This window comes from Mycobacterium sp. M23085 (genome assembly GCF_045343915.1).
Lineage (GTDB): Bacteria > Actinomycetota > Actinomycetes > Mycobacteriales > Mycobacteriaceae > Mycobacterium.
Genome location: NZ_CP174280.1, coordinates 3,138,952 through 3,254,294, shown reverse-complemented (window position 1 = coordinate 3,254,294; position 115,343 = coordinate 3,138,952). Strand labels below are relative to the sequence as shown.

Sequence of the window (115,343 nt, the reverse complement as noted above, 5' to 3'; positions counted from 1 at the left end):
CGGCCAGCTGTCGTATCTGGCGACGCTCGGTTGCCCCGTGCCGGCCGGCGGGGCCGCACTGACGCTGCCCGACGATATCTACACGCACTTCGAGCGCGAGGAAACCCTGGACACGCTGCACGGCAAGCTCGACAACGAACTGGTGCGGATTCACGAAATCCTGTCACGGGCCACTCCCACGTCCATCATCGTGATGAACGAAAGCTTCGCGTCCACCACCGTGGATGACTCCCTGCAGATCTGCGCCGAAGTCCTCGAACGGATTATCGCGCTCGACTGCGTGGCGGTTTACGTCACCTTCCTCGACGAGCTCGCGAGCCTGCATCGAGCGTGCATCAGCATGGTCGCCGATGTGGCATACGACGATCCCACAAGGCGCACTTTCAAATTCACGCGACGGCCGGCCGACGGCCTCGCCCACGCGGCTGCACTGGCAGACAAATACGGTCTCGCGCGCGATGTGCTGGTGCGGAGGATTGGCCAATGAAGGTCCGATTGCTGCACCCCGAACGCGACATTGACTTGTCACCGCGGCTGCCCAACACGCTGACCTTTCTCACCGAGGATGATCTGGAGCTTCAGAGGCTCTACAAGGCCATGGGGGGCGGCGACTCTTTTCTGCTCGAGGTCGCCAAGAAGGTGGTCCCGCTCAGTGTGTCCGACCCCGACGTCATCGTCTATCGCCAGCACATACTTGCCGATTGCATGGCGAATCGCGATGTTGTCGAGCACATGTACGCGATCGCTGTCGAGGGTGACGAGGTGCGGCGCAAGGTGTACCTGGCCGGTTTGGTGTTCCGTGATCCCGGCCAAATCCTGAGCGGATCCGTGCGGCTGCTGGGACCGCTGGTGGATAACCTCAAAGAATTGCGCAGACTCTGCGACGAGCATGCAGACCGATTTCGTTCGGGCGGATTACGCCAGCTGACGACAATGATCGCCGATCACCTTACCGACGACTATTTGCAGCAACTCGTCGATCACCTCACCGAGCTGAACCTCCCACGGGGCACACTGCTTTCGGCAACACTGGGGCCGGGCAACAAGGGGCGCGATCACACGCTGCATGTGCCGCCGCGACGAGGCTGGTGGGACAAACTCACTGGAAACCAAACCGGCTATGGTTTCGAAATCGATCCACACGACGAGGCCGGCTCACGGGCGCTGGCCGATTTGGCCGGCAAGGCTCTCAACGACATTGCCAACACAGTCACCCAATCCGCCGACCACGTGCGAGGATTCTTCGGGCGGCTGCGCACCGAGCTGGCGTTCTACCTGGGGTGTGTGAACCTGCACGACAGGCTCACCAAAGCCGGTGTGCCGACCTGCTTCCCGGAGCCGACCCCCATCGGCACACGAACCTTCACATGCCGTGATCTCCGCGATGTTGGTCTCTGCCTGGCTACCGAAAAGCCCGTGTCCGGTAACGCCATTGACGCCGACGGCGCCTCCCTGATCGTGGTTACCGGTGCCAACGAGGGCGGCAAGTCGACGTTCCTGCGTAGCGTCGGCGCCGCGCAACTGATGATACAGGCGGGCATGTTCGTCACAGCGCGATCGATGCGCGCGAACGTCGTCAACGGCGTGTTCACCCACTTCAAACGCGAAGAAGACGACACCATGACGCACGGCAAATTCGATGAGGAGCTGGCCCGGATGAGCGCGATCGTCGACGTCGTCGGGCGGCAGTCGATGCTGCTGTGCAATGAGTCGTTTGCGTCCACCAATGAACGCGAGGGAGCCGAGATCGCCCGTGGGATCATTGACGCGATGCTCGAATGTGGCGTCAAGATGGTGTACGTGACCCACATGTATGATCTCGCGCACGGCCTGTACCGGCGCGAAGACACTGAGTATTTGTTCCTTCGCGCCGAGCGACGCCCCGATGGCGTGCGCACCTTCCGGATGACACCCGCCGAGCCCGAACCCACTAGCTACGGGGGCGACTCGTTCCGACGCGTGTTCGGTGCGTCAGCCGGCGCACAGTAAGAACCGCAACCAGGGTAAGCCAATTTGGTGTCATGCATGAGGATTTGGGGATCGGAATGTACGTGCTCACCGTCACGACCTTCGCGGACACCTGCTCGGGGCGCTCACGCACCGTCTCGGTCTACGACAGTTACCAGGCCGCGCGTGCGGCTGCCGGTGGAAGTGCTGCCGTGGACCATCTGATGGTTGACACGCGGCACTGCTCGAGGGTGGGCGCAGAGGTGGTCGCTGCGGATGGCGTGTTCGTTGATAGTGATGGCGTGGCATTGTTCGGTTTCCGCATCACGCAAGAGTCCTGATCGGGTTCGGGAGGCACCTGCCGGTGCCAGTTACCGCGATCATGCTGACTCAGAGTCGAATCGATGATCAACCGGCCGACGCAGCATGCCCGAGGCCAGAACCGCAACGAACATCCACGCGGCCGCATAGGCGAATGCGGCCGCCGGGGAAACTACCGCGTACAAAACCCCAGCAACCACGGTAGCGATGACATCACCGCCCGCCTGCACCACGCCCAAGAGACCGAATCCGCTGCCGCGCAGGTGGTCCGGTAGCAGTTGAGCCACCACCGCGGATTCGGTGGGTTCGGCCAGCCCGATGCCCGCCCCGGCGGCGCCGAAGGCCACCACAAGAAGCCATATGCTGTGCGCGCCCGCAGCGAAGAGCCCGTACCCGATCACGTACACCGCGGCCCCGGTGGCGAAGACGGTGCGTGGCCCAGCACGGTCATACCATCGGCCCGCGACCAACGAGGCAAGCGTCGCGATCACGTTGTGGCTGGCGTAAATCAAGATCGCAAGCGACGTGGCCGCGGTGACCGATCGGTATGGCGTGCTCAGCAGCTGGGTGCCACGGAGGATCAGCAGTGTGGTCGCGATGTTGCCAAACTCAAAAAGCGCCACCGGCGCCAGAGCGCGAAGCATGCCGGCGTCGCGCAAGGCCGCCAAATCGAGCCGGCGCCGCGCTGCTACACCGTTAGCACGGGTGTGCCGCCGGCCCTCGCGCGCCGCAACAAAGATCGCGATGGCGGCAAACACGCCGGGGATCGCGGCCAGCAGCAGAGCCGGGCGCACACCCACCCATGCCACGAGGCCGGCCGCCAGCAGCGGCCCAGCTACCGCGCCCAGGTTGTCGCCTGCACGCTCGAGGCCAAATGCTCGGCCGTGCGCGGCGGTCGAGGTCAGCGACGCCAGCAGAGCGTCGCGCGAGGGTGAGCGCAGTCCTCGCGACACCCATGCCAGCGCGCGCAACAACCCGGCCTGCCATACCGTAGCCGCCAGTCCGACGGCCCCCGTGGCAACAGCGGTGCCGAGGTAGCCACCGGATGCGGTGCGCGCTCGCTTGCGCGGATCATTGGCCAGCGGCCCGCCAACGAGCTGCATCACCCCGACCAGCGCGTCGCTGAAGCCGTCAATCACGCCCAGGGCCGCCGCGGAACCGTGCAGCGCGCTCGTCAAGAAAGTCGGCAGCAGCGCGGTCGTGATTTCGTGGCCGGAGTCGGAGAAGAAACTCGCCGCCCCGACGGCTCCGATACCGGGCGTCAACCAACGCTCGTCGGACCTCACGCGGGTCATTCGGGCTTGCGATCGTAGAAATCGACTCGCCACCCTGCGCTGCTGCGGCTGAGCTGGTTGTAGCAGGCCGTGCGCTGCTCGATGCCCTCCAGAGCGGGATCGAGCATTCGAAGGAGCGCGGTGTTGAACGCGTCATGAGACACCATGACCAGCGGCCCATCGCGGTATTCGTCGGCCAACTCGATGAACGCCGCCAGTGCGCGCGCAGCTACCGCGTCTGGGGGCTCGACGCCAGGTGCGGCATCGACGCTGCCGAACCGTTGTTCAACCTCGGCGCGTGGCTGACCGGTCCACGGCCCATAGTCGCGATCGTTGAGCCGCTGATCGACCTCGACGCGGACGTGTGCCGCGGCGCCGATCGCTTCTGCGGTGGATACCGCCCGCTGCAGTGGGCTGCTGATAACCACCGTCGGCCGAAACGCAGCGAGCGCCGCGCCGAGCCCCGTGGCCTCCGCGTGTCCAACGTCGTCGAGCGGGGGGTCGGATAGGCCGCGTAATCGTCCGTCAGCGTTGAGTGCGGTGCGTCCATGCCGGGCCAAATAGACCCGGTCGATACCGCCGGCAGGCATGGCTCTCCTTCCGTTCGTTAGGAGCCATCAACCCGTCTGGGCGGTTCGGACACGTAGCGTCATCCCGGCGGAGATCCATCACCGCGAGCCAGCCTACCGGCCAAGCCATGCCGGTCGCCAAGGAGCGACGCGGGCCACCCTCGGCGCGCCCTCAGCAGCCGGCCGCAACGGTGTCTGCTTGACCGGCTGAAGGACTGTTGATTAACTGATACCAACTGAATGACTGGCGATGGTGCCCGCCCGGAAGGTGACTTCCGAACCGCCACAAGGCTGATGGCCCCTGCGAACAAAGGAGTCGCAGGTGGCCTTTATTGCTTTTGGGACGCGCCCGGGCGCGGCAGCTCGATGACATCGGTGGAAGATTCGCCGGTTGAATTGCGTTGTGGAGTAGCGGTCGTCCGTGGTGATGCTGTCCTGTTGGTGCAGCGTCCCGATCGCGGTGATTGGGTACTGCCCGGCGGCCGCCCACACCCACACGAGGGGCTAGCATCATGCGCGCGGCGCGAAACCCGTGAAGAGACGGGTCTCGACGTCTTCCCAAACAGGTGCGCCCTGGTCCTAGAGGTCAATGACCCCGTCAACCATCATCGCGTCGTCGAAATCGTCTTCATCGCCGAAGAATTCGACACCGCTTCGCGGCTGGCGGGCGAACCGGGCCGTCAGCCCGCATGGGTCCGATGGGACGAACTGAAGACACTCATCCTGCGCCCGCCGATCGCCGGCTTCCTCCCCGACCTGCGCCGCGGCGGTTACGCCCGCTACCTCGGCAACATGTGGCGCCCGGATTGGGGCGATCGATGACGAGTCTGCCGCTGCCGTTCGTGCAGGTGCTGCAGGTGCTGACCGTGGTAGGCGGCGCACCAGTCATCACCGGGTTCATCGCCTGGTTTGAGGCGAGGCTGCAGGGCAGACGTGGGCCGCACATCCTGCAGCCATATTTCGACCTGGCCAAGTTTTTCTCGAAGGAAACACTTGCTCCGGTCGGGGCGGGGCCGTTCTTCCGGCTCGCGCCGGTGGTCTCCTTGGCGTGCTATCTGACGGTACCCATGCTCATTCCGGTACTGACCAGCTACCCGCTACCGCTGGGCTACATGGGCGACATCCTCGGCGGCGGCCTCATTCTCGCGTTCGCGAGTTTCATCGTCGCAGTCGCAGCGGCCGAAACCGGTGATGCCTACGCACAATTGGCATCCAGCCGCGCCAAAACCTTTGCCGCGATCACCGAGCCAGTAATGCTGCTGGTGTTCTTCACCGTCGCGTTGATCACCACCACGGACCTACCCTATGTACTCGGGGCGACGGTGCGCAGTGGTCCTGACCAGATCGTACGACCTGCGCACCTGCTGGCCTCGGCGGCGCTGTTCATGGTGATCCTTTACGAAACTGGGCGCATCCCCGTCGAAACCCACACCGGTACTACAGAATTCGGGATGATCGAAGCGGGCCGGCCGTTCGAGTATTCCGGCCCGGATCTCGCGCTGCTGCACTGGGGGTCGGCGGCCAAACAGCTCGTCCTGTATGTGATCCTCCTCAACGTCTTCGTCGCCCCCTGGGGAATGGCATCGACCACACGTCCACTTGACGTCGCGTTGGCGGTCCCGGCACTACTAGGCAAGGCGGCGCTGCTTGGATGCGTGATCGCAGTGTTGGACAACAGTTTCGCCAAGCTGCGGTTGTTCAAGATCACCGAGTTCGTCTCGGCCGCCCTACTGCTGTCCGTGCTTGCGGTGTTCACGCTGTATTTGGGAGGTGGCTAATGAGCGTGCTCGCGGCCAGCCAGACCGTGCCCACCGTCTTCGACGGCATCGCTAACACGGTCGCTGTTGTTGTGCTGCTCCTCGAATTCGGGATGCTGCGCGCGACGCTGCTGCGCTCCCAAGTGCGCCTGTACGCGGGACAATCCCTGGCGGTGAGCGTGCTGGCCGCGGTCGTTGCCTACGGCCGCAATGTTCCCGAACTATATGCACTGGCAGTCCTTTCTTTACTGCTTAAGGTGGTCGTAGTCCCCTTGGTTGTGCTGGCGCTCTTGCGCGACGCACGCGCGGAGATCGCCGGCAGCGGCGCAGTTGGAGTGGCCAACCAGGTGCTGGTGGCCATCGGTATCACCGGCTTCGGGTTTTTCTCCGTCGGCATCCTCGGGATTCACTCATCGGTGCTACCCACAACCGCGCTGAGCCTCTCGGTGGCCGTGGTCCTGGTCGCGTTCGTGCTGATGATCATGCGCCGAGACGTCGTTAGCCAAGCCATCGGATTCTTCTCCCTGGAGAACGGCGTTTCGCTGGCCAGCCTCGTGGTCGCGGCAGGCATGCCTCTGATTCTCGAAGTGGCGTTCCTGTTCGATCTGCTCGTCGCGGTCGTGGTCTTCGGCGTGCTGATGCGCACTCATCACCGCCGCACCCGCTCACTGTCCACCGAAACCCTGGACCGGTTGAGGGGTTAGCGAAATGTCTGTGCTGCTCGTGCTTCTGGTCGTGGCGCCCGCGCTGACAACCCTCGCCTGCGTCGTGGTACCACGGCGAGTTGCCGCAGCGCTGACGGTGGCGACCGGCTTTGCCACTTTTGCATTCGCGGTGGCGCTCATCGCGCCCGCGACCGATCACACATTGACGGCACTGCGTTACCTGCGCGCCGATGCGCTGTCGGTTGTCTTCGTGTTGGCAACCGCCTTTCTGTACATGACGACTGCCATTTACACTGTCGGCTATCAGGCCGCCGAAGCCGCTTCGGTCGCGGCAGGCGCCGAAGACCGGCGCATCTTCGATCGCTACAGCAGGCTCTTCTACATCGGCCTCAATGCGTTCGCATGGTCGATGCTCGCCGCGCCGCTGGTCAATGGGCTGGCGCTGCTGTGGATCGCCGTGGAGATCACGACCGTCGTCTCGGCGCTGCTGGTGGCCCTGGACGATACTGAGGGCGCCACCGAGGCGGCATGGAAATACGTTCTCATTGCTTCGTCAGGACTCGGCATCGCCCTGCTGGCAACGATTTTCATGTACTACGCCGGTTCAACCGTGCTCGGCGAATCCTATGACTTGGCGTTCGACCCGCTGCTGCGCGGCGCGGCGAACATGCCACACACTCCGGTGGCGCTTGCCTTTGTGCTGGCCGCTGTCGGGTTCGGCACCAAGGTCGGACTGTTTCCGGTGCACACTTGGCTACCCGACGCGCACGCCGAAGCCCCCACCCCGGTCTCGACGCTGCTATCGGGATCGCTTCTGGCGGTGTCGTTCTACGCGATCCTGCGGTTTTATCAGGTCGCCATCATCCCGCTGGGCGCCCGCTTCCCGCAGTTGGTGTTGCTGGTATTCGGCGCGGCCTCCCTGCTGCTGGCGGCGCTGTATCTGCTGGAACAGCGTGACATCAAACGGCTGCTTGCCTACTCGAGCGTTGAGCACATGGGCATCTTGACGATCGGGGTGAGCTTCGGGGTTCCGCTTGCCGTGGCCGGTGTGCTGCTCCACGTGTTGGCCCATGCCGCGGCCAAGGGCAACGCGTTCATGGGCGCGGGGGTGCTCGTGCGCAAATACGGCACCAAGGAACTTCACCGCATTCGCGGCGCAATGTCGCGGCTGCCGTGGTCGGCGCCGATGTTCCTGTTGGCGGTATTCGCGCTCGCCGCGATGCCGCCATTCGGGGTGTTTCGCAGCGAATTTCAGATCATCGCCGGAGGGCTGACCGATCGTCGTAACGCCGCTGCGGTGGCCTTGGTATGCCTGGTCACTCTCGCGTTCGCCGGGCTCACCGGCGCCACCACGTGGATGCTGTTCGCGCCCTCGCGCGCCGAGGGCCCTGGTGCCGCGACGGCCGCCGCCATGGAGCGCGGCGAGCCCAGCGCCTGGATGGTGGTCCCCGTAGTGATGGGTATCGCGGCGCTGCTGCTGCTCGGGCTGGCCCCGCCGGGTGACCTGATCGAACTGCTCACGCACGCAGCGAAGGACGTTGCGGGAGTCAGCCAATGACCACCGCGGCCACGATGGAAGTTCGACTGCCGCTTCCGGAATGGCGGGCCGAAGTACTAACCCGCCTTGGTGCCGGGGCACGCTTCGGGGGATTGTATTGCACCCATAAAGACGAGGACGCACAACTGCGTGCCCTTCTGGTCACCCGCACCGGTGTCGACTGTCTATCCGCGGTACTAACCCCCGGCGCCGACGGCGCCTTGACCTATTCGGCGCTGACACCCGATGTCCCCGCGGCATTTTGGTACGAACGTGCCCTGCACGACTTGTCCGGGGTGACACCGCTCGGGCACCCGCGGTTGGATCCGCTGCTGCTACCGTGGGAGCCCGGCCAGCTGCACCCACGCCCCGGACATCGCGAACCCGGCGGCGAGGTGCCGGCAAGCGACCGGCAGGGTCCGGTCGACGTCACCGGGCATGGCGTGTTCACCCTGCCGTTAGGACCCGTGCGCTCGGGCGTCTACGAGTCGATCGAATTCCTCATCGAAACGCCGGGAGAAGATATCCCGCACTTCAATATTCGTCCTCATTACAAGCACCGCGGTATCGCCAAACGGTTCGAAGGCCTCGCCGTCAACGATGCGATTCTCATCGCCGAACGCGTCGAGGGCATCGCCTCCGTCGCTCATGCTCTTGCTTTCGCCCACGCAGTAGAGACCCTGGCCGACGTTGAAATCCCGCCACGCGCCGGGCTCATCCGTGTCATCCACGCAGAACTCGAACGCGTCGCCAATCACCTCGACGTGGTCGTGCGGCTCTGTGACGCCGCCGGCCTGGCCATCGGTAACGCCCGCTTCGGCTGGCACAAAGAACAGGTCATGCGACTTGTATCGCAGTTGTGCGGCAACAGGTTTGGTCGCTCGGTGGTGTGCGTCGGTGGGGTATCCGCGTCACCACGGATGAGTCCGCCGGCCCTCCACGGCGTTATTGACGCTTTGGCGCATCGCATCCGCGCGGATCGGCGTGCGTTGATGGAGAGCCCGTCGTTCCTGGACCGCATCCGCGGCACCGGTCGGCTGGACGGAAAGCTGGCGGCCTCCCATGGAGCGTTGGGACCGGTCGGTCGCGGGTCCGGATTCGACGACGACGCCCGGCTCCATCGGCCCTATGACGGCTATGCAGAATTGACCGCGTTCGAGCCCGCAGTTAGTGCGGATGGCGATGCGATGGCGCGTCTGCGGGTCCGGTGGGCCGAGATGGACGCCGCCGTCGGCCTGATCGAACATGCCTGCCAGCGGCTCAGTGGACCGGTCGATGAGGATCTGACGGTACCGGTCGACCCGCACGACGGCTTCGCCACCGGATGGGCCGAATCACCGCAAGGCGAGGTCCTCTACGGGCTAGAGCTGCGCGACGGCCAAGTCCGGCGCTGCTTTGCCCGCACACCCTCGCTGCACAACATGGTGCTTTTCCACGACGTCTTCCACGGTGACGTATTCACCGATTTCCCCTTCATTGAGGCCAGTTTTGGCCTCTGTTACGCCGGGGTGGCGATGTAGATGGTGGTGTTTTTCCGCGGTTTGCGAGACGGCCTGCTCACCACAAGGTGGCCGAAGCATTCTGACACCTATTTCGACGAATTTCCCGCTGCGATCGAGGTCCTGTCCCACGATCGCCGGGTTGGCCATCGCGTTCCGCTGCGCCAGGCCGTGGACGCCGCCGCTGGGTGTCCCACCGCAGCGATCGCCGTCGCCGACATGCCCAAACTGGACCGGGGCAAGTGCATCCTGTGCGGACGCTGCGTCGCCACCGCCCCGGACTGGTTCAGATGGGCGCCCGGCGCCGACACCTCGCGGTTGCAGCGTGATGCGCTTGTGGTCTCCCCTGTTCCCGAAACCGATGAGGCACTCGATAGGGTGCGGGCCGAGCTCGCCAAACGGGTACGGCGGCTTCGCCGTTCGGTGCATCTGCGCCACGTCGACGCCGGTTCTGACGGCAGCGACGAATGGGAAGTACAAGCCCTCCTCAATCCTGTGTACGACCTGCATCGGCTAGGCATCTTCTTCACCGCGAGCCCGCGCCACGCGGACATCCTGCTAGTCACGGGAGTCGGCGCGGTCGGCATGACCGAACCGCTACGACGCACCCTTGAGGGCATGCCTCGGCCCACCGTGGTGATCGCGGTTGGCACCGATGCAATCAGCGGCGGCCTGGTCGGCGGCGGCTACACAGGCGGCACCGGCATCGGCGACCTGCTACCCGTCGACGTGTGGATCCCCGGGTCGCCCGCCTCTCCCTTCAGCCTGCTGCACGGCATTCTGCTCGCACTAGGCCGGCTCCCCGGCGCCTCAAGGAGGACGTCATGATCGCCGCCGGGCTAGCACTTGCGGCCCTGGCCGTGGTCGCCGGATGGCCCACCAGCAAGCGGCGCGGACTGCACCTGACGGCCTCGGCTGCGGTGACCGCGTCGGCTGTGGCTTTCGTCGTGGCCGGTGCGCGCGGGCTGGCCGGGCACCACGAGCGGTTGTCGCTGGGCGCCCTGGGCGGGCTGGGTCCCGCGGCCCTGCACGTCGACCCGCTGTCGGGACTGTTCCTTATCATCGCGGGCGGGGTGGCCGTCCCAGCATTGTGCGCTGCGAGCCCGTTTGCTTGCGCTCGGCAGGGCCGATTGACCGCCGCGCTGGCGCTGACAATCGCCGCGGTCGCGGTCATCGTCACCGCCGACAACATTTTCGTCTTGCTGTTCGGGTGGGAAGCCCTGACCGTCGCGTTCTATCTGCTGACGGGGTTCGACCGGGACCGGCCGGGGCGGGCACGCGCATCCTTCGTCACCGTCGTGTTCGGCAAGGCCAGCGGCGCGGCACTGCTGCTCGGTGGCCTGCTGCTGGCCGCGCACACCCACACCTTCGCCCTCGACGCCGTCGGCGTCGATGCACACAGCGCCCTAGGGCAGGCAGCCTACGCGCTGCTGTTGGCCGGGTTCGCGATCAAGGTCGGACTTTTACCCGGGCACGTGTGGCTGCCGCGCGGTTACGCAGCCGCCCCTGGGCCGGCACGCGCCGTAATGGCCGGCGCAGCGGTCAATGTCGGCTTCTATGGCATGTGGCGCACCCTGCAGCTGCTCGGCGCCCCACCGCTGTGGCTGGTGTGCGTGGTGCTGGTACTGGCCGGAATGAGTGCGATCTTCGGCATCGCGCAAGCCGCCGTGCATCCGAACCTCACGATGTTGATCGGCTGGTCGAGCGTGGAAAACGCAGGGCTCATCCTCGCCGCCTTCGGCGCTGCCCTGGTCGGCGCCGCCGCCGGTATGCCGCTGCTGACCGCCGCCGGCCTGGTCGCTGCCACCGCCCAAGTCGTTACGCACGCTATGGGCAAATCACTGCTGTTCACCGCGGCATCGGTGATCGAAGGCGCGACGGGCACCACCAATTTGGACCGCCTGGGCGGCATCGTGCGCCGATTGCCCTGGGCGGGAGCTGGATTGGTGATCGGCTCGCTCACCTTGGCCGGGTTGCCGCTGACGGCCGGGTTCGCCTCGGAATGGTTCATCCTGCAATCGCTGATGCAGCAATTCCGGGTGTCCAGCCTGGCCATGCAATTGTGCACCGCCGTCGCCGGTGTACTCGTCGCCCTCACCGTCGGCGTGGCCGGCGTGACATTCGTCCGAGTGGTCGCGCTGACCGCGTTCGGGCCGCCCCGCATCGACGAACCCGCATTCGACCCGGCCGGCACCCGCATGGACCACAAAACATCGTTGCGGATCGGGATCGCGCTGCTGATCACCGGCTGCCTCGGCGTGGCCGCGCTGGCGCCGCTACAGATCCGCGTCATCGCTCGCGGACTGGCCCCGATCGTCGGCGACCAGGCACGGGGCGCCAACGCCAAACCATGGGTGCTGCAACCGGTCTTCAGCGACTTCTCCGCGCTGTCGCCGAGTTGGCTGTGGATCGTGCTCCCCGCGATGGCGGTACTCATCGCTGTGGTGGCCAGCGGACTGGCCGGGCGCCGCCTGGATCGAGTCCGGTGGGTGACGCCGTGGTCTTCAGCGTCGCCGGGCGTGCACCGCGGCGTCGGATACACCTCCTTCGCCTATGCCAACCCCATGCGCAACGTGCTCGGCAACGTCCTATTGACCCGAACCGAATTACGCGGCGCCCCAATCGAACCGTCCACCCAGACCATTGGTCAACCCGTCCTGACCTACCGGGTCGAGGTGGTCGAAATCATCGACCGTTACCTGTACCGACCGGCCATCGCGGCATTGCTCGCGGTGGCTCGGACCGCCAAGCGCATGCAATCGGGCCGCCTCGATGCCTACATGGCGTACATGCTGCTCGCCGTACTCGCCGTACTGGCGGTCATCATGGCGGTGTCCCGGTCGTGAACGCGCAAAACGCGCCCACGCAACGCCGCTCAGCGCGGCGGCAGACCGAACGCACAGTCGGGCGCGTCTGCCGTAATCTCAGCCAACCGGTTGTACTTCGCGACACGCTCGCCGCGCGCCGGGGCGCCGGATTTGATTTGCCCGCAACCGGACCCGACGGCCAGATCGGCGATGAAGGTGTCACAGGTTTCGCCCGAGCGGTGCGAAATCATCGCCCCATAACCAGCCTCGCGACACACCCGCAACGCCTCCAACGTCTCGCTGACCGTGCCGACCTGATTGACCTTGATCAATGCCGCATTAGCGATTCCGTCGTCGACCGCAGCGCCGATCAGCGCCGGATTGGTAACGAAGTTGTCGTCGCCGACCAACTGAATGCGCTCGCCAAGCCGCTCGGTCAATGCGCGCCAGCCGTCGTAGTCGTTTTCCCCCATACCATCCTCGATGCTCCAGATCGGGAATTCCTGCACCATCTGCGCATACCGCTGGATCAATTCGCCACTCGAAAGCGATTCTCCGCCAACCTCATAGCGGTCATCACGATGGAATTCGCTGGCCGCGGGATCCAACGCGATCGCCACCCCGGAACGCCCGGGCGTGTAGCCGGCCGCGGTGATCGCCTCCACCAGCAGCACCAGCACCTCCTCAGGAGAGGCGATATCAGGAGCGAAGCCCCCCTCATCACCCAAACCGGTGCCCAACTCGCGCGCTTGCAGCTCGGCGCGCAACCGCGCATAAACTTCCGCTCCCGCGCGAATCGCCTCAGGCAACGACGGCGCACCCACCGGAGCGATCATAAACTCTTGAAACTCCAGTGGGTTTGGTGCGTGCACGCCGCCGTTGATCACGTTGAAATGCGGCACCGGCAACCGCGGCGTCACGCCATAAGGGGCCAGCCAGCGCCACAGCGGCCGCTGCGATTCGATCGCGAACGCCCGCGCCGCCGCCATCGACACGCCAACGATCGCATTGGCGCCCAGCCGCGACTTGTTCGACGTGCCGTCAAGCCGGATCAGCTCCGCATCAAGCTGCTCCAGGGTGTCGAACGCATGGCCGACCAGCGTGTCGGCAACCGCGCCTTCAACGTGCGACACCGCTTGGCTCACCCCGCGACCACCGAATCGCGTCGCGTCACCGTCGCGCAGTTCCGCTGCTTCCCTACTGCCGGTGGATGCCCCCGACGGCACACCGGCGACCACCTCGCGTCCATCGGACAACGCCATCCGCACCGATATGGTGGGGCGCCCGCGGGAATCCAGCACCTCCATCGCCGAAACGGCCGAAAACGTCACAGACATAACGGGTCTCCTGAGCTCAAGCCAGTCAGGGACCGTTGGCGCACGGCCACAGCCATCACTGTGGCCGCCGCGGTTGTGGCGAGCCCCACCGCCGTCGGAGACGAACACTACCAGCGGGGGCGACTAGCCGGTCACTGGGACGAGGGAGACATATGACCACCGATTGCCTCAAGCTGACGAGCTACTTCGGCGAACGCCAACGCGCCAACGGCAAATTTCTCGCCGAGGCATTGTTTGACCTATACGGTCGGCACCAGATCGCCACAAGCGTGATGTTGCGCGGGATCGAAGGATTTGGGCTGCGCCACCACCTGCGCACCGACACCTCGCTGAGCCTGTCCGAGGACCCACCCGTGGCGGTGATCGCCGTCGACACCCGCGACAAGATAGAAGAAGTGCTCGATTGGCAAACCGCTTTGACCGAGCGAGGCCTGATCACCCTCGAGAGAGCGCTTCTCCTCCAGGAGGACGACGACGGACTCAGTCTTGACGACCCGGAGCATGATGCGACCAAGCTCACCGTCTACGTGGGCCGCAAGCAGAAGGTCTTTGCCGAGCCTGCCTACCACGCGATCGTGGATCTGCTGCACCGGCGCGAGCTGGCCGGGGCATCGGTCTTCCTCGGCGTCGACGGCACCGTGCGCGGCGAGCGGGAACGCGCGCGATTCTTCGGGCGTAACGTCGACGTGCCGATGATGATCGTCGCCGTCGATTCCGGCGGCCAAGTGGCGCGCGTCTTGCGCGAACTCCCCGGGCTCATGCGGCGGCCGCTGATCACCGTTGAGAGACTTCAGGTTTGCAAACGCGACGGCCAACTGTTCTCACGGCCGCACGCTCTGCCTGGAGTCGACGAACACGGTATGGCGATGTGGCAAAAGATAATGGTCTACACGTCAGAAGCACAACGTCACGACGGCCTTCCGATCCACCGCGCCCTGATACGCCGTCTGCGCCAGTCCGGTCACGCACGAGGCGCTACCGCGTTGCGCGGTATCTGGGGATTTCACGGCAACCACCTGCCCCACGGCGACAGGCTATTCCAGCTTGTCCGCCATGTCCCGGTCACCACGATCATCGTCGATACTCCGGACAACATCGCGCAAAGCTTCGACATCATCGATGAACTCACCCAAGAACACGGACTGGTCACCAGCGAGATGGTCCCCGCACTGCTCGCCGTCGACGGTGACGACCGCCGAGGCGGAACGAACCTCGCGCGTCACGATTATTGAGTGTTGTTGGTGAGAACGATGTCGGAGTCAGCTGAGAATCGCCAGGGAACCAACATGATTGGTGCGTATGCCAAATCGTCTCGAGCGCCAGTGCGAATCGACGTCAACCACGCGTGGGTCGAGTTTCCGATCTTCGACGCCAAAACCCGCTCCTTCAAGCACACAGTTCTCGGCAAGGCTGGCGGTACCATCGGCCGCAATAGCTCGAACGTCGTCGTGATCGAAGCGCTGCGCGACGTCACACTCTCGCTCAATGTAGGCGACCGACTCGGCCTGGTCGGCCACAACGGAGCTGGCAAGTCGACACTGCTGCGGCTGTTGTCCGGCATCTATGAGCCGACGCGCGGGACGGCCGCGGTGAAGGGCAAAGTAGCGCCCATCTTCGACCGCGGTGTCGGCATGGATCCCGAGATCTCGGGTTACGAAAATCTCATCATCCGTGGGCTGTTCCTCGGCGAAACACGCAAGGCAATGCAATCTAAAGCAGGCAAGCAAGCAGCAGTCTCGAATCTAGAGAAACGAGACATGTGTAGGCGTGCACATAAGGGCCGTATAACCGCAGGTCGTTGCGTCTCAGTTCTTGTCTCATACCGCGTGTCTCAGATCCTCGATGTCGGAGGGCAATGGGACGGTAGTGGCGTGACAGCGATTCTCGGGTACGCGCGGGTGAGTACGTTGGGACACGACCTCGATGCGCAGCTCGCCGCCGAGGGCGTCGAATCCGGCCATGTTTTGACCGACAAACTCTCCGGTGCGGTGAACACCGATCGGCCGGGGTCCTCACCTGCGAGCTGCGGCGTGGGTTCCCGATGATGTTGAAGATCGGACAATCCGCCGGTTGGCAGGGGTTCCGGCGCCACCAGCGGGGGCGCGGACACGGTCGGCGGGGTCGAGGCGACCGGGGGTAGAGCGGGCTGCGGTTGGGGCGCTGCCGCTGGCCCGCTATGGGATGTGGCGGGGGCCGCGGCCGTGGGGTCGATCCAACCCAAAAAGTCCGGGCTCGAGGACACCGACTCCAGTGGAACCACTTGCCCGTTGACGAAGGCCTTGACCGAGCTCAAGATCGGCACGTAATGGTCTTTGAACATCGCCAGATCCCCGCACGTGAGATGACTGGGCTCCACCGGATTGGTCACCGGTGTGCCCAGCGGCGGCAGTTGAATATTGTTTTGGCGGTGGGCCGCGTCGACGGTTTTGCCGCTGAGATAGTCCCGAATCGCTTGTGCAGCCTGCGGATTGCGGGCCGTCGCGGTGGATCCGTCGGGCAGTTTGACCGTCGGTGACGGAGTCGCCGGCGGAGTAGCCGGGTTGGGAGCATCCCCCGGGGTGGAGTTAGCCGCATTTTGGGCTTGCTGACCCGCGGTGGTCTGCGTCCCGTCCGCCGGTGTCGTGGTGTCGGCCTTGCCGTCTTTGGATTCCTTGCTGTCTTTGGCTTGCTCGGGCGTGTCGTCGGTCTTGTCCGTGGTGTCTGAGGGCCGCTCATGGTGGGCCTGATCGCCCACACCTGACGCCAAGCCCGCCAATGGGCTTGCCGCGCCGGCCAGCCCGCCCAACGAATCCAGCGGGCTGCCGGCCGCGCCACCCACACCGCCCAACGCGGGCAGCATCGAGGCCAGCGACGACAACGGATCGCTGCGCAACGGACCACCACCGAGCATGTCCGACAAGCCAAGGTCGGAAAACCCAGGGTCGGCTATGTCTGATGGCAGCCCGGGATCGGCGGCGCCGGGGACCGGCGCAGGGCCAGCGGGTGCACTGGGTGCGGGTTGGCTCGGGTTCGGATCAGCGGGGTTTGGTGAATCGGTGGGGTTTCCCGCACCGCTGTCGACCGCATACAGCGCGGCCACCGCGTGGGCGGCCTTGCTTTGATCTTCAGCGCTCAAGCCCCCGCTGGCGAGCAGATCATCGGTCGTGCCGACCTGGTTGCGCAGAAACGTCAGAAAGGCGCGCTCGCCGGCCGGTGTATCCATCGCCATGGTCGGGTTGTTGACCGCATCGATGATTCTCTTTTGAATCTCGTTGAGCTTCTGCTGGCCGGTGCTGGTTGTGGCGTGCGCGTTGAGCAGCACCTCCGCCAGTTTCTCCTCGGCCTCACTGATTTTGGTGTAGCGAATCTTCAGCTCCTGCTGCAACTTCTTGACCGCGTCAGCAGCGTTGCCTGACTCCTGCTCATCGGTGGCCAGGCCGCCGTCGCCGAGACGAGTCCCTGGGTCGCGAGGCTTGTGGGCGTTATTGAACTGCTCCTCGCTGATCGGTGCACCGTTCTTGTCGAAGAACGTCTTCTTGCCGTCCGCGCCGAGCGTGTAGTAGTCACCGTTGGTGTTCTTCGGCGTCAACAATCCCGACTTGGGATCGTTGTAGAAACCGTTGTCGCTACTGGGCACACCGCCCAGCTGCGGGCCGATCTGCTGACCGTTGGCGTTCACCGGCGCATAGTGATCATTGACCTTGTGGTAGCCCGCCGGCGCCAGCGCGGGACCCTGTTTTCCGTCCGGGTCCACCAAAGACACTGTGCCATCATCGTTTTGAGCCCAGTTCTGCCCACTCCCGGCGTCGTGGTAGACAATCGTGTCATCACCGGGCAATCGTGTTCCGTCGCCGAACACCAGATGGCGCTCATCGCCCACATTGTCCGTGCTGTAGTGAATGCTGGGGCCGCCATAGGCCTGCCGGGCATGGTCCAACACCCGATCCCAATACCGGTCATGCTTGCTGATGTAGCGGCTGTGATCGGAAGGCATCGCCCACCCCGGCTCCGACCACCCCTCGCCGCCACCCTGGCGGTTCCAGACACCCCACGAGGTGTTGTCTCCGAAGTGCTTGGTGCCCATGAATTACCGCCCGTCCCCGACGTCAAAAACGGCCAAGGCCAAGATCGTCCTCAAGATCACGGCGAGGCGCGAACGCCGGCGGCTCAGCAGGGGGCACATCACCGCCAAAAATGAGCTGCGCGTGAGAGACAATGCCCAACACCTGCTGGGCTTCTCGCTCTAACCGTGAGTTCACCGCCAGTCCTTTCGTGGATGATTCGAGCCTAACCCGGTTGACTGGCCCGCCCTGCACAATTTCAGCGCTCACGCCCCCACGGCGCGTACCGGTCGACGAGCGATGTAGCGGCCCGGCATCGGGGCAATCCTGACCACATCGCCGGAGGTGGGCGCATGCACAACCTGGTGATCTGAAATCGCCAGCTGAACATGCCCGGGACCGCCTCGACCGCCGTCACCGAACGCGTCGAGCGGGAAAATTAGGTCCCCGGCCCGCACCTGGCCCGGCGGCACCGGCACACCCTGCTTGATCTGGGAATACGTGTCGTTGCCCAATTGCACACCGGCCTGGCGCCACGCCCACTGCATCAACCCGGAACAATCAAAACAATTGGGCCCCTTAGCCCCCCACGCGTACGGGCGGCCCAACTTACTCAATGCCGCCTGAGCCGCACCGGCACCCGGCTCTCCCGTCACGTTGCTGGCCCGACGCCAATCGACGAGGCTGGCATGTGGGTTACGTGATCCGAGCCCACCAATATGACCCAGGCCAGACGAACCGGACATGGCCGGCATCGAGGCACCCCCGCCACCGAATCCTCCGCCCGGCAAAGGGCTTCCACCCATCGGCATCCCGCCCCGGCCGCCGCGGCGGCGCGCATACAGCATCGACCGAACCTGGGCGGCCAACAACACTCCTGAGCCTTACGTGCGTTGACGATCTTCTGTTGTTGGGCCACCCGTGCGCGCAGGGTGGCGATCAGGGCGCGTTGGCCGGCCGGGGTGCGCGAGACCGGTGCCAAGGTAGCGATGTCGGTGGCCGCGCCGTTGACCACCGAGCCGGAACCGGCCCGGCCGGTCCAATCGGCTTGCACCGCATCGTGGATCTGGGTGCCCAGGCGGTTATCGGCGTTCGAGACGCTGCCCAGGCCGGCGCCGGCGTCGGCGGCGAACGTGTGATAGGTCGCCGGCAGCACACCAGACAACCCCGACATGCGCTGGTGGGCGCGGGCCACCAGCTCGGCCGCACCGGCCAGGGAGACACCGCTGTGCCGGTCGGCCAGACCGGCGGCGGGCCCTGGTTGGCCGAACAACGCATGCGCGCGGTCAAGCACCTGATCCACCTGCTTCACCAGCGCATCAATCGACACACCACCAGTATCAACGCCCCCAGCACCCACCCAACGCACCATTTTCGGGCGGACAAGCGCGACAACCGGTTCAGCCGAGCCGTGGAACCTCAGCGGGCGCCGACACTCGATGCAGCGAAGCGCATGGCACAAGAATGGGAGTCCGAGCAATGGTGATGGCGCGCAGGGGAAACGGCGGCCGAACTTGCTTACCGGAGGAGGAAGCCGGCGGGTGCCGGCATCCATTCATCGCCGGCCATCCGCCGCGGTGAAGCCCATTAGCGGCAATACTTACCCGCACAACGGATTTCATCCTCAGAAGCCTTCCATCGACCGTGACACGCTGGGTGTTGCCGTCCTGCCGGGGTCCGCTTCGACCAGCATGCAGCTCGGCATGTGCGTTACCGTCGACACCGACGACGTCGACTTTCTCGCGGAGGACCAATGGGGAACACGGGCACCCGAAGCGGTCCGCGGCCCGCGCGACGCACGCAGGCCGAACGCAGCGCAGCCATGCGGACCCGCCTGCTCGACGCCACCATCGACTGCCTGGTCTCCTACGGCTACGCCGGCACCACCACCCAACGCGTAGCGGCGATGGCCGGTGTGACGCGCGGGGCCCAAGTGCACCACTTCAGATCCAAGGAGGACCTGGTCGTCGCCGCCATCGAGCACCTGGCTCAGCAGCGCGCCGAGGCCGTACTGCGCGAGATACCGGTGGCGCGGCTGGCCGCCGATCCGGTCACCACGGTATTGAACTTCCTGTGGGAATCCCACCAGGGCCCCATGTTCACCGCCACCGTTGAATTGTGGGTCGCAGCGCGCACCGATCCGGTCTTGGCCGAGCACGTGCAACGGGTCGAGCCGCTGGTCAACGAGACCTTGGCGGCGGCCATGACCCAGCTGTGGCCCGCCTCGACCGAGGGTAAACAACTGCGCGACGCCGTATACACCGCCATGGACGCACTGCGAGGAATCTTGTTGGGCGCATTCGTCGAACACGGTCACACCCGCGCGCACCGCCGCTGGAAGCGGGCGTGCGTCTACCTGGCCGTGGCCATGCGTCCACTGCTCGACGATCGCCGCTGATATAGATCGAGTTGGTCCTTCTCAAATGCCTCCGGAGGTGTCAGGAAGGGATCTGTAACTGATTCCTGTCGGGGTCCGTGTGTTGGCGCACGTGGACCTCTTCCTGACACCCCCCGGAGGTGTTGTTGTGTCTGTGCAAACCGCTCCAGTCACGTTGTCGACGATCGTCGTTGCCGTTGATGTCGGCAAGACTTCGGCACTGTTTTCTGTGACCGATGCAAGTCGCCATCGGTTGCTTGGTCCGTTGGAGTTCACGATGAACCGGTCGGGCTTGTCCGCGGTGGCGGCTCGGGTGATGGCCGTGGTTCCTGCATCGGGGCGTGTCAAGGTCGGCGTGGAGGCTGCGGGCCACTATCACCGTCCAGTGCTGGACTATCGGTGGCCGCCGGGGTGGGAGGTGCTCGAACTCAATCCCGCCCATGTCGCCGAGCAGCGCCGGGCGCAGGGCCGGCGGCGGGTCAAGACCGACGTCATCGACGTGGAGGCGATTGCCGAACTCGTGCTGGTCGGGCACGGGAATCCTGTGGCCGATCACGATGTCGTGATCGGTGAAATGAGCGCCTGGGCGGCGCATCGGAACCGACGGGTGGCCACGCGGACCGCGACGAAAAACCAGCTGCTCGGTCAACTCGATCGAGCGTTTCCTGGACTGACCGTGGCGCTGCCCGACGTGCTGGCCACCAGGATCGGCCGGCTGGTCGCCGCCGAATTCTGTGACCCCGCACGGTTGGCTGCACTCGGAGTCAACCGACTGATCCGTTTCGCCGCGACCCGAGACCTGCAGCTGCGGCGCCCGGTCGCCGAGCGTCTGGTCGCCGTAGCACGCGAGGCACTACCCACCCGGGATGCGGTGATCGCCCGCCAGATCCTGGCCGCCGACCTGAACTTGCTGGCTGACCTCGACGAGCAGATCCAGGCGGCCGAGACCGCGTTGAGCGCCCTGCTGCCGCGCAGCCCGTATGCCACCTTGACCACGGTGCCGGGCTGGGGTGTGGTGCGAGTATCCAATTATGCTGCCGCCCTGGGCGATCCGACCCGGTGGCCGGGACCGCGACAGGTCTACCGCGCGTCGGGGCTTTCCCCGATGCAGTACGAATCCGCTCACAAACGCCGAGACGGGGCCATTAGCCGAGAAGGCAGCGTCGCGCTGCGCCGCGCACTGATCGATCTCGGCGTAGGACTGTGGCTGACCGAGCCGGCGGCCAAGGCCTACGCCCTGGGCCTTAAGGCCCGCGGCAAGCATGGCGGAATCATCGCCTGCGCACTGGCCCATCGCGCTACCCGCATCGCCCACGCACTGGTGCGCGACCACATCGGCTACGACCGGACCCGCTGGCACTGACACCCAAGCCCGGACACCGTCGAGGAAGGACACGACGACACCCTTCACACCACCCACCGGCAGTGCCAAGCTCGAGGGACGGGACGAAGGGCCGGATCAGATGCCGTCGCCGCTATGGCGGGCCCACTAAGGGTTACGCCGTGACTAGCTTGGCACCCGGTCCTTCGCCTCCACGGCAGCCCGAACGACGCCAGATGACCCAAACCACGAGGTCGCATACATCAGCGTGGGCGCCCCGCACCCGATCCCCAGCCCATCACCGCCGACAACACCCGCACCCTCAACAGCACCCGCAACCCGGATGCCGACGAACCACGCCTGAACCCAGAACTTGACACGAACTACAGCCAGCTAGCCCGCCAGTCAACTCCCGCCCGCCGCGACGGCCCCAACCCTCGCGGACCGCCGCGTTCACATACGACATCGACCCTGCTGTCTCCTACACGACTTCTCCCAGTCCGGGGCGGCCACGCTTGTGACTTGCAAAATATACATTCCAGTATGTATGTTTTTTGAAGCCGTTCAGGAGAGGAAGTCATGTCACGCAAGGTGTTCGTCATCGGGGTCGGAATGACCAAGTTCGAAAAGCCGGGCCGTCGGGAGAACTGGGACTACCCCGACATGGCCCGCGAGGCGGGAACCGACGCCCTCACCGACGCCGGCATCGACTATCGCGAGGTCCAGGAGGCTTACGTCGGCTACGTCTACGGCGAATCGACCTCGGGACAACGCGCGGTCTACGAACTGGGGATGACCGGCATCCCGGTCGTCAACGTCAACAACAACTGCTCGACCGGGTCGACGGCGCTCTACCTGGGCGCTCGATCCATCCGGGGCGGCCTGGCGGACTGCGTGCTCGCCCTCGGGTTCGAGAAGATGCAGCCCGGATCACTGGCCTCGACGTTCGATGACCGGGTCAACCCCATGGACAAGCACATCATGGCGATGGCCGAGATCTCCGAGGTTCTGTTCCCGCCGGCGCCGTGGATGTTCGGCGCCGCCGGCCGCGAGCACATGGCCCAACATGGCTCCACCGCAGAGCATTTCGCCAAGATCGGCTATAAGAACCACAAGCACTCCGTGAACAACCCCTACTCCCAATTCCAGGACGAATACTCCCTCGACGACATCCTCGATGCCCGGATGATCTATGACCCGCTGACCAAGCTGCAATGCTCGCCGACCTCTGATGGCTCCGGTGCTGCCGTTCTGGCCAGCGAAGACTTCGTCGACCGCCACGGGCTGGCGGCTCAGGCCGTGGAGATCGTCGGGCAGTCGATGACCACCGACTTCGAGAACAGCTTCGACGGATCCTGCAAGTCTCTAATCGGCTACCACATGAACGTCACCGCCGCGCGAAACGTCTACGAGCAGTCCGGGTTAGGACCCGAGGACTTTCAAGTCATCGAACTGCACGACTGCTTCAGCGCTAACGAACTGCTGCTTTACGAGGCGCTGGGGCTGTGCGCAGAAGGTGAGGCGCACAAGCTCATCGACGCCGGGGACACCACCTACGGCGGCCGTTGGGTGGTCAATCCCTCCGGCGGACTGATCTCCAAGGGCCACCCCCTAGGGGCCACTGGACTGGCCCAATGCAGCGAATTGACCTGGCAGCTGCGCGGCACCGCCGACAGGCGTCAGGTCGACGGCGTGACCGCCGCACTGCAGCACAACATCGGTCTCGGCGGGGCAGCAGTGGTCACCGCTTACCAGCGCGCAGACCGTTAACGCGCGCCGACACAACCGCATTCAACAGCACGCATCATCTTCCGAAGGAGACATCGCATGGGACACATCGAGGCAAGCAGGGATCTGTCGGCCAGCCCGGACGCCGTGTGGGCGACGGTGTCGAACCCCGCCACCTGGGACGAGTGGTTCACCGTCCACGAGAAGTGGCTCAAGGACCCGCCGGCCGAGCTGACCGAAGGGGCCCAGCTGACCGCCAAGATCATGATGCTGGGCATGGCCAATAAGATCGAGTGGACGATCACCACGGGTCAAGGCGCAATTCGTCTTCCTCGTCGAACCCGCCGGTGAGGGCGCCCGCTTTACCGTCTCCGGTGACTTCGAAGGCGCCCTGATCAAGGGTGCCCTGGCCAAGGCGGTGGAGAAGGACGGCGCCAATCAGCTGGACGCGACCCTGACCAACCTCGACGCGCTCGCGTCGGCAAGCGCCTAAGGCCGCCGGCACATGACTGCTAGCAAGAAGTTGTCCTTTGACGACACGGGATTGGACATTTGGTGTGAGGAGGAACGCTTCGTCGTCGAACGGCAACGGCTGATCGACTACGCCGAAGCCACCAACGACCCCATCGCCACCCACCGCAGCGGCGAGGTCGCCGCACCGGTGTTCGCCATCGTCCCGGTATTCGAAGCGATGCTGATGCCCGCCATCGACGTGGTGCCCATCGAATTGATCCCCAAGGTCGTGCACGGAGAACAGGACTTCCGGTTCCACCGCGCCATCCGCCCCGGTGACATTCTGGTCTCGCGAGCGAAGATGATCGGCTACGAAGGTCTAGACAACGGCACCCGAGCCGCCATCTTCGTCGAATGCCGCACCGAGGCAGGCGAACTGGTCAACGAGCAGTACGTGACCTGTTTCATTCGCAACTTCGACGCCGGCACCACGGTCGGTGAGCTCAGTCCCGGTCACAAGTTCGACGAGCACTTACGAGAGCAGCCCGTGGTCGCCACGGTCACCCAGCACGTCGATGACGACCAAACCTTCCGCTACTCCCCCGCCTCCGGGGATCCCATGCCAATCCATCTCGACGAGGAGGTCGCCCGCGACGCCGGGTTGCCGGGCATCATCGCCCACGGGCTGTGCACGATGGCGTTCGCCTCGTGGGCGGTGCTCACCGAAGTCGCCGACTCCGACGTGACCCGGCTTCGGCGCCTTGCGGTGCGGTTCTCCAAGATGGTGCTCCCCGGCGACGACCTGCAGACCCGGATCTGGCGCGACGGGAGCCGCGACGGGGTCACGACCTACCGATTTGAGACGACCCGTGTCGGCACCGCCGGTGAGAAAGCCATCACCGACGGCTGGGCCGACATCGACGACGAGACAAAGGAGTAAGACATGGGTGCATTGGACGGACGCGTCGCGGTCATCACCGGCGCCGGACGTGGAATCGGGCGTGAGCACGCGCTGCTGTTCGCCCGCGAAGGTGCCAGTGTGGTCGTCAACGACCTCGGTGGCAGCAACGCCGGCGAAGGCGTCGACGCCGGGCCCGCGCACGAAGTGGTCGACGAGATCACCGCTGCCGGCGGCGCGGCGGTCGCCCACACTGAGAACATCGCCACCTTCGACGGTGCACGATCGTTGATCGACCTGGCCGTGGAACAGTTCGGCGGCTTGGACGTCGTGGTCAACAACGCCGGCATCTTGCGTGACGGCTTTATCGCGGGGTTGTCCGAGCAGGACTGGGACGCGGTGATCGCAGTGCACCTCAAAGGCCACTTCGCGGTGCTGCGCCACGCCGCGATGTACTGGAAGACCAAGTCCAAAGCCCGGAGAGCAGCCGCTGGCATCAGTGATCAACACCGCCTCCGGTTCCGGTACCACGGTACCTAATGCCGGACAGGTCAACTACGGTGCGGCCAAGGCCGGAATCGCGGCGATGACCCTTGTCGCAGCCGAGGAGCTGGAACGCTACGGCGTCCGGGTCAACGCCATCGCCCCCATCGCCCGTACCCGCCTGACGCTGGCCACCCCCGGCATGGGCGCCCTGATGGCCGATGAGCCCGCGGACGGTGAGATCGACTTGTTCGGCCCGCAGAACATCGCACCGCTGGTGGCCTACCTGGCCACCGAGAAATGCCCGATCACCGGACAGGTCTACGCCGTCCAGGGCGGCGCCATCTCCCAGCTGCGGGGCTGGCACGACGTCAACACCATCGAAACCGACGGTCTATGGCAGATCGACGACATCGCCGCCCGCCTACCGAGCTAGGCGCGGACAACCCTGGCCCTGGCCATCACCCGCCGAATCCCCTCGTCATCACCTACCGAATGAGGAACACACCCCCATGATCGAATGGTCCGATACCGACCTGATGATGCGCGACACCATGCGCCAGTTCATCGACCGCGAGATCCGCCCCCACCTCGACGAGCTGGAAAGCGGTGCGGTATCGCCATACCCGTTCGCCCGCAAGCTGTTCAGCGAATTCGGACTCGACGTGATGGCAGCCGAGGCCGTCAAGAACATGCTCGACACACAGCGCACCAAGCAGGAAGCCGGAGACCGAAAAGCCGACCGCATCACCGATCGCGCCGCCAAGACCGAGGCCAGCGGCGGGATGACCGAGCTGGGCGCGCAGGTGTCGATGGCCGCGATCATGGTCGCCGAGCTGGCCCGGGTGAGCATCGGGTTGCTCAGCACCTTCGGCGTCAGCCTGGGTCTGGGGGCGGCGACCATCATGACCCGCGGCACCCTGGCGCAGAAGGAGCGCTGGCTTCCGGAGCTGATGACGCTGGACAAGATTGCGGCCTGGGCGATCACCGAACCCGACGCCGGCTCGGATGCGTTCGGCGGCATGAAGACCTACGTGCGCCGCGACGGCGAGGATTACATCCTCAACGGGCAGAAGACGTTCATCACGAACGGACCCTACGCCGACGTGCTGGTCGTCTACGCCAAGCTCGACGAGGGCGATTCGAGCGTCGACAAGCGCGACCGACCGGTGCTGACCTTCGTGCTCGATTCCGGGATGGAGGGCCTGACCCAGGGCAAGCCGTTCAAGAAGATGGGCCAAATGTCTTCGCCCACCGGTGAGCTGTTCTTCGACAATGTCCGGCTCACCCCGGATCGGCTGCTGGGGGAGACCGAGAAGCACTCCGGCGGTGACGGCCGTGACAGCGCGCGGGCCAACTTCTCCGCCGAACGCCTCGGGGTGGCCGTGATGTCACTGGGCATCATCGAAGAATGCCTGCGGCTGTGCCTGGACTACGCCAAGCACCGCAGGCTGTGGGGCACGCAGATCGCCCAATTCCAGCTCATTCAGCTCAAGCTGGCCAAGATGGAAGTCGCGCGGCTCAACGTGCAGAACATGGTGTTCCGCACCCTCGAACAGGTGAAGTCCGGCACGTTGCCGGACTTGGGGGAAGCCTCGGCGATCAAGTGGTACACCTCCGAAGCCGCCACCGAGGTGGCGATGGATGCGGTGCAGCTGTTCGGCGGCAACGGCTACATGGCCGAATACCGCGTCGAACAGCTGGCCCGTGACGCGAAGTCGTTGATGATCTACGCCGGCAGCAACGAGGTGCAGATCACCCACGTCGCCAAGGGTCTGCTGCGCGGATGATCACCGAAACCCACGACGAAGTGGGCGGGATCAGCAGCCGAATGCTGTCGGTGAGCGGCCAGGCGCCGCCCGTGCTGTGCCTGCACGGCTACAGCGACAGCGCCGACACCTGGCGACCGGTCCTCACGCGCCTGCACGCCGCGGGCCGATCCGCCTACGCAGTGGACCTGCCTGGTTTCGGGCAGGCCGCCGGCCGCCGCGACGGTCCGCTGGTCGCGCAGTTCGACGAGTTCGTCGACTCCCTGCTCGATCGGTGGGCCACGGTGGTGATGTTGGGCAACTCGCTGGGGGCGGCCACCGCGGTTCGCGCCGCGGCCCGCCGACCCGACCGTGTGGTCGGCCTGATCGCCCTTAACGATCCCCTCTATGCCAGGCACTGGCTAGCGTGGCTGGCGAGGACGGTCACGGTGCCGTCCTGGGTGTGGCGTGCGGTCGGCGCGATCCGCGTGCCGCGCGCGCCGCTGCCGTGGGTCACACGCCGCGCGCTGGCCCAATTGCTGTATGGACCCGGTTACACTGCAGACCGCGCGGTCCTCGACAGCTGGATTGAGGGGTACGCCACCTGGCAGGCCATCGCCGAGTTGGGCGAGGGCGCCTTCCGCTACGCCCGTGAGGCGCTGGGCTCTCACCACGGCCTGCAGGTGTCGTGTCCGACGGCGGTGGTCCACGGCGCGCACGACCGCATCATTCCGGTGCACGCCAGCCGCACCCTGGCCGCCCAAATTCCCAACGCCGAGCTGACTGTGCTGCCCCGCTCGGGTCACTGCCCCCAACTCGATGACCCCGACGCCGTGGTGCGCATCATCACCGAGGTAATCCAACGCATCAGCACCGGCCACGATCGGACCGGCTCGTGATCGGCCGGATATTGGCGATGGCAGCCCGTGCCTACACCGAAGGGTGGGCCGCCAGCGAATTGGTGCGCGCCGGGGTGCTCGGTCCGCTGCCCCCCGCGCACCTGCCGGCGGCAGTGACTGCGGTGCGCAGCTTCGGTGCGCTGGGCGGGCTGCCCGGAATCAGCGCGGCACGCTTCGGGCAGCGTGCTGCGGTCATCGACGAACGCGGCTCGCTGAGCTTCGCCGAGCTAGAGGCCTACACCAACGCCGTCGCCCACGGTTGGCGCGCCGCCCGGCTGCGCGGTGGGGACACCGTGGCCATCCTGGCCCGCAACCACCGCGGGTTCGTCGTGACACTGTTCGCCGCCGCGAAGTGTGGCGCTCGAATCGTGTTGCTCAACACGGACTTCGGGAACACGCAGCTGCGTGACGTGTTAGCCCGTGAGGGCGGCGACCTGATCGTCTACGACGAGGAGTTCGCTGAGGCTGTCGCCGACATCGACGCCCGCTGCGGGCGCTGGCAGGCCTGGACCGACCACCACGACGACGGTCATGGCTGGCAGCTGGACTCGCTGGCGCGGCAGTGCAACCCAGCCCCACCGCCGGCACCTGGGGTCGAGGCCACTTTGGTCATCCTCACCAGCGGGACGACCGGCACGCCAAAAGGTGCCCCCCGGTCACAGCCGCGGTCTTTGATCCCGGTTGCCGGCCTGCTCTCCAAGGCGCCTTTTCGGGCTCGCGGGGTCACCGAATGCTGTGTGCCGCTCTATCACGGCCTCGGACTCTCCCATACCGTGCTCGCCGTCGCGCTGGGATCGACGCTGGTGATCCGGCGGCGCTTTGACCCACGCCAGACCTTGGACAGCCTGGCCCACCACCACGCCACCGGCTTGATCGTGGTTCCGGTGATGCTGCGCCGCATCCTCGATCTCGACCAAGCCGTCTCCGAGTGGGATCTGTCGGCGTTGCGCATCGTGTTCGTCGCGGGGTCTCAGCTGGGCGCCCCGCTGTGTCGGCGCGCCCTGCAGGCATTCGGTCCGGTCGTGCACAACCTCTACGGATCCACCGAGGTGGCTTACGCCACCATCGCGACGCCAGCCGACCTCGCCGTCGAACCGGGTTGCGTGGGCCGCGTCGTGCGCGGGGCCACGGTACGCATCCTCGACGACGGAGGGCGGTCAGTGGCCCACGGAACCACCGGGCGCATCTTCGTCGCTAACGGGATCCAGTTCGAGGGGTACACCGGTGGCGGCGGCAAAGACGTCGTCGACGGCTTGATGTCCAGCAGCGACGTCGGACACTTCGACCGCGCCGGGCGGCTGTTCATCGACGGCCGCGACGACGACATGATCATCTCCGGCGTGGAGAACGTCTTTCCCGCCGAGATCGAAGACACCCTCGCCGGGCACCCCGACGTCACCGAAGCCGCAGCGATCGCCGTCGACGATCCGGACTGGGGACAACGTCTGCACTGCTTCGTCGTCCGGCGCACCGACACGCTGACCGAGCAGGACGTCAAGGACTACGTCAAGACCCACCTGGCCCGCTACAAGGTGCCCCGCGACATCACGTTCCTCGACGCGCTGCCCCGCAACCCGACCGGCAAGGTCCTTAAGCGTGACCTGTCCGCCGGCACCGCCCCCTGACCGCTGTCTGGCGCACCAACGACTTACATCGAAAGGACCTCGTCGATGGGCACACCGTGGTGGCAACGACAAGCCTTTCGCGCAGCCTCGATTCCCGTGGACCTGCTGACCCAGGCGTTGACTGTCCCGCGCAGCATTTCCCCGGCGCAACTCACGCAGCGGCTCACTCGCGCCGACCGTTCTCTTGAAGAGATAATGGCCGGGAAAGTCGTGGTGATCACCGGAGCATCGTCGGGTATCGGCGAAGCCGCCGCACGGCGGGTCGGTGCAGCCGGAGCCACCGTCGTCCTCATCGCCCGCGGCGCCGAGGCGCTCGAGGACCTCGCGCGGACCATCCGCGCCGACGGGGCACCGCTGACCCGCGCCCCTGCGACCTGACCGACTCCGCTGCCGTCGACACCGTCGTCGCCGACCTCCTGGCCCATCACGGAGGAGTCGATGTGTTGATCAACAACGCCGGCAGGTCCATCCGGCGGTCGTTGGCCTCTTCCTACGACCGCATCCACGATTTTAACGCACCATGGCGCTCAATTACTTCGCCGCGCTGCGCCTCATCCTGGCCTTCGTACCCGGCATGCGGGAACGCCGCGGCGGGCACATCGTCAACGTGTCCTCGGCCGGGGTGCAAGGTCGCAATTCACGCTTTGGCGCCTACATCGCCTCCAAAGCCGCGCTGGACACTGCTTGCGACGCCTTCCACGCCGAGACCTCCGCCGACGGCGTGGTTTTCACCACCATCCACATGCCCCTGGTCCGCACTCCCATGATCGCCCCCACGGCCCTCTATGCCATGGTCCCCGCTCTGACCCCCGACCAAGCCGCCGCGGTGATCTGCGGGGCACTGGTGCACCGGCCACGCCGGCTAAGCCCCACCTTTGCCCGCATCGCCGCCGCAGCCGACTACGTAGCCCCCGAGGTCGTCGACTTCGTGCGCCGCAAGGCCACCCAAGCGACCCAGGATTCGGCTGCCGCCGAGCCCCACGACGGACCGTCCACCCGATGACGCGTTAATTACCCGCCGTTCGGCGAGCCCGCCCGCCAACATCGCGACGTGCGAAGCGAATTCCAACCATTCCCCCGATCGGGCCGCGCCAACGGTCCGGGTGGCCGGGCGCCAGTACGGCGTCAGTGTCATCACGCAGGGGCGTCGACTGAGCACAACGGAGAACATATGGACCTCAACGAATTTGGTCACCCCATCGGGTAGCACGTGTCGGCGTGAGTCGCAGCAGCGAGGGAGTCGCCCCGACATCGATCAGGTGACACCGCGAAAAAATGACAACTTCACTGAGACCGAACAGCAGCGAAGTACTGCCACAGCTTTAGGATATGGCGTAGATATGTTATCGGCAGAGGAATAGTACTGCACTACGCTAACTTTCGTGGTGACGCTGCCCGTTGTCCGATCCGGAACATGTTGGCGGTGATCCGCGAAGACATAGCAGTAATCCGTTCATCTATCCGGACCAGGCCAGCGAGCTTTCGTCACTGTGACACTTCTCCCCGCGCACTCCCGCCTCGCACGCACCCCAGTCGACTGCCGGCCTGCGCCAGCACGCCGAGGAACGCGACGGTTCGGTGTTGCACGAAGAATCCCGTGACGGCGAGCGCATCGTCAGTTCGTCTGTCGTACAGGCAATCCGCTACCCCATACGTCAAGGAGACCGACACATTCGTGAGCGCCCACGACAATGACGACACCCGAAGTGCAAAGACAAAACTTGACAGGTGCGATCCGCGCGACACCAGCGACCCTCAGACGGCGACATTCACCTCAGCGAGCAAGGCCGTGAGGAAGTTCGTCAGATGGTCGAGGCCTACGAGGACAAGCCGACTGTCACCCTTCCCGGGTCGCACGGCACCATCACGGGCACCGCAATCAATGAATGGCTCGACGACAACGGGGATCCGAAATACGGGGACCCCGATGAACATCCCTTCCGGGACCAAGCTGACACCGCAGATTCCGGCTAAGGGAAACAGCCCGTCAACCCAACCAGCACGCACGCCAGCCGCAACTCGAGAACTGCTCAGCGGCTCCACGCTCGAAAGCCCGCATCCGTCTGGTGTCAACGCGCCCACCCGCGCACGAAAGGTCACACCGATGGCTATCCGCATCACGGCAGTTCGCCTCTCCGGCGGCGCCACTCACGTACACATTGACCGAGTCCGGTGGACAGACACATCGACCGGAGAATCTGGTGAAGGCACACCTGACGACATCGCCGCGCGGATCGAAACTCATAACGACACCGCCTATGTCGATGACGACGACGACATGGTTAGCGTCGGCATGGTGCAGACCGACGCCGGCGCAAAGCACTTACGCACGCATACCAACGATGTCTGGAAAGACCACCTGCGCGGGTGGTGGGGGTGACGTCGGACGATGCGCAACATCAGCTGAGTGCGGCGGCCAAGGCGTTCAAGTCGCAGGCTGTTGCGGCGACCTAGCGAGCTATTACCGCTGCGTCAGATGTCCACGAAAATATCGGGGATGGGATGCGCTCCCCCGCCGTACTTGGACAAGTCAGTGACCCCGGCCTCCGAAAGTACGTCGGAGTCGATGTAGCAACGCCCGGTCGCATTGCGCGCCGGGCGGGAGAGAATCTCAATCGCGGAGTCGGCCATGATCTCTGGGCTTCGAGACGATGCCATCATCGCGTCTCCGCCTGCTGAATTGGCAACTGCGGTGGTCGCGATGTAGGTCTGCGGCCACAGGCAGTTGAAACCGATCCCCGCTTCGGCGTACTCCGCAGCCCATCCCAACGACAGCAAGGTCATCCCGTATTTGGACAGCGTGTACGACGGGTGGACGCCAAGCCAGTACGGATTCATGTTGAGCGGTGGAGCGATGGTCAGCACGTGGGGGTTCGGCGACGCGCGCAGGTGCGGCAAGCAGGCCTTAGTCAGCAGGAAGGTGCCCCGGATGTTAATTTGTTGCATCAGGTCAAATTTCTTGGCCGATAACGCTTCAGTGGGATCGACCGAGATGGCGCTGGCATTGTTCACGCAGATGTCGACTCCGCCAAACTGCTGTACCGCGGCATCGACAGCGCGCTGAATGTCCTCTTCGCTGCGCACGTCACCGACGACAGCCAGCGCCTTGCCGCCGGCGGCCTCGACCTCGGCAGCCGCGGTGTGAACTGTGCCAGGCAGTCGTGGATGCGGCTCAGCGGTTTTGGCTAGCAGCACCACATTGGCCCCGCGGCGTGCTGCGCCGAGTGCGATGGCTAACCCGATCCCGCGGCTCCCGCCGGACACCACCATCGTGCGATCTGCGAAAGGTTGCTGTTGGTTGGGCATTTCGTCTCCTGGATATTTGGCGGCCGCTGCTAACGGCTGACGCGGACGGGTACGTTGGCGTAGCCGTTCACGCTCGTCATCGCCACGCGTTGCAGGTTGTCGTAATCGACCTCATAGTCGGGCATGAAGTCGAGCAGACAATTCAGCGCGATCGTGCTTTCCAGCCGCGCTAGCGCGGCGCCCAGGCAGCTGTGAATGCCGTAGCCGAAGCCGATGTTCTGCGCCTCGGTGCGATCACGGTTGATGTCGAAGGTGTCGGCGTTGGTGAATGCGCGCTCGTCGCGGTTGGCGGACGCTCCGGCCAGCATGACCGGCTTGTTGGCGGGAATTGTGGTGCCATGCAAGTACACCGGCTTGAGGCTGTAGCGGAAGTCGTATTGGACGGGGCCTTCAAAACGCAACACCTCTTCGATGGCCGCCGGGATCTTGCTGCGGTCCGCGTGTAGTTGCGCCCACTGGTCGCGATGCTGTGAGAACAAGACCACTGCCGTGCCGACAAGTTTGGTGACCGTCTCGGCGCCGGCACCGCCCAAAAGCGTGCAGAAGCCGGCGATCTCGACATCATCGAGGCTGGTTCGGCTGCCGTCGTCGCGCTCGACCTCGGCGGCGATCAGCGAGCTGATCATGTCGTCCCGGGCATCGGCCCGGCGTTCCTGAATCAGGTTGTAATAGAGCAACCCGGTCTGCACCATTGCTTCTTTGCCGGCCCTGCTCATGGTCATCTTGCCCGGCTTGCGGTGCAGCGCAGTGTCTAGCCAGAGCCGGACCTGCTGCCGATGCTCCACGGGCACGCCGAGCATCGTGGTAATGACCTCGACCGGAAAAAAGGCGGCGAAATCCGCTACGACATCGAACCCCTGCGGATCGACCTGCGAGAGGTGATACCTGATTCTGTCCTGAATCACCGCTTCCTGCGCCTTGATTGCACGGGGAGTGAAGACCTTGTTCACCAGGCTGCGCATCCGACGGTGCTCCGGTGGGTCCATCCAGATGATTGACTGCTCAGTTCCGTGCTCTCCGGACTGAATTTCTTCGAGGGTGACCCCTCGCGACGACGAGTAGGTTTCGTGATCCTTAAAGGCCGCCGCGACGTCCTGGTGGCGTGTCAGCGCATAGAAATCGTACTTCTCGCTGTAGTAGACCGGTGCTTCGTCCCGCAATCGTCGGTAGGTCTCGTACGGATCGTGGAAGAACTCCTCCGAGAAGGGGTCAAACACCAGCTTCGATGTCGTCATCGCATCACTCTCAGTGCATTTCGCAAGGCCAGGCTGCCATGGATCTACGACAAGCCCGGTCCCCGATGCCCGACCGAGCCACGTGCGTATCGCCACCGCTCGAGTGACAGCGTGACATTTTTGGCTCAATCTGTAAAGCTCTCGCGAAGAAGAAGCTGCCTCGTGAATGCGCCAAACCACACGCCCCGCAGGCGATACGCCGCTGCGCGGCGATGATCAAGCGGGACAATCGCAGCTTCAGAGAAACATCATCGCTTCACGAATCCTCGGATCAGGAGTTTGACGTGTACGACATGCCCGACGAGATCGACGTCCAAGCTGACGGTGCGCTGCGCATCATCACGCTGAATCGACCCGATGCACTCAATGCGGTCAACGACGACCTGCACACAGGATTGGCGGTGCTGTGGAACCGATTAACCGAAGATGCGGCCGTCCGCGCCGCGATCCTGACCGGCAGCGGCCGGGCCTTCTGCGCCGGCGGCGACCTCGCCTACATCGAAGAGTTGGCCAAAGACGATGCGCTGCGGGCCAAAACGATCAGACACGGCCGCGACATCGTGTTGGGAATGGCGCGCTGCCGCATCCCGATCGTGGCCGCCGTGAACGGTCCCGCCGTCGGTTTGGGCTGCAGCCTGGTGGCGCTCAGCGACATCGTCTATATGGCCGAGAGTGCCTACCTGTCCGATCCACACGTACAGGTCGGACTCGTAGCCGCCGATGGTGGCCCGCTGACCTGGCCGCTGCAGATGAGCCTGCTTCTGGCCAAGGAGTACGCGCTCACCGGAGCCCGGATCCCAGCCGACAGAGCCGTGGAATTCGGGTTGGCCAACCACGTTGTCACTGATCCGTTCGCCGAGGCGGTCGCGTGCGCAGAAAAGATCATGGGACTGCCACAGCAGGCAGTAGAAAGCACGAAGCGGCTGCTCAATATCAATCTCGAACGTGCCGTCCTGGCGACACTTGATTTCGCCAACGCCGCAGAGAACCAATCCTTCATCTCAGAAGGCTTCCTGGACAACCTCGCCCGGATCGCGTCAGGCGGTTCGTAAAGTCGCGGGTGGGCCGCCAGCTACTGCGTCGAAACTAAAAACGTGACACTTTGGGCGTGATCTGTAAAGCTAGCGGTGGGTGGGCTAAGGCCTCCTGCGTCATCGAAAACAGAAAGGCACCCGAGTGGGCATCGTGACCACGAGCTCGGCGACCGCGTTCACGCAGCCGGCTGAGATGATCTACGACTTCGTCAGCAACCCGGCGAATTGGACGAAAACCTACCCGGGAAGCGCCCATGTCGGCCAGGTCCCGACGCATCTGCCACTCAAGATCGGTGATGTCTGGACCGAAGCCGGGCCCGATGGTGATCGGATTTACACCTGGCACCTCGCGATCGCCATGCGTCCGCGGATGTGGGTCTTCAATTCAGTCGGCCGTCTCGGTCACGACCTCGACGGCAACGGCGGCATGGAAGGGCGGATCACCGTCCAATACGAATTCACCCGGCCCGGCCAAGACATCACGCTGTTCACTCGGACCATGACGATCGAAGCCTATAAAGACGCTCCACTGCCGGATGCGCTGTTCCACATTGTGAATCCCGCCAACATCGACAAGTACCATGCCGCCATCGCCCGAGAGCTCGGTAGTTGCGGATAGGCAGCACGTTTCCTCCTTCGGCTCATACGGCGGAGGGATATCGGCGCGCGGGACACTGGCTGCCCGCACAGACCGCCGCCGAGCATGTCAACGCGCTTTCATCGGGTGGCTCTCGTAAAGCGCTGGTAGACAATTATTCTTCCTGGACGTTCACGGAGTTGGCCGACGCGGTTCAGCGGGTTCGAGCCTCTCTCGCGCACGCGGGCGTGACCACTGATGACGCCGTGCTGATCATCACGCCGCTGCGTAACGAAGTAGCGGCCGCGTATTTAGCCACGCTGTATCAGGGCGCCGTCGCGGTGCTGCTGGACCGGCGTTGCGGGACGTCCGACATCCTCAACGCGTGCGTCACAGCACGGCCGCGGGTCGCTCTCGCCTTCGACGACGACGCGCAACGTCTTGGTCTCCCGCGCCACTGCAGTGTGCTCTCCCTTGACGCCGTGGTAGCCGAAGACAGCGCATCATTACCGGTTGTCGACGACGCTCTCGTCAATCCCGATGTGCCTGCAGCCGTGGTATTTACGTCCGGAACGACGAGTGCACCCAAGGGTGTCGTCCACACCATCAACAGTTTGCGCTGCGGAACTTCGAACATGATCGAAGCGCTGAGGATCACTGGTGCTGATGCGTTCTTCCTGTCGAGTCCGCTGGCCAGCATCACCGGTGTGTTGCAGCTTCATTCGGCTTTGGCCACGCATGCCACGGTGATCATGGAGGACCGGTTTTCGGGGCCGTCATCGCTGGCTCGCGTGTGTGAGCACGGTGCAACTGTCGTTGGTGGAGCACCGGTGATCGCCGAGACACTATTTGCAGAGGCTCAACGGCAGGGTATTTCATTGCCGCTGCGGTGTATTGCACTGGGCGGCACGGTGATTTCGCCGGAAATCATCGACAGCGCAATACGATTCGTGGTTCAACCGGTCCGCGTCTACGGTTCCTCGGAGGCACCGTTCTCCACCGCAACGGCATTGGACGACATCACATCCTCGTCGGACGAAGGCACGCCTTTGCCCGGTGTCGAGATCGCCATATGTGGCGCCAGCGGCGCTGACGAGCTGATCATCCGAGGTCCACACCAGTTCCATGGGTACCTCAACGACTCCCACAACGCCGACGCCTTCGTCGATGACTGGCTTCGCACCGGCGATCAAGCAGACATTCACCTCGGCCGTCTGCGGATCAAGGGGCGCCTCAAAGAGGTGGCGGTTCGCAAGGGAATGAAGATTTCATTGGCCGAAGTCGAGCTCGCTGCGGCCGGTTTGGGTGACTGCGCGGCATTTGCGGTAGCCGATGAGGAGACTGGTGAGCGACTGGTTTTGGCTGTTCGCGAAGCAACGACGACCGGGGACATCACCTACGGCGACGTGGTGAACCACCTGATCGGCGCTGGTTTAGCCAAATGGAAGCTGCCGGAGCAGATCGTCGTGTGGGACGGCACCTATCCCCGCACTCCGAGTGGCAAGATCATTCGTCGACAACTCAGCGATGAGACCCGGCACCTGCGAACACTTTACGCGCCTCGCATCGCCAGCGGATGAGCAACGCTGCGGTAGGCATATCAGCCGGCGCGATGAGTGCTCGCATTCCCTCGCCGCTGGAAAACTCGAGTTCTGCACGACACATGGCGGTGGAGATGACTCCAGGGGCTGAAGGAGTTCAGCCGAGCGCGTCGGCAAGATCCCTACCGATTAGCCGCAGCTCGCCGATGCGCCTCGACCGGCTTGCCGGTCGAAGGCGGGTCAAAGGTGTAATCGGCGGCCTTGAACCGCCGTGTCATCCCCCAGAAGGAGCGCGCACTGCGCGGCCACTGGGTGACGACCCGGCCGTTCGCCGCTCGAAAGTAGTTGTTGCAGCGCGTGGTCCACACGGTTCCCTCCATCCACCGATCGACTTTAGCGAGGAAGTCGGCCATGGCTTCTGGACGTACTGCGACATAGGCCTTGCGCCGACGCCGCATGTACTTCAATGCCCGCACGATGTAGTGCGCCTGAGCCTCTAGCATGAAGATGACGCTGTTGGACCCGACATTGGTGTTCGGCCCGTACAACATGAAAAAGTTAGGGAAGTCCGGAACGGCCATGCCCAGGTAGGCGAATGCCCCGTCCCGCCATTTCTCGCGCAGTGCCGTATTGCGCTGACCGACGACCTCAATCTGACCCAGATAGTCCGCCGCTGCGTATCCGGTCGCACATACGATTGCGTCCACGTCTAGTTCGCTGCCGTCCTCGGTGACCAGAGAGCGGGCTCGCAGCGAACGTGCCGGGCTGGAAACCACCTCGACGTTCGATCGAGTCAAAGCTGGAATGAAATCCGATGAGAAGACCAAGCGTTTGCAACCCAGAGGATGCCCGGGAGTGAGCTTCTGGCGGAGTTGCGGGTCGCTGACCGTGGACTCGAGCACCTTTAAGGCGATCGCCTTGAACTCCTGTGTCTTGTCGCTGCCGTTTTCGATCACCGAGATGTTCGACTCACTGCGCAGCCATAATCGCATGCGGTACAACTTCTTCGCGAATGGCACATGGGCGAATGCCCATTTCTCTCGGTCGGTGTAGGGCCGGTCCGGCTTTGGCAGGATCCAGGTGGGCGAACGCTGAATCGAGTACACCTTTTTCGCGACCTTCGCCAGTTCCGGCAGCACCTGCGACGCGGTCGACCCGGTACCGAGGACTGCGACCCGCGCGCCCGCCAAGTCGACGGAGTGGTCCCAGCGCGCCGAGTGCATCAGGGTACCGGTGAACGGTTCCTCTTCAACGAGAGCCGGCATGATGGGTTGGGTGAAAAGCCCGACGGCCGACACCACGATGTCGAAGTCGTGCACATCGCCGGCTGTCGTCGTCAGCTGCCACCGCTCGGTGTCGCTGCACCATTTGGCCGAGACGACTTCGGTCTCCAACTTCAGATGCCCGGTTAGTTCGTGGCGTTGCGCACAACTTTCGAAGTACTCGAGTATCTCCGGTTGGCTCGACCACAGCCGGGACCAATTCGGGTTGAGGTCAAAAGAATACGAGTACAGGTGGGACTTCACGTCGCAAGCGAGACCGGGATAGGTGTTGATACGCCACGTTCCGCCCACTCCATCTTCGCGGTCGAAGATGGTGAAATCACGAAAGCCTGCCTTTTTCAGAAAGATTCCAAGCGCCAATCCACCAGGGCCGGCCCCGATGATCCCCACCGACAGGGTCTTCGACATTACGTCATCCAATCTGCAGGCACTGGCCGCCGTCGACGACGAGTTCGGCTCCGGTGATGAACGAGGCATTTTCGGAGACCAGGAACGCCACCGCGTCGGCGATCTCCATCGGCCTGCCCAGCCGACCGATCGACGCATTGGCCGCTAGGCGGTTCTGTGTTGGCGCGTCGAGCATGGGTGTTTCCACGGGCCCTGGGAATACGGCGTTGACCCTGATGCCGGATGCGGCGAGCTCGACTGCGGCCGCCTGGGTAAGGCCCCGCAGCGCCCACTTCGATGACCCGTATGCGGAGTGATTCGGGAAGGCCCGAATCGCTCCGGTGCTGCAGGTGTTGACGATAGAAGCACCGTCCGCCTCTCGAAGCTGTTGCAGCGCTGCGTGAATACCAAGGAACGGACCCAGACAATTCACCCGCCAGCTTGCTTCGAAATCGGCCGCAGTCTCATCAGTCAACGAAGCTCGGTGCAAGACACCTGCATTGTTGATCAAGGTGGTCAATCTGCCGAAGCGCTCGACGATCTCGCGTACTGCCGCGTCCCATTGATCTGCCGAGGTGACGTCCAGCGAGAGCGGGATCACAGCGGCTGGATCGAAAGCTTTCGTGGTCACTTCCAGCTCGTCGACCAGCACGTCACACGCGGCCACCCGGAAGCCATCGCCGCAGAGCCGCTCGACGATTGCTGCGCCCTGCCCGCGCGCAGCGCCGGTGACCAAGGCGACCGGCTCAAGTGACGTCATTGGGTCTGCGCTTTCTCTGCAGGGCTGTCAGAAAGCCCGCTGCCGGTGATGAATTGGCAACGGCGGCTCCGGAAGCGCCACTCTCCATCGATGTTGACCAGCTCGTCGTCGTAGAGGGCGGGCCGCATCTCATGCGTGGACGCCTCGACGAACAGCACCTGGGACCGCACCGTGGCAGTCTGGCCGCGGACATCGATGAGCGCAGCCCCGGTCAGATGCATTCCGTTGGGGGCTCGGGTGAACATTTTCTTGATCCGTTCGCGACCGGCCAGCGTTTTACCGTAGACCAGGAACGCTGCGTCCTCGGTGAACAAGTCCAGACATGCCTCGATGTCGTCGGCATCGAGGTTGAGTGCGTACGCCGCCAGCAGGCCCCGGATCGCATTCTGCTCATCCGCACATTCAGTCATCGTCGCTGCTTTCTCTCATATCCGTCCGCTACTTAGCCGTCGGCTACCAGGACCTGGGGAACCCGAACAGCTGGGTGGCAAGAACATTGCGCACGATCTCCGATGAGCCGCCGGAAATCGTCAAGGCCCGCGACCACAGGAAGGCTTGCTGCCAGCGCACATAAACGTCGGCTCCCTCGGGTCGGAGCCGCCCCGTTGCGGCCAGATCCACTGCGTACCGGCAGATCGCCACGTTCAGTTCGGTGTAGGCAAGCTTGGCGATCAACGCGTCGGCCGGCATGTCCGTACCGCGCGCGACCCGGTCCACCGCACGTCGAGCGATGCACTCGACGGCCGACACGCGAGCGCTGAACTCCGCCAACGCTTCCCGTACTACCGGGTCGTCGATCGCAAGGCCGCTCGGATACTCGATATTGCGGGCCAGGTCGACCAGGTCATTGAAGAGCAATTCGAGCACGACCGCGTTGGCACCGACATACGCTCGTTCCGATGCCAGGCCTGTAGTCACCACGGCCCAGCCCTGATTGATCTCCCCGAGAACTTGCTCGGCGGGAACGATCACTCCGTCGAGATACACCTCGCAGAACTCAGCCGAGCCCGTCATCTCCCGGATCGGCCGCACGTCGACCCCAGGGCTCGCCATGTCGACCAGGAAGGTCGTCAACCCCGCGTGCGGACGGGCCGAGGGATCGGTGCGAGCGAGCAGCACCCCCATCTGCGACCACTGGCCATCGGTGGTCCAAACCTTCTGGCCGTCGACTCGGAAAGTGCCGTCCGGCAGCGCAACTGCTTTGGTGGTCAGCCTCGCGAGGTCGCTACCGACACCTGGCTCGCTGAACAGCTGACACCAGATATCCTGGGCCGAACGGATTCTCGGCAGGTAGTTGGCCCGCTGTTCGTCGGATCCGAACTCAATGATCAGATGTGCCGCCAATAGCACCTGGTCGATCGGTCGCGGCGCCCGCGCTCGCACGATCTCCTCCATCACCACTGCGTCGTGGTAGGGAGTGTGCCCGGTGCGACCACCGTACTGCTCAGGCCAGGACCCGCCCATCATGCCGGCGCTGAACAGCTCAGCATACCAATTACGGACCGCCCGTTCGGTGTCGGGGTCACGAGGCACCCGCACTCCGTCGTACCAAAATCCAGACGGGGCACGTCGGGCGATGAAGTCGCGGACCTCCCCGCGGAACTCCGTATCGATCGTTGCATGATCCAACAGATTTCCTACCACTGCGCCACCTGAGCCAGTCGCTGTTGGGGACGCTGACGTCCACCGGCCAGCGCGGTGTTTTGCACCGCCCGTCGAAGGTAGAAGTGATGACCGAACTCCCAGGTGAACCCGATCGCGCCGGACAGTTGAATGCAGTCACTGAGGATCTCGCTGCCGCAACGGTAGAAAAACGTCTCGGCGGTGGCGACATGATGCAACAGGTCAGGCGCGGACCCATCGAAGGCTGCGATGGCGACATTGAGCAGCAGCCGCATTTGCTGTATGGAGACAGCGTGGTCGACGAGACGGTGCGCGACAGCTTGGTACTTGCCGAGCGGTGACCCGAATGTCTTTCGCTGCGAGGCATATTCGGCGGTCCTGTGAAGGACGTGCTCGACACAGCCGAGAGTATCTGCGCAATACAGCAATGCGGTGACTGCGCGGCATTCGGCGGCCAGTCCTGAATTCGGTGATGAGACGATGGTCAGCGGCTGGTCCCTGAGCCGCAGGCGAACAACCCGGCGGGTGACGTCAAGTGACGCGACGGCGGAGCTCTCGGTCTCGGCAGCCGAGACGATGACCAGATCGTCTTGACTTGTGGCGACGATCAGCCGGGTCTGGGGTGCTGGGTGAACCATCAGCGAGTCGTCAGACACGAACGCGTGGGCAGATGCGATGTCAGCATCAGTAATCGCGCTGTCACGTAAGCGGTCTTGCACAAAAGCCGCAACCAGAGTCTCGCACGCTGGACCTGAGTACAGCGCCCGGCTTAATTCCTCGACAACGACCGCGGCCAGCGCCAGCGATCCTTCCGGCGGCACAATCGTCGACCACAATCCCTGCTCGGCCAACGTATCCCAACTGTCGGTCCAGGACTGCGGCCATTGCTCATCCACAGGTCCCCTGTGTAACGACTTCAGCGAGTCCCGTACCGACTCGCGCAACAATACGATCTCTTCAGTCGTAGTGCTCACTCGACGATCGCAATCTTGATGCGTCCTGGGGTGGGGTGGCTGGCGAGGTCGAATGCCGCTTGCACGTCGCCGACACCGAAGGTATGAGTCAGGTAATTGCCCAGTAGGTTGGGATGTGCCTTGGCGAACTCGTCAGCGGCGGCCAACACTCGCCGACGGTCCAGCGTCACGCCGGATTTCAGCGTGAGGTTGTTACGCAGCAGCGTGCGAATGCTGATCGGGTAGCAGTCGTCGTCCGGAACGCCGAAATAGAAGACTGTGCCGCCGAACGCTGTCGCGCCGATAGCGTGGCCCAAAGTTGCGACCTGATGACCGACGGCTTCAATCACGATGTCCGGCCGGCTATTCGGATCGAGATGGCTCACCCACCGGTCGCTGGTGGCATGAACGATCGTGTCGACCCCGAAGGTAGCTCCGATGTGCGAGCGGTCCACCGGATCGATGCCTGTGACGTGCGCGGCGCCGGCCGCCTTCGCTACGTAGGAGAAGAGCAGTCCGATGGAGCCCTGGCCGAGAACCGCGACGTGTCGGCCCTTCAGGTCAGGCAGTTGTTCGACGGCGTAGAGCACGCAAGCCAGCGGCTGCAGACCCACGGCGAGTTGTGGACTCAGCGACGCGTCATACTGCGCCAGTCCATTGCCGTCAGCGACAACGAGTTCCATCAAGCCGTCGAAGCCCGATGCCCACCCGACGACTCGGTTGCCGTTGCGGTGCTCTGGGTGCCGGCTGGCGACGACCTCGCCTACGATCTCGTGAATCGGAAAGCCGTCCTTGTCGGCTGCGTTGGCTCCGGTGTCGCCGGCGATCTTGCCGCGCGCGCCGCGGAAGGCGGGGATGTCGCTGCCGCAGACACCTGCAGCCCGGAACCGTAGCAGCACTTGGCCTTCAGCCAGCGATTCCGGTGACGTTTCCGGCAGCGTCGTTCGCTCGAACGTATACGGTGCGACGAGGCGGTATGACCACACCGTCAGACCTCCACCGGGATGTTGTTCCAGCCCCATTGAAAGCTGGACGGCGGGCGTGAAGCGCCCTCGCTGTCGATGTGGAAATCAGCGACTCGCTTGAGCCATTCGGATACCATGACCGCGATCTCGAGTCGGGCGAGGTGCACACCGAGGCAGAAGTGCTGGCCACGACCGAATGCGAGCAGTCGCTCGATGGGCCTGTTCCACACGAAGTCATCAGGATTCGCATACTCGCGTTCGTCGCGATTCGCTGACGCCAGCACGGTGATGATCCGTTGGCCGGGCTTGATGGTGGTGCCATGAATGGTGAACGGTTTACGCACAGTGCGGGCGAACCACTGTGCGGGGGCGCAGTAACGGATCATCTCTTCGCGGGCCACCCGCACGTTGGCATCGAGATCACCTCGCACAGCCGCCATTTGATCGGGCCGCCGGCCCAATTCCCACAGCCCGTGCGCGACGATTTTGGGCACAGTTTCGGTGCCGCCGATGAAGACGCCGAGCATCTGCGTAGCGGCCTCGATGTCGGTGAGCTGAGACCCGTCAGGCAGTCGGTAGGCGATAAGACCGTCCACGATCGGGAGTTCGCCGTCCGATGCGTTGGCACGTCGGCTCCGCACGATCGGCACCAGGTATTCGAGATAGCCGGGTCGGGCGTTGGCGGTGTTCACGCCGCTGCCGGGCTGCGCCAGGCTTCCGGCATTGACGGTGGCCAACACGTCGGGCGCTAGTTCGACTGGGAGGCCGACCAGTTCGCACACCACCGAGGCGGCCACGATGCCACCGTAGTCCTGGGTCAGGTCAAACCTCCCGCGCGGCAACAGCTCGTCGAGTCGCTCATTGGCAAGTGCTCGGACGCGGGATTCGAGGTTCGTCACTGATTTCGGCCGTAACGGGCCCGAGTGTGAACGACGCACACTGTCATAGATCGGGGCGTCGAAATTGGCATGGAACGGCATCGGGTGCAGCGGTGGATCCGGAACCGGTCCGTGGTTGTGCTGAGCTAGAACCGTTGCGGGGGGCAAGGTGCCCTCCGATGCGACGAACGTTCCATCGTTGATCTCCAGCACCTGCCAGATGTCGGAGAACCTGGACAACACGAAGGTGTCCCATTGCGGCATGTAGTACAACGGGTGGTTTTCGCGCAGCTCGCGGTAATACGGCAGCGGGTTGGACATCACTGCCGGATCGAAAGGATCATACGAGAAAATCGGCATTACAAGGATTTCCAGTCTGTGCGCAGTGCAGCGCCGACGGCTAGAGATCCGCGGGATCTCGCCGCACCGGCTCTCGCGCCAGCCGACGGCCGGCGGGCGATCGTGTCCCGGAAGAACAACACGGAGGTTGACAGCAGCACCCAGCGAGCGTGACACTTTAGGCGTGTTTTGTAAAGGTGCGGCTTGGTCGTGGACGTGCGGGCATCGGGAAACCGGGCAGCGATCAAGTGCGCTCTGAGCGGCCCGGACGGGCGCACCATGTTCCTGATACGCCCACCGCAGAACGTCTCGTCGAGATAAACCTGTCCGGCGTCGACACCGTGGCGGTCGACGCTGCCGGTGTCGGCTCGCCCTGACTCAACGACGAGAAGGTAGATCGTGTTAGATGCCTACTACGAGCTAGTCGACGAAAGCCTCGTCAGTGGTGAGAGATTCACTGCGACCGATCTGGTCCGCAGCACCTGGTCGCATGCGATTCAGCATGGGGCACCCCCATCGGCACTGCTGGTGCGCGCATTGGAACGCTGCGCGCAGCGCGACGACACTCGCCTCAGTCGGGTGGCGATCGATTTGCTCGGCGCCGTTCCAGCTGAAGGCGATCTCTGGGTTCGCTCTCGTGTCGAGCGCAAAGGCAAGCAGATCGAGTTGGTCAGCGCCGAGATGTTGGCCCCAGGACCCGACAGTGAGCCCCGTGCGGTCGCCCGCGCGAGCGGATGGCGGTTGAAGACGCTCGACACCGAAGCCGCCGTTCATTCACCGGCATCGCCCCTGCGTCCGCTGGCCGACGCGGTCAGCCGTGATCTGGCAAAGGACTGGGACCGCAACTACGTGCACAGCGTGGACTGGCGGTGGCTGACCGATCCGCGCGATACGGGTCCGGGAGAATCGTGGATCAAGCCGGTCGTGGAGCTGGTGAAGGGCGAGACCTTGACGCCACTAGAGCGGCTGTTCACGGTGGCCGACGATGCCAACGGCATCGGTACGAAGCTTGACATCACCAAATGGACATTCATGAATACCGACCTGGTGGTCCACATACATCGGATCCCCGACGGCGAGTGGATCGGTGTTCGCGCTGAGACCAGCTACGGACCCGACGGCATTGGCACCACGTTCGGCACGCTGTTCGACCAGGGCGGCGCCATCGGCGGTATCCAGCAGTCGGTGCTCGTGCGCCCACATCCAAAACGTTGACGGGCGCTGCCTCACGCCGCCGGCGACGGGAACAACACCGCGGGGTTGAGATATCCGCTGGGGTCGAAGGCCGTTTTGATCGTGCGCATTCCGGCGATGTCGGCGTCGTCACGTGACATGCCAAGATAGTCCCGTTTGCGCGTGCCCACGCCGTGCTCGGAGCTGACGTTGCCGCCGCATTCGGCGATCAGGTCCATCATCGCCGAGTACAGCAAGTGTTCGTGTTCGTCGCCCAGCTCGCATCGCAACACATTGAGATGCAGGTTTCCCTCCCCGAGGTGTCCGAAGAGCAGGGGGATTGCCGCGGGCGCGTGCTGGGCGATCAGGGCGGCGGAGTCCTGCGCGAAGCCGACGAGGGCAGCCAGCGGAAGCGACACGTCGAACTTCAGTGGAGCGCCGAAAAGGCCGACAACCTCGGCGATCGACTCGCGCGCTCGCCAGAGCCGTTGCTGGGCGGCAACATCGATGCCCACTGCCGGTTCTCCACGCTCAATTACCTTGTCTAGCACGCTTGCCAATCGCTCGGTCTGGTCGACGTCGCCGGCGAGTTCGACCAACAGCAGCCAGCGCCCCGGCACGGGCGCGGATACGCCCAGCCGATCGGCGGCCAGAGCGGCTGCCCGGCCGTCAATCAACTCGAGCGCGGCGATGCTGTCGTGATCGCGAAAGATCAGCCCGGCCTGGATAAGTGGGGCGAGGTCGTCGAAACCGCACACCGCGGTTACCCGATGCACCGGTATCGGGTGCAAGCGCAGATCCAGCGCGGTGATGACACCCAAGGTGCCCTCGGCGCCGACGAACAAGCGCGGCAGGTTGTAACCGGTGTTGTCGGAACGCACCTGGCTGTGGCGGCGAATCACAGAACCGTCGGGCAACACGGCTTCCAGTCCGATCACTTGGTCGCCCATATTCCTGTAGCGCACCGTCCGCAGGCCGCCCGCGTTCGTCGATGCCATGCCACCCAGGGTGGCTGATTCCCGCGAACCCAGGTCAACACCGAAGGCCAGACCGGCTGCAGCGGCGGCGCGCTGCACGGCGGCCAGGGTGGCGCCGCCACCCGCGGTGACGCGCCGCTCGGTGCTGTCGACCTCACCGATCGAGTTCAGCCGCTCGGTGGAAAGCAACACGTCGTCGTGCTCGGGCACGGTCCCTGCCACCAGGGAGGTACGCCCACCTTGGATGGTGACGTAGGCACCCGCGTCGCGGCACACCCGAAGTACCTGGGCGATCTCGCAAGCCGAACCCGGCCGCACCAACGCACTGGCAGCGCCGACGTAACGACCGGTGTGATCGACGCTGCGCCCGTAAAGGACGTCGCCGTCGACGCTCACATACTTCGAGCCAACAACACCCGCCAAGCGCTCGTGCAGCTGGCCCCAAACCATCTCGGCTGCGCCCACCGCCATCCGCGCTCAATCGACCAAACGTAGAGCAGCTGCGGGGCACTGCGTCACGGCCTGGTTCATGCGCTCGCGGTCTGATTCTGGCCGGACATTCTCGAGAATCACCACGCTGCCGTCGTCCTGCACTTCGAACACGTCATCAGCGACGGATTCACAAATGCCGTGCCCGGTGCACTTACCGAGATCGACTTCGACTCGCATGATTACTCCGATCTGACGGTTCATCGCGGATGGCTGGCATTGCGATGTGGCTAAATTTAGCGTGACACTTTGGCAATAATTTGTAAAGGTAGGGGATGCCGTCTTCCTCACCGGGTCAACCCGATCTCGAGCCTGTCGACGACGCGTCGACGCGTCAGCGGATCCTGGTCGCGACCGCCGAAGTCATGGGCCGCCACGGCATGACGAAGTTGAGCTTGTCCGAGGTCGCCGTCGAAGCAGGAGTATCGCGGCCCACTCTTTACCGTTGGTTCGCATCGAAGAAGGATCTGCTGGACGCCTACGTGGTGTGGGAGCGGTCGCTTTACGAACGCGCCGTCGCCAACGCCACGGCGGGCCTTGCATCCAGCGAAAAACTCGATGCGGTGCTGCGTGTCATCGCCGCCGGCCAACAGTCGTATCCCGGTCTGCGTATGGTCGATATCGAGCCGGCTCAGGTGATCAAGCGATTATCTCGGGTGATTCCGCCCATGCGCGCGGGAATAGAAAAACTCCTGCCGGGGCCCGACGGGGCCACAGCAGCGGCAGCCGTTGTCCGGGTGGCTATTTCGCACTACCTGGTGCGAAGCGACGATGCGGACGAGTTCCTCACCCAACTACGTTACGCGGCCGGCATTAAGCCGCCCTCGTCGATCAGCGCTGGGGAAGCCCGGGCTATCGCTGGGTGACGGGTGCCTCTGCACTGTCGATTTGGGCGGCTCCTGCGCGATGATCAGAGTCGCTCGCTGAGAAGCCCGATCACGTCGAGGTCGTCGATGGCGGCGGTGGTGCTGATGAGCGCGGGTCGGGTCACCTCGACGGGCTGCCATTGCGATCCCATCGCGGCAGTGGATACAGCCGCGATCCAGGAGTACACCGAGAACAGACGATACTGCTCGTGGGCCGTGCCGTCATCCAGGGGCCAGCCATTGGCGCCCAGCGCCGTCCGATAGCGGGCCAGCAGCCAATCCTGTTCGGCCCGGCGTATCTTCACCGGTAGCGAGTTGCACAGGAAGTAGGCGACGTCGCGGACGCCGGGTGCCCTTGATGCGACAGCCCAGTCGTAGAAGCCGGTTCGACCCCGGTCGACGAACAGGTTGCCGAGGTGGGCATCACCGTGAATCAGCGTCTGCTCGCCCTCGTTGAACAGCGCAATGACGTCACCCGAGCGCGCGATGTACGTCTCGGCGAGCGCACGGAACGCCGGTCCCATCTCGTCACCGAATTGATCGAGGCCCAGACGGATGAAGTGTGTGCGGCGGGCGGCCAGTTCACCGTCGGATGGCTTGCGACGCATGCCGTCTGGCGGGATCAGCCACGGCAAGTCGTGACCACGGTAGCTTGCGTGTAGCAGCGCCAATTCGTCCATCAGCGACGTTGCGATCTCCAGTACGTCGTCGTCGCCCGGGGCGGGAAAGCGGCAATCGGATGCGGCCAGATCCTCCAGCACCATCACAAACGAGCCGTCCGCGGCGTCAGACTCCACATGCCAGACGCGTGGAATGCGCACCGGCAGAGCGCCTCCCACCGCTTGGTACAGCCTCGCTTCTGCGACTCCGAGTCCGACCTTGCGCAGGAAGCTACGTTGCTCGGGATTGAATGGCTGCAGTTTGACGAAGACGCTGTCGGGAAGCTCGGAGGGCCCGCTCAATCCGATCCGGGCGCGGCCGGTGGTGCCGGAGTGCGCCGCGAGCACCTCCACCGCCGTCACCGGCACGCCAAGCACCTCGCTGAACCAGCGCGGTTGCAGGTCCTCCACGGCAGCCGGAATCGTCACTTCCGAGAAACTACTCTGAATGAACAAGCTCTGGTACCTCCCGATTTTCATCCGGACCTGCGCTTCGAGGCAACGCCGAGGTAATCCCGACCGCCCGATCCGCACCTGACCGTGCCGGGTCAGTGAGCGGCAGCTTCCCGGGATTGAAGTTCCCGGATCCGCTCCGCACGGATATCCACTGGCCCGTTGTCGAAGGCCTCGTGGATGCCCAAATCCGCCAGGCCCAGGATCGGCAGGATCGGAACTCCGCCCGCGGCCACCACCAACTTGGGGTCATCAGAATCTCCGCGGTCGACCATCATCGCGCCGATGAGGCAGATGACCGCCATCTTGTAGGCGTTCAACGCCCGATACCATGGCCGGTTCTGCGGGGTGATGCCGCTCGCGGCCTCATAGCGTTCGAGGAACTCCTCGATGGTCAATGCTGCAGCATGGCTCGTGATCCCGACAGGCTGCATCCAGAGCAGCTCCATCCAGCCAATGTCGGTGAGCGGATCCCCCACTGTGCTCATCTCCCAGTCGAACACGGCGCTCACCTCGTTCCCGACGAACGCAAAGTTACCCGGCTTGGCGTCTCCATGGACCAGCGTGATCTTCGAGCAGGGCTCCGGCTTGCTGTCTCGCAAGGCCTGCAGTAGCCGCTCGAGCGCCGGAAGCGTCCCGCGTTGCACCCGGCGCATTTCGTCAGCCCAGTGGTCGAGCTCGACGTCGAGATGGTCTCGGCCATCGCCGAGAAAACTCAGATCGACCGCGCCGAGGTCGATGGAATGAATCGCTGCGAGCTGGTCGGCCATGCTCGCGCACATCTGGCGGATACCTTGCGGCGGGCGATCCGGCGTCTCCATCTCGTAGACATCGCCGGCGACGCGTTCCATCATGAAGAACTCGCGCCCGAGTACCTCGCCCGATTCCTCAATCCACAACGCGCGGGGCACACGCACCGGAGTGTGTTCGAGTGCCCGCAGGATGTCGAATTGGCGCTTCAGGTCGTAGGGCTCCAGCAACGCGGGTGGGGGCGGACGTAAGCGCAGCACGACGTCTTGCCGGCCTTCGGTGCCGCCGCGCACGGTCACCACGGTCAGCACCATCATCTCCGCAGAGTGACCAAATTCGACGCGGTCGAGCCCCTCGATCCTCACCTCGTCGGCATCCGGGATTCGTGTACTCAGCCAGGCCGCGAGTCGGTCGGGCACAGCTTCACTTTGCGTCATCGTTGACTCCTTGCGCTGTGAGCGGTTTTCCTACTGGCTCGCACGGTCGGCAGCGACACGTTCTGCCGGTGAGGTGTCCTGTTTGAAGGCTGACATATCCATCGGCTTCCAGTTGGGGTAACGGCGATAACCCTCGCCGCCCATCAGGAGCTCGAAGATTCCCCAGCCGATCTTGCCGTCGAAATCGAAGCGCATGAGCTGATCGATCGCCATCGACTTGCTTTCGGTTTCCGCCAGTTCGTCGGGATCAGTGCTGTCCCAGGCGAAATGGATAAAGTACGCGCCCCCGCCGAGGTCGTTGTAGTTGAGCTTCGACAGCGGAAGACCGTAGTAGGCCTGGACATGCTGATTCGGTGCGTCGGCGCTCACCCGGTAGGTGGCGCCATCCTCATCGGTGAAGACCAGCGTGGCCTTGGCCGGACGTTTGTTCGCGCCGTCGAATTGCACATCGTGTTCCATCTTGACGAACCGCTTGGACAGCGTACCGTCCTTATATGTAATGCCGCCGTCGACGTAGTTGACTGTGCCATCGGAGGATTCAAATACCCACGCCTCAATCGCGCGGTCATCGAAGCCCGCATCCAGCCATAGCCAGAAGTCGATTTCGTCGGAAACGCGGGAGCCGAACGTGCGATCGCGGCCACCGTGAAACCCGTCGATCTCGATTCGCTCGCCCTCGATCTCGACCCAGCCAGTCACGATGCCCGGCTCCTTCATGTGGTACATATCGGCAATCTCCCTGCCGTTCTTGGCATGAACCTTCAGCGGCAGTAGCTCCCACATCGGCGCGCTGGGTTCGTAGTAGAGCTCCCACGCGATTCCGGAGTCGTTCGGGGCCACCTCGAGTTTCCATCGTTTCAACGGCTCGACACATGTCCACCGCATCGGCCCGGCGCTCAAGTCCCCGCGGTCGGCGCCGGTGACTGGTCGGCCCGCCATCAGGTCCCAGTGGCGCCCATCAGCGAGGGTCACCTTGACATAGCCCAAGCCGCTCTTGGTGTTCGGATTGTTGCCGTACCCGGTGGCAAGCAGCAGTGTGCCGTCCGGTGATGCCGCGAAGAAGTAGCAGCGATCCGACCACGAGGCCTCGGTGTTGTGCACCTCATCGAACGGCCTGGAGTACTGGTGGGTGAAAGACTCGTCCGCTGCCGAGTAGCCCACGGCTCTAGAGTCCCATCTTGAGGCCGGCACCGGCGTCCACGAACAGCTGCTGCCCTGTGACGTAACGGGACTCGTCGGATGCCAGGTACACCACAGCGTGCGAGATGTCCGCCGGGTCAACGTACGGCACCGGCATAACCTGCAGGAACGGGAAACTCACCTCGGCGTCGGCGCGTGTTGGGTTGGGCAGATCGGGCCGGAACGTCTTGTACATCGGCTCGTTGTGCAGCATGTCGGTGTCGACGTTTGTCGGGTGAATGGCATTGACACGGATGCTCTGCGCTCCCAAAGCCATTGCGAGCGCTTTGGTGTAGTCACGGATCATCGTCTTCGCTAGGCCGTAGCCGGCCCCTCCGGGGCCTTGAAGGTTTCCGCCGTTGATGCCGGTTTGGGGCAGCAGACCGGCGATGGAGCCTGTCACAATGACCGATCCGCCGGCCTTCAGGTGGGGCAGCCCGACGTGGACGGTGTTCACGACTCCGATGAAGTCGACATCGAACGCGTCGATGAAGCCTTGTGCAGGAATGTGATTGCCCAGCGGACAGATCGCCGCGTTTGCCACGATCACATCGAGTCCGCCGAGTTGGGCGACCGCGTCATTGAGCGTCTTTTTGAGGTGGGTTCGATCGCGGACGTCGACCTTCGCCGTGATCGCGCGCCGGCCCGACTTTTCCACCAGTTCTTTGGTTTCCTGAAGGTCGGCTTCGGTGGCCAACGGGTATTCGTTGGACTCGATGTTCGCGCAGATGTCGAGGGCGATAATGTCGGCGCCTTCGTCGGCCAAATGTACTGCGTGGCTTCGGCCTTGGCCGCGAGCTGCACCGGTTACGACGACAACCTTGCCGCTGAGGCGGTTCATGCGATGGATCTCCTTTTAATTAATTGGTCAGTTGACAACGCCACGAAGGGCGTCTTCGCCGAACATGGGACCAACCAGTGATGAGTAGTCGGGTCCGCGTCGTAGCATCTGCCCGCCATCGACGTTGATGACCTGTCCCGTGATCCAGCTGGCGGCGTCGCTGAGCAGGAACAACGCCAGATTCGCGACGTCCTCAACTTCACCGACTCGCGGCAGCGGGGTGCTGAGCCGGTAGTCCTCGGACAACGGCGCCAAATCCATGACCGGGGCGACCATCTCGGTCCGGGTCAGGCCTGGCCGGATCCCGTTGACCCGCACCCACGATGGACCCAGTTCATCTGCTGCCAGCTCGAGCAGATGGTCCAGCGCCGCCTTGCTCGGCCCGTACGCGCCAAACCAGCGGTGTGTGTTGGACGCAGCAATGGAAGAGATGCCGACGAAGGATCCCCCACCGCCCTGAACCATGTGACGGGCAGCGTGTTTGAGGACATACATCGTGCCGTTGACGTTGAGGTCGACGGTCTCACGCCAACCTTGCGAGTCGACCTGGGTGATGGGCCCCAGCGTTCTGGTGCCGCCCGCGCAGTGCACGACACCGTGTAGTCGGCCAGTCCAGGCGGTGGCGACCTCAACCGCCTCCTGAGCCTGCTTCTCGTCGGTGACGTCAGCCGTCACAACTTTGATGGCGCCATTGCCCACCGCGGCTTCGATCCCCTTCGCTGCTGTTTGCAGCTTCTCGAGGTTGCGACCCGCAATCAGGACGTTGCCGCCCGCTTCGACCAGCGTCGCAGCTACACCCATTCCGATTCCGCTACCACCACCGGTGACCAAATACGTTCGGCCGCCCAAAGATAATTCCATTTGTGCTCCCAACCTTTAACGTGAATCTGACGGCGAGCGGCTATTGCAACGGCTTGCTGGGCGTGAACACCACGGGCATCTTCTCGAGCCCGCTGACGAAGTTGGCCGGCCGCAGCGGCAACGGGTCGTCTGAGGCAAGTCGCAGATCCGGCAGGCGTTCCAGCACTCGACGGGTCATCAGGGTCAGCTCCAAGCGAGCCAGCTGGTTACCCAGGCAGAAGTGGGTTCCGAATCCGAAAGCAAGGTGGTTGTTGGGGTACCGCTCAATGTTGAAGATCTCCGGCTGGTCGAATTGCTGCTCGTCGAAGTTGGCCGATTCGAACAGCAGCATGATCTTCTCACCCTGTTTGAGTTCGGTGCCGTGAAAATCGGTGTCCGCGGTCAGCATCCGACACATGTTCTTGACCGGGGAGGTCCAGCGCAGCATCTCTTCGATGGCATTGGGCAGCAGGCGGTCCGGGTCGGCGCGCAGTGCTTCGTATTGGGCGGGGTGCTGGAGGAGTTGCGCGGTGCCGCCGCTGAGGGTGTGCCGCGAGGTTTCGTCGCCACCGACCAGAATCAACAGTGCGTCTTGGATGATCTCGTCATCGGTCAGTCGCTCACCGTCCATCACTCCGTGCACGAGCACGCTGATCAAATCGTCGGTCGGAGTCGCGCGGCGTTGCTCGATGATGCCCCGGGTGTATTCGTTGAACGCCAGAAACGCATTCATCGTTGTCTCGAGGTCTTGCTCGGCCATCCGGGAGCTCAGGCTGGTTACCAGGTCATCGGACCATTTCAAAAACATCGCGCGTTGCTCAGGGCGCACCCCCAACATGTCACCGATCACGGCCATCGGCAGGGGTGCGGCCAGATCCCGGACGAAGTCGCATTCGCCCCGTTCGCACACTGCGTCGATAAGCTCATCGCACAGAGATCCGATCGACTCGGCGAGGTTCTGCACCCGTTTGCGGGTGAAACCGGCGTTGACGAGCTTGCGGCGCCTCAGGTGCGCCGGGTCGTCCTGGTCGATCATCATGGGCACCGGCGGCACGTAATCCGGGCGAATGCCTCCAGCGTTCGAGAACAGTTCCGGGTTGCGTTCCGCTTCGATCACCGCTCGATAGGTCGCGGCCCCGGCAAGCCCGTCACGGTCACGAAAGACGGGCTCGTTCGCCCGCATCCACGCATACGCGGCGCGTGAGTCGCCGGCGTAAAAGGCTCCGTCAGCTAGGTCGATGTCGGGTCGGGTCTGGGTCGGCGCATCAACGGTCATCGATGGCCCCTTTCACCGGCACCACGGAATCACACACTGTCCAACCCTTCGCAGCTTGGTTATGGGACGACTCACACCAGTAGCGTGACACTTTTGCTTGGATCTGTAAAGGTGGTGTCGTGGGTGGTATTCACTCACAACGCTTCCCACGTCGTACTGATGACATGAAAGGGTCAGCAATTCAATGAGATTCGACCAAACCGACGAGCTGTACTCGCGAACAGCGGGCGTCCGTGGACAGTGAGCCCTCCGTAGAAACCCGGATGCTGCGCGCAATCCGCGGTATCGATGCCGACCGCGGCGGCCCCCTGATCGCCGTCCTGCGCAAGCGGCTCGTCGGGGAATTGTTGGGCGATGCCAACGCCGTGGCAGCCACACTCGACCCTGCATTCGAACTGGTGATGCACACCAGCGGGACGACGGTGACCCTGCCCGGAAGCGCTGTGGTGCACAGCGTCGGCATGCAGGCAGCGTCTGGAGTGCTGATGTGGACCGAGTTCGACGACCTGGTTGCCCACGACAACGTCATTGCCGCCCACGGACGGCTACACAGCCTGCTGGCGAGCGACGGTACGGTGACCACCACGCCGATCGCGATCTTCCTGCGTTTCAGCGGTGACCGGATGACATCCGAAGTCGCGTTCATGGGTGAGGGAACCACCGAAACCATCGACCGCGATGCTCTGCCCGCACTCGACGCACTACGAGAGCAACTCGCGTCAGAACACGAGGGCTGATGCAGAAGACTGGAGCGGGCTTACTTCGACTGCGGCTGGGTGCGTCAACCCGATCCGCCGCTCCGGAACAAAGATGGGGTACTCCGTCAGATTAGGCCCGTTTGATCGACGTGCGTTACATTTTGTCCTCGCTTTGTAAACTTACCTGGAACGGTGATAGAGGAGGCAGGCGAGCGGTGACCAGGGCATCGGTAGTTCTGTCCGCGGTGAGCCTCACGGCCCACCTAGGGCGTGGGGTGCAGCGCATAGCGACCGACCCAGTGGTCGGGCGGGTGAGATCGCTTCCGCGCACCGTCGAGGATCTCAACGCGAAGTCTCTGTCACGGATCATGAACCGCACCGTGACATCCGTAACTGCACTGGGCGGTGACGCTGGTACGTCCTCGCGGGCTCGGCTTGCACTCGAAGGCGACGACGTTCCGCGTTCCGTGTTCGTCAAGATGCCGGCCGAGACGGCGGCAACCCGGCTCATGGGCGAACTAGGACGACTCGGTCACACCGAAGTTCGGTTCTATCGCCATCTATCCCCACAACTGAGCGGCGTTCCCAAGACATACGGTTCAGCCTTTGACGCACTCACCGGCCGGTTTGTCATTGTGCTGGAGGATCTTCCGGCCGAGCAGTGCGAGTTTCCAGACACCCTTCATCCCCTCGACAGCGACAAGGCGAGTCTCATCGTCGAGAGCCTAGCGCGACTGCACGCGACATTCTGGGGGTGCCTGCCCCGCAAGAGCGGAGACGGTCCACTCGGCTGGCTCTACACCGCCTCAGCTGACAGCGCGTCCCTGCTCACGGGTCCCTTGTTGAAAACCTCCGCTCGGCGCGTCGCCGAGCGAACCTCGATACCAGTCGAATCCGGCCGCTTCATCGACGAAAACTACCGTGCCGTAGCGCAGTTGATCGACACCGGTCCTCACACCGTCATGCACGGAGACGCCCATCCCGGCAACGTGTACTTCCGTAACGGCAAAGCTGGGCTGTTGGACTGGCAGGCGGTTAGACGCGGCCACCCTTCTCGCGAGCTCGCCTACACCCTCATCACCAGCATGACGACAACCGAGCGCCAGACAAACCAACGCGATCTCCTGGATACCTATCGCCAGGCGTTGGCGGCCGCCGGTGGCCCCGACCTCGATCTCGACGGCCTTTGGCACCGCTACCGCCAAGCCGCGCTCTACGCCTATGTCGCACCACTCATCACAGCCGGCATGGGCGGCATGCAGGAGGACGACATCGCTATCGAAGGGCTCCGACGCGGGGTTGCGGCACTGGAGGACCTCGATACGGTCGCGCAACTCAAGAGAGCTCTGTGATGGGTTTCCGCAACGCCACGCCACAGGGTGCAAGTTCGATGAGGCCGAGCCGTGACTGAACCGATGCGCGCCGATCACACTGACCCCGCATTCGTCGACGACACCTCATCGCGTCATAAGATCCTCGCCGCCACTATTGAAGTGCTGGGACGCAGCGGGCACTCGAAGCTGAGCCTGTCCGATGTCGCCCTGGCCGCAGGAGTGTCGCGGCCAACGCTCTATCGGTGGTTTCCCTCCAAAGAGCACCTGCTCGAAGCGTTCGGCCTTTACGAGCGTCAGCTGTTCAAGAACGGCATGGCCGCAGCCACCTCCGGTCTACGCGGAATGGAAAAGCTGGACGCCGCACTGAAATTCATCGTCGAGTATCAACAGACGTACTCCGGTGTTCGGCTGGTCGATAGTGAGCCCGAGGTGGCCATCGCGCAGCTGGCTGAAGTGCTGCCCGTCATGCGTGCGCGCCTGCAAAAGCTTCTGCCCGGTGCTGGCCGAGAAGTGAAAGCCGCGACAGCAATCCGGGTCGCGGTGTCTCACTACGTTGTTCGTAGCGACGATGGTGAACAATTCCTTGCGCAACTCCGCCATGCCGTCGGATTCAAACAACGGGAGCACTGAAGCTCTGGCGCCCCTTCGCCTCCGGCGACCCGTGCGGGGCCACGTCACGTCGCCCACGGCAAGACCGCGCAAGTTCAATAATTACAATGTTGAGGTAAAGTGTAACGCTTAAGGGTCCTGCGGGAAGGGCCGATGAGTGCGCCGCTCGCGCCTGGTTTTGGCGGCGATTGCTCCCCATGCCCGCGCAACGGGCAGGTCCGTCGAGCTTGCCGTCTCGCCGGTTAGACCAACAGGTTCCGCCTCTAGACGTAGGAGCAATATGACCGGCGACGCCTTGCAGTTCAACCTCTCGTCAGTTTTCGAATCCGTGGCCGCCGCGATACCAGACGAAACCTTTTGCATATGGCGGGACCGACGATTGAGTTATGGAGCGATGAATGACCGGGTCGACGGCGTCGCGAATTACCTCGCGGCCGCCGGACTGGGATGCCATACGGAACGGGATCGGTTGGCGGGCCACGAATCTGGGCAAGATCATCTCGGGATCTATCTGCGCAACGGCAATGAGTACCTCGAGTCGATGATCGCCAGCTATCGGGCACGCTTGGCACCGTTCAATGTCAGCTATCGTTACGTCGAAGAGGAGCTTGTCTATCTCCTCAATGACGCTCGAGCTGCCGTGCTCGTGTACAACGCCGAGTTCGCCCCCCGCGTCGCCGCGATCCGAGACCGGCTCCCCACCGTGCGGTTACTCATCCAGGTCGCAGACGACTCAGGGAACGATCTACTTCCGGATGCGATCGATTACGAAGCGATCACCACCACGAGTGCCCCGGCCAGCAGCCGGCCTGAGCCGTCGGGCGATGATCTGTACATCCTCTACACGGGCGGGACGACCGGCATGCCCAAGGGGGTGCTGTGGCGTCAGCACGACATTTTCATCTCCGCGATGGGCGGACGACCGGTCGGCGGCACCGCAGCCCTGCAAGGCTACGGAGAGCTCGTAGCGCAAGCGTCACGTGCACCCGGCACAATGTCGCTGCTGATGATTCCGCCGCTCATGCACGGCGCCGCACAGTGGGGTGCGTTCACCGCGGTGACAATGGGCGGGCGCTTGGTGATGCCCGATGACGTCGAGAAGTTCCGGCCAGCGCAAGCCCTGCAACTGGCGGCACGCGAAAAGATAATGGGGATAATGGCGGTAGGGGACGCGATAGCACGCCCACTCGTCGACGAACTCGAGCGAGGCGACTACGACCTGTCCGGGTTGATGACCATCAGCAACGGCGGTGCCCCGGTGACTCCCGTTGTCCGCGAACGCCTTCGGGCGGCACTGCCGTCGGTGATCCTCTTCGACGGAGTCGGTTCATCGGAATCCGGCATGCAGATGAGCGCCGCAGACATCCCTGGCACCACGGTTGACACCGCAGCGTTCACCCCGCAGCCCGACACCACCGTCGTGTCAAGCGACTTCAGCCGCGTGCTCGCGCCAGGTGATGGCGAAGGCTGGTTGGCACGTCGCGATCTCATTCCGCTTGGCTACCTCAACGACGAAGCCAAGAGCGCTCGCACATTTCCGATGATTGACAGTGTGCGATGGTCGATCCCCGGGGATCGAGCAAGGATCCTCGCCGATGGTCGTATCGAATTACTCGGCCGCGATTCGGTGACCATCAATTCCGGGGGCGAGAAGATCTTCGCCGAGGAGGTTGAGCGTGCCATCACGTCGCACCCAGCCGTGTACGACGTCGTCGTCGTCGGCCGGCCCTCCGAACGTTGGGGAAGTGAAGTCGTCGCCGTCGTCCAGCTCGTTGGAAACGCATCCCCATCCGACGCGGAACTTGCCGCCGCGTGCAGAACGCACATCGCGAGTTACAAGATCCCAAAAGCCTTCATCCGCGTCCCCAAGGTTGAACGCTCCCCGGCAGGAAAAGCTGATTACCGATGGGCCAACAGCATTGCGACCGAGATGCTTTCGTCCCCTGTTACTTAGTGGGGGTGATCTTTTCCGATGCCGATCACTAAGCTGAAGGCGCGCGCCGCTTCTTGTAACTTGGTCCGCGAGCAAAGCGGTGGGGCGGACTCAATTCAGTCGCACGAGCAACGATTTCACGGCGACGCCGACGTTGTTGACCGGGCCGGTGCTGATCCAGGTGGGTTGACCGACGAGCGAGATCCCGGGATAGCGTTTGGCGATGGCGCTCAACATGACTCGGATCTGCGTCCGGGCGAGGCTGGCACCGAGGCAGAAGTGTGGTCCGCCGCCGCCGAACGACACGTGGGGGTTGGGTGTGCGGCGGATGTCGAAGGCGAACGGGTCGTCGAACACCGCCTCGTCGCGGTTGGCCGACGGATAGAAGATGCCGATCCGGTCGCCGGCGCGTAGCTGCTGGCCGCCGAGCTCCACGTCGCGGGTGACGGTACGGCCGAAGCAAATCACGGGGCTGGTCCAGCGCAGTATCTCTTCGGTGGCCGTCTCGGCGACGTTTGGATCCCTGGCGAGGTCGGCGAACTGTTCCGGGTGCGCGATCAGCGCCATCAGCCCTTGCGCCAAGCCGTTTCGGGTAGTCTCGCTGCCGGCCAGCGACAGGATGAGGAAGAACAGACCGAGTTCGAGTTCGTCCAGTTCGCCGCCGACCAAGATCGACCACACGTCGTCGGTGGGTTGGGCACGCTTGGCCAGCGTCAGTCGATGAGCGAACTCGAATAGGCCCAACTCGGCCTGTTGCCGATCCGCCATCGAGACGTCCTCGGTCGGGTCGAGCGCCCGCATGACAACGTCCGCATTGTGGAATACCTCCGGCCGCTCGTCTTCAGGGATCCCAACGATGTCACCGATGACGTTCATCGGCAGTTGAAAGGCGATCTCGGAGACGAAATCGATCTCTCGGCGGTCGGCGACGTCGTCCAGAATCTTTGCGGTGCGTTGCCGGATTCGATCCTCCAGGGACGAGATCATTCGCGGCGTGAAACCCGCACTGATCAGGCGGCGCATCCTGCTGTGCTTTGGAGGATCCATCGTGATCAGCATCTTGCCCCGTCGCTCCGGGGGTTGCGGAACGATCGAATGACCGTCGAAAGCCGAGAACGTCTCCCAGTCTCGATTGGCCTGTTGTATCTCGGCGTGGCTGACGACGGCCCAGAACTCGATCTCGGTGTCGAACCGCTCAACCCTCACGCGGGGATGCCGGAAAATCTTTCCCCGCCGGCGCAACTCGCTGAACACCTCATGAGGAAATCCGTTGCGATATAAGTCGGTATCGGTGAGGTCAAGCTCGAGGACTTGTTCGCCTGACATTGCAATTCTCCTTCGAACTGCTACCGCCGTGTGGGGACAGATGCTTTACACAATCGCACAAGATTGTCACGAGTGTAGCGTGTTGCCGATCGGCAGAGCGTGGGGTTCCGCAAGGGAGCCCGGGTGAATGTGTCGGTCGCCGCGGCTACTGCGCCCGCAGGAGCGGTGTCACGTCCGCATGGCAACGTGCTCGCGCCCGAGGTCGGCCACCCTGGCGACACCCATCAATAGCAAAGTCTGGCGGATCTCATCGGCCAGAATGTCCAGGATCGCCCGCACGCCTTGATATCCGGCGACCGCAAGGCCGTAAATGTAGGGTCGCCCGATCATCACCGCATCCGCTCCGAGCGCGAGCGCGGTGACGACGTCGGTGCCGGTACGCACCCCGCTGTCGAGCAGGACGGTGGCGCGCTGGCCCACCGCGTCGGCGATGTCGGGAAGCGCGTTTAGCGACGACATCGCTCCGTTGAGTTGGCGCCCACCGTGATTGGACACGACCACCCCGGTCGCTCCCACTTGGTCGACCGCGCGCACGGCATCGGCGGGATCGAGCAAGCCTTTGACGATGAACGGCCCGTCCCACCGTTCGCGCAACGCTGCGACGTCGCTCCAGCTGAGGTCGGGCCGGATCTGCCGGCTGTGGATTGCGGCCGACTGGACGGCGCCTTTGGCTCCGGGGACGTGGGTGATGTTGCGCATCGTCATGCGCCGGTGTCGCAGCAGGCCGTACCACCACGCGGGCCGGATAGCGGCATCGGCGATGCGTCGGGGGGTCAGGATCGGCGGATGGCCCATGCCGGTGCGGCGCTCGCCGGTCCGGTTGCCTTGAATCGGAACATCGGCGGTGACGACAAGAGTGCGGTAACCCGCGTCTCTGGCGCGGTCAAGCATGGAGTCCACGAACGACGAACCGGGAATACTGCGATCTCCCCACGGGTAGAGCTGAAACCAGTGATCGCGTTCGGTGCCGTCCGCCACTTCTTCAAGGGAATAGGACGAGGCGGTGGACAGCGTCAGCCGGGTGCCGGCATGCTCGGCCGCGCGGGCCGCCGCGAGTTCGCCCGACCAGTGCGCCAAGCCGGTCAGCCCCGTCGGGGCCAGGATGACGGGCATGGACAGCTGCTCACCGTCGACCGCGACGCTCACGTCGGCCTCTTTGTGGCCGGCCAACACCCTCTGTCGCAGTGACCATTTCGTGAAGGCCTCGCGGTTGGATCGCATCGTGCGTTCATCTTCGGCCGCGCCGTCGAGATACGCCCAGACCATCGCAGGCAGCGCACGTCGCGCTGCCTGCCGGTAGTCGTCCACACTCACCAGAGGTGTCGGGGTTCGCAGCCGATACTGAAACGCCGGGCTCATTTCACGGCGATGGGCGTGGTCGGCGATCCCACCGCGTTGCGGATCCTCAATGGCGGCGCGACGAACAGAAAGCTCCACTGCCCGTCGCTCGCGCAGTCATCGGCGAGCACATCAAGCTCGAGGATCTCTGCCAGCGGCATTCCCATATCTCGGATCAGGACACAGTGCACCGGCAACGTCGCATCGCTCTCGCTTGGCATCACTTCGATGCCCCAGTTATCCGATCCGACGGCCGCGACCCCACGTCGATGCAGCCAGCGCACACACTCGATGCCCAGACCCGGTTCGGTCGCCATCCAGCCTTCGCGACCCTCGACCTGGAGGCGGGCACCCCACCCGGTTCGTACCAACAAGAAGTCGGCCTCACCCACGACCACGCCTTGCGCTTTCTCCGCGTTCTCCAGATCCTGCGGGGTGATCGCGGTGCCGCCGTCGAGCCACTCCACTCCCTGCAGTCGGGCGATGTCGAGCAGCACGCCTCTGCCGACGACCCGGCTGGTCAAGGCGTCGACAGCTAATTGCTTTGCACCGTAACGGGTTCCGATCTCATCGGTCGAATATCCGTTGTACAACTTTCCATCGTAGGCGACATGTGATAGCGCATCCCATTGGGTGCCGGACTGCAGCGGCATGATGATCCAGTCATCGGCGACCTGCAGCCCGTGTGGATCCCAGTCGGCGTGTTGCATCGACATCAGATGAACGGGATTCAGACGTCCGCCGACACCGCTCTGCGGTCCGTCGCTGCCGAAGGGGATGCTCAGTTGGAAGACCTTGCCCGACCGGACCTCGGCTGTCGCCGCGCGGATATGGCTCGCCGTTACGAGATTGAGTGTTCCGATCTGATCGTCGGCGCCCCATCGGCCCCAGTTCGAGACCTCAGCGCCGAGATCCCTGAAATTCAACGTCACGCTTTACAGAATTGCACATGATTGTCAACATGGGCAGATGTCTGCGGTGCACGCGCCCTTGCTCAGCTTTGACACCACGGATCCAACATTCGTTGCCGATCCGTGGCCGCGATACGACGAGATTCGCCGACTCGGTGGCACCGTCTACAACGAGCGGATCAACCGGTGGATGGTGTCCGGCTTCGACGTTGTGAAGCGAATTCTCAGTACGCCCGAGAAATTCGGTTCCGAACGCGGACAGGTCGAGCACGCCGCGGTCTTCGGAGGGCCGACGATGGAGTTCTACGACGGGGCCCATCACGACAAGATCCGAGCGATCTGGTCGAACGATTTTCGCCCGCGGACGCTGGCCGGACTGCGGTCTGTGATCGGCGAGATCATCCGGCGACGGCTGGCCCCGATCGCGGACCGTCTCCGATCCGGCGAGACGGTCGAGGTGGTCTCACAGCTGACTCGAGCCATCCCGACCGAAGTCATCGCCCACATGCTCGCCGTCGACGCAGAGATGGTCGCCCAGTTTTCGGCGTGGAGCGACGCCATGGGCGCCTCGGCCGAGGGTTACAGCAGCCCCGGTGGACGCGGAGCGGAGCTGATTGCGGCGGGCAAGCGCGCCACCGCGGAGTTGAACGATTTCATCCGGCGTGAGATGCCTCGGCGTCGCGACAGTCCGTCCGGGCATGGCTGGGACCTCATCGCCACCATGGTGAAAGCCGACTACGCGTGCGCGCACATGAGCGAACAAGAAGTCGTCGCCAGCAACACCCAATTGGTGTTCGCCGGCAACGAGACGACGGCCAAGCTGCTGACCCAGATCATCGTGGCACTGGCGCTGTTTCCGGATCAGCGTCGCGCGTTACGAAATGACCCATCGTTGATCGCAGCCGCCGTCGAGGAAGTGCATCGCTACGAAACCGTGTCACATTCGATCTTCCGCGACGCCGTCAGCGGGGACCAAGCCATCGGAGAGATCACCATCCGCGACGGCGAACGCATTACCCTGCTGCTGGGTGCCGCCAACCGTGACCCGTCTCGCTGGGAGCGGCCTGATCGTTTTGACGTCAGCCGTAAAATTCGGCCTCACATAGGATTCGCGTTCGGTTTGCATAGTTGCCTGGGAATGAACCTGGCGCGGCTGGAGGCTCAGATTTTTCTGGAGGAGCTCATCGCTTCCCTCCCCGACTGGGAAGTCCACCAGCCATTGGACTTCGGCACGAACTTCACCGTGCGGGGCCCCCGCATGGCCCTCATCAGAGCAGCCGACGACTAGTTGTGATGTCCAGGGACGTTGTCCGGTCTGGTATCGGTGAGCCTGTGTGACAGGTGAAGGCCTCCGGTTGTGAAGTGGAGCTGTCTAGGAACCGCTTCGTCAACCAGGAGGCCTTCGTGTCCCACGCTAACGCTGCTTTGACCCCTCGTGCTCGGTTGAGACTGGCTCAGTTGATCGTCGAGGGCGGCTGGACCTACGCCGCGGCCGCCAAGATGTTCATGGTCGCACCGCGAACTGCTAAAAAGTGGGCCGATCGGTTCCGTGCCGAAGGTGTGGCCGGGATGGTCGACCGCAGTTCTCGACCGCGCACCAGCCCTACCCGCACCCGTCCTGAGGTCGTTCGGCTAATCGTGGGCATACGGTGGCGTCACCGATACGGTCCCGTGCAGATTGCTGGTCGTCTGGGCATGCCGGCCTCGACTGTGCACGCAGTGCTGACCCGATGCCGGATCAACCGCCTGGCGGCCATCGATCGCATTACCGGTGAGCCGCTGCGCCGTTATGAGCATGCCCATCCCGGAGCGCTGATTCACGTGGACGTGACCAAGTTCGGCAACATCCCCGACGGTGGCGGCCACAAGTTCGTGAGTCGACAACAAAGCAAGCACAACGCCGCCCAGACGGCTCACCGCACCGGTAATCGCGGCGACCGCGCCAAGAACTGGCGCCCGAGGATCGGAACAGCGTTCGTGCACACCGTCATTGATGATCACTCCCGCATGGCCTACGCCGAGATTTGTACCGACGAAAAAGCTGCCACCGCGATAGGCGTGCTGCAGCGCGCGGTGGCATGGTTCACCGAGCGCGGCGTCACCGTCGAGCGAGTCCTATCCGACAACGGATCTGCCTACAGATCCTTCGCATGGCGTGATGCCTGCGCAGATCTGCAGATCACCCCCAAGCGGACCCGTCCCTATCGCCCACAGACCAACGGAAAAATCGAGCGATTCCACCGCACCTTGGCCGACGGCTGGGCCTATGCCCGGCTCTATGACTCAACCGAACAGCGCGACACCGCGTTGCCAGCCTGGCTGCATTTCTATAATCACCATCGAGCCCACTCCGCCATCGGAGGCCAGCCACCAGTCACTCGACTGACCAACCTCCCTGGACATCACAACTAGTCCACGCAGGCCGGCAGTCGTTTGACTACGTGGACGACGCCAACCGTGGAACGCTGCCGCCGAACTCGCCTCTCATGCCATTGCCGCTGCGCTGCAACGCGATACCGACGCGTGATCTGCAGCGACTAGTTGCGAAGTGCGGCGCCAGGCTCCAACGGTGCCGGGTCGGCCGCGGCGAGTGTGCTCGTCGTGGGCGTCAGATCGGGACCGGGCGGATACCACATGTTGCAACTGCAGAACCGTTCAGTTGCACCGACTGAGCCGGACAGGCCCATCGCGCGTAGCGCATGACTTTTGTAGGCGCGCGCCGCGGGGCTGAGTGTGCGTTCGACCATCTCGACGGCGAAGTCGTGGTCAAGGCTCGCGTCAGCCCAGAACGTGACCTCACTGTGTTCGCGCACCGCCCGCGAGACCGCCGCACGTACTGCAGAGTTGTGCAGATACGCGCGCGCCGACACGCCCAGCGCTGCAGCCGGTGTCGAGAGCAATCCCTCGACCGTGGAACGGCCGGATGTATCGATCCCGAGGATCTGCAAAGCGCATAGGTCGGCGGCCCCGGTGCTGGCGGCGCTCACCTGCCAGCCCGCGCGCACTCGATCACAGAGCCAGCCTCCAGCGAAGGCGACGGTGTCCAGTGGGCTCAAGCCCAGGATCAACAGGTCGTATCGCGGCCGCACGCCGGATCGGGGCTCGACCCCGATCCCCCCGTTGCCGGTGACGGCCGACTCGCAGCTCACATCCTCGACGTTGGTTTCGCCGCGGAGGCGGTGCTGGTCGATAAGCCCGATGTCGCGCCCGCCGAGCCGGGCGGTCATCGCCGAACCCGCACCGGGATGTTTTGCCAGCCCGACACATTCTGCATGCTGACACGGCTGCAGTTGTCCCAATCAACGTCGTAGTGCGGCATCACATCGAGTAGTCGGTCGATGGCGATCGCGGACTCCATGCGCGCCAGTGCCGCACCCAGGCAGCTGTGAATGCCGTATCCGAATCCCAGATTCTGCGCTTGAATCGGGTTGCGGTTGATGTCGAAGCGGTCGGGGTCGCTCCAGGCGCGCGGGTCGCGGTTCGCTGAGCCTCCGACGAGAAAGACCGGCTTGTCGGCGGGAATGGTGATTCCGTGCAGCGTCACGTCCCGGGTCGAGCATCGTACGTTGTACTGGGCAGGTGCTTCGTATCGCAGCAGCTCTTCGACGGCAAACGGAATTTTGCTGCGGTCTTCGCGCAGTTGGTGCCACTGCTCGGGATGTTGGGCGAACATCACCACCGCGTTGCCGACAAGCTTGGTCACCGTCTCGGCGCCGGCGCCGCCGAGAAGCGCCGCGAAGCCGGTGATCTCGATGTCGTCAAGGCTTCGGAGGCGACCGTTTTCATCGTTGATTTCGGCGGCAATGAGCCGGCTGATCATGTCATCGCGCGGCTTGGCACGTCGTTGCTGAACAAGTTCGTAACACCACAGGCCCATTTCGTTGCCTGCCTGAATGCCGTCGTCGTCCATGTCGATCTGGCCAGGATTACGGTGCAAAGATCGGTCGATCCAGTGCCGTAGTTGTTGAGCGTGGCCGACGTCGACCCCCATCATGCAAGCAATCACCTCGACGGGAAAGAGCGCCGAAAAGTCCTGCACCGCATCGAAAGTGTCCGCCGCGCTCGGCAGGTGCCGCTCGATCTGCGCACCGACCATGGCTTCGAGCTCACTGATGGCGCGCGGAGTGAACACCTTGTTGACCAGACTGCGCATCTGCCGGTGGTCGGGCGGATCCATGTAGATGATCATTTTGGGTTCCGGCGTCGTGCCCGCCTCGATCATGGCCCGCACCATGGAAAGGTCCACGCCACGGGCCGAGGAATACATCGCGTGGTCCTTGAAGGCCGCAGCGACGTCGGCGTGGCGGGTCAGAGCGTAAAAGTCGTACTCGTCGCTGTAATAGACGGGCGCTTCATCGCGCATCCGACGATAGGTCTCATAGGGCCCTGCGAAGAAGTCATCGGAAAACGGGTCGAAGAGCAGTTGCGAAACCGTCACTGAGTGAACCCCATGAGTCGTTGCGGTAGTTGCTGCGTGTCGTCGTGTCGTACCGACTCGCCGGAGGTCGGATTGGTCTGTGCGGCTGCGACGCCCCCTTCACGATCACGCACTGTTGCAGAATCTTTCGCTGCTGGCGGCACCATGATTGCGGAGTCCGTGTCAGCTGAGGTAGCGCACAATGCTTTCGGCCACACAGGCCGGCTTGGCGCCGCCGTCGATCTCCACGGTGGTGACCACCGTCATCTGTACTGTGCCGTTGCCCAGGTCCTCGACGTCGGCGACGGTGGTCGTGGCCCGCACCTTCGACCCGACCGGCACCGGGGCCGGGAATCGAACCTTGTTCAGGCCGTAGTTGATTGCCAGCTTGACTCCGTTGACGGTGTACATCTCGGCCATCAGCCGCGGGATCAACGACAGGGTCATGTATCCGTGCGCAATGGTTGTGCCGAACGGACCACCTGCGGCCCTGTCGGGGTCGACGTGAATCCACTGATGATCGCCGGTCGCATCGGCGAACAGGTCGACCGCCTGCTGAGTGATCTCCACCCAGGAGCTGGTACCCAACGTGTCGCCCTTGGCTTCCAACAGCGAACCGACCGAATCAAACGTGCGCACAGACCATTTCCCTTCGTGATGCTCGCACGGGTGGTGCCGCTATCAGACGCTGATGGCCTGCGGTTGGGCGTCCATAGCGCGCAGCGCGGGCATAACCTCGTTAGCGAACAGCCGCATACTTTTCTCGGCGGTCTCGATGGGCATGCCGCCGAAGTGGAACAGGCCTACGATCTCGCGGCAGTTGGTGATCTCCTGCAGGCGCTGCGCGCGCTCGATGCACTGCTCGGGGGTGCCCACCAGGTGCAGGTCGAGGTTGCCGATCAAACCGTTCTTGGCCTGATCGAACTGGTACTCATAGCCTTTGATGCCGTCCCACGCCGCGGCGTCGCCGAGGTTGTAGTGATGGTTCGTTTCCACGCCGAGCTGGGTGATGTAGCGCTTGCCCAACGTGCGGGCCTCCTCTTCGGTCTCGGTGCAATACACCCACTGGTGCACGATCGGCTGCGCGGCAGGCAGACCCAACCCGCTTCGCATGGTGTTGAATTCGGCGACCTGGCCGCGGATCACATCGGCGCTCTGCGCCGCCACGAACATCGGGTTCAGCCCTGCTTGAGCCACTGTCGTCAACGACTGCGGACTGGTGAAGACGCCGAGCATGTCCTCGACCAAACGGGTGGAACGCGGGCGTGGCCGGGTCGAGGTCTCAGGTATCTGGTAGAACTTGCCGTCGTAAGAGAACCGCTCCTGCGTCAGCGCGAGTTTCAAGATCTCGATGCTCTCGACAAAACGCCCCCGGGACTCGGCCATGTCGATGCCGAAGCCGGCGAACTCCGATTGACCCAGCCCGCGCCCGACACCGACCGACAACTTGCGGCCCTGCAGCAGAATGTCGAACAGCGCGATCTCTTCGGCCACCTGCAGTGGGTGGTGCCACGGCAAGACGATGACCATCGTGCCGAAGTCGAGCTTCTTCGTCGCGCCCGCGAAATAGGACAGCAGCTCAAGAGGATTGGGCTCCATGCAGTGCGGTCCGAAGTGATGTTCGGTGGTCCACATCGAGTCGAAGCCCAGCGGCTCGGCCAACATGCCCAGGTGGATGTTCTCCTCCCATAGCACGTAATCGGGCACCACCGGAGGCCGGCTCCAGTCTTTCGCGATGACCCGCTCCCAGTCGGCGGAGTTGAGCGCCTGCAGACAAATACCAAACCTCATCGAACGCCCTTCTCTGGCTGTTCCTCTTCGCTTCAGGCCACCGTACTACAGTCTCTAGTTAAAATGCTAGAGCTTCTGCCTCGGTGATGCTCAATCGGTTTCGGGGGCGACGCCGGCCCCCGAGGTGATCTCGGCGAACACCGCCGAAAACCCGGTCGGCAAGTGCTCGTCGACGTCGCCGTCGCGGGGAAGCAGGCGCGGGCGCTGCCGCGGTTCGACGGTGTAGGTCGGCTCGAACAACGCCGGCACCACCGTGCGCAACTCCTCGAGGGTGTAGCCGCCGTCCTTGGAGACCAGCCGCGACGGGACAAACGGCGGGTAGAGCCCGATCCGGCCCGAGCCCGACACGTCGAAGACATGCCCGTTGAGCCATCCGGATTCCTCGCTGGCCAGATACGCCACCAGTGGTGCGTTGCCCGCCGGCGGCCCGACCAATTTCGTGGCCAGAGGTCCCAAGTTGTTGCCAGGTATGCCGGATGGGCAGATGGTGTTGACGGTGATGCCGTGGGGGTCGAGTTCGATGGCGGCCGCCCGCGCGAACCCGAGGATTCCGGCTTTCGCTGCGCAGTAGGGTGACATGTAGGCGTCACCGATTGTGCCGTCCACCGAGGACACCGCGATCACTCGGCCGTAGTTGTTGGCGATCATGGTCGGCAGGGCGGCCTGCAGAACGGTGAAGTGTCCTTTGAGGTGGATGCCGATCACTCGGTCCCAGTCTTCTTCGGTCAGTTTGGTCAGCGATTTGATCGCCACCTGGCCGGCCAGCAGCACCAGAATGTCCACGGTGCCGAATTCGTCGAGGGCCTTCTGCACGACGGCTTTACCGCCGGCCATGGTTGCCACGTCCGACGAATCGGCCACTGCGCGACCACCGTTGGCGACAATCTTGTCAGCGAGCCGCTGTGCCCGCTCGATGTTGACGTCGTTGATGACCACGCAAGCGCCTTCGGCGGCGAACAGCTTCGACATCGCCGAACCCAGACTGCCGGCGCCGCCGGTCAGTATGGCCACTCTGTTGTCCAGCAATCCCATGGGTTAGCGCCTCCGTTGTCGCAGTGCGGGTTTCGGGCTCACCACAGCGGCGCCCAGGTCGGGGCGTTGAGCAGGTAGGTCTGCCAGCGCTCGCGCAATGTCAGCTCGCCCCAGCCCAGATCGCGCCCGGCCTCGGGGAGTCCGTGCAGCGCAGTGTGCAGCCAGGCGTTCGGATCGTTGATCCGCGACAGCGCACAGACCTCATGTCCCGCCCCCGCGCCGACTGCGGAGGAGAACCCGGCCATGGGTTCGAGGTAGGCATGACCGGCCCGTGCGTAACTCTTCAAGCGTTGGGTGAACTCACCGCAGCGGGTGACGTAGTCGTCGAACTTCCCCTCGAACGGCCACAGTGTGTCATGGATCCACAGCGACGGGTCATGGTCGCCGGGTGTGGTGGGTATCGTGTCGAAATCCATGTCGTGGACCCATCCCGCCAATGGCACAAGGGTTTTGGACACAACGCGTCGCCGCAGCGTATCGGTCTCCGCCTCCAGTGTCGCGAGATCACCGCCGAGTATTCGCGCGTTGAGTTGCTCCCATGCGTTCCCGTCGCGAACGGCGACGATGGTGATCGCGGTGAAGGACTCCCCAACCACCGGAGGATGCCGCAGATACCAGGCCAGCCGGACGTCATCGCCGGCGCCCAACCTCGGGAGCCACTCGTCGCGGTAGAGCTCCTCGAAGTCCTCTTCGGCGGTGCCGATCAGGGTGTGGGCCTGGTGGATGAACAGCATGCGCGGCGCGGCGACGGTCACGCCGCCAGTCGGACCGGCAGCGATCGCAGCTCACGGAACGCGAAGATCTCGTCGCGTCGTTGCGGTTCCTCAGCGAGCGTGAGCTTCGGGAATCTCGAGAGCAGGCGTTGGAAGAACACCTGTCCCTCCTGGCGAGCCAGTGATGCGCCCAGACAGTGGTGGATTCCCCCGCCGAACGAAAGAGGTGGCCCCTGGTTGCGGCGTACGTCGAGCCGGTCGGGGTCGGTAAACCGTTGCGGGTCACGGTTTCCCGCAGCAAGCAACACCGTCAGCTGCGATCCTGCGGGCAGTGGCGTACCGGCGATCTCGAGGTCTTCGAGCGCGGAGCGCGCAGCGACCTGAACGGGCGGGTCGAAGCGCAGGAACTCCTCGACCGCGCTGCCGGTCACAGACGGATCTTCGACCATGATCTGCAACTGGTCCTGATTGTGCAGCAGCGCCGACAGGCCGTTGCCGATCAGGTGTGCGGTCGTGGAGAACGCGGCAACGAACAACGTCAAGACCAGCAGGTTGACCTCCTCCTCGTCAAGCCGCTCGCCACCGTCCTCGGCACGCAGGATCGCAGTCAACAGGTCCTCGTCGATCGGGTGCGCACGACGCTCGGCGACGAAGTCGACGAAATAGGCACGCATCTTCTCCGAGGCCTCGTAGGCAGCCCAAAGCTGGTCGACGCTCGCCCACGGCGAGGCGCCGGCGACCGCATCAACCATCAACGGCGCGAACAACATCCAGTCCGCCTGCGGGACATTCAGCAATTTACCCACCACCGCCACCGGCAACGGTGTCGACAGGTCAGCGATCACGTCGATCACATCGCCTGAACCGAATTGGTCCAGCAGACCGTCGGCGATCGCCTCGGTGTTGACTCTCATGCGGTCGACTTGACGGCTGGTGAAGGCCTTGGACACCAGCTTGCGTAATCGGGTGTGCTGCGGCGGATCGAGGTTGATCAACGCAGCCGGATCGGTGATGAAGGTGCCGTACTTGCTGCGCTCGCGGTCCATCGACGCATCGCCGACAGTGCGCGCACCGACACCCATACGCGCGTCGCGCAGAACCTCATTGCACTCCTGGTAGGCGCGCACCGCGTAGTACTTAGTACCCGCGATCTGAAAGATCGGCGCGGCATGCTCGTGCAGCTGCTGATAGAGCGGGTACGGGTCGTTACGGCCCTCGCTCGTCTGAGTCATCTGAATGAAGACGTCGTCGGTGTTGATGGCTGCGGTCATGAAATCTTCCTTTCGCGCCGCTGCGCGATCGACGATGATCTGCTCGGCGGCCGCGCCGAGGCCCCCCAGCACGTTACTTTGCGGCCTAGCCAGATGACAAGACCGTCTAGTAGATGTCCGAGACAGTCAATTGTGATTCGATACCTAAGTGACCAAGACTTCGCCGCCACCGGAACGCACTGTGGGCCGACGCCGAGGGGCCAGTTCTGTGCGCCGCGACGACGTGCTGGCCGCCGCGCGCGACATGCTGGACGACGAGGGCTGGGATCGACTCAACATGGTCGCGCTCGCCGAACGTCTGGGCATCAAAGGCCCGTCGCTGTACAACCACGTCGACAACCTCGACGACTTGCGGCGTCAACTGTGGATCCTGGTGGTACGGGAGATGAGCGAAGCGATTCGCGACGCGGTGCTCGGACTTGCCGGCGACGACGCCGTGCGCGCCATCGCCACCACGTACCGCGAATACGCCAACCGCTACCCACGCCGCTACGCGCTCCCGGTCAGCATCGCCGGGCTGCACGGCCGCGACATCGCCCAAGCCGTCTCGGTGTCGACCGATACCTCGCGGGCGGTCTTCCGCTACTACGGGCTCACTGGCGACAACGTCGACATCGCTACCACACTGTTGACGGCCAGCATGTCCGGATTCATGGCCATGGAACTGCGCGGCGCCATGCAAGTCGACCCCGACACCGCCTATGACGTGCTTATCGAGAACTTCATCGCCGGCTTGCACGGTATGAAGTAGCCACCCTGCCGTGCCCAGCCCATCCGCGCACGAGCTGAATCCGATGTCCGCGGCGCGCAGCCATGCTCTCGGCGACATTCCGCGGCGCACCGCACGACGTCACCCCACGAAGACGGCGATCATCGACGGCCCCGTCATGCTGACCTTCACCGAATTCGACGAGCTGGTCGATCGCGCGGCTGCAGCATTGTGTGACAACGGCTTTGAGCCTGGGGACCGAGTCGCTCTGCTGGCCCGCAACTGCTGGCAGTACGCCGTGTTGGCGTTTGCCACGGCGCGCGCCGGTGTCGTGTTGGTGCCGGTCAATTTCATGCTCATGGCACCTGAAATCGCCTACATCCTCAAGCATTGCGGGGCGACCGGCTTCATCGTTCAGGATGAGCTGCGGCCCACAGCCGAGGAAGCGATGGCGTTGGGCGGCAACGTCACAACGAAAGTCGCAATCTGCACCGACTCGTCAGCAGCGCCTACAGACTGGCACGACTTCGCGGCCTGGCTGGCCACAACGGCGCCGGCCCCCCGCCTGCTGATTGACGACGATCAGCTGATCCGGGTGATGTACACCAGCGGAACCGAATCGCGGCCCAAAGGCGTCATGCTGTCCAGTCGCAGCCTGGTGTCGAACTACGTCAGCACCATCGTCGACGGATCTATGAGCGCACACGACATCGAACTCCATTCCATGCCGATGTATCACTGCGCCCAGTTGGACAACTTTTTGGCCACCGACATCTACCTCGGCGCAACCAGCGTCATCGTGCCCCGACCGGATCCCGAAATGATCCTGCGCAGCATCGAGGCTCATCGGGTCACCAACTACTTTGCCCCACCGACAGTGTGGATCTCGCTGCTGCGCTCGCCGGTGTTCGACCTGGTCGACCTCAGCAGCCTGCGCAAGGGGTACTACGGAGCGTCGGCGATGCCGATCGAGATCCTGCGTGAGATCCGCGAGCGATTACCCGACCTCGGGCTGTGGAATTTCTACGGCCAGACCGAGATGGCGCCGCTGGCCACCGTTCTGGGGCCCGAAGAACAGGACGACCATGCCGGCGCGGCCGGCTATCCGGTCATGAATGTCGAGACCATGATCGTCGATGAGTCGGGCGCCGAAGTCGCGGACGGCATGGTGGGTGAAATCGTCCACCGCAGTCCGCATCTCACGCTCGGTTACCTCGACGACCCCGCAAAAACCGCCGAGGCATTCCGGGGAGGATGGTTCCATTCAGGCGATCTCGGCTTCGTTGACCAGCGCGGACTGCTGCACGTCGTCGACCGCAAGAAAGACATGATCAAAACCGGTGGCGAGAACGTCGCCAGCCGCGAGGTCGAAGAAGTGCTGTACGCGCACAACGGCGTTCAGGAAGCAGCGGTGTTCGGAGTGCCGCACCCGGTGTGGGTCGAAGCCGTCACGGCCGCCGTCGTCGCTCGCGACACAGCCCATGTCAGTGAAGCCGACCTGTTGGCGCACTGCCGGGAGCGTCTGGCCGGATACAAGGTTCCCAAGCGCGTGATTTTCGTAGCGAGCTTGCCGAAGAATCCCAGCGGTAAAATACTCAAACGCCAACTTCGCGAACAACTCTCCGACAGCGCTCGCCGGGAGCACTGACCGCACCGCGGAGCTATCGCCTCAACTCCTGCGCGCAAAGTTCTGGCCCGTCAAGTCCGCGCGGCCCGTCCGAAACGAGATGTCATAGTTGTTGTGACGCAGTACCAGTGGGCGATCCCATCGGTCCTAGGCTGTCTGATCTGAAGGTGCTGCATTGAGAGCGCCGGTGAGCTAGAGGGATTCTCGTCACGGCGTGCCGGTGATCGCACCGAAGCGGGCAGCACCGTTTGCACAGCTGTCGGGATGTCTGCGACGGCCTGGGGTCCGCCCAGCGCTAACCGCATCAAATAACCGGGCAGCACGCACAGCAACACGTCGGCTAATGCTGTCGCCTCTCCAGGGCGGACGTAACTATCGGTGCGAGCGTGCGATTTCGCGTCCAACGTCACTAACGCCGCGGTGATGAGTCCATGCACTACATTTTGCCCGCCCCCACCAGTCGCTCACCAGGGCCGCATGAGGTCGCAAACCCACTTCTGCGATGGCTGCCGGGGTCTCCGACCGTGTGTGGACGGCCCACGTCATCTCGGCCCGCAAAACTGGTTTGACGATGCCGGACCAAATATCTGTTCTGGTCGCGTAGGGTACTGGGATGCAACGCAACCCACCCGAGGAGCTTTCGTGATTGATTTCAACGACCAAGCCGTCATCGTCACGGGAGCTGGACGCGGACTGGGCCGCCTTTACGCACTCGACCTGGCCAACCGCGGCGCGTCGGTGGTGGTTAATGATCTCGGCGGAAGCATGGGCGGCGAGGGATCAGACGCGACGGTGGCAGATGAAGTGGTCCGAGAAATCACCGAAGCCGGAGGTATTGCTGTGGCCTCGCACGACTCCGTAGACAGCCCTGAGGGCGGCGCGGCGATCGTGCAGACCGCCGTCGAGCATTTCGGGCGTCTCGACGCGGTGGTGAGCAATGCCGGCATCTTCAACAGCGTCCCCTTCGATGAGATGTCACCCGAGAAGTGGCGGCAGATGCTGTCGGTGCATCTCGACGGCGGGTTTCACCTCAGCCAGCCCGCCTTCAAGGTCATGAAAGAGCAGAAGTATGGCCGGTTCGTCTTCATCTCGTCCTCGGGCGGCATGTTCGGCCAACACCTGGAGGCGCACTACGGTGCCGCCAAGGCCGGGCTTGTCGGACTGAGCAACGTAATCTCGCTAGAAGGTCTTGAGCACGGAATATCGTCGAACACTGTTTTGCCGTTTGGTTTTTCGCGCATGGTCACTGAAACCGTCGACGCTAAAACGCTTGCCGAGACCGGTCTCAAAGAACTGATTCTGCCCGAGAAGGTTGTCCCAATGGTCGTCTACCTCGCTAGCCGGAACTGCGAGGTCACCCACCAAAACTATTCAGCGCTCGCGGGGCGGTACGGCCGAGTATTCATTGGACTTGGCAATGGTTGGCTAGCCCACAAAGATGTAACCCCCACCGCCGACGACATCGCGGAGCACTTCGCCGAGGTATCACAAACCGAGTCCTACACCATCCCCGACAACATTTACGACGAACTATTCGCCGTCATAGAACGCCTTGGATAGCTGCGCTCAACTGACCCACGACCCAGAGGACTCTGGCGGCCGGCCTCGTGGGTCGTCCACCAGTCGGGGGCACCAACCTTCGGCGCGGCGGATGCCCCCGGTGGATCGTTCGGGCGAAACCTAAAGGTCTAGTGCTGTCAGCAAATTGGTGAAGTCGGTCGACAGGGTGGTGCCCCCGGTTGTCAGAGCTTGGGTCAGTGAGGGCAGGATGTCGACCAGGAAACTACCGCCGGTGGCGTTGGGCTGCAACCCGTCGCCGAAGGCGCTGGCAAGGTCGAAGTCACCGGGACCGGTGATCGGTTCCTCGGTGCCGGCTGTGGCGCTGCTGCCCACGGTGCCGAACGGGTCGAACACGGTGGCGACGTCGCTGTTTCCCAGGACATCACTTTCGAGTGGGTAGAAAAAGAAGGGCAAGAAAGAGGGATAGCCGCCGGCCTCCGCGATTGAGCTGCCGCCGCCGGTGACCGAGGCGATATTGTCGCTGCCGAAGCCGGCATAGGCGCCACCGGTGTTGAAGTCACCGACCGCGGTCGCGGTGTTGTAGTCGCCCGAAATAGCCTCTGCAGCATCGTGTTCGGCGGCCTGGTCGCCGATGATGACAGCGTTGTCGAAATCGCCGTTTCCGTCGTAGCCGAGAATCCCGCCGGATCCGGCGAAGGCTCCGTCGTAGCCCTCACCGGTGTTGTTGCCGATGTCGATGGCGTTGTCGTAGCTGCCAGAGCCGGGGTAGTCGTTGTCCGACTGGTCAAGATTGCTCGACCCCGCGAACGCGCTCTGGTATTCGTAACCCGAGTTGCTGCCGATGTCGATGGCGTTGTCGTAGTTGCCCGGTTCTGATGAGTAGCCACCGGAGACGGCATAGGCGTTGGTGCCGTCGGCGAACGCGGTGTCGCCGGTACCACCGCTCGCACCGGCGTAGGCGTGATCGCCGATTGCGATCGCGAAATCTCCTTGCCCGGAATTAGCGGTGGCGGTCCCCTCGTGGAACAGGTCGGTGCCGTTGACCGATATGTCGATGTTCAGCGTGGACGTCGGCGCAGTGGAGAGCGCCGGCACGCCCCCGATGGCGGGCGATGCCGCCGCAGCCGCGACGTCCTGCGACCAGGAGTCGGCCGCGGCGATACCGGGCAACGACGCCATCGCGGCTCCGATGCCTAGTCCTGCGGCCGCCATTCCAAGACGTCCGACCTTCCGAGCAGTTGCCATTGTATTTTCCTTTCGTGTTTCCCACGCGGTTCGCATGAGGGCTGCGTGACCCGGCGCGGCATGAAGATTTGTCATACGCCGCAAGCCAAAGTTGTTGGCGGGTCCGCGCGTTGGGATTAGGGGGCGCGGACCCGCCTGGGGGACGGATGTTTACAGCGTGCCGGTTGCGGTGCCGAACAACGAGATGATGTCGTACAGCAGCGGCGAGTTCTCAGCGACCGCATTGCCATGGGTGAACAGAACCGCGGCAAGGTCATCGCCGCCGGCGGCGGTATACGATCCGGCGCCCGCAAAGTCCGACGTGGTGCCAAAGGGATCCAAGATGTAGGCGATGTTGTTGTCCGCGGAGATGTCGGCAGTGCCTCCGGCGCCTGCCGTGCTGTTGGCCGGGCCGTCGAGATAGGCGTAGTTGTCGTTACCGAAGCCCGCAGTGACAGGGTGAGAGCCGGACGTGAAACTGGTGTCGGCGATGGCGGTGTTGTTGTTGCCGAATCCAGCCTGGTGAATTGGGCCAAGCCGTTTTCGGTGCCGGTCAAGCTGGCGAAGTTGTTGTTGCCGATGCCCGCTGCGGTGCCGTCGCCGACGCCGTTGAGGTTGCCAAAGGTGTAGGCGGTGTCACCGTTGCCGGTACCGCCTTGTCCGATCAGCGCACCGTCACCGGCGAAGGCGCCGGACAGGCCGCCGACGTTCAGCGGGCCTTCGGGCACCAGGCCGTCGTTTCATGGGCGCGTCGTACCTAACTCACTAGCCAGAGGATCAGGATTCACAATCGGGCACGTTAACGCTTACGCCCGACACACACGGGCGCAGTCTGTTTCGCCATCGAAGATTCAGCCGCCCTGACTGCTCGACGATTGGTGGTGCGTACGCTAACGACATGCTGAGCGGGTACTCATCGAAACCGATGCTCGCGGCGGCGCCGTCCTGCCAGGACACCCCAATCAGCGCTTCGTTATGCGCGCGAATGCGGACCGAAGGATCTTGCTAGAGGCCGCCCATTTGGTGACACAAGCTCAATCACAATTCGACACCGGCGCAGGTCTACGTGATCTGCTGGCTCGCGCCGACACCTCCTCAACCGCCCGGCGATCGCGTCCACGCCGATAACTGTCTATTACGTAAAGCAGGCTCACGCTATCTTCTGGAGGCCGCCATCAGTTCGACCAGGAGCGGGTTAAGGGTCTGTCTGTTGGCATCGTCGACCGTTGCGGCGTACTCGTTGACGTGTTGCAACAGATTCTGCGAGTCGTCGTCCACTAGCTGTCTTCCCCTCGCTGCTGATCGTATTCCGCCTTGCCGCCTTCGGCGAGATCTGTGTGTCCGTGGCCGGTTGGCAGACGCCCAAAACCTTGACATCACAACGAATTCGGTGCAGGGCCCGCGCATTACGGGCTGGGCAAGCGGGTTCCGCAAGCCGGACACCAGCGGACCGCTGTGCCGATCATGGCACGGATCGCGGATAGATCGTTGTGGTGGAGGGTGCACGCTTGGCGGCTCAGATGGATACGGATGGTGTCGGTGATGAATTGCGCCCGCTCACGCGGCGTGGTGCCGTATCCCTCGACATCGGTTGTGCCGTAAGCGATCACGTCGCCTACGTCCAACTCACGCCTCTCGGAACAGGCGGCGCTGTAATCGTCGGATGTGCCCCAGGCGAAGCGGCCGCTGGGGCGCAGATCGACCTCGATGCTCCAATCGCCGTCGCGCTCGCGGAAGTAAAAACTGTGGACGTCGACTTCCCCGCTCCATTGTTCAGGCCACAGATGGTTGATGCGGGCTAGGAGCTTGTTGAGATTGGTGTGCGACATGTGGTTTTCGGGTTCTTCTATCATCACTGTCTGCGCGGTCGCGGCGGTGCCCCCCATCGCCAGCGCGATTTTGATCGCGGCCTGCTGGCCCTGGCCGGACAGTTGGAACGGCACGTCGTCGACGTGCGGTATGACGTTGGAATCCCAGGCGCCGCGGCCGGTTTGGTCCATTCCCAGGGTGAGAGGTTGGTCGTCCAGCGGGCCGGTCACGCCGGCCATTTTGTCGTTGACGGTTTGCAGATGCGGGGCGGCGAGCTCGTCGCGGGTGGCGCGAACGGCCAGGGATACCGCGGCTTTGTCGGTGGGATCCAGGTGATCGTTGAGGATCTGTTTGAGGTGGTAGTCCATGCCGCCGCCGGCGCGGATGGTGCGTGAATCGATGATCGCCGTCGTCAATTCCTTGGGTCTCGCGGTCAGGATCTTGCCGGAGAAGGTTCGCCAGTCCACGCGGTAGTACTCAACGGGTAGTGCCGCCGGACCATCGCTGTCGGTCGCCATATCGATCAGGTAATGCTCGATCTCGTCGCCGTAGTCGGGGTCGGATTCGATCAGCAGCCGCACCCCGGCACACGGCCGCGTCGGATGATTAGAGTTGTGGGCGCCGAACAGATTTCGGGCGAACTCCACGCGGTCGTGCAGGAATATTTCGATGTGGATGGCGGGAAGTTTCGGGGTCTGGCCTTGGGCTTCGTGCGCTGAAGAACTGCTGGACCATTGCGGCGTTGAACCAGAAGGGGTTGATTTCGTCGCCGGCGAGGCGGCCGTTGACTCGGCCGGTCAAACCCAACGTAATCGCCTCGAGCAAGGTCGACTTGCCGGCATCGTTGTCGCCGACCAGGATGTTCAATCCCTTGCGCGGCGTGAACTCCAGCTCGCGCAACTTGCGGTAGCCGATGATCCGATCGCGTTCGATCACCGGTGCCATCCCTCCTCGTCGATGGAAATTGCAGATCGCTGTGGCACAGGGCAGGCCGAGACCAAGCACTCTCTCCTTGTTTCGAGTATCCGGAATGGGTCCGACACCAAAGGTCACCCAAAATCGAAGTCGCCTCGAACGTCCTGCCGGCGCCGTAGGCATGCACTCGCGTGGCGATTCGATGTCGACGGGCCCCGCGACGACTCCCCTGGTCGGCGGTGTCTCACTTCAGTGGCCAATTGGACACCGTGTGGCCGTTTGATATGAGAAGTGGACAATTTGTTTGAGAACCTACAGTCAGCGCGCCATGTTGGTAAACCGCGACAGGTGCAGCTGGTGCGCGACGGTCACCGTCTTGGTGGGGCCGTTACGGTGCTTGGCGAGAATGAAATCCGCCTCACCCCCGCGCGGATCGTCGCGCTCGAACGCGTCCGGCCGGTTCAGCAGGATCACCATGTCCGCATCCTGCTCCAGCGATCCAGACTCACGAAGGTCGGACAGCATCGGCTTCTTGTCGGTGCGCTGCTCGGGACCACGGTTCAGCTGGCTGATCGCGACGACGGGAACCTCGAGCTCCTTGGCCAAAAGCTTGAGCTGGCGCGAGAATTCGGACACCTCGAGCTGCCGCGACTCAACCTTCTTGCCCGACGACATCAGCTGCAGATAATCGACCACGACCAGACGCAGGTCGGACTTCTGCCGCAGCCGGCGCGCCTTGGCCCGGATCTCCATCATCGTCAGGTTCGGCGAGTCGTCGATGTACAGTGGCGCCTCGCTGATCTCGCTCATCCGCCGCGCCAGCCGGGTCCAATCCTCGTCGCTCATCCGACCGGAACGCATGTCGGCGAGTTTGATCTTCGCTTCCGCCGACAACAGACGCATGACGATCTCGGACTTGCTCATCTCCAGCGAGAAGATGACGCTGGCCATGCGGTGCTTGATCGAGCATGACCGCAAAAAGTCCAGTCCCAGCGTGGAATTGTGGGTGGGGATCATTGCCTTGCTCGCCAGGTACATGTGGCTGTCGTTGTCCACCTCGACACAACGCACAGGAACCGACTCGGTTCGGCGGACGTCCACAATGAACCGTGATCCACTGCGCGCGGTGCCGGCTGCGGCCCGACGCTCCTTGTGCGCTATGGCCTTTCGCTCTAGAGCGAACACTTCGTCTTCCGTGGAAAAAGTCAGGACATAAGCGATGCTGGACGATTCGTCGCGGCCCCGGACGCGTTTGGTCGAGGTTTGGCACCGATAACCTAGGCTGACGATCAGCTCGGCGACATCGGACGCCAGCCGATGGCTGGTGACCGAGACTTGGACGGCACCGCCCGCTGTCACGGTTCCGTCGGTGTCAAGGAGGCCGGCGAGCAGGGCGCGCCGTTGCGCCTCGGACGCCCGCAGGTACTCCGTCGGAATATGCTTGTTGCCGAGCACGCCGAGCGTGCGCAGCCGCGCTTGCACGGTGCCTACAGCCGAGTGGCATTTCTGGCACAACCGCATCCCTGCTGACGGTCCATCGCAGCGAATGCAGGTTGGATCCGGCACAACCACGCACAGGCGAGGAGCCGGTTCGGCGCCAGCCGGTAGCCGCAGCTGATAGCGGTATCGAGCCGATTGCGACGGAACGGCCACTAAGCCGTCCGCTTCGATCCGCATGACGATTTCAGGGTCGGCGGTGGTGATCTGGGCCGCGGCGCTGGTGCCATCCCCCAGCCAGGCGCCGAGAGTGTATGGCGGGACCAAGAATTCGCGCTCCGGCAGCTCGAGTGCACTCGCGTTGACCACGCTGTGGTTCAGTCGCCGGTCTAGAGTGTCGCAGCGCAGAGTTCGCGCGATGTCGGCCGTCGTACGCACCGCCGCAAATGTGCGCTGATTCTTAGAGCGGTTGTACCCCACCGCGGCGGCTTGCGCTGATTCCCGGGATGCGCGTGTTTCCGTCAGCCACTGATGCGCCGCGTCGGCGACGATCACTGTTCCATCGGAGAACTCAACCTCGTAGCACGGCCGTCCCAGCATCACCTCGGTGGCAGCCACCACCCGTGTCGGCCGCCCGTCCGCGCCAAGCAATTCGTCGCCGATCGCGACGTCAGCCATCGTCGTCCAGCCGGTCGGCGTGGGCAGCAACGTGTCCAGTGCGAGCGCCTTGCCCACGCCCGGCCTGGCCGCCACGATGATCATCTGCCCGGCATGCAAGCCGTTGGTCACCTCGTCGAGCTCGGTGAAACCCGTCGGCACGCCGCGCGCGACGCCACCGTTCGAGGCGATGGCGTCGATCTCGTCCATCGTCGGTTGCAGCAGGTCTTCGAGCGGAACGAAATCCTCCGACGTACGGCGCTCGGCCACCTCATAGATCTCGGCCTGCGCACGGTCGACCACCTCGGCCACGTCGGCGCCCTCGGCGCCCGCATAGCCATACTGCACGACCCGGGTGCCGGCCTCCACGAGGCGCCGCAGGAGCGCCTTTTCGGCCACGATCGTCGCGTAGTAGCTCGCGTTGGCCGCGGTCGGCACCGTCGAAATCAGCGTGTGCAGATACGGTGCCCCGCCGATGCGGCGCAGCAGATTGCGGCGGTCCAGCTCCGCGGCGACCGTCACCGCGTCGGCCGGTTCGCCACGCCCATACAGGTCCAGGATCGCGTCGTAGACGTTTTGATGAGCGGGGCGGTAAAAGTCGCCGGGCCGCAGCCGTTCCAGCACATCGGCGATGGCGTCCTTGCTCAGCAGCATGCCGCCCAGCACGGCCTGCTCGGCCGCCATGTCCTGCGGCGGCTGGCGCCCGAAGTCCTCGCTTGGCGGCGAAGAATCCATGCCCGACGCCAAGTCATCGACGACCGCCACGGATTCCCTCCTCCCCTGATTCACGCATCCGAACATACATTCGATACTCGACCTCGAGCGTAAGTCAAGGTGCTGACAACCTGCGCCACGTGGCACCCGAACGCCCAGCGCCGGGACGACGTTAAACGTTGCTGGCTAGTAGGCAAAGGGGGTGCTGTTCATGAAGCTGTGCATGGTGTGTGCATATCCGTCGACACCTGTGTTGAGCGGGGTGTGGAGAACCTGTGGATTAATGCAGGGGGCTAGGACATCGGTGCAGATACCGGCCATACAACGCCGTGGAATTCGTGTGGACAAGAATCTCTACGGCGTGTCGGGCGAGGTTACTGCCCCGGGCGTGTTGGCTTTCGACGGTGTTTTCCCAGCGTTACGGGCCGGTAAAGAGCCTTGACGAAATACACCCCGGAAATAGTTCGCCAGTGAGCACTGCCGCGATCCCTACCAGCGGAGCGCGGCCGGATGCCCGCAGCACAACGAAGCCGGCGGCGGCCGATCAGGGCCACCGCCGGGAACGAGTAAACGGCAGGTGCTTAGCTCTGCGCGACGACCTCGAGCGCGACCTCGACGTCGACCTCGGGGTGCAGGTGCACCGCCACCGGGTGTGTCCCGACGGCTTTGATGTGCGACTTCGGCAGCCGCACGATCCGCTTGTCCAGGTTGGGTCCGCCGGCCTTCTTGATCGCCGCGACGACATCGCTGGCGGTCACCGAGCCGAACAGTTTCCCGGAATCGGCGGCGGTCTTCACCGGCAGCGAGACCGGGCCGAGCGCCTCGATCGCCGTCTTGAGTTCATTGGCGTGACCGAGGTCGCGCACCGCTTTGGTCTCGCGGGCCCGGCGGATATCGTCGGCCTGCTTCTGCGCGCCGCGGGACGCCACGATCGCCAGGCCGCGCGGGAGCAGGAAATTGCGGCCGTAACCGTCCTTGACCTCAACAGTGTCGCCGACGGCGCCAAGATGGTCGACGTCAGCCGTCAGAATCAGCTTCATCGTTTCGTACTTTCGGTAGGCCTGCGGCGACTATCGCGCCGAGGAGGTAAAGGGCAGCAGCGCCACTTCGCGGGCGTTCTTCACCGCGATGGCTATGTCACGCTGGTGCTGCACGCAATTGCCGGTGACGCGGCGCGCACGGATCTTGCCGCGCTCGCTGATGTAGGTACGCAGCAGCGCGGTGTCCTTGTAGTCGATCGCTTGATCCTTCTTGGCGCAGAAGACACATTTCCGTGCCTTGACCGGCTTTTCCGGAGCCGGCCGCCGCTTGTTGGACTTGGCCATGTCTGTTTTTCTTTCCGTTCTCTATTACTGAAGTTTTCTCAAATCAGAAGGGGGGTTCGTCATCCCCGCCGCCGAACGAGCCCGATGCGGGCGCGCTGCCCCACGGGTCGTCCGCGGGTGCGCTGCTCGCCGGCGCCGACTGCTGGCGGGATCCACCGCCACCACCGAAGCCGCCGCCACCGCCGCTACGGCTGGCCTTGTTGACCTTGGCCGTGGCATACCGCAGCGAAGGACCGATCTCGTCGACCTCGACCTCGACGACGGTGCGCTTCTCACCTTCACGAGTCTCAAAAGAGCGTTGCTTGAGCCGGCCCGTGACGATCACCCGGGCACCACGCGTGAGGCTTTCCGCGACGTTCTCGGCGGCTTCCCGCCAGATGTTGCACCGCAGGAACAGCGCCTCCCCGTCTTTCCATTCCCCGCTCTGGCGGTCATAGATCCGGGGCGTCGACGCCACAGTGAAGTTCGCGACGGCGGCACCCGACGGGGTGAACCGCAATTCGGGGTCGGCGGTCAGGTTTCCGACAACGGTGATAGTGGTGTCACCAGCCACAGTTTCCTCCTGGGTCCGCCGCTCGGGCGGTGGGTATCACGAGCGTACTTTCGCTGAGCTCTCCACAGCCTAGGCAAACGCGCCGACGAGAAGCACGCGACGCAGCCAAGGCTGTTAGTGCTTGTCGGTGCGCATCACCTTGGTGCGCAGTACCGACTCGTTGAGGCTCAACTGGCGATCCAGCTCGGACACCGTCGCCGGCTCAGCCGTCAAGTCGACCACGGCGTAGATGCCTTCGGCATGCTTGGCGATCTCGTAGGCCAGGCGGCGCCGCCCCCAGATGTCGACCTTGTCGACCGTTCCACCGTCCTTGCGGACGACATTGAGGAACGTCTCCAAGGATGGGGCCACGGTGCGCTCGTCGAGCGTCGGGTCAAGAATGACCATGATTTCGTATGGACGCATGGAAACCTCACCACCTCCTCTGGTCTCAAGCGGCCACGGACGTTCCGTGGCAGGAGGGTCGCCTGCGTCGGCAACCGCACCAGGCTACCGGATACCGGGCTGACCAGAAAAATCCGGCGGATCGGGCAACGGCACTACTGCCGGGCTTGCAGATATTCGTCGGCCCTTGTCACCGTCGCGGGATCGGCCTTGGCAAGTGCGCCCGAGTCGAAGGGCGGCTGCGGGTCGTATTCGATGAGCAGCTGAGCGGCCTGCGCGGCCTCGCGATCGACGAGCAGTTGCACCAGACGCAAGGCCATGTCGATGCCGCTGGATACCCCGGCGGCGGTGATGATCCGTTGCGGTAGGTGTTCGAGACTCGTTCCGGCACGTAGCGAGCGCCCAGCCCGTTGAGGAGGTCCGCGGCCCGCCAGTGGGTGGTGGCGGTCAACCCGTCCAGCAGCCCGGCCGCAGCCAGCAGCAACGCACCGGTGCACACCGAGGTGGTGAACCTGGTGTTCGGGTGGACCGCGCGCAGCCACGCCCGCACGGTCTCGTCGTGAATCAGTTCGCGGGTGCCGATGCCGCCAGGGAACACCACCACATCGGGTGCGTCCACCTCATCGAAGATGGCGTCACAGCTGACGCCGAGCATTGCGTTCTCGGTGCGCACCTCACCGCGACGGTGACCGACGAACACGACGCCGATCGACGGAATGCGTTGCAGCACCTCGTAAGGACCCACCGCGTCGAGCGCGGTGAACCGCGGAAAGATTGGGATGGCGACCTGGATCATGGCACTCCTCCTGCCATCCCGGCCACGCCGGGATCATCATCGTCGGCGCGGGTCACGGCCTCGCAGCGCTTGCCACCGCGGGTTGCTCGGCGGCGGCATCGGATTCCGGGCCGGTCGAGCGGCGCGACCCGACCGGGCGAAGCCAGTTCGGCAACCACCCGGGCGGGTCATCCGGCGCGCGGTCGAACGGTCCGCCGGCCGGATCGTCCACCCGGCCGCCCCATCGCACCAAATCCTCACCGGGCCGATATATCTGGCGAATCACCAACGCGCACAGAGTGATAACCGCGATATCCCGCAGCAGTACGGTCGTGGTGAAGAACTGTTCGGGCAGCGAGCGGTTGGGGTTGCCGTACAGGTAATACATCCGCGGCACCCACACCAGTGCGTCGACGGTCATCCACGTCAGCAACACCCGGCGATGCGGCAGGGCGAGCACTGCCAAGGGCACCAGCCACAGCGAGAACTGCGGGCTCCACACCTTATTGGTCAGCAGGAAAGCCGCGACCACCAAGAACAGCAACTGGGCAACCCGCGGGCGTCGCGGGGCGGTCAGCGCGATGTACGAGATTGCCGCACAGCAGGCCACGAACAGCACCGCGACAACGGTGTTGAGCACCGTCGGTGGCTGCCAGAACCCGAGCTTGGGATCGAATCCCCGCCACCCGGTGAACGACTTGATGACGTTGTACACCGAGTCCATGTCGTCGCCGCGACGCGTGTTGAGTCGGAAGAACTCCGACCAGCCGCGCGGAAAGAACACCAGCACGGGCAGGTTCACCAACAACCAGGTAACCACGGCGGCCACCGCGGTGCGGGCCCACGCCCGCAGCCGGCCGGTCCGGATTCCCAGCAGCAGCATCGGCCCCAGGAACAGCAACGGATACAGCTTCGCCGCGGCACCCAAGCCGATCAGCACGCCGGCCAGCACAGGTTTTCGCCTCGCCCAGGCCAGGAGCCCGGCCATCGCGAATCCCGTTGCCAGCGCGTCGAAATTGGTGAAGATCTGGAAGATCAATATCGGCGAACCGGCCACCAGGGCGGCGTCCCAGATCCGTCGCCCGGCCAGGCCCGCGCTCGCCCATACGGTGGCCAGCCAGGCCAGCGCCAGCCCGAAGGCCGAAATGTTGAAGAACATCACCACCTCCGCGATCACCGGAAGCGGGGCGAGCTTGCTCAGTGCGGTGTAGGTCTTGGCCAGCGCCATCGACACGTACTGGTAGACCCCGGTCAGCACCGGGTACTCCATGTAGCGCACTGCGGGCCGGCCGTCGTAACGGATCTGCTGGGCGCCGGTGGAGTCGGTCTCGACCCAGCTCGACTTGTAGGGAAACTTGCCCTGACTCAACAACTCTGCGCCGTAGAGCGGAACGGTGTCGGAGTAGCACAACTCGTAGTAGGCGCGCTGGTTATCCCAGTTGGCCACCCGTTGATCCCCGGGCCCGCTACCGGTGCTTTGCAGACAGGCCGCCTTCGTCGACCAGCCCAGCGCCAGGAACACCAGCGCGATCAAGAACATGACCCGCAGCGGGGTCATCAACCGAGAGCGGCCGATCAGCGCATGCCGGCCTACCGGTCCCCCGATGACGTCGGCCAGGGCGGCACCCAGGAAGTCGTTGCGGCTCGGGCAATCTCGGTTGTCGGCGCTGCGCAGATCCGCGGCCAGTCGCCGCGGGGACGTGGTGGCGCTGTGCTCCGCGGCGTCGGTCACGGTGGCGGCGGCGCTTGGGGTCCACCCGGCGGGGCGCCACCACCCGGGAAGCCTCCACCCGGCGGGGCGCCACCACCCGGGTAGCCACCGGGCGGGCCGCCCGGCTCCGGACCACCCGGCGGGCCGCCGGGGGCCGGCGGCGGCACGGTGACCGTGGTGGGCGGACCGACCGGGATGGTGATGCCCGGCGCGACTTCGATGGTGGGCTGGATGACGGTCTCCGATGGCGGTGGGGGCGGCGGAGGCGCGACCGGCACGCCCGCGTAACCGCCGATCTCCGTCGGCTTGGGGAAGGATTCGTTGGGCGTGCCCTTGAGCGCGCCGTCCATGGTGGATTTCCAGATGTCCGACGGCAGCCCCGACCCGTAAACCGGCCCACCCGAAGCGGTTACCAGCGGGCTGTCGCCTTTGGCCGTTCCCACCCACACCGCCGTCGACAGCGACGGCGTGTAACCGACCATCCAGGCGTCCTTGTTCGCGGTGGTGTCACCGAGCTGGGTGGTACCCGTCTTGGCCGCCGACGGCCTGCCGCCGGCCAAAGCGTGGCCGCGGGAGTAGGCGGCGATCGGCGCCATGGCCGCGGTGACGTTATCCGCAACAGCCTTGGGGATGCGCTGCTCGTTCTTGTTGTCGGAGTTGGCGGCGTCGAACAGGACCTGGCCGTCGGAGTTGACGACCTTTTGCACGAAGTGCGGGCGGTGATAGACGCCGGAGGCCGCCAGGGTGGCATACGCTGACGCCATGTCGAACACCCGGGTTTGATACTGGCCCAGCACGATTCCGTTGTTCGGTGGTCCGCCCTTGCCGTCCTCGGACAGGGTGTGCTCCACGCCGGGGAAGCTGGTCGCGACGCCGGCTTGGTGCGCCGCGTCGGCGACGGCCTGCGGTCCGCCCTTGAGCTTGAGCATCAGCCGGTAATAGGAGGTGTTCAGCGACATCTTGAGGGCCTGCGCGAGGTTACAGGTCCCGCAGCTCTCACCCTCGACGTTGGTGATCTTGATGCCGTTGACCGTCAGCGGCGAGCTGTCGATCTGGTAACCCAGCCCGATGCCCTGCTCGAGCGCGGCGACCAGCGCGAACACCTTGAACGACGACCCGGTCTGCAGTCCGGCCTGGGCGAAGTCGAACCCGTTGGCGTCGGTGCCGCCGAAGTACGCGCGGATGGCGCCGTCGTGCGGGTCGACCGACACCGCGGCCGTACGCATATCGGGGTCCTGGCCGTCGAGGTACTTCGACACCGCCTTCTCCGCCGCCTGTTGGGCCTTCGGATCGATGGTGGTGGTGACCTGCAGGCCCTGGGTGTTCAGCGTCCGCTCGTCGATGTTGAACAGCTCCATCAACTCTTTGGTCACCTGACGCTCGATCAGCCCGTTGGGCCCCGTGGTCTGGTTCTGCGCGCGCGCCTCATCCGGTGGCACGGTCTGCGGGAACTGCTGCGCGGACCGATCACTCGGCGACAGCGCCTTGGTTTCCACCATGCCGTCGAGCACCCACGCCCAGCGGGCACGGGCGCCCTGCGGGTCGATCGCCGGGTCCAGTGTGGACGGCCGCCGGATCAGCGCCGCGAGAAGTGCGCCCTCCGAAATCGTGAGCTGCTCGACGGGTTTGTTGAAGTAGGCCTTGGCGGCGGCCGAAGTTCCGTAGGCGCCCCGCCCGAAATAGATGATGTTCAGATAGGCCTGCAGCACATCGTCTTTCGACCACTCCCCCGACATCTTGGTGGCGATGACGAGTTCCTTGGCCTTACGCATCAGGCCGCTCACCCCGTGCTGGGCCGAACCCACCAGCGCGTTCTTCACGTACTGCTGGGTGATCGTCGACCCACCCTGCAGGTCGCCGTTGCCGAACAGATTGTTGTTCACCGCACGCACGAAACCGCTGAAATCGAACCCGGGATTCGAGTAGAAGTTGCGGTCCTCGGCGGCGATCACGGCCTGGCGCACGTGCACGGGGACTTGGTTGATGTTGACGTCGACCCGATTGCCTTCCGGCGGGATGATTTTGGCGATCTCCGAGCCATCGCTGGCCAGGATCGTCGAAACCTGGTTGGTGCGAAGGTCACCCGGCTTGGGGATGTCGACGATGAAGTAGGCCATCGCGAAGGTGACGAGGGGCAACAGCACCAGCACGGCCGCGCATATGTAGGCCCCGCGCCGCACCCACAGCCAGTTGATCTGCTCGGTCCACGCCCAGTCGCGCCACGGTGGTACGGGCCGCCCGCCGGGACCGCCGGGACCGCCGGGTCCTGCCGGGCGGCCGGGCCGCCAGGGCGGCGGGGGCGGCGGCCCGCCGGGTGCGCCACCGCCGAGGCTGGCCCGCTCGTGCCGGCCCGACGTCGGTCCCCGCCCGTCCAGCGCGGCCTTGACCTCATCGAGCGCATCGCGTCGCAAGGGCGTTGACGGCGGGCCGGCCAGCGCCGCTTTGACTTCCTCGATCGGGTCGGAGCGCCGAGGCGCCCGATCATCTTGGACCGGCGGCAGGATCGTGGTCAGCCGGTCGTCGGGCGGCGCCTGGCGGCGACGATTGATTGTCGGCGGCGCCTCCCGGCGTTCGCGATCCCGGGAACCGGCGTCCGGACGATCGAGGCCCGGACGCTCGTCAGAACTCTGATTGCCTACATGCTCAGTCGCTGGCCCACGTTGGTCACCGGACGGCTGGCTGTGGCGTCCTTCGTTATTCAATGGCCGTGCGGGCGTCGTTGCGGGCCGGCCGCGCGCGTCCGGTGCCCCGGGGAGGAGGTGCGGTGCGCGCCGCACCGAGCACGTATGACTTGACTAGATGGTTCCAGCTGCAGGTCCGGCACACCTCCACCACGTGGACCGCGAACTCCTCGAACCGGGTTGCCAGCATCACCAATTCTTCGGCCGTGCGCGCCGAACCCGACACCGCACCGAGGTGTTCGCCGAACACCCACGACACCAGCGTCAGCTGCTCCTTGCGGCAGATCGGACACATGACTTGACTTGGTTTGCCGTGAAACTTGGCGGCGCGCAGCAGATACGGGTTTGCGTCACATACCTCGGACACACCCGTGCGGCCCGAGTACACCTGGGCCAGCAGTGAGCGCCGCCGGAGCGCGTAATCCACCACTTGTCGCTGCAGTCGCACGCCCACCAGAGTACGTCGCCATCCCGGCCAGTGATACGCAACCAAACGCACGGCGGTCCGGGCAGGCCATCGACGATGGTTCGGCGCCAAACCGCCGCAGCGCGCCACGCAGGGCGGCCTGCCCACGTAACCGCCGATTCCCCGCGTCATTCACACCCGAACACTGTGACGAACGGCAAACCAACAGTTAGTGGTGTTGTGGCTAATATATCGAGACGATACGATTGCGCGAGGCGTCGAACCGTCGTAACCAGTCACGCAGATCTTGTTCAAGGAGGTGATTCGATTGCTGGAGCTTGCCATCCTGGGGCTCCTGATCGAATCGCCCATGCACGGCTACGAGTTGCGCAAGCGGCTGACCGGTCTGCTCGGCGCGTTCCGGGCGTTTTCGTACGGATCGCTCTACCCGGCCCTGCGGCGCATGCAGGCAGAAGGGTTGATTGCCGAGGACGCCGCCCCGGCCGGCACGCCGGTTCGGCGGGCCCGGCGCGTCTACCAGCTGACCGACCAGGGCCGTCGGCGCTTCGGTGAGCTGGTGGCCGACACCGGTCCGCACAACTACACCGACGACGGCTTCGGGGTACACCTGGCGTTCTTCAACCGCACTCCGGCAGAGGCGCGGATGCGCATTCTGGAAGGGCGCCGCCGTCAGGTCGAGGAACGACGGGAAGGCCTGCGCGAAGCCGTTGCGCGGGCCAGTAGCTCGTTCGACCGCTACACCCGTCAGCTTCATCAATTGGGGCTCGAGTCCAGTGAGCGCGAGGTCAAGTGGCTCAACGAGCTCATCGCTGCGGAGCGGGCTATGCCCGGTCTCTCCGAGCAAACGTAACCCCCTGCACGAACCCAGCATCCCAGTCAGTGGTTAGAGGTTAGGAGAACGCCCATATGAGTGAGCATCAGCCGCCAAAGGCGGAAGTGGCGCAGTCGGAGGTACGAGTCGCCATTGTCGGCGTCGGTAACTGCGCGTCTTCGCTGGTTCAGGGCGTGCAGTACTACTACGACGCCGACCCGAACAGCACCGTGCCGGGGTTGATGCACGTGAAGTTCGGCCAGTACCACGTGCGCGACGTGAAGTTTGTCGCCGCGTTCGACGTGGACGCCAAGAAGGTCGGCTTCGACCTGTCCGAGGCGATCTTCGCGTCGGAGAACAACACCATCAAGATCGCCGACGTGCCGCCCACCAACGTGACGGTGCAGCGCGGCCCGACGCTCGACGGCATCGGCAAGTACTACGCCGACACCATCGAGGTGTCCGACGTCGAGCCGGTCGACGTGGTTCAGGCCCTGCGTGAGGCGAATGTCGACGTGCTGGTGTCCTATCTGCCGGTGGGCTCCGAAGAGGCTGACAAGTTCTACGCCCAGTGCGCCATCGACGCCGGTGTGGCATTCGTCAACGCGCTGCCGGTGTTCATCGCCTCGGACCCGGTGTGGGCCAAGAAGTTCGCCGACGCCGGCGTGCCGATCGTGGGTGACGACATCAAGAGTCAGGTCGGCGCGACCATCACCCACCGCGTGATGGCCAAGCTGTTCGAGGACCGCGGTGTGCAGCTGGACCGCACCATGCAGCTCAACGTCGGCGGGAACATGGACTTCCTCAACATGCTCGAGCGGGAGCGGCTGGAGTCCAAGAAGATCTCCAAGACGCAGGCCGTGACCTCCAACCTGCAGCGCGAATTCAAGACCAAGGACGTGCACATCGGCCCGTCCGATCACGTCGGCTGGCTCGATGACCGCAAGTGGGCCTACGTACGACTGGAGGGCCGCGCCTTCGGTGATGTGCCGCTGAACTTGGAGTACAAGCTCGAGGTCTGGGACTCGCCGAACTCCGCGGGCGTCATCATCGACGCGGTGCGCGCCGCCAAGATCGCCAAGGACCGTGGCATCGGCGGTCCGGTCATTCCGGCGTCGGCGTACCTGATGAAGAGCCCGCCGCAGCAGCTGCCCGACGACATCGCGCGCGCGCAGCTCGAAGAGTTCATCATCTCGGGCTAAGACCCGACGTTCGACCGGGCGTCCGCGCCCGGTGTTCCGAGACGACAACCGCCCCGGTCCATCAGGTGTCGCTCCGCTGACCCGTTTGCGGATCACTTGATGGCCGGGGCGCCGTCTCGAGCGGGCCCGGTGCGGCGCTATTGCCAAATCATCGACACATTGCTGTGCAGGTGCTTAGCATCATGTCTCGATGACCGTTCAACCCGCAGCGTTCCTGCGCACGACTCTGCCCCTGGATCTGACCGGGCTCGCGGAACTCGACAGCGGCCGGTACCACTCGATCTGGTTGCCCGATCACCTGGTCAGCTTCTGGCCGGACTCGATCTGGACACCGGAGTTCACCGACCTCGCCACCGCCTCCCCGTCACCGCACCGCCACCTCGACGGGCTTGCGGTCGCGGCCGCGGCGGCCGCGCTGACCGAACGGGTCCCCTTGGTCAGCGCCGTGGTCGATACCGTGCGCCGCCACCCGGCCATGCTCGCCCAGACGGCGTTGACCATCGACCACCTCGCCAAGGGGCGTTTCATCCTCGGGCTGGGCAGCGGCGAGAGCGAAAACACGCTGCCCTACGGTTTCGATTTCTCACGTTCGGTCAGCCGGTTCGAGGAAGCGCTGGCGGTGATCAAGTTGCTCTGGGGCAGCGACGGTCCCGTCGACTTCGACGGTCAGTTCTATTCGCTGCACCATGCCCGGTTGGACACCGAACCGTACGAGGGGCGGGTGCCGCCGATCTGGATCGGCGCCAGCGGTCCGCGGATGCTCGACATCGCCGGCCGGTACGCCGACGGGTGGTGGCCGGCGGGGGCGTGGACTCCGGAGCACTACGCCCAGATGCTGTCTGCGGTGCGAGCATCCGCGGAACGCGCCGGCCGCGATCCGCTCGCGATCACCCCCTGCTTCATCCAAATATGTCTGATCGGTGCGGACGATGACGCCCTCGCCGATATCCTGCAGGCTCCGCTGGTCAAGGCCTTTCTGCTGCAGGTGTCGGCAAAGACGCTGCGCGACTTCGGCTTTCACCACCCGATGGGTGACGGTTGGCGTGGATTCCAGGACATCGACCCGGCGGTGCTCACCCGCGAGCGAATCGTGCAGTTTCTGGACGACGTGCGACCCGAGATGGTGCTCGCCGTCGTGCCCCACGGCACACCGAAAGAGGTCGCCAAGGTCGTCAAGACCTACGTGGACGCGGGGCTGCGCGTGCCCAAGATTCTCGACTACGGAGCCATGGCCGGCCTGGATTACGCGCGGGCGTCGGCGGCGAACGTCCGCGCCGCCGAGGACGAACTGGTGCGGCTCTGCGGAGACCCGTCGTGACAACGCGTTTGGACGCCGCGGAAATGCTCGCCGCCGCCGAGGCGGAAACCGGCCTGCACGACTACGGCGATCCCACCCTGCCGCAACGCTTCGCCGTCGCCGTCGACCACCTGAACGGCCTGAACTTGGATGCCGACGGACTCTTCGAAGCCGCGCAGGTGTGTCGCTGGCTGCTGACGTCGCGTCTTGAACTCATCGAGGACCGCAACCGCTACCCCATCGGCGCCGAGGTGATCGAGTCGCCGATGTTCGTCACCGGCGAGCCCCGTTCGGGGACAACGCTGATGCACGCCCTGATGTCGGTCGACCCGCATGCCCGGGCGCTGCGATTCTGGGAGGTGATGTATCCCTCCCCGCCGCCGGGGCTGGCCGCACCCGACGACGGCCGCCGAGCGCGCGCCGACGCCGACTGGCGGGAGATCAACGCCAAGATGCCGAAGTGGCTGCACAGCCATCCCTACAACGACATGCTGGGTGACGGCCTTCCCGAAGACGAACGCACCTGGGCGTTCGACTTCCGGGTGATGACGCCGACCGCGTGGTGGCGGGTACCGATGCAGTCGCTGGTCGGCGGTCTGGCGACCGACCCGGCCGCGCAATACCGGCTGCACAAGGCCATGCTGCAACAACTGCAATACAACCGTCCGCGAAAGTACTGGGTGCTCAAGGGTTTCCACGGCTTCCGGCTCAAGGAAATGTTCGACGCGTACCCCGATGCCACGCTGGTATGGCTGCATCGCGACCCGGTGCAAGTCGCGGCGTCACGCACGATGATGATGGCCGACATCGCCGAAGGCATGGTTGGTCCGGTTGACCTGCACGCCCAGGCAAAGATGCATTTGGAGTTGACGCGCGCCGGCGTCGCCAACACGATGAGCAATCCGCTGGTCGACGATCCGCGCATCCTGCACGTTCGCTACACCGATTTCATTGCCGATCAGGTGGGCACCGTGCAGCGCTACTACGCGTTCGCCGGCCGCCGGGTTACGCCCGAAGCCGAGTCCGCGATGCGTCACTACCTGGCCAACAATCGTGGTGACCGCTACGGCAAGTTCCGCTACTCCACTCAACTGCTGATCGATATCGGGGAAGACCTCGACGCACTGCACGCCGAATTCCGGTCGTACCGTGAGCGATTCGGAGTCGAGATAGAGAACCGTGACTGACGTGACCACGCCGCACAAACGTTTGTCGGTCCACGACGTCACCTTCTTCGGCTCTTCGCTGGCCGAGCTGGAACAGCATTGGGCGGACCTCGGTGTGTCACGGTTGAGCGTCTTGGACAGCGAGCTGCTCGACCCGCGATTCCCGAAGCTGTTGCAGCGCAACACCTATACCGTTGAGGCGGTGTGTCACGTCTTCGGCCGCGGCCGGCTCGACGCTCCAGGCAGGGTGGCGCGGGATGCGCTGCTGCCCGTGATCGACGCCGCGGCCGGGGTGGGCGCGCGGGTGGTTTACCTGCTGACCGGCGGTCGGGGCGCTTTGAGCTGGCCGCGGGCCGCCGAGCGCTTCAGCGCCATGATCGCGCCCTGCCTCGATCACGCCAAACAGGTGGGCGTGGCGCTGGCGATCGAGAATGCCTCGAGCCTCTACGCCGACATCCATCTGGCTCACACCCTGCGCGATACCGTCGCACTGGCCGAGATGAGCGGACTCGGCATCTGCATCGAGTTGTTCCACTGCTGGGCGGAGGGTGATTTCGACGCGATGGTGCAGCGGGCCTTGCCACGAACCGAGCTCATCCAGCTCAGCGATTACGTACTGGGTGACCGCGCACTCCCGGCTCGTGCGGTGCCGGGCGACGGCGCCATACCCCTCGAAGCGTTCCTCGCCCAGGCACTGGCCGGCGGTTACGCGCACGGATTCGATCTGGAGCTGATCGGTCCCCGCATCGACGCGGAGGGCCGCCTGCACTCCGCTCGGCGCGCCTGCGATGTCGTCGGAGCGATACTGACCAAATTGGGTGCATGACAATGACTTTCGGCGATAGCCCCGACGATGCGGCGCTGCAATCGGCCTGGACCGACTTCTGTGCACAACTGCAGCGCGCGGGTGAGCAGGTCTTCAAAGACGCCAATCCTGCCACCGCATCGCAGCGCGCTGACGCGTACCGGTTTCTCACCCAGAACCTCGGCCAAGCCTTCGATCTGGCGCTCGAAACCCGCAACACCAGTTACCCGGTGCTGCACACCTTTTGCGCGCCGACCCGCAAGCTCGGGGGTGACTGCGCCGACTTCACCTACCAACAAGCATGGATCGACGGGCACTCGACCTACCGCCTCACCGGCACCCGCGGCACCTCCCGCTTCTTCAACGTCACCGTGCAGGGACGACGCCCACCCGGCCCGGGCATCTTGCACGAACCATTTGGCGACACACCGCAGGCCAACCTGCTGGGCGATCACCTCGGCGTCGGCGAAGACGGGCGATTCGAAGTTTACATCGGCGGGCCCGAGCGCGGGCCGAACTGGCTACCCACCACGCTGGAGTCACGAAAACTGTTCATTCGTCAGGGGTTTGACCGCTGGGACGAGGAGCCGGCGCAGATGCGCATCGAGCGCGTCGACATGGCCTCCCCCAAACCGCTGCCCACCCCGACCGACATGGTGGACGCGATGCGCTGGGCCGGTGATTTCGTCACCGGCCTGATGTCCGATTGGCCCGAATTCCCGTTCAACTACGGCGGGGTGGACGCCGAGCACCCGAACACGTTTCCGCGCATCGACGCCACCGACGCCGACAACAAGCGCGGCCGAGCCGCCGCCAACATGTATTGGGAACTGGCCACCGACGAGGCGCTGATCATCGAATTCGACGCGCATGACGGGCTGTGGATGTTCACCAACATGGGCGTGTTCTTCAACAGCATGGACTACCTGTATCGCCCGGTGAGCTACACACCGAGCCGCACCAAAGTCGACCGCGACGGCCGCATCCGGCTGGTTATGGCTCACCGTGATCCCGGCGTGCACAACTGGCTGGACACCCAGGGCTTCGAACGCGGCAACCTGACCTACCGGCACATGCTCGACGGTGAGCCCGCCGCACTGGACACCCGGGTGGTCAAGCACGACGACCTGTCCGGCGCCCTACCCGCAGAAACCGCCATGGTGAGTGCATCGGAGCGCACCGCCGCGATGTGGGAGCGCTTCCATGGCATTCGCCGCCGCTACGTCCTGTAGGCCGAGGGCCGGCGCTAGTGTCAAAGATCGTGACCGAGATTTCCGAAGACGAACTGGCCGGGCTGTCCGAATTCTCCCTGCTGTCCGAAAACGCCGAGCAGGCCGGGGTCTCCGGCCCGCTGCCCCACGTCGAACGCGTCGAGTCCGGTACGGGTGAAGGCCAAGTCAGCGCCTTGCGCTGGGGCGGCACTCCCCCACGGATCGTCTTCATGCACGGCGGCGGGCAGAACGCGCACACCTGGGACACCGTCATCGTCGGCATCGGGGAACCGGCTCTGGCGGTCGACCTTCCCGGCCACGGCCACTCGGCCTGGCGCGAGGACGGCGACTACTCACCGCAGCACAACGCCGACACCCTGCTGCCCATCCTGCGGGAACACGCCGCGTCCGCCGACCTGGTCGTCGGCATGTCGCTGGGCGGATTGACCGCGATCCGGCTGGGCGCGGTGGCACCCGAGCTGGTCAATGAGCTGGTGCTCATCGACGTCACCCCCTCGGCGCTGCAACGGCATTCCGAGATGACCAAGGAGCAGCAGGGCACTGTGGCGCTGATGCACGGGGAACGCGAGTTTCCCAGCTTCCAGGCCATGCTCGACCTCACGGTCGCCGCGGCGCCGCATCGCGAAGTGAAAGCGCTGCGCCGCGGGGTGTTCCACAACTCGCGCAAGCTGGAGAACGGCAAATGGACCTGGCGCTATGACGCCATCCGAACCTTTCCCGACTTTGCCAGTCTGTGGGACGACGTGGACGCTTTGTCCGCACCCGTGACCCTGGTGCGCGGTGGCTCGTCGGGCTTCGTCAGCGACGAGGACGCGGCCGAGCTCGGCCGCCGCGCAAAACATTTCCGCGCGGCGCACGTCGTCGAGAATTCGGGCCATTCGGTGCAAAGCGACCAGCCGCGCGCGCTGATCGACATTCTGCGTCGGATACTCGACGAGCGATGAGGAACGGTGCCCATGACTTCTGACTTCCCCGTCCGTATCGGTGTGCAGCTACAGCCGCAGCACGCCCCGCGATACGACCAGATTCGCGATGCCGTGCGCCGCTGCGAGGACATCGGCGTCGATGTCGCCTTCAACTGGGATCATTTCTTTCCGCTCTACGGCGATCCCGACGGCGCGCATTTCGAATGCTGGACGATGCTCGGCGCCTGGGCCGAGCAGACGTCGCGCATTCAGATCGGTGCCCTGGTGACGTGCAACTCCTACCGAAATCCGGAGTTGCTGGCCGATATGGCCCGCACCGTCGACCACATTTCGGACGGCCGACTCATCCTGGGCATCGGCGCGGGCTGGAAACAGAAGGACTACGACGAGTACGGCTATGAGTTCGGTACCGCGGGCAGCCGCCTGGACGATCTGGCCGCCGCACTGCCCCGGATTCGAGCTCGGCTGGCCAAACTCAACCCGGCGCCCACGCGCGATATCCCGATTCTCATCGGCGGTAAGGGCCCGCGAAAGACGCTGAGAATGGTCGCCGAATACGGCGACATCTGGCACGGCTTCACCACGGTCGAGACCTATCCGGCCGCGGCGGCCGTGCTCGACGAACATTGCGCCACCGTGGGACGCGACCCGTCCGCCATCGAGAGGTCGGCCGGTGTCGAAAACAACACCGGGGTGCGCCGCGGCGAAGGTACCGACCGATTGATCGCCAACGCCGAAGGCCTCACCGCGCTGGGCGTGACCCTGCTGACCGTCGGCGTCAATGGTCCCGACTACGACCTGACCGCGGCCGAAGCACTCTGCAAGTGGCGCGATAGCCGTTAAACCGGCCCCGCGTACATCAAATTCATCGGCCAAACGCCTAAACGCGTGCGTCAATTCATGAGAAACTCTCACCGCTAGATGGCCGAACCGGGTGTGAAAGAGACTCAATAAAAAGATGCCGAAGAAATACGGGGTCAAGGAAAAGGACCTGGTTGTTTCGCACATCCTCCACTTGTTGTTGACCGGGAAGCTGCGCAGTGGGGACCGCGTCGACCGCAATGAAATTGCGTTGGGCTTGGGAGTGAGCCGGGTGCCCATTCAAGAGGCACTTGTCCAACTCGAACACGACGGCATTGTTTCCACGCGTTATCACCGTGGCGCGTTCGTCGAACGGTTCGATGAAGCCACCGTCCTCGAGCACCACGAGATCGACGGACTGCTCAACGGGATCGCGTCAGCGCGCGCCGCGGCCAGCCCCACGCCACGAATCCTGGGACAGCTCGACACCCTCATGCGCTCGCTGCGCACCGCCAAGGATTCGCGTGCGTTCACCGACATCGCCGCCGAATATCGACGCACCGTCAACGACGAGTACGCCGGTCCGCGGCTGCATGCCGCGATCCGCGCCTCGCAGAATCTCATCCCCCGCCTGTTCTGGATGACCTACCAGAGCGGGCGGGACGAGATGCTGCCCTTCTATGAAGACGAAACCGCGGCGATACAACGCCGCGACCCCGACGCCGCGCGGGCAGCGTGCATCGACCGCTCCTATCTGATGGCCCAAACCATGCTGGCCGAGCTGTTCCGGCGTCGGGTCTTCACCCCGCCCGACGACGCCAATCGGGTCGTGCCGGGCCCGCTGCAGGTAATCGCGGACGCGGAAACGATCTGCGGTGAAGCATCGCTGGCGCTTTGAACCCCGACGCTGAGCGGGCCGCGTCGCCGTTCGATCGTTACGGTGACACTGATGAGTTCGCGCGTGGGCCGGCACACGGAGCGCCGCGGAAAGGCATTCGGCCTGGCCGCGACACTTCTGATCCTGTGCGGCGTCGCGTTGGGCGGGCCCGTTGCGCCGGCGGCCGCCGACTGGAATCAGTGCTCGCCGGCCGGCGTGGAAAGCGCGCGGACGCTGCCCAAAGATCTGACCGAGAGCCCGACCACCGGTGAGAACGACCGGGACACAACGGCCTCCGTCGAACCGCTCGGCGCGGTCGACGTCGGCTCCCTGGGCCTCGGCACACCCGGCGTCCTGACGGTCGGCACGCTGTCGGACGCCCCGCCCAACATCTGCATCAGTTCCACCGGCGAATTCAGTGGCTTCGACAACCAACTGCTGCGCGCCATCGCCGACAAGCTGGATCTGCAAGTCCGTTTCGTCAGTACCGACTTTTCGGCGCTGCTCGCCCAGGTGGCGTCGCGGCGCTTCGATGTGGGCTCGGCGGCGGTGAAAGCGACCGACGCCCGCCGGCGCACCGTCTCATTCACCAGCGGCTACGACTTCGGCTTCTATTCGCTGGTGGTGCCGCCCGGTTCGGCCATCCACAAATTCAGCGACCTCGCGACCGGCCAGCGCATCGGCGTCGTGCAAGGAACCGTCGAGGAGTCGTATGTCGTCGACGTCTTGCATCTGCAACCCGTGAAGTATCCGGGTTTCGCCACCCTGTATGCCAGCCTCAAGACTCGCCAGATCGATGCCTGGGTAGCGCCCGGGACACTTGCGGCGACCGTCATTCGCCCGGGCGATCCGGCCCTGGTCGCCGCGAACACCTATAGCCCAGGCAATTTCGTGGCTTATGCGGTCGCCAAGGGCAACAAGCCGTTGATCGACGCGCTCAATTCCGGGCTGGACGCCGTCATCGCGGACGGCACCTGGGCGCACCTGTACACCGAGTGGGTGCCGCGGACGATGCCGCCGGGCTGGAAGCCCGGCTCGAAAGCCGCGGCCGTACCCAAGCTGCCGGACTTCGCCGCGATCGCGAAACAGCGCCACGCACCCGCCGGCCCGTCCACCCCGAAATCACCACTGGCCCAATTGGGTGATTCGTTTTTCGACTGGGACATGTACCGACAGGCCATTCCGGTCCTGTTCAGCACCGGACTGCCCAATACCTTGATCCTGACCAACAGCGCCCTGATAATCGGCCTGGCCTTTGGCATGGTGCTGGCGATGGCGGGAATCTCGCAACGGCGCTGGCTGCGCTGGCCGGCACGGGTATACACCGACATCTTCCGCGGCCTGCCCGAAGTGGTGATCATCCTGCTGATCGGGATGGGCGTCGGCCCGTTGGTCAGTGGGCTGACCCACAAAAATCCGTACCCGCTCGGCATCGCCGCACTGGGATTGATGGCCGCCGCCTACATCGGCGAGATTCTGCGCTCCGGAATTCAAAGTGTCGACCCCGGACAGCTGGAAGCGTCCCGGGCGCTGGGCTTCAGCTATGTCACGGCGATGCGGCTGGTGGTGGTACCGCAAGGCATTCGCCGTGTGCTCCCCGCCCTGGTCAATCAGGCCATCGGGCTGCTGAAGGCCTCCGCGCTGGTGTACTTCCTCGGCCTGATCGCCGATCAGCGCGAACTGTTTCAGGTCGGACGGGACCTCAACGCGCAGACCGGGAGCCTGTCGCCGTTGGTGGCCGCCGGCCTCTTCTACCTGCTATTGACCATCCCGCTAACACATTTGGTGAACTACATCGACACTCGCCTGCGCCGCGGCCGCCGCGCCGCCGCGCCAGAGGACGACGCCGACATTCTTGCGACGACATTCGGTCAGGAAATCACGTGATCTCCGGCATCCACGCGCGCGAGTCAGTCTCGCTGGCCGCCAAAGCCGTTCACCAAACCCTGGGCGGCAGCAAGGTGCTACGCGGCGTCGATATCGAGGCTCCCGCGGGCAGCACCGTGGCGATCATCGGGCCGTCCGGCTCGGGCAAGTCGACACTGCTGCGTACCCTGAACCGCCTCTACGAGCCCGACAGCGGCGACATTCTGCTGGACGGCAGATCGGTGCTGCGCGATGACCCCGACGAGCTGCGTCAGCGCATCGGCATGGTCTTCCAGCATTTCAATCTCTTCCCGCACCGCAGCGTGCTGGACAACGTGGCGATGGCACCACGCAAGCTGCGGCGTCTGCCGGCCGACGAGGCCCGCGAGCTGGCGCTGGCGCAGCTGGACCGAGTTGGCCTGAAGCACAAGGCCGGTGCCCGCCCCAGCATGCTGTCCGGCGGGCAACAACAGCGAGTCGCGATCGCCCGGGCGCTGGCAATGGCGCCGCAGGTGATGTTTTTCGACGAGGCAACCTCGGCGCTGGATCCCGAAATGGTCAAGGGAATACTGCAACTCATTGCCGATCTTGGCGCCGACGGCATGACAATGGTGGTGGTGACCCACGAAATGGGTTTCGCGCGGTCGGCATCCGACGCGGTCGTGTTTATGGATCACGGCAAGGTCGTGGAATCGGGCCCTCCTGAGCAGATATTCGACGCCGCAGAGACCGAACGGCTGCAGAGGTTTTTGTCCCAAGTGCTTTGATCTGCACTATCTGGTGGGCAATAGCTCCCTTGTAAGCACCTCATATCGGGATAGACTGCCGATTTATGGCAGACAGCGAATCGAACCCGGCCGAGGTTGCCGAGCTCGCCGAAGGTTTGCACCGGGCGCTGTCGAAATTGTTTGCCATTCTCCGCCGTGGCGACCCCAGCGGCGCGGCCGCCGGGGAGCTGACCCTGGCGCAGTTGTCGATCCTGGTCACATTGCTCGACCAGGGTCCGATCCGGATGACCGATCTCGCCGCACACGAGCGGGTGCGCACCCCCACCACGACCGTGGCGATCCGCCGGCTAGAGAAGGTGGGGCTGGTCAAGCGCTCCCGCGACCCGTCCGACCTGCGCGCGGTGCTAGTGGACATCACCCCGCGGGGGCGCGCCGTTCATGGGGAGTCGCTGGCCAATCGGCGCGCATCGCTGGCCGCGATGCTGAGCCAGCTCTCGACATCCGACCTCAACACCCTGACGCAGGCGCTGGCTCCGCTGGAACGGCTGGCATCCGGTGACCCGACATCCGGACCGGCCGGTGTGCCACCCGCCCGCAAAGAGGCCTGAAAAAGGCGCTCCATCAACCCTTTTCGGCCGCATTCGCGGTGTCGGTAAGCTGCAAGGCATGCCCACTGCACTTATCACCGGCGCCGGCGGCGGTATCGGGTCGGCCATCGCCACGGCGCTGGCACCCACGCACACCCTGCTGCTGGCGGGCCGGCCATCCGATCGGCTCGACGCGGTCGCGCAACGACTCGGCGCCACCACGTTCCCGCTGGACCTCACCGACTCCGGCGATATCGCCGCCGCCTGCGAAATCGTGGACGAACTCGACGTGCTGGTGCACAACGCGGGGTTGGCCATTCCCGGCAGTGTCGCCGAGTCGAACGTCGACGAATGGCGCGCCACCTTTGCCGTGAACGTCTTTGGACCGGTGGAACTTACGCAGGCGCTGTTGCCGGCGCTGCGCCGGGCGCGCGGGCAGGTAGTGTTCATCAACTCCGGCGCCGGTCGTACCGCTTCGCGAGGTATGGCTTCCTATTCGTCCAGCAAGTTCGCGCTGCGTGCCTTCGCGGATTCGCTGCGCAGCGACGAGCCTGAGCTGAGGGTGACCACGGTCTATCCGGGCCGGACCGACAGCGAGATGCAGCGAGAACTCGTGGCGTTCGAGGGCGGCACCTACGACCCGGCCAACTTTTTGAAGCCGGAGACGGTCGCGACCGTGGTCGCCAACGCGGTGGCCACCCCGCCCGACGGTCACCTGCACGAGGTGGTGTTGCGGCCCGCCGCACATTAGGCGGCGCTACACGACCAGGTTGACCAGTCGGCCGGGGACCACAATCACCTTGCGCGGGTTGGCACCGGCCAGAAACGCCTGAACCTTTTCGTCGGCGAGCGCGGCGGCCTTCAGGGTGTCCTGATCGGCGTCGGCGGCCACCGATACCCGTCCACGCACCTTGCCGTTCACCTGCACCGGGTACTCCACCGTGTCGTCGACCAGATAGGCGGGGTCGGCGACCGGGAACGGGCCGTGCGCCAGCGGGGTCTGATGGCCCAGTCGCAGCCACAACTCCTCGGCCATGTGCGGGGCCAGCGGCGCCAACATCAATACCAGCGGCTCGACCGCCGCGCGGGGCACCGCGTCACGATGCTCCTTGGTGAGATGGTTGGTGTATTCAATGAGTTTGGCCGCAGCGGTGTTATTACGCAGGGCGGCATAGTCTTCCGCGACACCGGCGATGGTGCGATGCAGCGCTCGAAGCGTATCGGTTGCCAGCTCTCGTGCGGGCCCGTCGACCACCCGGGTCTCACCGGTCTGCTCGTCGACCACCAAGCGCCAGACGCGCTGCAGGAAGCGGTGCGCCCCTACGACGTCCTTGGTCGCCCAAGGCCGCGAGGCCTCCAACGGACCCATCGACATTTCGTAGACCCGCAGTGTGTCCGCGCCGTAGTCGTCGCAGATCTCATCGGGTGAGATCGAATTCTTCAGGCTCTTACCGATTTTCCCGAACTCCTGGAAGACTTCGACCTCTCCCCCGGGTCCCTGGTAGAAGAAGCCGCCGTCCCGTTCGACCACGTCTTCCGCGGGGACGTACGAGCCACGGGCGTCGGTATAGGCAAAGGCCTGGATGTAACCCTGATTGACCAGCCGGCGATACGGCTCTCGAGAAGTGATATGGCCCAGGTCGTATAGGACCTTGTGCCAGAACCGTGCATAGAGCAGATGCAGCACCGCGTGTTCGGCGCCGCCGACGTACAGGTCGACGCCGCCGGGGTCCTGCGGTCCGTGCTCAGCGGGCCGCGGGCCCATCCAGTAGGCCTCATTCTCCTTGTCGCAGAACCTTTCCGAATTGTGCGGATCGGTGTAGCGCAGTTCATACCATGAGCTGCCGGCCCACTGCGGCATCACGTTGGTGTCCCGTGTGTAGGGCTTCAGGCCGTCGCCGAGGTCCAGCTCGACGTGCACCCAGTCCGTCGCCTTGGCCAGCGGCGGCGAGGGCTCGCTGTCGGCGTCGTCGGGATCGAACAGCACGGGTGAGTAATCCGGCACGTCGGGCAGCTCGACCGGTAGCGCGGCTTCGTCGAGTGCATGAGCACGTCCGTCCGCGCCGTAGACGATCGGGAATGGTTCGCCCCAGTAACGCTGGCGGGCGAAAAGCCAGTCGCGCAACTTGTATTCGACGCGCGCCCAGCCGCGGCCCTCGGCCTGCAGCTTCGCGGTGATCTTTTCCTTCGCCGAGGCCACATCCAACCCGTCGAGGTAACCGGAGTTGACCAGGACCCCGTCGCCGGTGTAGGCGGACTCCGAAATGTTGCCGCCGGCAATGACTTCCACAACAGGAAGGCCGAACTCGTGGGCGAAGTCCCAGTCACGCTGATCGTGACCGGGGACCGCCATGATCGCCCCGGTGCCGTATCCGGCCAACACGTAGTCGGCGATGAAGATCGGCACCGGCTTACCGTTGGTGGGATTGGTGGCGTAGCTGCCCAAGAAGACGCCGGTCTTCGCCTTGCTCTCCTGGCGCTCCAGGTCTGACTTCGACGCGATCGCCTGCCGGTAGGCGGCGACGGCTTCACCCGGCGTGGCGGCGCCGTAGGTCCAGCGCGGGTCGGTTCCGTCCGGCCAGGCGGCGGCGACCAGCTCGTCGACCAGCTCGTGCTCGGGGGCCAGCACCAAGTAGGTGGCGCCGAACAACGTGTCCGGCCGTGTGGTGAACACCTCGATATCGACCGTCTCGCCGCCGCCCCCGGTCGCCGCGAACAGCGCCTTGGCGCCGGTGGACCGGCCGATCCAGTTGCGCTGCATGGTTTTGACGGGCTCGGGCCAGTCCAGTACGTCGAGGTCTTCAAGCAGCCGATCGGAGTACGCGGTGATGCGCATCATCCACTGCCGCAACCGCTTTCGGAATACCGGGAAGTTGCCCCGATCGCTGCGACCGTCGGCGGTCACCTCTTCGTTGGCCAGCACGGTGCCCAGACCGGGACACCAATTCACCATCGAGTCGGCCCGGTAGACCAGCCGGTAGCCGTCGATCACGTCGGCCCGCTCCCCCGCCGACAGGGCGGCCCAATCCCGCCCGTCCTCGAGGGCGCGGGCACCGGAATCGAATTCGGCGATCAGCTCGGCGATAGGGCGGGCCTTGTTGGCGGCGGTGTCGAACCAGGCGTTGTAGATCTGCAGGAAGATCCACTGGGTCCACTTGTAGAACTCGACGTCGGTGGTGGAGAAGCTGCGCCGGCTGTCGTGGCCGAGGCCCAGACGTCCGAGTTGCCTGCGGAAATTGACGACGTTGGCCTCGGTCCGGGTGCGCGGGTGGGTGCCGGTCTGCACCGCGTACTGCTCCGCGGGCAGCCCGAAGGCGTCAAATCCCAACGCGTGCAATACGTTACGCCCGGTCATCCGAAAGTATCGGGCGTACACGTCCGTGGCGATGTAGCCCAGTGGGTGGCCGACGTGCAACCCCTCCCCGGACGGGTAGGGGAACATGTCCTGCACGAACAACTTGTCGGCCGGGATCGGGGCCCCGTCCGCCGGAGCCAGCGACCCGACCGGGTTGGGCACGTTGAACGTCCCGAGCTGCTCCCACTTCGCCTGCCAGGTGCCCTCGATCCGACCCGCCAGCGCAGCGGTGTAGCGATGCGGCGGCGCGTCGGCGTCGGGCGCGGCGGCGCCAGAGCTGCTTGCTGGCGAAGCGGTCGGGGAGTCGGTCACCTGAACAGGGTATAAGGACCGACACGGTGGGTTCGCCGGCCACAGGTTGGTCTCGGTTCCGTTGCGCGCCGATCAGAGGTTCATCCCAGGTGTGTTTCGGCCCTGTCCACCGGCTTTGACCTCTAGTTACAGTCAGCCACATCGACGGCTTCTGGTACTGAGCCATTGGAAGGACCGACGCAGATGATTGAGATCGTCCCCATCCCCCGGGCACTCCTCGGCGGTATGGTCGCTGGCCTGATGGGCCTGGCGGTTGTTGCGGGCGGCACGGCATCGGCAGACCCGTTGCCTCCAGCGCCCACACCAGTCCCCGCGGTTCCCGCGCCGGCCCCGCAAAACCTCGGCCCCGAGCTGGTGCCGCCGAGCAGGTACCTCGCAGCCCCGCCGGCCGGCAACCAGATCACCCCGCCGGCGACCGCCACCTCCCCGGGAACCGCGGCGCCGGCCGCCGTCACGCCGGCGACTCCGCCGGCCCCTGCTCCGGCGACATCCGGAACCATCCGCGAATTCCTGCAGTCGAAGGGTGTGAAGCTCGAGCCGCAAAAGCCCCAGGGCTTCAAGGCGCTCGACATCACCTTGCCGGTGCCCGCGCGCTGGACTCAGGTGCCCGATCCCAACGTGCCCGATGCGTTCGCGGTGATTGCCGACCGGCAAGGCAGCAGCATCTATTCCTCAAATGCCCAGGTCGTGGTGTACAAGCTGGTCGGCACCTTCGATCCGAGAGAGGCCATCAGCCACGGCTACGTGGACAGCCAGAAGCTGCTGGCGTGGCAGCCCACCAACGCCGCGATGACCGACTTCTGCGGTTTCCCGTCCTCGACCGTCGAGGGCACTTACCGCGACGGCGATATGACGCTCAACACGTCACGGCGCCACGTCATCGCCACGTCGGGCCATGACAAGTACCTGGTGTCGCTGTCGGTGACCACCGATCGCGCGGTGAGCGTCGCCGATGCCCCCGCCACCGACGCCATCATCAACGGCTTCCGGGTGAGCGCTCCCGGCGCCGCCGCTCCGGCGCCGGCCCAGGCACCCGCCGCCTCCCCGGTGGGGCTGCCCGCTCAGGCTCCCGGCGCCACTCCGGTCGCGCCTGCCGCCCCCGCGCCGGCTGTGGCTCCCGTCGCCCCGGCCGCCCCCGCACCGGCTGTGGCTCCCGTCGCCCCGGCCGCCCCCGCACCCGGTGCGACTCCGCTGGTACCGCTCGCCCAGGCCTCGCCCGCAGCGCCGGTCGGGCTCCCCGCGCAGGCACCGGTCACCAATCCTCAGCGCACACCCAGCCTGTTGGCCATGGTGCCGGGCCTGCCGCCGCTGCCGAACTTCTCGTTCCTCCAGCACTGAGGCCGGCGGCCGCAGAGCCCGATGTGCGGGCCGGTGACCCGGCTCGTATTGTGAGCCCATGCTGATTGCGGGCGTGCTGTGCATGTGTGCGGCGGTGGCCTCGGCGGGTTTCGGCACCTGGTCGCTTGCGCACAACCGGAGTTTCGGCGCCACTGCATTGGCGCTGCGTGCGATGGCGCCGACCCAGCTGGCGGCCGCGGTGATGCTGGGAGCCGGCGGCGCGGTGGCCATGGCGGCGGTCCCGGACACCGCGCTGGTCGTGCTCATAGTCTGTGTCGTCGGCGCGCTGGGAACGCTGGCCGCGGGCTCGTGGCAGAGTGCGCGCTTCGCGCTGCGCCAGGAAGCGGCGGCGCCAGCGTGCGCGGGCAGCTGCGCCGGCTGCACGCAGTCGTGCCACTGAACTGAGACTGGGGGAGGGGCCCTAGTTCCGGCTGATGTCGATCGGGTGGGTGGCGAGCAGCGAAAGCGGCAGCGGCTGGCGACGCAGCACTTGGCCCCACAGGTCGGATCTCGGTCCGACCAGCACGTCGGATGGCAAGGCGGACAACACAATCCAGTCGTCGCGTTCGATCTCGCCTTCCAGCTGACCGATCGTCCAGCCCGAGTATCCCGCGAAGATCCGCACCCCTTCGACCAGTGGCGCGATCGTATCGGGGTCGGCGTCCAGATCGACCATGACAACCCGGCCGTCCACGTGCCGCAGGCCCGGCGCCTCTTGGGGATCGGCGCCGACGCGCAGCGTCGCCAGACACAGCGCAGCGTCGCGCTTCACCGGTCCTCCGATGAACATCGTCTTGGGCTTGGCCGACAGCTTGGTCCATTGAGGCAGCACGTTGTACACCGCAGTTTCGCTGGCGCGGTTCAGGACGACGCCCAGCGTGCCTCCGTCATTGTGCTCGACGATGTAGATCACGCTGCGCCGAAACGTCGGCTCGAGAAGATCTGTGTTGGCGAGCAACAAGGTGCCCGCCCGCACCCGTTGCGCTGCGGGTGCGACGTAGTCCTCTGGATCCTCCGGCGGCGGCACCACACCATCATCGCATCTGGCGCATCGTGGCCCCAGGGCAATCGGGAGCGTCGATCGCAGAGATTTGTACTGTTGTTGGGACGCTCTGATCGCGCGAGCTTTGCCAGCCCCAATCGTGGAAGTCGGTTTCGGTGATTCCAACCCGGATGCAGTCCATCGCGCCCGTCGAAGTCTGGCGGGCGGTCCGCGGTTTGCCGGATTTCTGGCGGCTGCTGCAGGTGCGCGTTGCGAGCCAGTTCGGTGACGGCTTGTTTCAGGCGGCGCTGGCCGGGGCTCTGCTGTTCAATCCGGATCGGGCCGCCGATCCGCTGGCCATCGCGCGCGCCTTCACGGTGCTGTTTCTGCCGTACTCGCTGCTTGGGCCGTTCGCTGGTGCGCTGATGGACCGCTGGGATCGGCGGCTGGTTCTGGTCGGCGCCAACGTGGGCCGGCTGATCCTGTTCGCCGCGATCGGCACGATCTTGGCGGTCCGGGCCGGCGATCTGCCGCTGTTGCTGGGCGCCCTGTTCGCCAACGGCTTGGCCCGGTTCGTCGGCTCCGGGCTGTCGGCGTCGCTGCCGCATGTCGTGCCGCGCGAGCAGGTGGTGACGATGAACTCGGTTGCCACGGCGTCCGGGGCCATCGCGGCGTTCTTCGGCGCGAACTTCATGCTGGTGCCCCGGTTCATCCTCGGGGCCAGCGACAAGGGTGCCTCAGCGATCGTTTTCCTCACGGCGATTCCCGTGTCGATCGCGTTGCTGTTGTCGTGGCGTTTCGGCGCCCGGGTGCTGGGCCCCGACGACACCTGGCGAGCGATCCACGGGCCGGTCATCTACGCCGTGATCACCGGCTGGCTGCACGGTGCGCGGACGGTGGCGCAGCGTCCCACGGTTGCCGCCACCCTGTCCGGTTTGGCCGCCCACCGGATGGTCGTCGGTATCAATTCGCTGCTGGTCTTGTTGCTGGTCCATCACATGCCCAACCTCGAGGGTGGGGGATTCGGCACCGCCTTGGTGTTCTTCGGCGCCGCCGGGCTGGGCGCCTTCCTGGCCAACGTCCTGACACCACCTGCGATCCGCCGTTGGGGGCGCTACGCGACGGCTAACGGGGCGTTGGCGACGTCGGCGATCATCGAGGTGGCCGGCGCGGAACTGCTGGTGCCGGTGATGGTCGGGTGCGGCTTCCTGCTCGGCGTCACGGGCCAGATGGTCAAGCTGTGCGCCGACACCGCCATCCAGATAGACGTCGACGACGCGCTGCGCGGGCATGTGTTCGCCGTGCAGGACGCGCTGTTTTGGGTCGCTTTCATCGCCGCGATCACGGTGGCCGCCGCCTTGATTCCCGACGACGGGCACGCTCCCGCGTTTGCGCTGTTCGGCTCGGTGCTCTACCTGATCGGCCTCGCCGCGCACGGCATCATCGGCCGTCGCGGCGGCCAAGCCGACGATCGTTAAGGTACAGACGTGATTTGTCCGACGGCCGCGGCCGACAGTCGAGGGCGCCGATGACCGGTCCCGCGCCCATGGTCGACGACCTGCGGGCCGAATGCGATGCGCTCGACGAGTTGGTGGCGCCGTTGCCGCCCGACCGCTGGGCCGATCCGACGCCGGCGCCGGGCTGGACCATCGCCCACCAGATTGGTCACTTGTTGTGGACCGATCGGGTCGCATTGATCGCGGTCACCGACGAGGCCGGGTTCGCCGAGGTGTTGGCGGCCGCGGCCGCCGATCCGGCGGGGTTCGTCGACAAGGGCGCCGAGGAGCTGGCGGCGCTGGCGCCGGCCGAGCTGCTCGGCGACTGGCGGGTCACCAGGGGGCGGCTGCACGACGCACTGCTCACGGTGCCGTCCGGTCGCAAGCTCCCGTGGTTCGGACCACCGATGAGTGCGGCCTCGATGGCCACCGCGCGCCTGATGGAGACCTGGGCGCACGGTCTCGACGTCGCCGACGCTCTGGGCGTCACGCGGCCGGCGACCGAACGGCTGCGGTCGATCGCTCACCTCGGGGTGCGCACCCGCGACTTCGCTTTCGCCGTCCACAATTTGACGCCACCGGCCGAGCCGTTTTTGGTCGAGTTGCGCGGGCCCAGTGGCGACATCTGGTCTTGGGGACCGGCCGACGCCGAGCAGCGAGTCAGTGGCTCGGCGCAGGATTTCTGCTTCCTGGTCACCCAGCGGCGTCCGCTGAGCTCCCTCGACGTCGCCGCCGAGGGTGCCGACGCCGAGCGGTGGCTGCGGATCGCTCAGGCTTTCGCCGGTCCTCCCGGCGCCGGTCGATGAGCGCGTACAGCGCGCGAAGAGAGCCGGGGCCCATCAGATCACGCGCCGGTCGATGAGCGCGCGAAGAGAGCCGGGGCCCATCAGATCACGCGCCGGTCGATGAGCGCGTACAGCGCGCGAAGAGAGCCGGGGCCCATCAGATCCCGCGCCGGTCGATGAGCGCGTGCAACGCGCGAAGAGAGCCGGGGCCCATCAGATCCCACGCCGGTCGATGAGCGCGCGCGTCAGTGCAGCGGCCCGCCGTAACTCGCCCGGTTCTCGGCTTCGGCCTCCTCGCGCAGCGCAGTGATCGCAAGGTTCAGCCTTTCGGCCAACTCGCCGTGGCCGTATCCGGTCATCACCCCGGGATGCAAAGTCAGTTTGAGCAACCGGCCGTCGGAATTCGCGACGGCGTAAACGTCACCCAGGTCGACGCTGTAGGTGACGGCTTCGGCCTGCGCCACAAGGGCTTCCCACTTGTCGGCCGCCTCGCTCAGGTCCCGAAGAACCGATTCGACGAGATCCTTCTCGCTGAGATTCGCGCGACTGCCCGAATCCGCCACCATGACAGTATCGTCGACCCCTCCGACCAGCGTCAATTCAGAGGCGAGCGGGGTTGCGGCCAACCGGCCCGGCGCTCACCGGCAAGCTTTTGGTACCAGGACAGGTGGTAGTTCGCCGACACCGCGTCCCCGCTGGCGATGCCCTCGGTGGCGGCCATCAACAAGCACTTGAGTAGAAGCGCGGGATTGACGTTCGGATACTGAACGAGGAGCTGGTACCGGGCGGTATCGAGATGCACCCTCAGCACGTCGACCTCCTGGTCGACGACGACCTTTCCCGCGGCGGCGGCTTCTGCCAACCTCGGCACGATCTTGGGCAGATCGTCATGCCCACGTGTGGTGGCGCTCAGCACGCCGGGCAACTCATCGATAGCGGGCAGCGCGCGCGGCTCCACCGACGACCTGGTCGCGGCGAAGTCGACCGAGCGGCGCAGCGAATCACCGGGAGCATAAGTGACGACACGCGCCGTTTCACCGATCAGTGCGGCGACCCTGCCGCTGCGACGCTCGGGTTCCAACAACCGCACGCCCGCCGGAAGGGTGATGCCTGACGGTATCCATCCGTGAGCGAGATCGGTGACAAGTAGCGTCGTGCCGTCGGCGCGATCTCCGATCGCCCAATTCAGGCGTGGCTCCTGCCGGACCACGAACTCGAGCAGCCGGTTGAGCCGTTCATTGTCGAATCCCGTTGGCGTCGACGGCTTTACGCTACGTGGTCGGGCGGCGGCGAAGGCGGCCGTGTCGATATCGGCAGCGACCGGCGCGGCGTCGGCGACGGCGGGTGGGGCAGCGGCGGCGGGTTCGCGGGGGGCCCCCTGCGGCTCCACTTCGGTAGTGGCCGGCTCGTCGACGACCGCGTGGTGGCGACCGGAGTCGCTCAGATCCGTCGCCGGGTCGGGCGTACGCCGCGCCGGGCCCTCGGCCACCGGCGCGGCTCGTGTGGCGACGGGAATGACTTGCGTCTGCTCGAGATACGACGCATCGGCCGTGGCGGCGGGCTGGTCCGCGGTAGTGGCCGGCTCCGGTTCGTCCTCGTCGACCGGCTCGACGACCGCGTGGTGGCGACCGGAGTCGGTCAGGTCCGTCGCGGGCTTGACCGGCTCCGGCAGCACCGGCTGGTACCTGGCCACCGGGATGACTTGTGTCTCGTCGAGGTCTGACGCCTCGGCGATGTCGGCGGCCGGCTCACCCGCGGTCTCCCGATCACGGCGCCGTCTGCCCGGCCGCCGGGACGGTTCGGGCGGACTCTGCCTGGGCGTCTCGGCGGCGGGCTTGACCTCACGGATTTTGGGCAGCACCTGCGTCTTTTCCAGGTCCGCGGTGGACGACTCGACCATCGGTGGGGGAGCAGCATGCGCATGCGTGCCGCTCCGCACCGCATGCAAATAGCGAATCGTCGATTCGACGCGACGCACTGCCCGGCCGCGGGCCTCGTCGATGACGCGCGCCCCTGCGGCCTGGCGGGAAAGGTCGCTCATTCCCGCTCGCTTGAGCAACTTCAGTTCCTCGTTGGCGGCGTGAGCAATCCGTTGCAGGTCAGCCTTGAGATACTCAGCGAGAGTGGCGGTTTCGGGGGTGACTGTGGACAACTCGGCAGGCCACAACCCGCCTGTCACCCACGGGGTGCAGTCGATAGGGGGGCTGAAGGCCGGCATCGCCAGTGATTCCCGGGTAGCCCTCCGGAGGCGCTGGCGCGCCGACATCCGACCGAAGACCGCCACCGGCTAAGCGTACCGGGACCAGGCGTGCGACTTGTGCGGTCGGTGAATTGTGCGGTCGCAAGGCCCTGGGTAGCGTAAGGACATGGCTGATTCTGCATTGCAGCAGCAACTCGATGAGGTCCGCGCGTTGCTGGCTCGCGCGCGAGAGTTGTTCGGCCCCAATCCGGTAGAACCACCGACCGGTATCGCTCCCGATCCCAGCGTGGCCAAGCCGTGGCTACGTTAAGCGCGGCGGCCCGCTAGATCGCGCCATTGCGGCGGCGCAGTTTGTGCGCCAGCAACTTCTCGATGGCCACATCAAGGTCTCGAGGACTCGGAACCTCCGCGGAGGGGGTGTGCCCGGCCGCGACGATCTCGTCGCGGATTTCCAGCAACGCTTTGAGGCATGACACGTCGGCGGTCAGCAGGATGCCCTGCGCCAGTGTCTCGGCATCGGTTTCCATCGCCTCTTCGCTCAGCGCGACGCTGTGCATATAGCCGCCGCGGCAAGAGCGGACGAGGATGTGTCCACTCGGGTGAACGGTGTCGAAAGCGGGATTCGCGTCGGTCATCGACCGCGGTCGACGATGTCGCCGAACTTTTCTGCCGCCTCCCGCTCGTGCTGTTCCCACATGGTCGCCGAAGCGGTCAGCTTGTCGGCAAGATCAGCGTGGTCAGCAGCCTGCTGCTCGTAACACTGACGTCGAAGTTCCAGCAGCTCACGGCCCGCGTCGCGCAGCTCACTGAAGATCGGCCCGAGCGAATCGAGGCTCTCTTGGATCGCGGCGTGCGACGACGGAACGGTGCGCAGGTACTCCGAGGTGTCCTGGTGATGCGCTGCGGCCTGACGTAGGTGTGCAGGCACTACATGGATCGAATCTGCCATCCGCTGTCTCCTGTTGGCGACCGCCGGGTGCGCCGGCGAGTTCCTTTTTGTCAGCTGGTCGACGACGTCGCCGGCCGGGTAGGTGTCGGTGGGTCAGGCTTGGCCGGCGTCGTTACTGCCGCGGTCGCCGCCGGCGGGTGCTCCCAGCCTAGGAAGCTCGGCCCGCTCACGGTGCCGATGCGTTGAATTTGGCCATCGAGAAGCGCCTTGCCGGGCCCGAGGGCCAGCGCGTGACGATCCGTGAACATCCCGATATCGCCGGGGGCCACTTGAAGCGAATCGATGGGGCTGGGGACCGCGGCGCCCGGTGGCGGGATCGTCATTCCCTGCTGGTGAAAGGCCTCCGCTATCGGGGTGCCACCGACGGCAGCCGTGATAGCGGCTGCCAGCTGCGGGCTCGCAGCGGTCACCGTTTCCCCGTCGGGCAAGGTCACCGATGTCGGACCGGTCGCCGGCTGATCGGATGTCGGCGCGTGCTGGGCGTCGGTCCCGTCGCCTGGCTGGTTCGAGGCGTCGCGCGCGTCTGGGTCCTGGTCCTGCTCGTTCGGCAGCTCGTCGTCCGCCAGATCCTCCAGAGCCGGATCGGCCCGCTCGCCGGCCTGCAATCCGGCGAGCGGTAGGCCGCCGGGGCCGTCCCAACCGGTCATCGACGCGGGCAGAGAGCCGAGCCCGGGGAGTGACCCGCCACCAAAGTTGGGCATGGCGGGCGCCACGGGCTGCTGCGGTGCGGCCGGTATCGCGGCGCCGGCAACCGGATCCGGCGCAGGGACATCCCCGGACAGTCCGTCGTCGTCGCCCAATAGGGAGTCCAGCAGCGGATCCCATTGGGCGTCTTCGTCGGGCGCGGCGAGCGTGGGGGCATCACCGACCGGCACCGCGGCTCGCGGCTGCTCGGCTGAGGCATGCGGTTCGCCTTTTGCGGCGTCATACAGCGACGTCCACGCGGCCATCAGCGCCGACTTCGACGTGTCGTCCAAGCTGGCGTTCAGGACGACCTCGCGAATGTCTCGGAGCTTGCCGATGAGAAACCGCTGGAAGTCCCGCGCCCCAGCCGGGGTGTCCAGGTCCGACCTGGTCCGCACCGCGGCTTCGGTTTCGTGCTGCAACTTGGTGAGAGCTTCCCTGCCGTCAACCGCACGCAGGTGTGCGTTCAGGATTGCGGAGACCACCTGCATGTCCAGCTGCGAGCTTGCCGAGTTTTGTTTTGCGAGGGCGGCTTCGGCATGGGCAATGGCGTCGGCCGCCTCGCCTGTCTCGCGATCGGGCGGTGCCCCGGTCTCGGCGGGCGGCCGCCGTCCGGGCGAATCGGCCGGTGTTTCGGCGCCGAAGACGCCGGCGTGCTGTTGGCGGATCTTGCGCAGAATGGCCTCAACCTGCTCGGCACGGGTGGTCGGCGTGATCACTGCGGTCACCTCGGTAGGCGCCAATCCGGTCTGCCATGCGTTCGGATCACCGGTGCGATCTCGGACGTATTTGACCGCGGCAAGCAGGTCGTCATAGGCCGACATCAGGAAGGCAGGCGGCGCCGCAGCCTGCTCGGACGCTGCTGCGGGAAATGACGCGACCCCTCCATGTCCGGCGACAGTACTCGGGGGCATAGCTGCCGACAATTCACTGTGCTGCACGGTGTGGACTAGCTCGCGCTATCCGCCGCCGTCGGTGTATTGGGCCCGAAGGCTC

106 protein-coding genes, 6 pseudogenes and 2 riboswitches (2 of these 114 only partly in view) are annotated in these 115,343 nt (G+C 64.7%); of the genes and pseudogenes, 58 read left to right on the top strand and 54 right to left on the bottom strand.

Annotated features, from left to right (window positions below; translation table 11 throughout):
• The 3 genes in view from ACIUM1_RS14980 to ACIUM1_RS14970 are tightly spaced (at most 56 nt apart) and all read left to right on the top strand, a layout consistent with a single transcriptional unit that may run on beyond the window.
• On the top strand, window positions 1–487 hold the final stretch of the coding sequence (locus ACIUM1_RS14980; RefSeq protein WP_406813461.1) for a MutS-related protein. It extends 1,064 nt beyond the left edge of the window; the window shows 487 of its 1,551 coding nt (coding positions 1,065–1,551); its start codon lies off the left edge, out of view; it ends in the stop codon at window positions 485–487.
• Window positions 488–495: 8 nt separating this feature from the next.
• On the top strand, window positions 496–1,989 hold the full coding sequence (locus ACIUM1_RS14975; RefSeq protein WP_406813460.1) for a MutS-related protein: 1,494 nt from the start codon (window positions 496–498) through the stop codon (window positions 1,987–1,989).
• Between the two features lie 56 nt (window positions 1,990–2,045).
• Complete coding sequence (locus tag ACIUM1_RS14970; protein ID WP_406813459.1) at window positions 2,046–2,288, top strand: hypothetical protein; 243 nt, start codon at window positions 2,046–2,048, stop codon at window positions 2,286–2,288.
• 39 nt (window positions 2,289–2,327) lie between these two features.
• On the opposite strand, the gene ACIUM1_RS14965 is transcribed toward ACIUM1_RS14970, so the two are convergent.
• Entirely contained in the window at window positions 2,328–3,563 is a 1,236-nt protein-coding gene (locus ACIUM1_RS14965) for an MFS transporter (protein ID WP_406813458.1), read from the bottom strand.
• Window positions 3,560–4,132 carry a histidine phosphatase family protein gene (locus tag ACIUM1_RS14960; RefSeq protein WP_406813457.1) on the bottom strand — a complete coding sequence of 191 codons (573 nt, stop codon included), beginning with the start codon at window positions 4,130–4,132 and terminating at the stop codon, window positions 3,560–3,562. The genes ACIUM1_RS14965 and ACIUM1_RS14960 overlap by 4 nt, the downstream gene beginning before the upstream one ends.
• 11 nt (window positions 4,133–4,143) lie before the next feature.
• Window positions 4,144–4,224: riboswitch (Fluoride riboswitch) on the bottom strand.
• A 124-nt stretch (window positions 4,225–4,348) separates the two neighbouring features.
• A riboswitch (Fluoride riboswitch) is annotated at window positions 4,349–4,422 on the top strand.
• Window positions 4,423–4,552: 130 nt separating this feature from the next.
• On the opposite strand from ACIUM1_RS14960, the gene ACIUM1_RS14955 reads away from it, so the two are divergent.
• Genes ACIUM1_RS14955 through ACIUM1_RS14925 form a run of 7 tightly spaced genes read left to right on the top strand, consistent with a single transcriptional unit; the run spans window position 4,553 to window position 12,415 of the window.
• Window positions 4,553–4,933: an NUDIX hydrolase gene (locus ACIUM1_RS14955; protein WP_406813456.1), complete on the top strand. Its 381-nt coding sequence runs from the start codon at window positions 4,553–4,555 to the stop codon at window positions 4,931–4,933.
• A gap of 26 nt (window positions 4,934–4,959) precedes the next feature.
• Window positions 4,960–5,889 carry a respiratory chain complex I subunit 1 family protein gene (locus ACIUM1_RS14950; protein WP_406813455.1) on the top strand — a complete coding sequence of 310 codons (930 nt, stop codon included), beginning with the start codon at window positions 4,960–4,962 and terminating at the stop codon, window positions 5,887–5,889.
• Window positions 5,889–6,572, top strand: a complete 684-nt coding sequence (locus ACIUM1_RS14945; RefSeq protein WP_406813454.1) for a hydrogenase — start codon at window positions 5,889–5,891, stop codon at window positions 6,570–6,572. The genes ACIUM1_RS14950 and ACIUM1_RS14945 overlap by 1 nt, the downstream gene beginning before the upstream one ends.
• Window positions 6,573–6,576: 4 nt before the next feature.
• Entirely contained in the window at window positions 6,577–8,091 is a 1,515-nt protein-coding gene (locus tag ACIUM1_RS14940; RefSeq protein ID WP_406813453.1) for a proton-conducting transporter membrane subunit, read from the top strand.
• Window positions 8,088–9,590 (top strand): NADH-quinone oxidoreductase subunit C, encoded by a 1,503-nt coding sequence (locus tag ACIUM1_RS14935; protein ID WP_406813452.1) that lies wholly within the window; start codon window positions 8,088–8,090, stop codon window positions 9,588–9,590. The genes ACIUM1_RS14940 and ACIUM1_RS14935 overlap by 4 nt, the downstream gene beginning before the upstream one ends.
• Window positions 9,591–10,397 carry an NADH:ubiquinone oxidoreductase gene (locus tag ACIUM1_RS14930; protein WP_406813451.1) on the top strand — a complete coding sequence of 269 codons (807 nt, stop codon included), beginning with the start codon at window positions 9,591–9,593 and terminating at the stop codon, window positions 10,395–10,397.
• Window positions 10,394–12,415, top strand: a complete 2,022-nt coding sequence (locus tag ACIUM1_RS14925) for a proton-conducting transporter membrane subunit (protein ID WP_406813450.1) — start codon at window positions 10,394–10,396, stop codon at window positions 12,413–12,415. Before ACIUM1_RS14930 ends, ACIUM1_RS14925 begins: the two co-directional genes overlap by 4 nt.
• A 29-nt stretch (window positions 12,416–12,444) precedes the next feature.
• Here ACIUM1_RS14925 and eno read toward each other — a convergent pair whose 3' ends face one another.
• Window positions 12,445–13,713, bottom strand: a complete 1,269-nt coding sequence (eno, locus tag ACIUM1_RS14920; protein ID WP_406813449.1) for a phosphopyruvate hydratase — start codon at window positions 13,711–13,713, stop codon at window positions 12,445–12,447.
• A gap of 152 nt (window positions 13,714–13,865) precedes the next feature.
• On the opposite strand from eno, the gene ACIUM1_RS14915 reads away from it, so the two are divergent.
• Both ACIUM1_RS14915 and ACIUM1_RS14910 read left to right on the top strand, forming a co-directional pair.
• On the top strand, window positions 13,866–14,945 hold the full coding sequence (locus tag ACIUM1_RS14915; protein ID WP_406813448.1) for a DUF190 domain-containing protein: 1,080 nt from the start codon (window positions 13,866–13,868) through the stop codon (window positions 14,943–14,945).
• Between the two features lie 54 nt (window positions 14,946–14,999).
• A pseudogene (locus ACIUM1_RS14910) lies at window positions 15,000–15,458 on the top strand (ATP-binding cassette domain-containing protein); the annotation flags it as partial.
• 86 nt (window positions 15,459–15,544) lie between these two features.
• Here ACIUM1_RS14910 and ACIUM1_RS14905 read toward each other — a convergent pair.
• Window positions 15,545–17,776, bottom strand: a complete 2,232-nt coding sequence (locus tag ACIUM1_RS14905) for a DUF4226 domain-containing protein (protein WP_406813447.1) — start codon at window positions 17,774–17,776, stop codon at window positions 15,545–15,547.
• Here ACIUM1_RS14905 and ACIUM1_RS14900 point away from each other — a divergent pair.
• Window positions 17,775–17,939 (top strand): hypothetical protein, encoded by a 165-nt coding sequence (locus tag ACIUM1_RS14900; protein WP_406813446.1) that lies wholly within the window; start codon window positions 17,775–17,777, stop codon window positions 17,937–17,939. The two genes, ACIUM1_RS14905 and ACIUM1_RS14900, sit on opposite strands and share 2 nt — an antisense overlap.
• Before the next feature lie 80 nt (window positions 17,940–18,019).
• Here the strand turns inward: ACIUM1_RS14900 and ACIUM1_RS14895 are convergent, their stop codons facing one another.
• Together ACIUM1_RS14895 and ACIUM1_RS14890 are read right to left on the bottom strand one after the other, a co-directional pair.
• Window positions 18,020–18,301, bottom strand: a complete 282-nt coding sequence (locus ACIUM1_RS14895; protein ID WP_406813445.1) for a C40 family peptidase — start codon at window positions 18,299–18,301, stop codon at window positions 18,020–18,022.
• 104 nt (window positions 18,302–18,405) lie between these two features.
• Complete coding sequence (locus ACIUM1_RS14890; protein ID WP_406813444.1) at window positions 18,406–19,083, bottom strand: hypothetical protein; 678 nt, start codon at window positions 19,081–19,083, stop codon at window positions 18,406–18,408.
• A gap of 423 nt (window positions 19,084–19,506) precedes the next feature.
• Between ACIUM1_RS14890 and ACIUM1_RS14885 the strand changes: the two genes are divergently transcribed.
• From ACIUM1_RS14885 to ACIUM1_RS14830, 12 genes and pseudogenes are all read left to right on the top strand, one after another.
• Complete coding sequence (locus ACIUM1_RS14885; RefSeq protein ID WP_406813443.1) at window positions 19,507–20,151, top strand: TetR/AcrR family transcriptional regulator; 645 nt, start codon at window positions 19,507–19,509, stop codon at window positions 20,149–20,151.
• 127 nt (window positions 20,152–20,278) lie between these two features.
• Window positions 20,279–21,493 (top strand): IS110 family transposase, encoded by a 1,215-nt coding sequence (locus ACIUM1_RS14880; protein ID WP_406813442.1) that lies wholly within the window; start codon window positions 20,279–20,281, stop codon window positions 21,491–21,493.
• Between the two features lie 537 nt (window positions 21,494–22,030).
• Window positions 22,031–23,221, top strand: a complete 1,191-nt coding sequence (locus ACIUM1_RS14875) for a lipid-transfer protein (protein ID WP_406813441.1) — start codon at window positions 22,031–22,033, stop codon at window positions 23,219–23,221.
• A 57-nt stretch (window positions 23,222–23,278) separates the two neighbouring features.
• A pseudogene (locus ACIUM1_RS14870) lies at window positions 23,279–23,672 on the top strand (SRPBCC family protein).
• Between the two features lie 12 nt (window positions 23,673–23,684).
• Window positions 23,685–24,572 (top strand): MaoC/PaaZ C-terminal domain-containing protein, encoded by an 888-nt coding sequence (locus ACIUM1_RS14865; protein WP_406813440.1) that lies wholly within the window; start codon window positions 23,685–23,687, stop codon window positions 24,570–24,572.
• Between the two features lie 3 nt (window positions 24,573–24,575).
• Window positions 24,576–25,449 (top strand): annotated as a pseudogene (locus ACIUM1_RS14860) (SDR family oxidoreductase).
• A gap of 76 nt (window positions 25,450–25,525) precedes the next feature.
• Window positions 25,526–26,803, top strand: coding sequence for an acyl-CoA dehydrogenase family protein (locus ACIUM1_RS14855; protein WP_406813439.1), 1,278 nt, complete (start codon window positions 25,526–25,528; stop codon window positions 26,801–26,803).
• A complete protein-coding gene (locus ACIUM1_RS14850) occupies window positions 26,800–27,660 on the top strand; it encodes an alpha/beta fold hydrolase (RefSeq protein ID WP_406813438.1) in 861 nt (286 codons plus the stop codon). The genes ACIUM1_RS14855 and ACIUM1_RS14850 overlap by 4 nt, the downstream gene beginning before the upstream one ends.
• 17 nt (window positions 27,661–27,677) lie before the next feature.
• Window positions 27,678–29,285, top strand: a complete 1,608-nt coding sequence (locus tag ACIUM1_RS14845) for an AMP-binding protein (protein WP_406813437.1) — start codon at window positions 27,678–27,680, stop codon at window positions 29,283–29,285.
• 177 nt (window positions 29,286–29,462) lie between these two features.
• Window positions 29,463–30,261: pseudogene (locus ACIUM1_RS14840) on the top strand (SDR family NAD(P)-dependent oxidoreductase); the annotation flags it as partial.
• 830 nt (window positions 30,262–31,091) lie between these two features.
• Entirely contained in the window at window positions 31,092–31,259 is a 168-nt protein-coding gene (locus ACIUM1_RS14835; protein WP_406813436.1) for a hypothetical protein, read from the top strand.
• Window positions 31,213–31,665: a DUF3892 domain-containing protein gene (locus ACIUM1_RS14830; protein WP_406813435.1), complete on the top strand. Its 453-nt coding sequence runs from the start codon at window positions 31,213–31,215 to the stop codon at window positions 31,663–31,665. Before ACIUM1_RS14835 ends, ACIUM1_RS14830 begins: the two co-directional genes overlap by 47 nt.
• Window positions 31,666–31,757: 92 nt before the next feature.
• Here ACIUM1_RS14830 and ACIUM1_RS14825 read toward each other — a convergent pair whose 3' ends face one another.
• Both ACIUM1_RS14825 and ACIUM1_RS14820 read right to left on the bottom strand, forming a co-directional pair.
• Complete coding sequence (locus tag ACIUM1_RS14825) at window positions 31,758–32,591, bottom strand: SDR family oxidoreductase (RefSeq protein ID WP_406813434.1); 834 nt, start codon at window positions 32,589–32,591, stop codon at window positions 31,758–31,760.
• 29 nt (window positions 32,592–32,620) lie between these two features.
• Window positions 32,621–33,826: a cytochrome P450 gene (locus ACIUM1_RS14820; protein ID WP_406813433.1), complete on the bottom strand. Its 1,206-nt coding sequence runs from the start codon at window positions 33,824–33,826 to the stop codon at window positions 32,621–32,623.
• A gap of 284 nt (window positions 33,827–34,110) precedes the next feature.
• Here ACIUM1_RS14820 and ACIUM1_RS14815 point away from each other — a divergent pair, with 284 nt between their 5' ends.
• The 3 genes from ACIUM1_RS14815 to ACIUM1_RS14805 all read left to right on the top strand — a co-directional run bounded on the left by ACIUM1_RS14815 (window position 34,111) and on the right by ACIUM1_RS14805 (window position 37,017).
• Window positions 34,111–34,878: an enoyl-CoA hydratase/isomerase family protein gene (locus ACIUM1_RS14815; RefSeq protein WP_406813432.1), complete on the top strand. Its 768-nt coding sequence runs from the start codon at window positions 34,111–34,113 to the stop codon at window positions 34,876–34,878.
• Window positions 34,879–35,002: 124 nt separating this feature from the next.
• On the top strand, window positions 35,003–35,479 hold the full coding sequence (locus ACIUM1_RS14810) for an SRPBCC family protein (RefSeq protein ID WP_406813431.1): 477 nt from the start codon (window positions 35,003–35,005) through the stop codon (window positions 35,477–35,479).
• Complete coding sequence (locus ACIUM1_RS14805; RefSeq protein WP_406813430.1) at window positions 35,470–37,017, top strand: class I adenylate-forming enzyme family protein; 1,548 nt, start codon at window positions 35,470–35,472, stop codon at window positions 37,015–37,017. The genes ACIUM1_RS14810 and ACIUM1_RS14805 overlap by 10 nt, the downstream gene beginning before the upstream one ends.
• A 143-nt stretch (window positions 37,018–37,160) precedes the next feature.
• On the opposite strand, the gene ACIUM1_RS14800 is transcribed toward ACIUM1_RS14805, so the two are convergent.
• The 7 genes from ACIUM1_RS14800 to ACIUM1_RS14770 all read right to left on the bottom strand — a co-directional run bounded on the left by ACIUM1_RS14800 (window position 37,161) and on the right by ACIUM1_RS14770 (window position 44,148).
• Window positions 37,161–38,669, bottom strand: coding sequence for a flavin-containing monooxygenase (locus ACIUM1_RS14800; protein ID WP_406813429.1), 1,509 nt, complete (start codon window positions 38,667–38,669; stop codon window positions 37,161–37,163).
• A gap of 4 nt (window positions 38,670–38,673) precedes the next feature.
• Window positions 38,674–39,408 carry an SDR family NAD(P)-dependent oxidoreductase gene (locus tag ACIUM1_RS14795; RefSeq protein WP_406813428.1) on the bottom strand — a complete coding sequence of 245 codons (735 nt, stop codon included), beginning with the start codon at window positions 39,406–39,408 and terminating at the stop codon, window positions 38,674–38,676.
• Window positions 39,405–39,818 carry a nuclear transport factor 2 family protein gene (locus tag ACIUM1_RS14790; protein ID WP_406813427.1) on the bottom strand — a complete coding sequence of 138 codons (414 nt, stop codon included), beginning with the start codon at window positions 39,816–39,818 and terminating at the stop codon, window positions 39,405–39,407. The genes ACIUM1_RS14795 and ACIUM1_RS14790 overlap by 4 nt, the downstream gene beginning before the upstream one ends.
• A 43-nt stretch (window positions 39,819–39,861) precedes the next feature.
• Window positions 39,862–41,037 carry an acyl-CoA dehydrogenase family protein gene (locus ACIUM1_RS14785; RefSeq protein ID WP_406813426.1) on the bottom strand — a complete coding sequence of 392 codons (1,176 nt, stop codon included), beginning with the start codon at window positions 41,035–41,037 and terminating at the stop codon, window positions 39,862–39,864.
• An 8-nt stretch (window positions 41,038–41,045) separates the two neighbouring features.
• A complete protein-coding gene (locus ACIUM1_RS14780; RefSeq protein ID WP_406813425.1) occupies window positions 41,046–41,927 on the bottom strand; it encodes an acyl-CoA dehydrogenase family protein in 882 nt (293 codons plus the stop codon).
• A gap of 74 nt (window positions 41,928–42,001) precedes the next feature.
• Window positions 42,002–42,970 (bottom strand): zinc-binding dehydrogenase, encoded by a 969-nt coding sequence (locus ACIUM1_RS14775; protein ID WP_406813424.1) that lies wholly within the window; start codon window positions 42,968–42,970, stop codon window positions 42,002–42,004.
• Between the two features lie 2 nt (window positions 42,971–42,972).
• Window positions 42,973–44,148, bottom strand: a complete 1,176-nt coding sequence (locus ACIUM1_RS14770; RefSeq protein WP_406813423.1) for a cytochrome P450 — start codon at window positions 44,146–44,148, stop codon at window positions 42,973–42,975.
• 417 nt (window positions 44,149–44,565) lie between these two features.
• Between ACIUM1_RS14770 and ACIUM1_RS14765 the strand changes: the two genes are divergently transcribed.
• The gene (locus tag ACIUM1_RS14765; protein ID WP_406813422.1) at window positions 44,566–45,381 is read left to right on the top strand and encodes a thioesterase family protein; all 816 of its coding nucleotides are present in this window, start codon (window positions 44,566–44,568) and stop codon (window positions 45,379–45,381) included.
• Between the two features lie 11 nt (window positions 45,382–45,392).
• Here the strand turns inward: ACIUM1_RS14765 and ACIUM1_RS14760 are convergent, their stop codons facing one another.
• Entirely contained in the window at window positions 45,393–46,787 is a 1,395-nt protein-coding gene (locus tag ACIUM1_RS14760; RefSeq protein WP_406813421.1) for an FAD-binding oxidoreductase, read from the bottom strand.
• Window positions 46,788–46,793: 6 nt separating this feature from the next.
• Entirely contained in the window at window positions 46,794–46,985 is a 192-nt protein-coding gene (locus tag ACIUM1_RS14755) for a ferredoxin (RefSeq protein ID WP_065498379.1), read from the bottom strand.
• A gap of 95 nt (window positions 46,986–47,080) precedes the next feature.
• Here ACIUM1_RS14755 and ACIUM1_RS14750 point away from each other — a divergent pair, with 95 nt between their 5' ends.
• Complete coding sequence (locus tag ACIUM1_RS14750; RefSeq protein WP_406813420.1) at window positions 47,081–47,671, top strand: TetR/AcrR family transcriptional regulator; 591 nt, start codon at window positions 47,081–47,083, stop codon at window positions 47,669–47,671.
• 44 nt (window positions 47,672–47,715) lie between these two features.
• Here the strand turns inward: ACIUM1_RS14750 and ACIUM1_RS14745 are convergent, their stop codons facing one another.
• The 6 genes from ACIUM1_RS14745 to ACIUM1_RS14720 all read right to left on the bottom strand — a co-directional run bounded on the left by ACIUM1_RS14745 (window position 47,716) and on the right by ACIUM1_RS14720 (window position 54,106).
• Window positions 47,716–48,759, bottom strand: a complete 1,044-nt coding sequence (locus ACIUM1_RS14745) for a phosphotransferase family protein (protein ID WP_406813419.1) — start codon at window positions 48,757–48,759, stop codon at window positions 47,716–47,718.
• Between the two features lie 119 nt (window positions 48,760–48,878).
• Window positions 48,879–49,970 (bottom strand): phosphotransferase family protein, encoded by a 1,092-nt coding sequence (locus tag ACIUM1_RS14740; RefSeq protein ID WP_406813418.1) that lies wholly within the window; start codon window positions 49,968–49,970, stop codon window positions 48,879–48,881.
• A 30-nt stretch (window positions 49,971–50,000) separates the two neighbouring features.
• Window positions 50,001–51,131, bottom strand: a complete 1,131-nt coding sequence (locus ACIUM1_RS14735) for a hypothetical protein (protein WP_406813417.1) — start codon at window positions 51,129–51,131, stop codon at window positions 50,001–50,003.
• Between the two features lie 4 nt (window positions 51,132–51,135).
• Window positions 51,136–51,990 carry a mycofactocin-coupled SDR family oxidoreductase gene (locus ACIUM1_RS14730; protein ID WP_406813416.1) on the bottom strand — a complete coding sequence of 285 codons (855 nt, stop codon included), beginning with the start codon at window positions 51,988–51,990 and terminating at the stop codon, window positions 51,136–51,138.
• A 27-nt stretch (window positions 51,991–52,017) separates the two neighbouring features.
• Window positions 52,018–52,851, bottom strand: a complete 834-nt coding sequence (locus ACIUM1_RS14725) for an SDR family oxidoreductase (protein WP_406813415.1) — start codon at window positions 52,849–52,851, stop codon at window positions 52,018–52,020.
• A gap of 40 nt (window positions 52,852–52,891) precedes the next feature.
• Window positions 52,892–54,106: a cytochrome P450 gene (locus ACIUM1_RS14720; RefSeq protein WP_406813414.1), complete on the bottom strand. Its 1,215-nt coding sequence runs from the start codon at window positions 54,104–54,106 to the stop codon at window positions 52,892–52,894.
• 263 nt (window positions 54,107–54,369) lie between these two features.
• Between ACIUM1_RS14720 and ACIUM1_RS14715 the strand changes: the two genes are divergently transcribed.
• The 4 genes from ACIUM1_RS14715 to ACIUM1_RS14700 all read left to right on the top strand — a co-directional run bounded on the left by ACIUM1_RS14715 (window position 54,370) and on the right by ACIUM1_RS14700 (window position 58,701).
• The gene (locus tag ACIUM1_RS14715) at window positions 54,370–54,843 is read left to right on the top strand and encodes a hypothetical protein (protein ID WP_406813413.1); all 474 of its coding nucleotides are present in this window, start codon (window positions 54,370–54,372) and stop codon (window positions 54,841–54,843) included.
• A gap of 197 nt (window positions 54,844–55,040) precedes the next feature.
• Window positions 55,041–56,156, top strand: a complete 1,116-nt coding sequence (locus ACIUM1_RS14710) for a phosphotransferase (RefSeq protein WP_406817683.1) — start codon at window positions 55,041–55,043, stop codon at window positions 56,154–56,156.
• A gap of 63 nt (window positions 56,157–56,219) precedes the next feature.
• Window positions 56,220–56,768, top strand: coding sequence for a TetR/AcrR family transcriptional regulator (locus tag ACIUM1_RS14705; protein ID WP_406817682.1), 549 nt, complete (start codon window positions 56,220–56,222; stop codon window positions 56,766–56,768).
• Window positions 56,769–57,027: 259 nt separating this feature from the next.
• A complete protein-coding gene (locus ACIUM1_RS14700; protein ID WP_406813412.1) occupies window positions 57,028–58,701 on the top strand; it encodes an acyl-CoA synthetase in 1,674 nt (557 codons plus the stop codon).
• Window positions 58,702–58,791: 90 nt separating this feature from the next.
• Here ACIUM1_RS14700 and ACIUM1_RS14695 read toward each other — a convergent pair whose 3' ends face one another.
• The 3 genes from ACIUM1_RS14695 to ACIUM1_RS14685 all read right to left on the bottom strand — a co-directional run bounded on the left by ACIUM1_RS14695 (window position 58,792) and on the right by ACIUM1_RS14685 (window position 62,276).
• Window positions 58,792–60,006 carry a cytochrome P450 gene (locus tag ACIUM1_RS14695; RefSeq protein ID WP_406813411.1) on the bottom strand — a complete coding sequence of 405 codons (1,215 nt, stop codon included), beginning with the start codon at window positions 60,004–60,006 and terminating at the stop codon, window positions 58,792–58,794.
• 168 nt (window positions 60,007–60,174) lie between these two features.
• Window positions 60,175–61,320 carry an alpha-hydroxy acid oxidase gene (locus ACIUM1_RS14690; protein WP_406813410.1) on the bottom strand — a complete coding sequence of 382 codons (1,146 nt, stop codon included), beginning with the start codon at window positions 61,318–61,320 and terminating at the stop codon, window positions 60,175–60,177.
• 41 nt (window positions 61,321–61,361) lie between these two features.
• Window positions 61,362–62,276, bottom strand: coding sequence for a cyclase family protein (locus ACIUM1_RS14685; RefSeq protein WP_406813409.1), 915 nt, complete (start codon window positions 62,274–62,276; stop codon window positions 61,362–61,364).
• Between the two features lie 37 nt (window positions 62,277–62,313).
• On the opposite strand from ACIUM1_RS14685, the gene ACIUM1_RS14680 reads away from it, so the two are divergent.
• Window positions 62,314–63,543, top strand: a complete 1,230-nt coding sequence (locus ACIUM1_RS14680; protein ID WP_406813408.1) for a cytochrome P450 — start codon at window positions 62,314–62,316, stop codon at window positions 63,541–63,543.
• Window positions 63,544–63,659: 116 nt separating this feature from the next.
• Window positions 63,660–64,667, top strand: coding sequence for an IS481 family transposase (locus tag ACIUM1_RS14675; RefSeq protein ID WP_406817681.1), 1,008 nt, complete (start codon window positions 63,660–63,662; stop codon window positions 64,665–64,667).
• A 125-nt stretch (window positions 64,668–64,792) separates the two neighbouring features.
• Here the strand turns inward: ACIUM1_RS14675 and ACIUM1_RS14670 are convergent, their stop codons facing one another.
• The 7 genes from ACIUM1_RS14670 to ACIUM1_RS14640 form a co-directional block, all read right to left on the bottom strand.
• On the bottom strand, window positions 64,793–65,482 hold the full coding sequence (locus ACIUM1_RS14670; protein ID WP_406813407.1) for a hypothetical protein: 690 nt from the start codon (window positions 65,480–65,482) through the stop codon (window positions 64,793–64,795).
• Window positions 65,479–66,693 carry a cytochrome P450 gene (locus ACIUM1_RS14665; RefSeq protein WP_406813406.1) on the bottom strand — a complete coding sequence of 405 codons (1,215 nt, stop codon included), beginning with the start codon at window positions 66,691–66,693 and terminating at the stop codon, window positions 65,479–65,481. Before ACIUM1_RS14665 ends, ACIUM1_RS14670 begins: the two co-directional genes overlap by 4 nt.
• A gap of 162 nt (window positions 66,694–66,855) precedes the next feature.
• Entirely contained in the window at window positions 66,856–67,311 is a 456-nt protein-coding gene (locus tag ACIUM1_RS14660; RefSeq protein ID WP_406813405.1) for a MaoC family dehydratase, read from the bottom strand.
• Between the two features lie 42 nt (window positions 67,312–67,353).
• Window positions 67,354–68,463, bottom strand: coding sequence for an LLM class flavin-dependent oxidoreductase (locus ACIUM1_RS14655; RefSeq protein WP_406813404.1), 1,110 nt, complete (start codon window positions 68,461–68,463; stop codon window positions 67,354–67,356).
• Window positions 68,464–68,553: 90 nt separating this feature from the next.
• On the bottom strand, window positions 68,554–69,495 hold the full coding sequence (locus ACIUM1_RS14650; protein WP_406813403.1) for an SDR family NAD(P)-dependent oxidoreductase: 942 nt from the start codon (window positions 69,493–69,495) through the stop codon (window positions 68,554–68,556).
• Window positions 69,496–69,533: 38 nt separating this feature from the next.
• A complete protein-coding gene (locus tag ACIUM1_RS14645) occupies window positions 69,534–70,250 on the bottom strand; it encodes a hypothetical protein (RefSeq protein ID WP_406813402.1) in 717 nt (238 codons plus the stop codon).
• Window positions 70,247–71,479: a cytochrome P450 gene (locus tag ACIUM1_RS14640; protein ID WP_406813401.1), complete on the bottom strand. Its 1,233-nt coding sequence runs from the start codon at window positions 71,477–71,479 to the stop codon at window positions 70,247–70,249. The genes ACIUM1_RS14645 and ACIUM1_RS14640 overlap by 4 nt, the downstream gene beginning before the upstream one ends.
• Window positions 71,480–71,627: 148 nt before the next feature.
• On the opposite strand from ACIUM1_RS14640, the gene ACIUM1_RS14635 reads away from it, so the two are divergent.
• The 3 genes from ACIUM1_RS14635 to ACIUM1_RS14625 all read left to right on the top strand — a co-directional run bounded on the left by ACIUM1_RS14635 (window position 71,628) and on the right by ACIUM1_RS14625 (window position 75,375).
• A complete protein-coding gene (locus ACIUM1_RS14635; RefSeq protein WP_406813400.1) occupies window positions 71,628–72,230 on the top strand; it encodes a TetR/AcrR family transcriptional regulator in 603 nt (200 codons plus the stop codon).
• 43 nt (window positions 72,231–72,273) lie between these two features.
• Window positions 72,274–73,836 carry an acyl-CoA synthetase gene (locus ACIUM1_RS14630; RefSeq protein ID WP_406817680.1) on the top strand — a complete coding sequence of 521 codons (1,563 nt, stop codon included), beginning with the start codon at window positions 72,274–72,276 and terminating at the stop codon, window positions 73,834–73,836.
• 621 nt (window positions 73,837–74,457) lie between these two features.
• Window positions 74,458–75,375: an SDR family NAD(P)-dependent oxidoreductase gene (locus tag ACIUM1_RS14625; RefSeq protein WP_406813399.1), complete on the top strand. Its 918-nt coding sequence runs from the start codon at window positions 74,458–74,460 to the stop codon at window positions 75,373–75,375.
• Between the two features lie 120 nt (window positions 75,376–75,495).
• Here ACIUM1_RS14625 and ACIUM1_RS14620 read toward each other — a convergent pair whose 3' ends face one another.
• On the bottom strand, window positions 75,496–76,581 hold the full coding sequence (locus ACIUM1_RS14620; protein WP_406813398.1) for a hypothetical protein: 1,086 nt from the start codon (window positions 76,579–76,581) through the stop codon (window positions 75,496–75,498).
• A gap of 228 nt (window positions 76,582–76,809) precedes the next feature.
• Between ACIUM1_RS14620 and ACIUM1_RS14615 the strand changes: the two genes are divergently transcribed.
• Window positions 76,810–77,190: a hypothetical protein gene (locus tag ACIUM1_RS14615; RefSeq protein ID WP_406813397.1), complete on the top strand. Its 381-nt coding sequence runs from the start codon at window positions 76,810–76,812 to the stop codon at window positions 77,188–77,190.
• A 525-nt stretch (window positions 77,191–77,715) separates the two neighbouring features.
• On the opposite strand, the gene ACIUM1_RS14610 is transcribed toward ACIUM1_RS14615, so the two are convergent.
• The 12 genes and pseudogenes from ACIUM1_RS14610 to ACIUM1_RS14555 form a co-directional block, all read right to left on the bottom strand.
• Entirely contained in the window at window positions 77,716–77,838 is a 123-nt protein-coding gene (locus ACIUM1_RS14610) for a hypothetical protein (protein ID WP_406813396.1), read from the bottom strand.
• A gap of 128 nt (window positions 77,839–77,966) precedes the next feature.
• Window positions 77,967–78,950: a hypothetical protein gene (locus ACIUM1_RS14605; RefSeq protein WP_406813395.1), complete on the bottom strand. Its 984-nt coding sequence runs from the start codon at window positions 78,948–78,950 to the stop codon at window positions 77,967–77,969.
• Window positions 78,951–78,975: 25 nt separating this feature from the next.
• Window positions 78,976–79,305 (bottom strand): ATP-binding protein, encoded by a 330-nt coding sequence (locus tag ACIUM1_RS14600; RefSeq protein WP_406813394.1) that lies wholly within the window; start codon window positions 79,303–79,305, stop codon window positions 78,976–78,978.
• 297 nt (window positions 79,306–79,602) lie between these two features.
• A complete protein-coding gene (dnaB, locus tag ACIUM1_RS14595) occupies window positions 79,603–82,143 on the bottom strand; it encodes a replicative DNA helicase (protein WP_406813393.1) in 2,541 nt (846 codons plus the stop codon).
• 530 nt (window positions 82,144–82,673) lie between these two features.
• The gene (gene rplI / locus ACIUM1_RS14590) at window positions 82,674–83,132 is read right to left on the bottom strand and encodes a 50S ribosomal protein L9 (RefSeq protein WP_066873329.1); all 459 of its coding nucleotides are present in this window, start codon (window positions 83,130–83,132) and stop codon (window positions 82,674–82,676) included.
• A 30-nt stretch (window positions 83,133–83,162) separates the two neighbouring features.
• A complete protein-coding gene (gene rpsR, locus ACIUM1_RS14585) occupies window positions 83,163–83,417 on the bottom strand; it encodes a 30S ribosomal protein S18 (protein ID WP_003874730.1) in 255 nt (84 codons plus the stop codon).
• Between the two features lie 43 nt (window positions 83,418–83,460).
• A complete protein-coding gene (locus tag ACIUM1_RS14580) occupies window positions 83,461–83,970 on the bottom strand; it encodes a single-stranded DNA-binding protein (protein ID WP_406813392.1) in 510 nt (169 codons plus the stop codon).
• 114 nt (window positions 83,971–84,084) lie between these two features.
• On the bottom strand, window positions 84,085–84,375 hold the full coding sequence (gene rpsF, locus ACIUM1_RS14575) for a 30S ribosomal protein S6 (protein WP_406813391.1): 291 nt from the start codon (window positions 84,373–84,375) through the stop codon (window positions 84,085–84,087).
• A gap of 134 nt (window positions 84,376–84,509) precedes the next feature.
• Window positions 84,510–85,150: pseudogene (locus ACIUM1_RS14570) on the bottom strand (DJ-1/PfpI family protein).
• A gap of 52 nt (window positions 85,151–85,202) precedes the next feature.
• Window positions 85,203–86,861 (bottom strand): glycosyltransferase family 87 protein, encoded by a 1,659-nt coding sequence (locus ACIUM1_RS14565; protein ID WP_406813390.1) that lies wholly within the window; start codon window positions 86,859–86,861, stop codon window positions 85,203–85,205.
• Complete coding sequence (locus tag ACIUM1_RS14560; protein WP_406813389.1) at window positions 86,858–89,542, bottom strand: transglycosylase domain-containing protein; 2,685 nt, start codon at window positions 89,540–89,542, stop codon at window positions 86,858–86,860. Before ACIUM1_RS14560 ends, ACIUM1_RS14565 begins: the two co-directional genes overlap by 4 nt.
• Entirely contained in the window at window positions 89,535–89,969 is a 435-nt protein-coding gene (locus tag ACIUM1_RS14555; RefSeq protein ID WP_406813388.1) for a DUF5318 family protein, read from the bottom strand. Before ACIUM1_RS14555 ends, ACIUM1_RS14560 begins: the two co-directional genes overlap by 8 nt.
• A 286-nt stretch (window positions 89,970–90,255) precedes the next feature.
• Here ACIUM1_RS14555 and ACIUM1_RS14550 point away from each other — a divergent pair, with 286 nt between their 5' ends.
• From ACIUM1_RS14550 to ACIUM1_RS14490, 13 genes are all read left to right on the top strand, one after another.
• Window positions 90,256–90,798: a PadR family transcriptional regulator gene (locus ACIUM1_RS14550; RefSeq protein WP_406813387.1), complete on the top strand. Its 543-nt coding sequence runs from the start codon at window positions 90,256–90,258 to the stop codon at window positions 90,796–90,798.
• A gap of 56 nt (window positions 90,799–90,854) precedes the next feature.
• Window positions 90,855–91,961 carry an inositol-3-phosphate synthase gene (locus tag ACIUM1_RS14545; protein WP_406813386.1) on the top strand — a complete coding sequence of 369 codons (1,107 nt, stop codon included), beginning with the start codon at window positions 90,855–90,857 and terminating at the stop codon, window positions 91,959–91,961.
• Window positions 91,962–92,151: 190 nt separating this feature from the next.
• Complete coding sequence (locus ACIUM1_RS14540) at window positions 92,152–93,279, top strand: LLM class flavin-dependent oxidoreductase (protein WP_406813385.1); 1,128 nt, start codon at window positions 92,152–92,154, stop codon at window positions 93,277–93,279.
• Window positions 93,276–94,445 (top strand): sulfotransferase family protein, encoded by a 1,170-nt coding sequence (locus tag ACIUM1_RS14535; protein ID WP_406813384.1) that lies wholly within the window; start codon window positions 93,276–93,278, stop codon window positions 94,443–94,445. The genes ACIUM1_RS14540 and ACIUM1_RS14535 overlap by 4 nt, the downstream gene beginning before the upstream one ends.
• 1 nt (window position 94,446) lies before the next feature.
• Window positions 94,447–95,250: a sugar phosphate isomerase/epimerase family protein gene (locus ACIUM1_RS14530; protein WP_406817679.1), complete on the top strand. Its 804-nt coding sequence runs from the start codon at window positions 94,447–94,449 to the stop codon at window positions 95,248–95,250.
• Complete coding sequence (locus ACIUM1_RS14525; protein WP_406813383.1) at window positions 95,247–96,461, top strand: DUF1214 domain-containing protein; 1,215 nt, start codon at window positions 95,247–95,249, stop codon at window positions 96,459–96,461. The genes ACIUM1_RS14530 and ACIUM1_RS14525 overlap by 4 nt, the downstream gene beginning before the upstream one ends.
• 29 nt (window positions 96,462–96,490) lie before the next feature.
• Window positions 96,491–97,405, top strand: a complete 915-nt coding sequence (locus ACIUM1_RS14520) for an alpha/beta fold hydrolase (protein ID WP_406813382.1) — start codon at window positions 96,491–96,493, stop codon at window positions 97,403–97,405.
• 12 nt (window positions 97,406–97,417) lie between these two features.
• Window positions 97,418–98,230: an LLM class F420-dependent oxidoreductase gene (locus tag ACIUM1_RS14515; protein WP_406813381.1), complete on the top strand. Its 813-nt coding sequence runs from the start codon at window positions 97,418–97,420 to the stop codon at window positions 98,228–98,230.
• Window positions 98,231–98,345: 115 nt separating this feature from the next.
• Window positions 98,346–99,086: a GntR family transcriptional regulator gene (locus tag ACIUM1_RS14510; RefSeq protein WP_406813380.1), complete on the top strand. Its 741-nt coding sequence runs from the start codon at window positions 98,346–98,348 to the stop codon at window positions 99,084–99,086.
• Between the two features lie 51 nt (window positions 99,087–99,137).
• Window positions 99,138–100,952, top strand: a complete 1,815-nt coding sequence (locus ACIUM1_RS14505) for an ABC transporter substrate-binding protein/permease (RefSeq protein WP_406813379.1) — start codon at window positions 99,138–99,140, stop codon at window positions 100,950–100,952.
• Window positions 100,949–101,698, top strand: a complete 750-nt coding sequence (locus ACIUM1_RS14500) for an amino acid ABC transporter ATP-binding protein (RefSeq protein ID WP_406813378.1) — start codon at window positions 100,949–100,951, stop codon at window positions 101,696–101,698. Before ACIUM1_RS14505 ends, ACIUM1_RS14500 begins: the two co-directional genes overlap by 4 nt.
• Window positions 101,699–101,763: 65 nt before the next feature.
• On the top strand, window positions 101,764–102,267 hold the full coding sequence (locus ACIUM1_RS14495; RefSeq protein ID WP_406813377.1) for a MarR family winged helix-turn-helix transcriptional regulator: 504 nt from the start codon (window positions 101,764–101,766) through the stop codon (window positions 102,265–102,267).
• A gap of 58 nt (window positions 102,268–102,325) precedes the next feature.
• Window positions 102,326–102,997 carry an SDR family oxidoreductase gene (locus ACIUM1_RS14490; RefSeq protein ID WP_406813376.1) on the top strand — a complete coding sequence of 224 codons (672 nt, stop codon included), beginning with the start codon at window positions 102,326–102,328 and terminating at the stop codon, window positions 102,995–102,997.
• 6 nt (window positions 102,998–103,003) lie between these two features.
• Here ACIUM1_RS14490 and leuS read toward each other — a convergent pair whose 3' ends face one another.
• Window positions 103,004–105,913 carry a leucine--tRNA ligase gene (gene leuS / locus ACIUM1_RS14485; protein WP_406813375.1) on the bottom strand — a complete coding sequence of 970 codons (2,910 nt, stop codon included), beginning with the start codon at window positions 105,911–105,913 and terminating at the stop codon, window positions 103,004–103,006.
• Between the two features lie 183 nt (window positions 105,914–106,096).
• On the opposite strand from leuS, the gene ACIUM1_RS14480 reads away from it, so the two are divergent.
• Both ACIUM1_RS14480 and ACIUM1_RS14475 read left to right on the top strand, forming a co-directional pair.
• A complete protein-coding gene (locus ACIUM1_RS14480; protein WP_406813374.1) occupies window positions 106,097–107,251 on the top strand; it encodes an LpqN/LpqT family lipoprotein in 1,155 nt (384 codons plus the stop codon).
• Window positions 107,252–107,309: 58 nt separating this feature from the next.
• The gene (locus ACIUM1_RS14475; protein WP_406813373.1) at window positions 107,310–107,651 is read left to right on the top strand and encodes a hypothetical protein; all 342 of its coding nucleotides are present in this window, start codon (window positions 107,310–107,312) and stop codon (window positions 107,649–107,651) included.
• A gap of 21 nt (window positions 107,652–107,672) precedes the next feature.
• On the opposite strand, the gene ACIUM1_RS14470 is transcribed toward ACIUM1_RS14475, so the two are convergent.
• Window positions 107,673–108,281 carry a YqgE/AlgH family protein gene (locus ACIUM1_RS14470; RefSeq protein ID WP_406813372.1) on the bottom strand — a complete coding sequence of 203 codons (609 nt, stop codon included), beginning with the start codon at window positions 108,279–108,281 and terminating at the stop codon, window positions 107,673–107,675.
• Window positions 108,282–108,378: 97 nt separating this feature from the next.
• Here ACIUM1_RS14470 and ACIUM1_RS14465 point away from each other — a divergent pair.
• Window positions 108,379–109,711: pseudogene (locus tag ACIUM1_RS14465) on the top strand (MFS transporter).
• A gap of 50 nt (window positions 109,712–109,761) precedes the next feature.
• The gene (locus ACIUM1_RS14460; protein ID WP_406813371.1) at window positions 109,762–110,535 is read left to right on the top strand and encodes a TIGR03084 family metal-binding protein; all 774 of its coding nucleotides are present in this window, start codon (window positions 109,762–109,764) and stop codon (window positions 110,533–110,535) included.
• A 224-nt stretch (window positions 110,536–110,759) separates the two neighbouring features.
• Here the strand turns inward: ACIUM1_RS14460 and ACIUM1_RS14455 are convergent, their stop codons facing one another.
• Window positions 110,760–111,080: a DUF2710 family protein gene (locus ACIUM1_RS14455; RefSeq protein WP_406813370.1), complete on the bottom strand. Its 321-nt coding sequence runs from the start codon at window positions 111,078–111,080 to the stop codon at window positions 110,760–110,762.
• A 29-nt stretch (window positions 111,081–111,109) separates the two neighbouring features.
• Window positions 111,110–112,798, bottom strand: a complete 1,689-nt coding sequence (locus tag ACIUM1_RS14450) for a DUF5632 domain-containing protein (RefSeq protein WP_406813369.1) — start codon at window positions 112,796–112,798, stop codon at window positions 111,110–111,112.
• Between the two features lie 82 nt (window positions 112,799–112,880).
• Here ACIUM1_RS14450 and ACIUM1_RS14445 point away from each other — a divergent pair, with 82 nt between their 5' ends.
• Window positions 112,881–113,024, top strand: coding sequence for a hypothetical protein (locus ACIUM1_RS14445; protein WP_172826369.1), 144 nt, complete (start codon window positions 112,881–112,883; stop codon window positions 113,022–113,024).
• Between the two features lie 13 nt (window positions 113,025–113,037).
• On the opposite strand, the gene ACIUM1_RS14440 is transcribed toward ACIUM1_RS14445, so the two are convergent.
• The 4 genes from ACIUM1_RS14440 to ACIUM1_RS14425 all read right to left on the bottom strand — a co-directional run.
• The gene (locus ACIUM1_RS14440; protein ID WP_406813368.1) at window positions 113,038–113,349 is read right to left on the bottom strand and encodes a DUF2694 family protein; all 312 of its coding nucleotides are present in this window, start codon (window positions 113,347–113,349) and stop codon (window positions 113,038–113,040) included.
• The gene (locus ACIUM1_RS14435) at window positions 113,346–113,663 is read right to left on the bottom strand and encodes an ESX-1 secretion-associated protein (RefSeq protein WP_406813367.1); all 318 of its coding nucleotides are present in this window, start codon (window positions 113,661–113,663) and stop codon (window positions 113,346–113,348) included. Before ACIUM1_RS14435 ends, ACIUM1_RS14440 begins: the two co-directional genes overlap by 4 nt.
• Before the next feature lie 50 nt (window positions 113,664–113,713).
• Window positions 113,714–115,171 (bottom strand): DUF4226 domain-containing protein, encoded by a 1,458-nt coding sequence (locus tag ACIUM1_RS14430; RefSeq protein ID WP_406817678.1) that lies wholly within the window; start codon window positions 115,169–115,171, stop codon window positions 113,714–113,716.
• 135 nt (window positions 115,172–115,306) lie between these two features.
• Window positions 115,307–115,343, bottom strand: the end of a protein-coding gene (locus ACIUM1_RS14425; RefSeq protein ID WP_406813366.1) for a DUF4226 domain-containing protein. 326 nt of this gene lie beyond the right edge of the window; only the last 37 of its 363 coding nucleotides appear in the window; the start codon falls outside the window, past its right edge — the gene reads right to left on this strand; it ends in the stop codon at window positions 115,307–115,309.

Excerpts from the sequence above, each read along its gene's own strand:
- ACIUM1_RS14855 (WP_406813439.1), top strand. The coding sequence starts at position 25,526 with ATGATCGAATGGTCCGATACCGACCTGATGATGCGCGACACCATGCGC.
- ACIUM1_RS14795 (WP_406813428.1), bottom strand. The coding sequence starts at position 39,408 with ATGACGTCACTTGAGCCGGTCGCCTTGGTCACCGGCGCTGCGCGCGGG.
- ACIUM1_RS14925 (WP_406813450.1), top strand. The coding sequence starts at position 10,394 with ATGATCGCCGCCGGGCTAGCACTTGCGGCCCTGGCCGTGGTCGCCGGA.
- ACIUM1_RS14970 (WP_406813459.1), top strand. The coding sequence starts at position 2,046 with ATGTACGTGCTCACCGTCACGACCTTCGCGGACACCTGCTCGGGGCGC.
- ACIUM1_RS14760 (WP_406813421.1), bottom strand. The coding sequence starts at position 46,787 with ATGGCGGTGGGCGCAGCCGAGATGGTTTGGGGCCAGCTGCACGAGCGC.
- ACIUM1_RS14490 (WP_406813376.1), top strand. The coding sequence starts at position 102,326 with ATGCCCACTGCACTTATCACCGGCGCCGGCGGCGGTATCGGGTCGGCC.
- ACIUM1_RS14885 (WP_406813443.1), top strand. The coding sequence starts at position 19,507 with ATGGGGAACACGGGCACCCGAAGCGGTCCGCGGCCCGCGCGACGCACG.
- ACIUM1_RS14940 (WP_406813453.1), top strand. The coding sequence starts at position 6,577 with ATGTCTGTGCTGCTCGTGCTTCTGGTCGTGGCGCCCGCGCTGACAACC.
- ACIUM1_RS14770 (WP_406813423.1), bottom strand. The coding sequence starts at position 44,148 with ATGTCCAACCCGCTGCCGTATTACCGCGAGCTGCGCGAAAACCACCCG.
- ACIUM1_RS14935 (WP_406813452.1), top strand. The coding sequence starts at position 8,088 with ATGACCACCGCGGCCACGATGGAAGTTCGACTGCCGCTTCCGGAATGG.
- ACIUM1_RS14790 (WP_406813427.1), bottom strand. The coding sequence starts at position 39,818 with ATGACTGAATGTGCGGATGAGCAGAATGCGATCCGGGGCCTGCTGGCG.
- ACIUM1_RS14850 (WP_406813438.1), top strand. The coding sequence starts at position 26,800 with ATGATCACCGAAACCCACGACGAAGTGGGCGGGATCAGCAGCCGAATG.
- ACIUM1_RS14875 (WP_406813441.1), top strand. The coding sequence starts at position 22,031 with ATGTCACGCAAGGTGTTCGTCATCGGGGTCGGAATGACCAAGTTCGAA.
- ACIUM1_RS14460 (WP_406813371.1), top strand. The coding sequence starts at position 109,762 with ATGACCGGTCCCGCGCCCATGGTCGACGACCTGCGGGCCGAATGCGAT.
- ACIUM1_RS14750 (WP_406813420.1), top strand. The coding sequence starts at position 47,081 with ATGCCGTCTTCCTCACCGGGTCAACCCGATCTCGAGCCTGTCGACGAC.
- ACIUM1_RS14705 (WP_406817682.1), top strand. The coding sequence starts at position 56,220 with ATGCGCGCCGATCACACTGACCCCGCATTCGTCGACGACACCTCATCG.
- ACIUM1_RS14630 (WP_406817680.1), top strand. The coding sequence starts at position 72,274 with ATGTCCGCGGCGCGCAGCCATGCTCTCGGCGACATTCCGCGGCGCACC.
- ACIUM1_RS14695 (WP_406813411.1), bottom strand. The coding sequence starts at position 60,006 with ATGTCAGGCGAACAAGTCCTCGAGCTTGACCTCACCGATACCGACTTA.
- ACIUM1_RS14445 (WP_172826369.1), top strand. The coding sequence starts at position 112,881 with ATGGCTGATTCTGCATTGCAGCAGCAACTCGATGAGGTCCGCGCGTTG.
- ACIUM1_RS14830 (WP_406813435.1), top strand. The coding sequence starts at position 31,213 with ATGAACATCCCTTCCGGGACCAAGCTGACACCGCAGATTCCGGCTAAG.
- ACIUM1_RS14915 (WP_406813448.1), top strand. The coding sequence starts at position 13,866 with ATGACCACCGATTGCCTCAAGCTGACGAGCTACTTCGGCGAACGCCAA.
- ACIUM1_RS14820 (WP_406813433.1), bottom strand. The coding sequence starts at position 33,826 with ATGACGACATCGAAGCTGGTGTTTGACCCCTTCTCGGAGGAGTTCTTC.
- ACIUM1_RS14620 (WP_406813398.1), bottom strand. The coding sequence starts at position 76,581 with ATGGCAACTGCTCGGAAGGTCGGACGTCTTGGAATGGCGGCCGCAGGA.
- ACIUM1_RS14740 (WP_406813418.1), bottom strand. The coding sequence starts at position 49,970 with ATGACGCAAAGTGAAGCTGTGCCCGACCGACTCGCGGCCTGGCTGAGT.
- ACIUM1_RS14510 (WP_406813380.1), top strand. The coding sequence starts at position 98,346 with ATGCCGAAGAAATACGGGGTCAAGGAAAAGGACCTGGTTGTTTCGCAC.
- ACIUM1_RS14430 (WP_406817678.1), bottom strand. The coding sequence starts at position 115,171 with ATGTCGGCCTATGACGACCTGCTTGCCGCGGTCAAATACGTCCGAGAT.
- ACIUM1_RS14865 (WP_406813440.1), top strand. The coding sequence starts at position 23,685 with ATGACTGCTAGCAAGAAGTTGTCCTTTGACGACACGGGATTGGACATT.
- ACIUM1_RS14505 (WP_406813379.1), top strand. The coding sequence starts at position 99,138 with ATGAGTTCGCGCGTGGGCCGGCACACGGAGCGCCGCGGAAAGGCATTC.
- ACIUM1_RS14725 (WP_406813415.1), bottom strand. The coding sequence starts at position 52,851 with ATGGAATTATCTTTGGGCGGCCGAACGTATTTGGTCACCGGTGGTGGT.
- ACIUM1_RS14965 (WP_406813458.1), bottom strand. The coding sequence starts at position 3,563 with ATGACCCGCGTGAGGTCCGACGAGCGTTGGTTGACGCCCGGTATCGGA.
- ACIUM1_RS14615 (WP_406813397.1), top strand. The coding sequence starts at position 76,810 with ATGGGTGAACAGAACCGCGGCAAGGTCATCGCCGCCGGCGGCGGTATA.
- ACIUM1_RS14480 (WP_406813374.1), top strand. The coding sequence starts at position 106,097 with ATGATTGAGATCGTCCCCATCCCCCGGGCACTCCTCGGCGGTATGGTC.
- ACIUM1_RS14730 (WP_406813416.1), bottom strand. The coding sequence starts at position 51,990 with ATGAACCGCCTCAGCGGCAAGGTTGTCGTCGTAACCGGTGCAGCTCGC.
- ACIUM1_RS14435 (WP_406813367.1), bottom strand. The coding sequence starts at position 113,663 with ATGGCAGATTCGATCCATGTAGTGCCTGCACACCTACGTCAGGCCGCA.
- ACIUM1_RS14895 (WP_406813445.1), bottom strand. The coding sequence starts at position 18,301 with ATGCAGTGGGCGTGGCGCCAGGCCGGTGTGCAATTGGGCAACGACACG.
- ACIUM1_RS14900 (WP_406813446.1), top strand. The coding sequence starts at position 17,775 with ATGAATTACCGCCCGTCCCCGACGTCAAAAACGGCCAAGGCCAAGATC.
- ACIUM1_RS14715 (WP_406813413.1), top strand. The coding sequence starts at position 54,370 with ATGCTGCGCGCAATCCGCGGTATCGATGCCGACCGCGGCGGCCCCCTG.
- ACIUM1_RS14905 (WP_406813447.1), bottom strand. The coding sequence starts at position 17,776 with ATGGGCACCAAGCACTTCGGAGACAACACCTCGTGGGGTGTCTGGAAC.
- ACIUM1_RS14945 (WP_406813454.1), top strand. The coding sequence starts at position 5,889 with ATGAGCGTGCTCGCGGCCAGCCAGACCGTGCCCACCGTCTTCGACGGC.
- ACIUM1_RS14495 (WP_406813377.1), top strand. The coding sequence starts at position 101,764 with ATGGCAGACAGCGAATCGAACCCGGCCGAGGTTGCCGAGCTCGCCGAA.
- ACIUM1_RS14515 (WP_406813381.1), top strand. The coding sequence starts at position 97,418 with ATGACTTCTGACTTCCCCGTCCGTATCGGTGTGCAGCTACAGCCGCAG.
- ACIUM1_RS14670 (WP_406813407.1), bottom strand. The coding sequence starts at position 65,482 with ATGACCGCCCGGCTCGGCGGGCGCGACATCGGGCTTATCGACCAGCAC.
- rplI (WP_066873329.1), bottom strand. The coding sequence starts at position 83,132 with ATGAAGCTGATTCTGACGGCTGACGTCGACCATCTTGGCGCCGTCGGC.
- ACIUM1_RS14655 (WP_406813404.1), bottom strand. The coding sequence starts at position 68,463 with ATGAGGTTTGGTATTTGTCTGCAGGCGCTCAACTCCGCCGACTGGGAG.
- rpsF (WP_406813391.1), bottom strand. The coding sequence starts at position 84,375 with ATGCGTCCATACGAAATCATGGTCATTCTTGACCCGACGCTCGACGAG.
- ACIUM1_RS14835 (WP_406813436.1), top strand. The coding sequence starts at position 31,092 with ATGGTCGAGGCCTACGAGGACAAGCCGACTGTCACCCTTCCCGGGTCG.
- ACIUM1_RS14680 (WP_406813408.1), top strand. The coding sequence starts at position 62,314 with ATGTCTGCGGTGCACGCGCCCTTGCTCAGCTTTGACACCACGGATCCA.
- ACIUM1_RS14440 (WP_406813368.1), bottom strand. The coding sequence starts at position 113,349 with ATGACCGACGCGAATCCCGCTTTCGACACCGTTCACCCGAGTGGACAC.
- ACIUM1_RS14930 (WP_406813451.1), top strand. The coding sequence starts at position 9,591 with ATGGTGGTGTTTTTCCGCGGTTTGCGAGACGGCCTGCTCACCACAAGG.
- ACIUM1_RS14720 (WP_406813414.1), bottom strand. The coding sequence starts at position 54,106 with ATGACCGTTGATGCGCCGACCCAGACCCGACCCGACATCGACCTAGCT.
- ACIUM1_RS14755 (WP_065498379.1), bottom strand. The coding sequence starts at position 46,985 with ATGCGAGTCGAAGTCGATCTCGGTAAGTGCACCGGGCACGGCATTTGT.
- ACIUM1_RS14455 (WP_406813370.1), bottom strand. The coding sequence starts at position 111,080 with ATGGTGGCGGATTCGGGCAGTCGCGCGAATCTCAGCGAGAAGGATCTC.
- ACIUM1_RS14650 (WP_406813403.1), bottom strand. The coding sequence starts at position 69,495 with ATGGGATTGCTGGACAACAGAGTGGCCATACTGACCGGCGGCGCCGGC.
- ACIUM1_RS14845 (WP_406813437.1), top strand. The coding sequence starts at position 27,678 with ATGGCAGCCCGTGCCTACACCGAAGGGTGGGCCGCCAGCGAATTGGTG.
- ACIUM1_RS14525 (WP_406813383.1), top strand. The coding sequence starts at position 95,247 with ATGACAATGACTTTCGGCGATAGCCCCGACGATGCGGCGCTGCAATCG.
- ACIUM1_RS14640 (WP_406813401.1), bottom strand. The coding sequence starts at position 71,479 with ATGACCGCAGCCATCAACACCGACGACGTCTTCATTCAGATGACTCAG.
- ACIUM1_RS14960 (WP_406813457.1), bottom strand. The coding sequence starts at position 4,132 with ATGCCTGCCGGCGGTATCGACCGGGTCTATTTGGCCCGGCATGGACGC.
- ACIUM1_RS14545 (WP_406813386.1), top strand. The coding sequence starts at position 90,855 with ATGAGTGAGCATCAGCCGCCAAAGGCGGAAGTGGCGCAGTCGGAGGTA.
- ACIUM1_RS14700 (WP_406813412.1), top strand. The coding sequence starts at position 57,028 with ATGACCGGCGACGCCTTGCAGTTCAACCTCTCGTCAGTTTTCGAATCC.
- ACIUM1_RS14800 (WP_406813429.1), bottom strand. The coding sequence starts at position 38,669 with ATGTCGAAGACCCTGTCGGTGGGGATCATCGGGGCCGGCCCTGGTGGA.
- ACIUM1_RS14825 (WP_406813434.1), bottom strand. The coding sequence starts at position 32,591 with ATGCCCAACCAACAGCAACCTTTCGCAGATCGCACGATGGTGGTGTCC.
- ACIUM1_RS14540 (WP_406813385.1), top strand. The coding sequence starts at position 92,152 with ATGACCGTTCAACCCGCAGCGTTCCTGCGCACGACTCTGCCCCTGGAT.
- eno (WP_406813449.1), bottom strand. The coding sequence starts at position 13,713 with ATGTCTGTGACGTTTTCGGCCGTTTCGGCGATGGAGGTGCTGGATTCC.
- ACIUM1_RS14475 (WP_406813373.1), top strand. The coding sequence starts at position 107,310 with ATGCTGATTGCGGGCGTGCTGTGCATGTGTGCGGCGGTGGCCTCGGCG.
- rpsR (WP_003874730.1), bottom strand. The coding sequence starts at position 83,417 with ATGGCCAAGTCCAACAAGCGGCGGCCGGCTCCGGAAAAGCCGGTCAAG.